The following is a 94,142-nucleotide window of genomic DNA, read 5'->3' as shown; positions in this document are numbered from 1 at the left end:
AGCCTTGATCTTTTGCTACTTTTCCATCAAGGGAAAAGTAGGAGGCCGCCGCCGATGAGGCGAAAGAAAAATCTATTAGCACATTTATTAATAATATTTACTCATTGGACACCCGTCGTAAACGAGAAGATTGCCACAGTCAGCTGAAAAAGCTTCCTTCGCAATGACGAGATTTCCTTATCGGTTGGTGTCCTCACCAACCGAAACGCACCTTATCTTTTCGGGAATAAATACGAATAGATTAATTAGATCCCTTCATCACTCATCGTATCATTAAACGAATTTGCATGCGCATAATCAACCGCTGAAACTTTATAATCGGTTGGCGCAAAACTTTTCGATGTGCTCAATGCCATTCCCAGTTCGAAACGTGTAGGATATGGCGTTTGCAATAAACTACCTGCCGGAATGTACGGAAAAGTCTCCAAATAAGATTGCATCACATTCTGGCTCACCCTTCTGTTGATATAAGCCCGGCTCAGCTGCGATGGTTCTTTCAAACCTGCTGCACCCAGTAATTCTACCGCACTGGCCACCGTTAAATTATGGAAATTTTTAACCCTAACGGTTTTATCTTCCACCACCAAACCTTTCATCAAACTTTGATCTTGCGTAGCCACACCTGTCGGGCAAGTATTGCTGTTACACTCCAAGGCCTGGATGCATCCCAAAGCGAACATCATTCCTCGGGCCGCATTGCACATATCGGCACCCAAAGCAATATTTTTAACCAAATCAAATCCTGACGAAACCTTACCAGAAGCGATAATTTTGATATGCTTTTTAAGGTCAAAGCCATTTAAAACATCATAAACAAAAGCAACCCCTTCACGCAAAGGCATGCCGACAGAATTTGAAAACTCCTGAGGTGCTGCTCCGGTTCCACCTTCTCCCCCATCAACGGTAATAAAATCAGGATAAATACCAGTTTCTACCATGGCTTTGCAGATAGAATAAAACTCACTTTTACGACCGATACAAAGCTTGAAACCGACAGGTTTTCCTTCCGAAAGATCTCTCAAACGCTTCACAAACTCCAATAAACCAATTGGGGTATTAAAAGCCGAGTGCGCTGGTGGCGATAAAATATCTTTGCCCTGTGGCACCAAACGAATCCGGGCCACTTCTGGTGTAACTTTTTTTGCCGGCAACATCCCGCCGTGACCTGGTTTTGCGCCTTGTGATAATTTAATTTCGATCATTTTTACCTGATCGGTTACCGCCCTTTCTGCATAGGCATCGTAATTAAACGTACCATCTTCATTTCTGCACCCAAAATAACCGGTTCCGATTTGCCAGATTAAATCGCCACCTGGCTGACGGTGATAGTCACTAATCCCCCCTTCTCCTGTGTTATGGGCAAAATTACCCATTTTCGCTCCGCCATTTAAAGCAAGAATCGCATTCTGACTCAACGAACCGAAACTCATTGCGGAAATATTATAGATACTTGCTGAATAAGGTTTTTTACAATCTGGTCCACCAACCAGCACACGTGGATCGGGATTTAACTCATGGTGTGAAATGGCCGCAATGCTATGGCTTAACCATTCATAACCGTTATCATAAACGTTAAGTTGTGTACCAAACGGAATGGTATCATTGTCTTTTTTAGCACGCTGGTAAATCAACGACCTGTTTAATCTGTTATAAGGTGTACCGTTTACATCACTTTCTACGAAGTATTGATAAACTTTTGGTCGCAGTTCTTCCATGAAGTACCGTAAACGACCAAAAACGGGGTAATTTCTTACGATACTGTGTTTAGGCTGATAAAGATCGTAAACACCGAGGATTACAAAAGGTCCTGTAAAAATAAATGTCCACCATAAAAACGGATGATAAAGCCCCAACATAATGGTAAGGGCGACTAAAAATGCGGCAATCGCAACGAATGCTTTTCTCATAATAATAGATTAGCGTATGTTTTGTTAAATACAAAGATTAGGAATATTAAACAACTGACAGCATTAAATTGTTATTTTTACGCTATGTTAATTAAGATTTATCCGGAAAACCCTAATGAAAAGGCCATTGAACAGGTGGTAGATGTACTTAAAAAAGGCGGTTTAATTATTTATCCTACTGATACCATTTATGGTTTGGGTTGCGACATTACCAATCCAAAAGCCATTGAAAAGATTGCCCGCATCCGCGGAATAAAACCCGAAAAAGCTAACTTTTCTTTCATCTGCCATGATCTTAAACACATTTCTGATTACATTAAACCCATAGATAACACCACGTTCAGGGTATTGAAAAAAGCACTACCCGGACCTTTCACTTTTATTTTCAATGCCAACAATAACGTCCCTAAACTTTTAAGCTCAAATAAAAAAACAGTGGGTATACGTGTGCCAGATAATAACATTGCCCGTTGTATTGTAAAAGAACTTGGCAATCCAATTCTTTCTACCTCCATAAAAGATGATGATGAGTTGGTAGAATACTCTACTGATCCTGAATTGATTCACGAAAAATATGAGAACTTAGTCGATTTGGTAATTGATGGCGGCTATGGCGACAATGATGCATCTACTGTGATTGATTGTACCAACGGCGAATTCGAAGTGATTCGTGAAGGCAAAGGGAACATTGAAGACTTCCTGTAAAACGCTAAAAATCACCACAACAACAAAAGAACAATTTATATTTACTATTAAATTTATTTTTTTGCAATTGTTTAAATTCAATTATTCGTTAAGGCAAGTGCTCATCTGAAAAAAACCATATCATAACGTGATTTGCGGAATAATTATCATTCATAAAATAGCAGATTGCAGCAGTCAGCTGAGAAAAAATCCTTCAAATGCCTGCGGATAATATGAAATGAAGTTGCTAAGCATTCCTATAGTTTCGCCAAATTTTAAATCATGCCCAAAACCATCAACCTAAATATTTTTAAACAATTTTTTAAGTCCGGACAAGTTGGTGGCATAATGCTTTTAATTTGTGTTGTCATTTCACTAGTTATCGCCAACACATCCGCAAAAGACGATTTCGCACTTTTTCTGGAAACTACACTTGGCTTTGGAGCAATCAGTTACAGCATCCTCACCTGGATCAACGACGCTTTAATGGCTGTATTTTTCCTCCTCGTTGGATTAGAAATTAAAAGGGAGCTGATGGAAGGTGAATTATCATCCATTAAAAGCGCTACCCTTCCGGTAATTGCAGCATTAGGCGGAATGTTGGTTCCTGCATTAATCTATGCACTTTTTAACAAGGGAACGGCAACTGCAGGCGGCTGGGGTATCCCCATGGCAACCGACATTGCCTTTGCACTGGCTATCATCGCCATGCTGGGTAAAAACGTTCCTGCAAGTTTAAAAATCTTTCTGGCAGCGTTAGCCATTGTTGATGACCTGGGCGCAATCCTGGTCATTGCCATTTTCTATACCCAACAAATTCATTTCGATCAGTTGGCTATGGCAGGAGGTGTTGTGGTGTTGCTGGGTTTGATGAATTATTTTGGTGTAAAAAACCTTTTATTCTATTTAATTCCAGGCATTTTCTTATGGTATTTTATCCATCATTCAGGTATTCATGCCACCATCGCAGGAGTATTACTAGCCTTTACCATTCCAACAAATGAAAGCAACTTACCATCACCGCTCGAGAAATTAGAGCATTTTCTAACGATTCCGGTGAATTACCTGATCATGCCAGTTTTTGCATTAGCAAACACCAACATCACTTTTCATCAGGAAATGTTTTCAGCATTGGTTTCTCCATTGGGATTAGGAATTATTATTGGGTTATTTGCCGGCAAAACAATTGGTGTTACCTTTTTTAGCTGGCTGGCTGTTAAATTAAAATGGGCCGATCTACCCACCGGAGCAAGTTGGAAACATGTTTTAGGGTTAGGCATGTTAGCAGGAATTGGCTTTACCATGTCAATATTTATTGCGATGCTTTCTTTCAGTGATGTAGCGCAAATTTCAGAAGCTAAATTCGCCATTTTGATGGCTTCCGTATTTTCGGGTTTGATTGGTTTTTTCTTTTTAAGATCGATAAAAAATTAAAATCCGTTCGTTGCTTGAACACCCCGAGTAAACGATGAGATTGCCACAGCCTGTGAAAAACAGGCTTCGCAATGACGACATTTCCCATCAATGAATCCGTCATCTCGAACGAAACCAATCCTTCATTGTTTGAGGAGAGATCTCATTCGAAAAACTAATTTGATGATAAATTGAATTGTTTTTTTTAAAAATGTAGCAATTTGATCACGCATTTCAAAGATCTCTCCGCTACGGTCGAGATGACGACTCGCTATAACCTCCATGCTACCTTCCCCTTTCAGGGGGAAGGTGCCTGCAGGGCGGATGGGGGTTTAGGGATTGACAATAAAAAAAGGCCAAAACTTTTAGATTACCGTCTGCACGAGTATGACGAATATTGAAATTAATAAAGTAAAGGTAACCACCCCCGCCCCTCCTTGAAAATAAGGAGGGGAGTTTCCCCTCATAGCGCTGAAAACTTATGCAAAGATCTCTCCGCTACGGTCGAGATGACGACTCGCTATAACCTCCATGCTACCCTTCCCCTTTCAGGGGGAAGGTGCCCGCAGGGCGGATGGGGGCTTAAGCGCCGTGCTCCCCGGCATAGGAGATGATGGAAGGAGAAAACGTAAAAGCTTTTGCAGACACTTTCAACAACCACAACTCAAGGCATCGCGTCCATCCCGACCCTTCGTCGGGACTTGTGATGCCGACCTTAAGCTTTAACGAATTTATCCGACATCAGATCCACCTGTCCCGAGTCTTCGGGAAGCCTTGATTTTTGGTTACCTTTTTATCAAGAAAAAGGTAAGAGGCCGCCGCCGATGAGGCGAAAGAGAAATCTATTAGCATATTTATTAATGCCATTTCCTTACTAGACACCGCTCGTAAACGATGGGATTGCCACAGCCTGTAAAAAACAGGCTTCGCAATGACGACATTTCCCATCAATCAATCCGTCATCTCGAACAAGACCAATCTTTCATTGGTTGAGGAGAGATCTCATTCCATCAAATCCCTAAAACAGATTTCTCAATCGCGAAAAGCTCATTTCGAAATGACGAATTTGTCAATAAACCAATCCCTCATTGGTTGAGGAGAGATCTTCGTCGAAAAACTAATTTGATGATAAATTGAATTGGGTTTTTCAAAGATCTCTCCGCTACGGTCGAGATGACGACTCGCTATAGCCACCATGCTATCCTTCCCCCAGGGGGCTTTAGTGCCGATTTACCTTCGGCAAAGGTGCCCGCAGGGCGGATGGGGGTTTAAGCACCTCGCTACCCGGCATAGGAGATGATGGAAGAGAAAGCAGTTGAAACTTGTGCACAAACGCTCACAAAACCATAACCAAAACAGCGGCAAGTCGGATTTTTCCATCCGACCTAGTCCGCTGTTGCCAATAAAGTTTCGACGAGCTTAACCGACATCAGATCCAAGCCTTGATTTTTGGTTACCTTTTTATCAAGAAAAAGGAAAGAGGCCGCCGCCGATGAGGCGAAAGAGAAATCTATTAGCATATCTATTAATGCCATTTCCTTAGTGGTTACCCCTCGTAAACGATAAGATTGCCACAGCCTGTGAAAAACAGGCTTCGCAATGACGACATTTCCCATCAATGAATCCGTCATCTCGAACGAAACCAATCCTTCGTTGCTTGAGGAGAGATCTCATTCGATAATATTCCTAATTCAACAACTTTGTTATTAATTATACACCATATTTTCTTATTTTCGAATAATTAATCTCTCAATATGGCCGCAATCTGCTTCATCCCCTTTATTTTCTATCTGCTTTATCAAAAAGCCAACACTGCCCGAACAAACGAAGAAGTGCAGGATTACAGAAAATTCAAAAAAAACATGCTCATCCTATCCTTCGTATTCGTTATCGGTTCTGCATTGCTAGCATACCTGCAACTGGTGCTCTTTAAATAACAAATCATGAAAAGCCGGCAGTAGTCTCCGCGATAATTGGCTGGCCGTGAAATGAAATGACGCTCCCCTATGAAACCCACCATTAAATACACAGTTAAAGTTTGCCTGGTAACCTTATTCGCATCCCTTCCAGTTACCTTGGCTATCGGGTGGACTTATATCAGTTTAATCCTGCTCTCCAAACCAACAAACTATAACTTTAATTTCCACCTCCCCTTCTCCGATATTTTTACCTTCACCGCGATCATTGCCATAGCGATGACTTACAGCAGTTATTCAGCTGGTAAATTCGGAAAGAAAAAGTTTATTAACGATCGTCCGGTTGTGCATTCAATAGTGATATTCCTCTGTTATCTGTCTTTCAGCAAGCGCATGCAGGTGATGGGTTTCGATCAACTTTTATTTAGCTATACACCCATGTTTCTGATGGCTTACCTGTGTTCGCATATTTTCTCCACCCATAAAGATGAATTGGCCTGGGCGGCTTTAAATATATCAACAAGCAACGATTTAAAATCAGACCGGCATCAAAACCCCTTCGCAATTTCGGAGCAGAAAAGCATCTATTCGGAAGAAACAAGCAGCAAATAGCTATACCTCCATCTAAAAATATTACAGGATTTCCTGATCAACATTTTCGGTCGTTCCCTTACTGCGGTTTTTGGTTCTCAAACGGCTTAAAGTCTCATTGCGCATCACCAGGTAAGATGCCAGATATTTTAGCGGTATGCGTTTGAAGAATTCAGGGTTTGTTTTCAGCAGCCTAAAATAACGCAACTGTGCAGATGGTAAACGGCTCAGCAAACTGCGTTCGGTTGCCACATAATAATATAAACCGGTTAACCGCTCACCAATCACAGCCATCGATGGGTATTTCTCCTGCAGATAAGGGATCAGGCTATAGGGCATCATCATCAACTGGCAGTCTTCAACCGCCTGTAAACTTAACGGATATTCCTCTCGGGTAAAAATCTCAGCATTAGGCGAACCCAACACGTTGTTATTTAAACTGATGGATAAGGTAACATCCTGTCGGCCTACCATGATAAACCCCCGAATGGCACCCTTAGCCAGAAAAACCATGTGATTTCTCATGTCATCCGTTTTAATTAACTGCCCCTTACTCAAGGTAGTGATGAGTACTTTCGCTGCGATATCCCGTTTCATCTGTTCGGGCAAGGCAACAAGCGCAGAAAGAAATCGCAGAAAAGGCTCAACCTTATTTAAATTGTGAGAAATGGATTGGTGTGTTGCCGGCATGCTCAAACAAGTAATAAAAATTAAATATACAGAAATCGCCCCTATTTCAGCAACAGCATCGAACGTTTCGCTCCTACAGGCAGCAATACCAGTTTCTTTAATAAATAAACACTTAAACCACTTTCGGCAAGCCGGATATCGAACCAGATGTGGTCGCCGACAGCTATTTTCATATTACTTAAGCTCAATTCAAAGCCTATATTCTGATCATTAACGTCATTAATTAAGCCCCAACCGATGAGTGGACTAACTCTTATAATCTTTCCCAGACGCAGCATTAGTTTAACCATTTGGGCAACAAATATATGACCCTGAATGGTTCGGGCATTCGCCAGAATGTTTTTTCTGTGCATCGGCTTGACATAAGTCAAGTTGCGGGTTTACTTTTTAGTTTTATGTAAGAGTGCTTTGAGATAAAAGTTGATGTGTATTAATAAATCCGCTTTTTTAATCCGGAACCTAGTCAATCACTAACGTATACTAACTCTAGAAGGGCATTACTAACCAACCTAAACAGGTTATATCCTAATTCTTTGTTCAATCTTCCTTCGCTATCAAGAACTGTTACCACAACAATTTGCCCTAAATAACCATTTCTAGCATAAGCGCCCCTTACAGCAATCTTACTTCCTTGCGGACTAGGGTACAACAACATACCCAACTTAGCTTCCCAAAATTCGTTGTACACATAGATCTGTCGCAAATCATCCATCCCAATACGATCATAGGCATAGTTCTTCCACTTGGTATCGATAATCACAATTTCGCCGCTCGCAATATGCTGTAAAACAATATCAGGTCTAATGGTTTTATACTCCCAAAAACGTTTACTGTCCTGTCCTTTCACTAGCCATTCGCCATTTGCTTGTTGTTGTAGTTTAGCCAATACATATTTTTCCCATAAATCGTTCATGTCAAACATTAAGGCCAGCATTTGCTCATCGCCATGTTTTACATTAGGCGAGTAGTTCAATATAATCAGCCTTGCCAAAGCAATTACTGTTTGGTAGGCTTGGTTCTTACGGTTAAAACCGATTTTATCGAAAGTCTGTGCCACCACAACTAAAGCGCTCACCTCTGGAAAGTTCAGTTGCACCGCCTTACAGCGCCCATAGCGATAGGTACCTTTAGACATCACTTCCACCACCTGCAGCGCTTCATTCATCACTCGATGCAACAAATGATCTTGATCATACACCTGATGGGTGGTATAAAATCTTTCCTGATGCACCAAGTTCTTACGGATATGCCCCGCAAATTCCAACTTTCCTTTTAACGCCAGTGTATTCTTAGTCTCCTTGCGGTACTGCTTAATCAAACCTGCATGTACCAATTGTTCTACCTCCGTTAAAAACCAGTCGAAATAAATATCTAATAAATGGATGCTCTGCCTAGCCACACTCGCCTGCCCCAGCTCATTAACCTTTAGCTGATGCGTTACCCGCAACATTTCGATCAGTACATCTCGCCATTGGTTATTCTCGGCAGTACACCCCTCCACTTTCGGCAGCACCTCAATTACCAAATCATCTACTTGTAGCACACCAACGTAGCCGCTAAATTTAATCCCCTCGTAAATGGGTGTAAAATATTTGCTGTTGTGCAGTTCGTTGAGTTTTAGCAAAGCCCTAAAGTACCTATCCTCAAACCTTACGCCATCATATGTATTGTTTTTAAGCAAACGCTGATGTTCAAATACCTGTATCAGTTTAGGCTTAGCCATCGCTCAATAGAATTTGTAAAGCAGCAATAATGGTATCGTGAGTAATTGGCTTCAACTCAAATTGACGCTTACTATCAATGTGATGAATTTCTAAGCCTGCCATTGTAGGAAACAAGGCCTGCATAGTTTCCAATGGTGCTTTTACATTGACAAAACCACCCCCCAATACCAAGGCAATTTTTTCATCGTCATGATAAAAATATTCTTTCAATAGCGGCACAATACAGTTGTTAAAAGCATTGGCCAAACCATGCGTATCGCTCACATTAATTAAATAACTGTGTCCAATTTGATGGTCTACATCCAACAACACCGCAATACGTTCGTTAATTTTCGTAAGTACCACAGCCAAATCTATCCCTTCTAATTTTCCTCCGCTTGCTTTTAGAGCGCCATCACTAGTAATTTTTGAAGGCTCTGGCATCATCTCCTCAAAAGCGAAACGCCTACGCAAAGCCGTATCTAAGGCTTCGACGCTTCTATCAGCTGTGTTCATGGTACCAATAATATACAAGTTACTAGGTACAGAGAATTTCTCTTTACTGTAAGGCAAGGTTAGTGATAAAGCTTCACTTGCTCCAGCTCGTTTACTTTCTTCAATCAACGTAATCAGCTCACCAAAAATAGCCGATACATTACCACGGTTAATTTCGTCGATAAATATTGCATAGTCATGTTGTGGATTATTTTCTGCTTTCTTACATAAACGCTTAAATACGCCATCCTCTATTTTGTATGAAATGTCTGAGCTTCCTTCTTCCAAGTTCGGCTTTATTCCCTCCATAAAATCCTCGTAACTATATGACTGGTGAAAGGTTACAAATTCATAATTTTCTACTTCCTGCCCGCCTACTGGATTAAAATCATTTAGTTTAGCCAGCACTTCATAACTTTCTGGATAGAGTTCTCTTACCAACTCTTCTTCAACGGACCACACGGATTGTTCGTCCTTCCAAAAGTACATTGGCTCCGAACGTTTTGCCACATTCACTTGTGGACAGTCAAACACGGTGTGTGCTTGTAACTGTCCCCAAATCGTAGGCATTACTGTTTTAGACTCTGACAACCTTTCTTTTACTTGAATAAAAGGATGCTCATAAATATCTCTTACTTTGACAGCTTTCTTATCCAATAAAACTATTGTAATTACCTGCCACCAATTCAGATCAGCTAAAACCTGCTGCATAAATTGATCTTTACTCAGCTCAGTTTCTTTAACCGTGAACTTGTTAAAATATTCATTTTTCAATTTATAAGTTTTACCAGTGCCTGGAGGGCCATAAAGGATTTGATTGAGGGGCATATGATGTGATGATTGATACTTAGAAATAATTGTCGGAGATGCATTAAAAACCATAGCTCGAAAATCTTTCTTATCGAACTTATAATAACTACTCTTATTAGTGACAGCTAGTATTTCTTTAGCAGCTAGCAATAATTCATTGTAATGCCTTTCAATATTTTCGTTTAAAGGATAGTTAGTCAAATAAGCTTTCTCTTCTGCAAACTCTTCAATGGCATTACCGGTCTTATGTTTAGAAATTAAGGTATAAAATCCCTTGGCACTTACATTCATAGCATAACGCTGACCAATGCCAAAAATTAAGGTATCTTTTTCGTAATTAAAGTATATTTTTTGCGAGGAGTTATCTAAGCCTAAGTCACCAATTAATCGGCGTAATAGTTTAAAATATGTAGTAGCAACCTCATCTACTATTTGAGTTAGTATGTCCTTAAAAGGATTGTTTTGTTTTTCTAATCTTAATTCTAATTTTTTCAACGATAATTCAAATTCATCATTCCTAATTCGCTGCCCTATAAATGCTGGATTAGCCAACTTTTCTACATCTACAGCGTCATCTATTAATGGCGTAATAATAGCTAACTGTTTATCGACATCATCAAACATCAGTTCTAAATTTCCATAAACTTCTTCTACCGGTTTTATCTTTATGTTGAACATAGCATTAGTGTTGCTATTTAACCCAGCATATTTAATAGTATTAGGCAGGTTAGAAAAAACAGATTTAAGTACTTCTAAAACCGAAGCATTCTGTTCGTCTTTTGGGCTGTTCGTTTGATTAAGCTCAATAAAATAACTGTATCCAAGTTTCCCTAACTTAAATACAATCCCTGTAGCCTCTCCAGAAGAACCAGGATACGAAACAGGAAGAGACCAAAATGTAGTAGCAAAATAATTAGACTGTTGTGTACCAATAAAGATGTCTTTCTCTTGTCCATTACTGATCTTCTTCCTTAGTGAAAATGTAAAGTTAGGTTCTTGTTTTCTCTTAGCCATTAGCCAATCAAAAACAGCTTTTTCGTATTCGTGATAGTTGAGCATTTTAATTTAAGTAAATAATTTCTAGTGAAAAAACTTATTGAGTCTCTTAATCATTTGTTTCTGATTTCAAAAATCAAAATAATTTTCTATACGATTAGATCCCTAAACACAGTTTCTTTGGATAGCAGGTAAAAGTAAATGTTGTGAATTGACTTTTCAATTGCATTTTTAATTGATGTACTTTCGTAAGCCATTTAGCGTCTTCAGGTGAAAATTAGTTTGTATATTATAATTTGGTCTTTCTAATGGTCTTAGATGTGGTAGCAACTTAATGCGGGGTTTTGGTTGAGTTCGTTAGGCATTTATTAATTAATGCTGTTTTAAGATGTCGCAAGGTAATAATTTAATGGAAGCCTGACAATGTCCCAAATCAAAAAGGCCGCTTTTTATTAATATGGTAATGGTCAAACTACCTAACGCTTGATGCACCTCTACCCAACCCACCTAAACCAATAATAAACCCTATCCAATAGGTAAAGCCTGTATTATTTTCGGCATATATGCCAATTTTCAACCCTAGTATTTTCCCAATGATAGAAAACACAACAATAAAGCCATGCCATAAACCACCAAAAAAACCGTATTCACCACCTGATGAATATTTAGGGGCGCAAGAGCTTAAGCAAATCATGGCAAAAAGGGCGATGATAACCAGGGAGCAATATTTAATTTTCATGGGATATTTTTTTTATCAAAGCTAAAAACAACTATTGATAACATATTCCGGTTTCCCGTAGCCTGTAAATAAATTCAATCCACTCCTATAAGTTGTAAAGTCAAATGCTTATCTTGATTACAATTAACCATTTATAAACTCCTAAATTCAACGCAATGTCGAAAACGTATGAAACCGGCCATGCTAAAAATGTGGCCAATTTTGAAACCCTAGTAACCATTTTAAATGGTTTTGGAGCAGCTTACAATCCAAGTAATGCAAACCTTCAGCTCGGCAGTTTAGGCCAAAAAGCAGCAGATGCCAGGTTAGCAACCGAACAGGTGAATCAGTTGCTTGCAGCAAACAACAGTGCCATTGCCGTTCGCGAGCAGGCATTTGAGCCCTTAAGCAAATTAAGTACCCGAATTTTTAACGCGGTAAAGGCGAGTGGTGTGCCAGATGTGGTAGTGGAGCAGGTTACCACGCACCACCGAAAACTGCAGGGAAGGCGGGCTTCAGCAAAATTATCAGAGGCCGAAAAGCAAGCACTTGCTGCCAAAGGAACTCCGGCTAATCAGGTTTCAGCCTCGCAATTAAGTTTCGACAGCAGATTAGATACCTTCGATAAACTGATCAAGTTATTGGGCACCATTCCCCAGTATACGCCAAACGAAGTTGAATTGCAGTTAGCCAGTTTAACCACATTGTACCAGGATTTATTGCAGCAAAACCGTGAGGTTATTTCAAAAAACACCGATCTGAGCATCGCCCGGATCAACCGAAATACGGTATGTTACGATGAGGAAACAGGTATGATTGCCCTTGCCCTCAATGCCAAAAATTATGCGAAGTCGGTTTTTGGCACCACCACCCCGCAATACAAACAAATTGCAGGCATTACTTTTAGATATATACCTTAAAACATATAAAAATGAAACCAATCATCCCTAAATCATTCTCTTTTTAAAACAGCAACAAATCAACCGGTTGCTGTTTTTGTTTTGATACAATTTTCTGATTGATCAATTGCGCCAACCGACGCAAGAAAATACAGATAGCCTATTTCTTCCCCTTTCAGCAAGGCACCTGCAACCCGCAATCTGGCAACCCGCAGCTAATTCCCCTGTTTTTTCAACATTTCAATTTGTATACTGAAGGATATGGCTTGAATGACCAACTGCATTGATTGAATGAGCGACTGCGTTGGTTGAATAAGCGACTGCGTTGGTTGAATAAACGACTGCGTTGGTTGAATAAGCAACTGCGCTGCTTGAATGAGCGACTGCGTTGGTTGAATAAGCACCTGCGCTGGTTAAATGAGCACCTGCGTTGATTGAATAAGCGACTGCGCTGCTTGAATAAGCGACTGCGCTGGCTGAATGAGCGACTGCGTTGGTTGAATGAGCGACTGCGCTGGTTGAATAAGCGACTGCAAAACTTCCGTCATCTCGAACGAAACCAATCCTTCATTGGTTGAGGAGAGATCTCATTCGAAAAATAATTTGCTAATAAATTGAATTGTGTTTTTCAAAGATCTCTCCGCTACGGTCGAGATGACGACCCGCTATAGCCACCTCGCTACCCGGCATTGGAGATGATGGAAGGGAAAGCAGTTGAAACTTGTGCACAAACGCTCACAAAGCGGTAACCAAAACAGCGGCAAGTCGGATTTTTTCCATCCGACCTAGTCCGCTGTTGCCAATAAAGTTTCGACGAGCTTAACCAACATCAGATCCAGGCCTTGATCTTTTGCTACTTTTCCATCAAGGGAAAAGTAGGAGGCTGCCGCCGATGAGGCGAAAGAGAAATCTATTAGCATAACTAGACATTTCCTCATTGGATACCGCTCGTAAACGAAAAGATTGCCACAGCCTATAAAAAACAGGCTTCGCAATGACGACATTTCCCATCAATCAATCCGTCATCTCGAACGAAACCAATCCTTCATTGGTTGAGGAGAGATCTCATTCGCAAAACAAATTTGCTAATAAATTGAATTGTGTTTTTAAAAAATGCAGCAGTTTGATCACAGATTTCAAAGATCTCTCCGCTACGGTCGAGATGACGACTGGCTATGGCCACCTCGTTACCCGGCATAGGAGATGATGGAAGGAGAAAGCGTTAAAGCTTGTGCACACACTTTCAATAACCACAACACAAGGCATCGCGTCCATCCCGACCCTTCGTCGGGACTTGTGATGCCGAAATTAAGCTTTAACGAATTTATCCGAAATCAGATCCAGGCCTTGGATTTTTGGTCCTTTTGGGCCAAGCCAAAAGGACTAGGCCGCCGCCGATGAGGCGAAAGAGAAATCTATTTGCATATTTATTAATGACACTTCCTTGTTGGACACCGCTCGTAAACGAAAAGATTGCCACAGCCTGTGAAAAACAGGCTTCGCAATGACGACATTTCCCATCAATCAATCCGTCATCTCGAACGAAACCAATCCTTCATTGGTTGAGGAGAGATCTCATTCGAAAAAATAATTTGCTGATAAATTGAATTGTGTTTTTCAAAGATCTCTCCGCTACGGTCGAGATGACGACTCGCTATAGCCACCTCGCTACCCGGCATAGGAGATGATGGAAGGGAAAGCAGTTGAAACTTGTGCACAAACGCTCACAAAGCCGTAACCAAAACAGCGGCAAGTCGGATTTTTCCATCCGACCTAGTCCGCTGTTGCCAATAAAGTTTCGACGAGCTTAACCAACATCAGATCCACCTGTCCCGAGTCTTCGGGAAGCCTTGATTTTTGGTTACCTTTTTATCAAGAAAAAGGTAAGAGGCCGCCGCCGATAAGGCGAAAGAGAAATCTATTAGCATATTTATTAATGCCATTTCCTTACTATACACCGCTCGTAAACGATGGGATTGCCACAGCCTGTGAAAAACAGGCTTCGCAATGACGACATTTCCCATCAATCAATCCGTCATCTCGAACGAAACCAATCCTTCATTGGTTGAGGAGAGATCTCATTCGCAAAACAAATTTGCTAATAAATTGAATTGTGTTTTTAAAAAATGCAGCAGTTTGATCACAGATTTCAAAGATCTCTCCGCTACGGTCGAGATGACGACTCGCTTTGGCCACCTCGCTACCCGGCATAGGAGATGATGGAAGGGAAAGCAGTTGAAACTTGTGCACAGCCGCTCACAAAGCGGTAACCAAAACAGCGGCAAGTCGGATTTTTCCATCCGACCTAGTCCGCTGTTGCCAATAAAGTTTCGACGAGCTTAACCAACATCAGATCCAGGCCTTGATCTTTTGCTACTTTTCCATCAAGGGAAAAGTAGGAGGCCGCCGCCGATGAGGCGAAAGAGAAATACCTAAAATAGATTTCTCAATCGCGAAAAGCTCATTTCGAGATGACGACTCGCTATAGCCTCCATGCTACCCTTCCCCTTTCAGGGGGCTTTAGTGCCCATTTACCTTCGGCAAAGGTGCCCGCAGGGCGGATGGGGGTTTAATTCCATCCCCCACCCAACGAACGATACAAACCCACCACTGCATTTAACTGCTCTGTTTTAATCGTGGTTAATTCCAGCTCGCTTTGTAGTAAATTCCCCTGGGCGGTGATTACTTCTAAATAATTTGCCATGCCACTTTTGAATAACATACTAGCATTTTTCGAAGCCTGCTGTAAAGTTTGTGCCCTTTTCTCAGCGATGCTGTATTGGGTTTTCAACTTCTCAACTTTCGTTAACTCATCAGAAACTTCCCCAACTGCATTTATTACCGACTGGCGAAACTGAATCACCGTTTTTTCCCTGTCGATCTTAGCCAGTTCAAGGTTAGATTTCAATTGCCCTCTCTGAAAAATCGGCTGCATAATCCCTCCTGAAACCAAGCCAAATAATGAAGCAGGCATGCTAAACCAATTGCTCGCTTTAAATGAATTTACACCACCACTTGCGGTAATCACCAGCGATGGGTACAAACTTGCTTTTGCTACTCCTACCCTTGCATTGGCTACATTCAATGCCAGTTCGGCCGATTTAATATCAGGCCTGCGACTCAACAAAGCAGATGGAAATCCGACATTTAAATCTTCCGGAATATCCATTTGTGCCAGGCGATTACTGCGGTTAATTGATTGAGGCATGGTACCGATTAAAACACTTAGCGCATTTTCCTGCAATACCACATTTTGTTCTATACGTGGAACCAGCTGTGCCGCATTTAATTGCTGTGCTTCTGCCTGTTGAATGGCTAACGAAGTTACCTGACCAGCATCAAACTGTAAATTAATTATCCTCAGCGTACTATCGTTAAGTTTTAAATTTTTCTTGGCGATTTCCAGTTGAGCATCCAGCATCAGCAAATTATAATAACCTTGCGCAACATTGGCCACCAAACGGGTTTGAACGGCTTTACGGGCTTCTTCGGTTTGCAAAAAACTGGCTAAAGCGCCAGCTTTTTGGTTGCGGATTTTTCCCCAGATATCGGCTTCCCAAAACACACCCAGATTAGCCGAATAATCTTCTATATGCGTTGAACCAGTAAATTGATTTAAGCTCAGTCCGTTTAAACTGTTATCCGATGGACGGCTTGAACTTGCCGCCACCTGTAGTTTCAACTCGGGTAGATAACCCAGTTTCGATTGTTTAAACAACACTTCAGCCGCATCAATATTTTTCAGGGCGATTTGCATATCGTAATTTCTAAGCAATGCGGTATCAATTAAGTTTTGAACCGTAAGGTCTTTGATAAAACTTTTCAAGGGCAGATCGCCAACACTTGAAGAGTCTTTTTGTATGGCGTTTCTAAATAATCCTGGCGCTACGTTTGGCAGGGATAAATCTTTAGAAACTGAACATCCGCTCCAGATAACAGCAAGGAGCAACATGGCAATAATATTAAACCGTTTCATATACAGCATGATTGATAGGTGTTTCTTCATGATGATGAGGAACAACCTCTTGTGATTTTTTAGAGAATTTTTCTTGCAGTGCCTGAAAGATGACAAAGAGTACAGGAATGATAAACAGACCTAAAATTACCCCTGAAACCATTCCACCCGCTGCACCAATGCTAATGGAGTGGTTACCTTGTGCCGATGGACCTGTTGCACCCATCATCGGAATTAAACCCACAATGAAAGCAAGCGAAGTCATGATAATTGGACGTAACCTCGATTTTGCCGCTTCCAAAGCTGATGCAACCAGAGGCTCTCCGCTTCGTCTTCGTTGAACTGCGAACTCCACAATCAGAATGGCATTTTTCGCCAATAAACCGATAAGCATAATCAGCGCAACCTGTACATAAATATTATTTTGAATACCGGTTAAACCAATCGCTACAAATACACCGAATATTCCGGCAGGGATAGATAAAATAACTGCCAGCGGCAAAATGTAACTTTCATATTGAGCGGATAACAAAAAGTAAATAAATACCAGACACAATAGGAATATCACAGTTGATTGCCCACCAGAAGAAATTTCCTCACGGGTTTGTCCGGAGAATTCATAACTATAACCTGATGGCAAATGCTGCTCCGCAACTTCTTCAATGGCTTTAATGGCCTGACCAGAACTAAAACCCGGTTTTGGAATCGCATTAATCGAAATTGAATTAAATAGGTTATATCTCGATGCAGTTTCGGAACCATAAATACGGCTCAGTTTTACAAGTGTATTCAGCGGTACCATTTCTCCACGGTTACTTTTTACAAAAACACGGTCGATAGATGATGGATCTGCCCTGTCTTGAACATCAGCCTGAACAATCACGCGGTAATATTTACCAAAACGATTGAAATCTGATGCCTGTGCACTACCAAAATAGGTCTGCATGGTTTGCAAAATGTCTTTCACGTTTACACCCAGTTGGTCGGCTTTTTCATCATTGATATCCAGTTGCAACTGCGGATAATCGGCTTTAAAACTGGTAAAGGCTACGGCAATTTCCGGACGTTTCATCAGTTCGCTAATAAATTGTTGAGAAATGCCACTGAACTTATCCAGCTTACCGCCGGTTTTATCCTGCAATACCATATCCAAAGCTTCCACATTACTAAAACCTGGAACGGTAGGGAAACTGAACACAAAGAAACTACCGCCAGAAATGGCGCCCAATGTTCCACGCACCTGGTTCATAATTTCTTCGATATTTTTAACCTTACCACGTTCTTCATTCGGTTTCAATAGTACAAAAACCACTGCCGATGAAGGACTTGTTGAATTGGTTAACAGGTTGAAACCCGATATCGCCGTCACATCTCTCGAAGCATCCAGTTTACTCAGCACGTTCTCAGCTTCAGTCATTACCTTTTGCGTGCCTTCTAGTGATGTTCCTGATGGAGTATTTACCGCAATGGCGATAAAACCCTGGTCTTCAGTAGGGATAAATCCTGCCGGAGTAGTTTTAACCATGAGAACGGTAGCCAAAGTAATTAAAGCCAAACCACCCATGCTCAACCATTTATGGCGAACCAAAAACTTTAAACCGCCAACATAACGGTTGGTAAGGGAATTGAAGCTGTGGTTAAATCCGTTGAAGAACCGTTGCTTAAAGTTTGGTTTAACTTCAGGTTGATCACCAGGTGATGAATGGTTATCTTTTAAGAATAGTGCAGCAAGTGCCGGACTTAAAGTTAAGGCGTTAACCGCTGAAATTACAATCGCAATGGCCATCGTGAAAGCAAACTGACGATAGAACACTCCGGTTGAACCTTCCATAAAACCAACAGGCAAAAACACCGCCGCCATAACCAAAGTGATGGAAATAATGGCGCCTGTAATTTCATGCATGGCTTCATGTGTAGCTGCTTTCGGGTCCAATCCTTTATGTTCCATCTTGGCATGCACCGCCTCGACGACCACAATCGCATCATCCACCACAATACCGATGGCGAGAATTAAGGCGAATAAAGTCAATAAGTTAATGGAGAAACCAAATAACTGCATGAAGAAAAACGTACCCAAAATGGCAACAGGAACAGCTATCGCCGGAATTAAGGTAGACCTGAAATCTTGCAAGAACAAAAATACCACGATAAAAACCAGAATAAAGGCTTCAACTAAGGTATGCTCTACCTGCTCTATCGATTGGTCTAACGCTACCTTTGTACTGTAGAAAATATTCTTTTTTATTCCTGCAGGAAAACTCTTTTCTGATTTCTCCATCAGTTTGTTGATGGCCACCTGAATATCATTCGAATTGGAGCCCGCCAGCTGAATAACACCAATTACGATGGCTTTTTTACCATTGATCCTGGTGATGCTGTTATAAGAATAAGCACCCAGTTCAATTCTCGCAACATCTTTCAGGTGCAAGATTGAACCATCGGCATTGGAGCGTATAGCAATATTTTCATATTCTTCGGGTTTAGTTAACTTACCTTTATACTTAATAACGTATTCGAAAACCTCTTTACTTTTCTCTCCGAATTTACCTGGCGCAGCCTCTAAACTTTTATCTTGAATAGCCCTCATGATTTCGTTTGGCGTAACCTGATAGGTAGCCATCTGCGTTGGATTTAACCACACCCGCATCGAATAATCTTTTACCCCGCCAAAAATAGCTGCCGAACCCACACCCGAAATACGTTTAATTTCGGGGATAATGTTGATTTGTGCATAGTTAGCTACAAACGTTTGATCGTACTTCGACTCATCTTCGGTGTACAAACCAATGGCCATGATGAAACTGTTCTGTTGTTTGGCAGTGGTTACGCCTTGCTGTACCACTTCTGCAGGTAACTGACTGGTTGCCTGTGCCACACGGTTCTGAACATTAACTGCAGCCTGGTCGGCATTGGTACCCAGTTTAAAGAATACGGTAATGGCCAATGAACCATCATTACTGGCTGTAGAGCTCATGTACGTCATGTTTTCCACTCCATTGATAGATTCTTCGAGTGATGGCGCTACCGAACGTAAAACCGTTTCGGCATTTGCTCCCGGATACACCGCGGTAACCAAAACCGACGGCGGCGCAATATCAGGGAATTGTTGCAAAGGCAACTTGGTTAGGCCAAGTACCCCTAAAATCACCAACAAAATGGAGATCACGGTCGCCAGTACAGGCCTTTGTATAAATATCTTGAACATTATTTCTATTAATTTATTTTCTCTTTTTTACTTTAAGCTGTAATCTTTCAACATCTACTATCTAAGACACCTAAGAACAGCCTAGCTTTTAGCATTTAGCTTTTCGCTCTGCCTTTTGACTTTTGACTTCAGACTCCCGACTTTTGACTTTTAACTTTTGACTTCGGACTCCCGACTTCGGACTTTTAACTTTTGACTTCGGACTCCCGAATTTTGACTTTTGACTTTTGACTTTTGACTTCGGACTCCCGACTTCGGACTCCCGACTCCCAACTACTTCCTCAAACTCGCCGCTTTATCAGTCGCTTTCTCTGGCGTAATCACTTGTCCTTCCTGTAAACGGTCTAGGCCACTCAGTACAATTTGGTCGCCTGATTTTACGCCGTCTTTAACCAGGTAATTGGTACCGCTTTTACCCACCACCGTAATAGGCATTTTGCTTACTTTATTGCCTTTGTTCAGGGCGAAAACGAAAACTTTATCCTGCATTTCTACCGTAGCCGATTGTGGAATCAGAATCGCATCGTCATGTTTTAAGCCTAAACGAAGTTTACCTGTATTTCCTGAACGTAAAGTACCGCTAGCATTTGGAAAACTTGCCCTAAGGGTAATGGCACCTGTATTTTTATCAAACTGACCATCAATCATATCAATTTTACCTTTAATCGGATAAATGGACTCATCGGCCAAAACCAGTTCAACTGCTGGCAGGTGTGCAATTCGATCTGTCGGACTTTTGCCAGGATAATTGGCATTGAAACTATTAAAATCATTTTCAGCCAGAGCGAAATAAACATGCACCTCGTGGATATCAGACAACTGCGTTAATGCAATCTGATCTGTTGGCGAAACTAAACTTCCCTGTTTTTTCGGAATACGACCGATGTAACCACTAACTGTAGCTTTTACATTGGTATAACCTAAGTTGATCTGAGCTGATGCAACGCTTGCTTTGGCTTGCTCCGCATTGGCTTGAGCAATTTTGTAAGCGGTTTTGGCAGTCTTCAATTGAAATTCAGAAACTACTTTGTTTTGAACCAGTGGGGTAAGTTTATCAACTTCTAACTGGGCATTTAAAATGGCTGCTTCTGCAGCATGTAAACTTGCTTTTGCATTATTTAAGGCCTCACGAAAAGGATTTTCATTAATTTTAAAAAGGGTTTGTCCGGCAGTTACATAAGCACCTTCGTTAACCAACACACTTTGCAAGTAGCCACTCACCTGCGGGCGAACATCAATATCTACCGCACCTTGTATCGCTGCAGGATATTCAATAAAGGTCGTTTCTGTGCGCTCATTCACTAAGCTAACAGGCAAAACCGGCGGCGGTGGTGCAGCAGCAGTTTGGTCTGGAGATGATTTGCAGCTTACTAAAATGATCGACAAAGTAAAAATAATGAGTAGTGTCTTAACTTGGTTAAATTGCTTAACACTGTTAAGTAAAATGAACAAACGATGGATAGCATTCATATGATTAAAAATTATAAGGATTTATAGTGTATAAATAATCTAACAGTGTTAAATTATTGAGTAAAAAAAATTAGCTGTTAATAGATAATGTAATGCCTTTAATGGCATCTTTTAAAATTTGTTGATTAAGTTCATCAGTTGTTCTTCCATTCGGGCGAACCAGATTAATAGAAATCAAACCGTGAATAATCGACCAGTAGGTGTAATATTTCATGCAGATATCATTTTCAGATACTGGTTTTTTGCTAAACAATGATTCGATTACATCACCAAGCATGGCCGAAACCTGCTCAGCCTCCTGCATAGAATTTTTTACGGTGCAACAAACCATATCCACCCCATACATCAGTTGATAAAATTCTTTGTGAGAGAAGGCAAAATTCCAATAAGCTACCCACATGGCTTCCATTTTATCTTCCGGATTTTCATGTTGATCACGAGCCTCGCGAATATCTTTGCCTAAAATCTGGTAACCTCTTCTTGTCAATTCAAGCAAGATGCCTTCCTTATTAGAGAAATACTCGTATATAATCGGTGCGGTATACTCAATCTGGTCAGCAATTTTACGCATACTCAAAGCCTGCCAGCCTTCCGTTTGAACAATGTTCAAGGCTGCATCCAGAATACTGGTTCTGGTTTCTTCTTTTAACCGTAAAATTCTTTCTTTACTTCCCATGACTGGAATTATTAAGTGTAAATAATCTAACACCGTTAAGCAAATGTAAAACCATTTCATAAATTGACAATCATCCAATTGTCAAATAGATATTAGTCAATCAAAAAGCAGCTTATTAACCATTTAAACCGATAATTATTTTAAAAAGATTTTTGTTGCTTTTTCTATTTCCTGAAATTATACATGCTTTATTTTTTGGAAAGCAATGACTGTAGCTTTTTTGAAACGGCAGTCCCGCCCTAAATTACAATCTTTTTGGCCTATTACAGCGTCAATTGTCGTCATTGAGAGGAGGAACGACGAAGCAATCTCTTTCACCAGAGATACAAAAAGTATTTTCATTACGGTCGGGTTTAGAAAACTTGGACAATTTGCTATTTATAACAAACCACCCCCAACCCCTGCTTGAAAATAAGGAGGGGAGCTGCCCCTCATAGTTTTTAAGCCTTACGCAATTCCCCTCTTTTTGAGGGGGGGGCCGAAGGGCGGGGTGTTTAATATAGGTTGTCTTCAAGATGGTCATAATTTCTAATGGTGCGCAAATGATATCAATTTTACATCGGTAACAGAACTGCGAAATCTTTTAAACTGTACCGACTAATTTAAAAGATTGCTCCGCCTCGGTCGAAATGACGAATTATTAACAACCTATCCGCCTTTCCAAATTGTCTTTCCATCCAACTAAGCCTTACCACTCTATCTCCGTTTCGCTAAAATCCGGCCTAACATCCCGTACGTACGGGATTGGGAATACACTATCCACGCCAAAGTAGAAACTTCAAAACAGAAATTTTCAGCTGGTGTTTTTTGTTTTTTTTCGGCATCAAAAAGAAAAAGGCCCGTCCGGCCAGGACAAAAACATTTATTCTCCCTTAGCGTAAATCCTTACCCAAAACTTTATATTCGTTTATGATTTATCGCGAAGCCAAAACGACAGACATCCCTCAAATACAAATTGTTCGACATACCGTTAAAGAGAACACATTATCCAATCCGGCATTGGTTACAGATGCAGATTGCGAAGAATTCATTACACAACGCGGCAAAGGCTGGGTTTGTGAAATCGAGGGAGAAATTGTTGGTTTCTCTATCGTTGATTTAGATGAAAACAACATTTGGGCGCTTTTTCTCCGACCAGAATTTGAAGGCAAAGGCGTCGGAAAAGAATTACATCGACTGATGATGGACTGGTACTTCAGTAAAACAAAAGAGACGGTTTGGTTAGGAACTGCTCCGAACACAAAAGCGGAAAAATTTTACGAACTACAAGGCTGGAAAAACGTTGGAATGGTTAATAATGGCGAAGTAAAATTCGAAATGAATTATGAGGATTGGGTGAAGTAGCTTGTAGATTCAAATCTCGTCCGCTCCTGCATGTGCGGGGTAGATACCTCCAAAGGGGATAGCATGATGGAAATGAATACTGCAGAATCTAGCACTGATTATTCAATGATGCCTTTCCATCCAACTAAGCCTAACCACAGAATCTCCGTTCTATTTCAATCCGGCCTAACAAATTTTTCGGGTTAGCTAGTCCAAGCCGAACCACTAACTTCAAAAGAAAAATTTTCAGCCGGGAGTTTTGTTTCTTTTGCGGTCAAAAGAAAAAGGCCCGTCCGGCTAGGACAGATAAAAAAGTCGTAGCAAATGCTACGACTAATTAAAGTTCTTAATATATATCTGAAAAGATTGCTTCGTGCCTCGCAATGACGGATACACGATTAATCCTTAAACTTCTTCATAAAACCACTTACACTCTCTTCAATATTTCCATCCTCAATCGCCTTAACAAAAGCGGTTCCAATTATTGCTCCATTAGCATAAGAACAAGCTTTATCGAAAGTTTGTTTATCGCTGATCCCAAAACCTATCATCGTTGGATTTTTCAGATTCATATCCTTAATTCTGCTAAAATAAGTCTCTGTAGTATCCCCTACCTCAAGGTTTTTACCTGTTGTTGCCGACGAAGAAAGCAGATAAATAAATCCATTAGTTAAACCATCAATCTTATGAATGCGTTCTTCAGCGGTTTGAGGTGTAATCAAAAAAACATTGCTTAAATTATGTTCTTCAAAACAGCCTTTATAAAACTCTTCATATTCTACCATTGGTAAATCTGGAACAATGCAACCATCAACACCAACTTCGGCACAGGCTTTACAAAAATTTTCTACTCCAAATTGCAAAACCGGATTGACATAACCCATCAATAAAACCGGGATGGTGACGTTTTTACGCAAGTCTTTTAACTGCTCAAAAAGCAGCTTTAAGGTCATGCCCTGGTCTAGGGATTTTTTACTGCTTGCCTGTATCACCGGACCATCGGCCACAGGGTCTGAGTAAGGAAATCCAATTTCCAACATATCAGCCCCAGATTTTTCTAAAGCCTCAGCAATTTGGATGGTATCGCCGATATTTGGATAACCTGCTGTATAATAAATTGATAATATGTTTTTCTTCTTTTCGAAGAGTTGTTTGATTCTGTTCATAATATTAGTGGTAATGGTTATCTGGAAGTAGGAAATAGAAGGTAATCCAAGCCATTTCCAATTCACTGTTTTCCATTCCCTTTTTTATAAATTAAAATATTTTATATAGGTATCTAAATCTTTATCGCCTCTGCCAGAAAGGCAAACCACTACATTTTCGCCACCTTTAAACTTCATTTTTTCGAGGTAAGCCAATGCGTGTGCACTTTCAATTGCCGGAATAATACCTTCTAATTGGGTTAACAGTAAGCCTGCATCTAAACTTTCTTCGTCAGTAATGGAAACATATTCGCCACGACCGGTTTTAAACAAGTGTGCATGTTGCGGCCCAATACCTGGATAATCCAGACCTGCTGAAACCGAATGCGGTTCTACTACCTGCCCATCTTCTGTTTGCATTAAAATACTGCGGCTGCCGTGTAGAACGCCTTCTTTACCAAGGTAAGTTGTTGCAGCAGAAAATCCACTCGATACACCTTTACCCGCGGCTTCAACGGCAATAAGTTTCACGTTTTCATCATCCATAAAATGATAAAACATACCCATCGCGTTGCTACCTCCGCCCACGCAGGCCAAAACATAATCAGGCTGGTCGTTTCCAGTTTGTTCGATCAACTGTTTCTTAGTCTCTTCAGAAATGATGGATTGAAAAATCGCTACCATATCCGGATATGGGTGCGGACCAACAACAGAACCAATAATATAATGTGTATCAACGGGATTGTTAATCCAGTCACGCATGGCTTCGTTAGTAGCATCTTTAAGTGTTTTACTGCCTGAACTTGCCGGAACCACCTTCGCACCCAACATTTTCATACGGGCAACATTTGGCGCTTGTCTTTCGATGTCGACTTCACCCATATAAATTACACACTCTAGGTTACGCAATGCACAAACGGTAGCGGTTGCTACACCATGCTGACCAGCGCCCGTTTCGGCGATGATTCTTTTCTTGCCTAACTTTTCAGCCAGCAGAATCTGTCCGATGGTATTGTTGATTTTATGCGCTCCGGTATGGTTCAAATCTTCTCTTTTCAGAAAAATGTTTGCGCCATATCTTTGAGATAAGCGACTCGCTAAATAAAGTGGTGAAGGGCGACCAACATAATCTTTTAATAACTGATGAAATTCTTTCTGAAAATCGGCATCATCAATAATCTTCAAATAGTTTTGACGCAATTCTTCTACGTTTGGATAAAGCATCTCCGGGATGTATGCTCCACCAAAATCTCCGTAATATCCTTTTTCGTTTACTTTATATTTCATATCTTTTTTATCAAATCCACCGATTGAAACCGAGGGTAATGAATTTTCTATTTATTCCCATGATTGAAATCATGGGTTGTTTTTTAACTTCACAATTTGTAATTCTGAGGAACGAAGAATCTGCTAAATATTAGCAGCAGTTTTTAATCGCTTGCAGATACTTCGTGCCTCAGTATGACAGTGTAGTTTTTATTTTCGTTACAAACTCCTTGATCTTTTCAACATCCTTAACACCTGGCTCCGTTTCAAATCTGCTATTTATATCCAAAGCATACAACCTTTCATCTTTTATTCCAGCGATGGCTCCTGCATGTTCCAAATCGATTCCTCCACTTAAAAAGTAAGGTTTATCTAACTTATAACTATCTAAAATCTTCCAATCAAAAGTTTTACCCGAACCACCATGTGCCTTTGTTTTGGTATCGAATAAAAAATAATCAACTGAATCATTGTAATTATCTAAAACAGCGAAATCAAAATCTTCGTCTACACCAAAAGCTTTGATTACTTCTAAACCCTGAAAAGCAGACTTTAACTCGCTACAAAATCCAGGAGATTCGCTCCCATGTAGTTGAACAGCTTTTAATTGATATAGATTTACTTTTTTCTTCACAATGTCCAATTCTTCATCTACAAAAACACCAACGGTTTTAATTTCAGATGGAATGTATTTTATCAACTCTGCCGAAACATCACTAATAAACCTCGGCGATTTATCATAAAATATGAAACCCATGTAATCGGGTTGCAGGCTGGCCACCGCAGCAATGTTCGCCGCGAATTTCATTCCACACACTTTTAAATTTAAACCATTCATTAGGCTACTAATTTTTTAAAGCTTTCTAATGCCTTTTTACTCACTAAAGATTCTTCAGCTTCGTAAAAGCAATCTGCAAAACTGGCATTTGGCTTAATGGTTTTAATGGCTAAAGCCGAATTGCAAAGCACTACATTATTTTGAACATCCGTTGCTTCGCCATTTAATACATCCATAAAGATTTTGGCTGATGATTCTACCGTATCGCCACCTTTAATGTCGTTAACTGCAACCTTTTCAAAGCCCATATCGTTCAGCGTTAATATGCTCTCGCCCTTGTTATTAAATGTTTTCACATCGCAGGTAAGTGAAATTTCATCGTAACCCTCTAATGCATGCACAATGGTATAATTTTTAGTCGTATCCTGATATAAATAATTATATAAACGAGCCAATTCCAGGCTAAAAACGCCAACCATCTGATATTTTGGCTGTGATGGATTAACCATCGGGCCTAACATATTGAAGAAAGTTTTAATACCTAAATCTTTACGAATTGGTGCTACAATTTTCATTGCAGGATTAAACAATGGTGCATGCAGGAAGCAAATTCCTGCAACATCTAAATTACGCCTTAAAACATCCTGATCGTTTGTAAAAGAATAGCCTAAATACTCCATCACATTCGAAGAACCGCAGCCAGATGAAACGCCATAATTGCCATGTTTAGCAACTTTATGCCCAGCACCAGCCACTACAAAAGATGAAAGCGTAGAAATATTAAACGTATCCTTTCCATCGCCACCAGTACCACAAAGGTCAATTAATTCGAAATCAGAAAAGTCAGTTTTAACACCCAAATCCAACATCGCATCTCTGAAACCTTGCAACTCTTGCACCGTAATATTACGCATGGCATAGGCGGTAATAAATGCCGCAATTTGTGAAGAATTGAATTCACCCTGCGTAATCGAAATCAAAATACTTTTCGCCTCTTCCCTAGTAAAACTCTTATTTTCAAATAAATGGTTTAATATTTTTTTCATTTTGGTGTTTCCCTCTTTGCATCATTCTTAACTTGTTTCAGAATCTAATCTAATAGACGCTGAAATGAATTTGGCATGATGACTTCGCATAAAAAAAAGGATTGCTTTTTGGGCAATCCTTTTCATCGTTTATAAAATATTTTAAAATATATAACAATAGAATATGCCTAACGAATTTCGTTATGCCACCACCAATTGTTATTTAAGTTTTTAATTATCATGTTTGTACAGAACAAATATTGATATACTTTTTTGTAATTCCAAAATCTTTCTAAAATTATATGGCTTTTTTCAAAAGAAAAGTACAGTTTAATGATGATTTGGGTTTCGGTTCTTCACCTGTACTCAAAAATCAGCGTGTTTTAAATACTGATGGCTCACCAAATATCGAACGAATAGGTTTGCCCTGGTTCAAGTTTGACGATACCTACACGCGGTTGGTAACCATGAGCTGGCCAAAGTTTTTTCTTGTTATTTTAATTACCTACCTGATTGTGAACACATTTTTTGCCGTAGCCTATAATGTGATTGGCATAGAAAATTTAGATGGCGCAAAAGGTACAACTCTCCGAGATCAGTTTTTCGATGCATTCTTTTTCTCTGCCCAAACAATTTCAACTGTAGGTTATGGCCATATTTCGCCACAAGGTTTTATTACCAGTATTCTCGCTGCCTTTGAAAGTATGCTTGGCTTACTTGCATTTGCGTTGGCTACAGGCTTGCTTTATGGCCGTTTCAGCCGGCCGACTTCGAAAGTGATGTTTAGTAAAAAGATGGTTATTGCGCCTTATCAAAACCATAGCGGTTTAATGTGTAGACTGGTTAATCTGCGAAAAAATTCTTTGATAGATGTAGAGGCACAAATGTATATGACATTTAACGAAACGGTTGACGGCAAATTGAAAAGAAGCTTTTACCCCTTAGAATTAGAAAGAAGTAAAATCAGTATGCTCTCCTTAAACTGGACATTGGTTCACCCAATTAATGAAGATAGTCCGATTTTTGAAAAAACGCTCACAGAGTTATCTCAAGCGGACGTAGAGATTTTTGTGATTCTAACTGCTTTTGATGATACTTTTGCGCAAACGATTCATACCCGCACAAGTTACCAGGACGAAGACATTGAATGGAATGCAAAGTTTAAAATCATGCATTACCATAATGAAGAAGGCAAAATGGTTATGGATTATAGCTTATTTGACCGAACAGAAAAAGTAATGATAGGTTAATTACAAAGCGTTTTATTCCAATCTTATAAGGCTTTGAAAACCTTATAGGATTAACCAAACTTATTAACAAAATCTATGATATCTTTATACAAATTATTGCCGCCAAATATCATTTGGGTAATCATTGGAACATGACTTTTGCCCTTTACTTCATTAATTTCTACAGCTACATTCATTGATTTCAACTTTTCATATAACCTTGGGGTTTGCATTTTTATGGCACCATAGGTTTTACTCCCGTAAAAAAGCAGATGTGGATTTCTGATATTATTTACATAATCCATTGGCGACGCCTTCTTCCAAACTGCAGGTTGATCTGTAAAGGTTCTTAAAAAATCGAAGTAGTAATTGTCTTTTTCTGCTGATGATAAATATTCGAAAATATCCAATCCGAAAGGATCGTTTAAAATCATGCCTTTTATTGGATTTTTAATTCCAGCCTGCTGAAAGTATTTTGGATCGGCATTAATTAACGCTCCTAAATGCGCACCTGCAGAATGCCCCATTACAAAAATTTTATCGCCGCTAGCTTGATAATTTTTAATATTTCCCTGAACCCACTTTACGGCCAAAGCGCAATCTCCGGCCATTTTCTCATATTGAGCCGTTGGTGCTAACGGATAATTAATAATTACCGTAACCACACCTTTTCGGGCAAAGTTTCTACCCAACCACCAATACGTTTCTTTTTTTCCGCTACTCCATGAGCCTCCATGGATAAAAATTAAAACAGGTTTATTTTTTATCGAATCGTTTTTATAGAAAATATTAAGGGTATTTTTCTCTTCGGCATCACTGGCATAATTGATATTTTTCGCCGTTTTTACCTGCGCAGATGATAAAATGGTTTGGAATAAGAGCATTATTGGTAACAGTTTCTTAAGCATATTGAAGCTTTTTCTTTTCAACAATAAATTAACGAAATTGTTGGAGTAGTGGATTTTCTTAAAATAAGTGATGGATGATGGAAGATAGAAAATGGATGATGGACAATGGACTTAAAAGCCATCACGTATTCCACATCAAACTTCTTAGCCGATATTTAAAATTCCATTTTCCATGTCACATCCAACATTTAACCTTTTATGCTTTAATCAAGGGGTTTTTCTCCTTTGCAAACAGATCAAAAACTTTCTTATCTACAAAAGCTGGAAATAACTTATTCATCCACACCGCTAACTTACCTTGCCCGGTCATAATTAAAGTACGTTTACGCTTTTCAATGCCGTCGGCAATAATGCTGGCTACTTCTTCTGATGTCATCATTTTGCCTTCATCCATACTGGTTTCGCCATGTGCGGCTCCATCTTTTGATAAGGCCGTTACGCGGATGTTTGAAGCGGTAAATCCCGGACAAGCCACCAAAACATTTATGCCGGTTTTTAGAAGTTCGGTACGTAATGACTCCATAAAGCCATTCATGGCAAATTTCGAGGCAGAATAACCGGTTCTACCTGGCAAACCACGGTATCCAGCAATAGAAGAAATTCCAACTACGGTTCCTTTGGTTTTTAAGATCTCAGGTAAGGCAAATTTTGTGCAATAGACTGTTCCCCAAAAGTTTACATCCATCAGATTTTTTAATACCGATAAATCCAAATCGTTGAATAAAGCACGCATGGATAACCCGGCATTGTTTACCAGGATATCAATCTTTTGAAAAGAAACTAAGGTTTGTTTGATGATCAATTCGCAATCTGCTTCCTTACTTACATCGGCTTGAACGGCAACAGCCCTAATACCATATTTTTTTTCGAGATTAGCTGTAATTTCGCAAAGGGTAACATACTGTCGGGCAGCCAAAACCAGATTAGCACCACGCTTGGCAAATTCTTCTGCACAAGCTTTTCCGATTCCGCTCGATGCACCTGTAATGATGATGACTTTATTTTTTAAATCCATTTTTAAGTAAGTATAAGTAGCAAGACCCGATCCTTATTGTAATTTTGTATTAAAATAATTGCTTGCTTTGGCTACCTGATCTGTGTTGATGATGTCGGCACCTAAATCGTGTAATAATTTCCAGCAAGCCTGGTGATCTGGAGCACCCCAGAAACGAAAAGGTTTTCCTATTTCATGCGCATGATCAATGAGGGCTTTTAGCCGAGCTTTGTCTGCTTCCGGAATTTCGCCAACACCTTTCCATTTTGAATATTTAGCAAAGTTATCGCTGATCATCGTAATCTTTTTTAAATCTGCTGAACGATAATTTACACCTGGCAAACCATCAAAACTTATCGCATTGAAGGTATGGAAAGTAGAATCTGCCGGGCGGTTACCGCTTATGACAATGTTGATTTTTTTATTCCCTCTGGATAAATATCGTTGAAAAGGTTTCAAGGATTTTTCCAAGATCGGATAAGTCATCTCCCAGCTATCTTTAAAATCAATCATCAGCTGAAAGCTATAAAATTCCGTTGTTTGAGAAAAGGAAGCAATTGGTTTTAGGTAAAGATTTTCAAGTGTATTTTCGGCCTTAATTTCCTTTTTGCTGTGTGCTACGATTAAAGCATCGCCCACCACAAAAACATCTGCTTCGATAGAAAAGGCATTATTTGCTACTGCATCGTAAAACGGTTTTGAATGAGTGTAATCGTTGTGCGAATGGATTTTAACTTGCGCATTTGAACCGAAAGTTGTAATCAGCAAAGAAAGAAATACTATAATTTGCTTAGCCATTATTTCATCATTGCGTTTTCGTAGGGCACACGGGTAACAATTGAGCGTCCAAGCGTAATTTCATCCGTATATTCCAGTTCACCACCAAAGGCAATTCCTCTTGCAATGGTGGTAATTGGGATATTAAATTCTTTTAATCTTTTATACAGGTAAAACAATGTGGTATCACCTTCCATATTTGGACTCAAAGCCAGAATCACTTCTTTTATACCGCCAGTAGAAACCCTTTGCACCAATCCGTCGATGTACAAATCCGTTGGGCCTATTCCATCCATGGGCGAGATTAATCCGCCAAGCACATGGTAAACACCAAAATATTGTCCGGTATTCTCAATTGCCATTACGTCACGGGTATCTTCCACCACGCAAATTGTTTCTTTATCCCGCTTGTGAGAAGTGCAGATTTCACAGATGGTATGATCAGAAATATTATAGCAAATACTGCAATTCTTAATTTGCTGTTTAAGCTTAATCAAAGTATTTCCAAACTGATTAACCTCCTCTTGTTCTTTATTTAAAAGGTGTAAAACCAATCTTAACGCTGTCTTCTGCCCTACACCTGGTAATTTCGAGAATTCGTTTACCGCATCTTCCAGCAGTTTGGATGAAAAATTCATAATGCAAAAATATGAAATAGTTGTTTGGTTTTTTAGTGCTTTAGTTGATTAGTTCAGGTTATTAGTTCATTAGTCATTGGTTCATTAGCCATTAGTTTGGATGCAAATCATAGATACAGCCGCTTAAAAGACTTATGAACAAATCAAATGTTGAACACCTATCAAATGAACCTGCAACCAGTGAACCAATGAACTAATGACTGATGAACTGATGAACTACCGACAAATGAACCAATGAACTTCCCACCAATGAACTAATGACTAATGAACTAATGAGCTACCGACAAATGAACCAATGAACTTCTTTACTAATTAGTAATTTCTTACATTTATCAGCTTAAAACCAAATTATGTCGCCAACTATACTATTATGCTTTTTAATCGGCTACTTTTTATTGCTGATTATTATTTCATTTGTTACCTCTAAAGATTCGTCAGATAATAATTCATTTTTTGTTGCCAATAGAAACTCAAAATGGTACTTGGTTGCCTTTGGGATGATTGGAACGGCGCTTTCTGGCGTTACTTTTATATCAGTTCCTGGAGAAGTTGGTGCCCCGGCAGGTAATCAGTTTCAGTATTTTCAGTTCGTTTTAGGAAATGCAGTTGGTTTCATTATCATTTGTACGGTATTGCTTCCGCTTTATTACCGGATGAGATTGACATCGATTTACAGCTACATAGAACAACGTTTGGGCTATTATAGCTACAAAACTGCGGCATCTATATTTCTTTTGAGCCGAACCCTGGGTTCAGCCACCCGGCTTTATTTGGTCGTTATTGTGCTACAACGTTTCATATTTGATAATTATGGTGTTCCATTTTGGTTAACTGTATTGATTTCACTGGCGTTAATTTGGTCGTACACCTTTAAGGGCGGTTTAAAAACCATCATCATTACTGACACACTACAAACGTTCTTTTTGGTGCTTTCGGTTTTCCTTACGATTTACTTTATCTGTAACAGCTTAAACTTTAGTATTCCACAGGCGTTTGAAACCATTAAAGACAGCAGTTATTCTAAAATATTCTTCTGGGATGATTTCTTAACCAACAAATGGTATTTCAGCAAGCAATTTATTGGTGGTATTTTCGTAACCATCGCAATGACGGGTTTAGACCAGGATTTAATGCAGAAAAACCTGAGTATGGGCACCATTAAGGAGGCACAAAAAAACATGTTCACCTTTACTGGCGTGTTTGTGATTTTAAATGTTTTCTTTTTAAGCGTTGGTGCGTTATTGTATATTTTCGCGTCGAAAAACGGAATTGATATTCCTTTGGATCACATTACCGGAAAGCCGAGAACCGATTTGCTCTTCCCTGAAATTGCTTTGAACAACCTCGGTGCAGTGCCTGCAATTATATTCATGCTGGGCTTAACGGCTGCAACGTTTGCTACCACAGACTCGGCATTAACGGCATTAACAACCTCTTTTTGTGTCGACTTTTTAGGCATGGATAAAAAAGAAAATATCAACGCAGAAAACGCTGTTAAAAAACGTCATACCGTTCACATCGCATTTTCAATTTTGATGTTTTTGGTGATTATTGTGATAAATGCGCTGAATAGTTCATCGGTAGTGAGTTTGATTTTTACAATTGCCTCATACACTTATGGACCACTTTTAGGTCTCTATAGTTTTGGTTTATTTGTAAAAAACAGAGGTTTACATGATAAATTAGTTCCAATTATTTGCATTTTATCGCCTTTTTTATGTTACTTGCTTTCAAGCTATTCCAAAGAAATATTGGGTGGATATGTTTTTAGTGTTGAACTGATTTTGATTAACGGTTTAATCACCTTTATCGGTTTGCTTTTCATCAGCAAAAAAACTGATGCGCAAACCAAATTTTAATATAAGAATACAGTATATATGACGAGTGAAGAAAAAATTAGAAGTGCTTTTGAAAACAAAGATTGGCAGGAAATTAAAGTAACCGATTCCTGGCAGATTTTTAAAATAATGGCCGAGTTTGTAGATGGCTTTGAGAAACTGGCCAAAATTGGTCCTTGTGTTACCATTTACGGATCTGCCCGTACCGCAGAAACAAACAGATATTATCAGTTAGCCGAACAGTGTGGTAAATTATTAACCGATCGTGGTTATGGTGTAATTACCGGTGGTGGCCCAGGTATTATGGAAGCTGGAAATAAGGGTGCTTACAGCAATGGTGGTAAATCAGTTGGTTTAAACATCGAACTACCTTTTGAGCAATTTCATAATAAATACATCGACCACAATAAATTGCTGGAGTTTGACTACTTCTTCGTTCGCAAGGTAATGTTTATGAAATACAGTCAAGGTTTCGTAGTACTTCCTGGTGGTTTCGGAACCATGGATGAGCTTTTTGAAGCTTTAACATTGATTCAAACCGGTAAAATTGCCCGTTTCCCGATTGTGCTTTTAGGTAAAGATTATTGGAGTGGGTTAATCGATTGGATTAAAGGAACGATGCTGCAAAAAGAGCACAATATCCATGAAGAGGATTTGAATTTATTTAGATTGGTAGATACAGCTGAAGAAGCCGCAGAGCACATTTTTAGGTTCTACGATAAGTATGTATTGAAACCAAATTTCTAAATTCAGGTTTGATTAAAAATCAGTAATTAAATAAGGTGTTTGTTCCCACGAGCACCTTTTTTTTATGACAAAACTTCGTTGTAACAAGTTGATAAAACTGTTATCTAAAATAAAACGTAACTCAAATGGCAAAATTTATTAATTGGAAAAGCAATTGGTTTAACTCGAATTTTGAACTGTTTGTTGATGGTATACAGCAAGGTGCAATTAAATTTAGTAGCTGGACAAGCAATGCAGAAACTGTATTTGAAGATAAAAACTATTTGTTTACCAATGTTGGTTTTTGGCAATCGAAAACAAATGTGATCGATAGAAAAACGAATGAACTGGTAGCCATTATTACTTATGATAGCTGGAAATCGAGCGCCATAATTATCATGATATCGGGCGAACAATACGAATGGAAACCAACAAGCTTTTGGAAATCAGAATGGATTGTTTCCAATTATAAGGATGCTAATATTGTTTACAGCTCAAGCAGCAAATCAGGATCAATATCTTCTGACACTGATAACAGCTTGTTAATTATTGCTGGATTGTTTATAAAACAAATTTATAACAAAAAAGCAGCAGCTATGATTGCGTGTTTTATGCCCATTATGGCTGCAATGATGGCTAGGAATTAAAATAAATTGTATTAAACCCTGCGGTATGGAAAAAACATTAAATTGGAGAAAAGGGTTATTTGATAGCAATTATCAGGTATTTGAAAATGCGTATTTAAAATTTTCTTTGAATTTCAGTTCATTAAAAAATACTGCCATTGCCACCACTCAAAACGGAATCTATTTATTACGAAGCGACGGTTATAGCAATCCGGAAACCAAAGTTTTTAACAGTAATCATGAAGTTTTGGCCACCATCCGATATGATTGGCTAGCGTTTAAAGCAAAAATTATTTTAGCAAGCGGAGAAAATTTAGATTGGAGTTTTCAAAATAGCTGGCTAAGCAGGTGGACGTTAAACAACCATATCAACAAACAGGTCATCTATAACTCTTCATCAGGTAGCGGATTAATTCACAGTAATGTAGATGATGAACTATTAATTTTCACTGGTTTATTTATTCGTGAATATTATACCAGAATCATTTATGGGATGGTTCTATTTGTTGTTTTTTTATCTTTTGTGAGGAATATTTTATAATCTATTTTAAGAGATCATCAATCTTTTCTGGTGGCCTGGCCACAATGGCTTTTTCTCCCGAAACCACGATTGGCCTTTCTATTAATATCGGGTGTTGAACCATCGCTTCCAACCAGGCCTCATCACTTAAAGATTTGTTTCTGTATTTTTCAAGGTAAATCTTTTCTGTTTTACGAATAAGTTCAATAGGTTCAACGCCGAGTTTTTTAATCAATTCCTTCAACTGCAATATATCTGGGGGAGTTTCCAAATAATAAATCACCTCAAACGCCTTTCCACTAATTTCAAGAGCTTTTAAAGCCTGGCGACTTTTTGTACATCGATTATTGTGATAGATCTGAATCATAAATTAAAGGCCACTTACACCGCCACTTACCACCAATTTCATGGCATCAGCTGCGCTCATATTTAAATCTTTCACCTGATCACGCTTAACAATACATAGCTGACCTGCAAACGAATAAGATAATGGAAAATAAACTGCCACATCATCTGGAAGCTCCAGTTTATGTAAATCATTTTGAGTAAGAAAACCAATTTTTCGTAGGCCACCTTCCACCTCTACCAACACAGGATGATTAAATTTCTTTTCGTCGCCTACAAAAGCTTCGGTTAAATCTTTAATGGAAGAATATATAAAATTTAGCAGCGGTAAACGGTGCATCATCCGCTGAAACCAATTGTACATGGGTTCGGTAACCAGGTTGGTTACAAAAATTCCCGCAGCTAAAATGATTGTCAATACCGTTAATAAACCCAAACCCGGAATGTTTCGGCTTTCGCCGGTTTTAGGGTTAACGCCTAAAATATTGTTTACATTCAACCAGCTATCTACTGTAGTAACTGCCCAAATAACAATAAAAATACTTACTGCAATGGGCACAACAATTAATAAACCTTTAATTAAATAGTTTAAAATAGCTTTCCCGAGTTTATTCATGCTGCAAATTTATCTAAAAATGTTCAATAGTTCACTAGTCATTGGTTGATCTAGTGCAAAGGAAAGTTCAATAATTTAATCGCTCATTGGTTCAATAGTTCATTGGTCAGTCTAGTGCAAAGGAAAGTTCAATAATTTAATCGCTAATTGGTTCACTAGTTCATTGGTCGATCTAGTGCAAAGGAAAGTTCAATAATTTAATCGCTCATTTGTTCACTAGTTCATTGGTTGATCTAGTGCAAAGGAAAGTTCAATAATTTAATTGTTCATTGGTTCACTAATTCATTGGTCGTTCTAGTGCAAAGGAAAGTTCAATAATTTAATCGCTAATTGGTTCACTAGTCCATTGGTTGATCTAGTGCAAAGGAAAGTTCAATAATTTAATCGCTCATTGGTTCACTAGTTCATTGGTTGATCTAGTGCAAAGGAAAGTTCAATAATTTAAATCGCTCATTTGTTCACTAGTTCATTGGTCGATCTAGTGCAAAGGAAAGTTCAATAGTTCATTTGTAGTTAGTTCTTTATTAAACATAATGTATGTATGCATCCTAACTAATGAACAATTGAACCAGTGAACCAATAAACTAACCTATTCATAATAATAAACCCGCTTTACCCGCTGAGAGATATTAGTAAGTATTTCGTATGGAATGGTGCCAACAGCATCGGCGAGTTGCATGATGGTATGATCCTGATTAAACACGATGGCCTCGTCACCTGGTTTTACTTCGATGCCGGTAATGTCAAGCATGGTCATGTCCATACAAATGGAACCAATTGTAGGAACTAATTGACCATTAACTACCATCTTTCCGACGCCATTCCCAAAAGCCCGGCTGTAGCCATCCGCATAGCCAATTTTTACGGTTGCAATTTTCCCCCCGTTTGGCATTACACCTCTCCTGCTATAACCTACGGTTTCACCGGCCACTAAAGTTTTAACTTGTGTCACTGTGGTTTTTAAAACCATCACAGTTTGGAGTCCGCGGTTGTTTGGTAATGCGGCATCAAAGCCATATAAACCTATGCCCAATCGCACCATGTCCATTTGTCCGTTAGGCCAGCGACTGATGCCCGAAGTATTCGCAATATGCAGCAATGGCTTGTAACCCAGTGCAGCAATTAACTGATCGGTGATGGCACTAAATTTTTCAATCTGCTGTTGGGTAAATCCGTCGTGTTCGGCTTCTCCACTGGCAACAAGATGCGAAAAGATACTTTTCACATTCAATCGCTGTGAATCTTTAAGTATAATCGAGAGATTTTCGATATCGGCAGAATCAAAGCCCAGCCTATGCATGCCGCTATCAATCTTAATATGAATCGGATAATCGAACTGGAAATCTGGCAGCGCATTCAAAAAACTGTTTAAAATTTCCAAGCTATAAATCTCAGGTTCTAGATGGTGTTTGATGATGGCGTCGAAAGCAGATTCTTCGGGGCTCATGACCATAATGGGCAAAGTAATTCCTGCTTTCCGCAACGCGATACCTTCATCTGCATAAGCAACTGCCAAATAATCAACCTTGTGGAATTGCAATAAATTCGCAATTTCGAAACTTCCGCTACCGTAAGAAAACGCTTTTACCATAGCCATAATTTTAACGCCCGGCTTTATTTTTGAACGATAGAACTGCAAATTACCCACCATTGCATTTAAGTCGATCTCTAATACCGTATCATGAATTTTCTGGGTAAGCAGCTTACTGATCCTTCCAAAATCGAAACGCCGGGCGCCTTTAACCAATACAGTTTCATGGCTAAACTGCAATCCTGGAAAAGCATCTACAAAAGCGTTCGTATCATCAAAAAATTGCGTTTCAAGTTTAAAAAGTTGGGAATATTTCGAAATATGCGTTCCAATGCCAATTAACCTGGTAACTTTTTTCTGGCCCAATAAATCCGCAATTTCTGTATATAAATCCAGGTCATCGCGGCCGGTTTCAAATAATTCAGAAAGAATTACCGTTTTCTTTGCATGCTGATTTTGTTGATTTAAAAAATCCAGCGCTATGGCCAGTGAGGAAATGTCTGCGCTGTAGGAATCATCGATGATAGAACATTGGTTAATGCCATTTTTGAGTTCCAAACGCATGCTTACGTGACTCAGTTTTTCTAAACGTTGATCAGCCTGCGTTGGCGAATAACCTAAAGCAAGCAACGTTGCCCAGCATATCATTCCGTTTTCTATTGAAGCTTTGTCTTTAAAAGGCAGCATGCATTCTATCTCGCGGTCTTGGTAGATGGCTTGCAGGTAACAATTCCCCTCAATTGGTTCAACGGCAATAATTCGCAAATCTGCAGCTTGAGAACTGCTCCAGGTAAAATGTTTTTTGCCTGGCAAATCTTTAAAACTGATGTCTGACACATATTCTGGAGAATAAATCAATAGATCAGCATCTTTGAATAATTTAAGTTTCTCTGCTAACTTTTGTTTTTTAGAACTGAAACCCTCAGCATGTGCTTCCCGAATATTGGTCAAAATACCAATTTGAGGCTTGATTATTTCTGCTAATGTTTCCATTTCATCAACAGCAGAAATTCCAGCCTCGAAAATACCGAGGTTATGATCTGCGTCAATCTGCCACACAGAAAGCGGCACACCAATTTGTGAATTGTAGCTTTTGGGGCTTCGAACAATATTATAATCTGCAGCTAAGAGTTGATACAGCCATTCTTTCACAATCGTTTTCCCATTGCTTCCGGTAATGCCAATGGTTCCTAAATCAAAATGATTTCTATGGGCAATAGCCAGCTTTTGCAAGGCCTGCAAAACATCGTTTACTAACAGAAAATTGCAATCCGGATATTCCTTAATGTATTTTTCTTCCGCAATTATGAAGTTTCGAATACCTTTATTATATGCATCGGCAATAAACTCATGCCCGTTCCGATGCGAAGCTAAAGCGAAAAACAATGAATTTTCAGGCACTAAAACCGATCGGCTATCAATTACCAGATATTGTATAAGATCCTGTTTTTCAATTAATTCGGCATCAGCATCTAAAATTTCAGCAATTCTGGAAATGGTATAAATCGGGTTTAGCATTTTAATTATATTCAGAAAAATACGTTAATCGTGTTTACTTTTACGAAGTTCAATAAATAATTATGAAAAGCGGTAAACAAGAAGCAGCAATATTAGATAAAAAACAGGCATTAGCCAAAGCTGAAAGCTTTTGTGTTTACCAAGAGCGCTCGCAAAAGGAAGTTCGGTATAAATTGGTTGAGTGGGGAATCAGAGGCGATGAAGTGGAAGAAATTTTGTCTGAATTGATCATTAACAATTTTTTGAATGAAGAGCGTTTTGCAAAACATTATGCCTCAGGCAAGTTCAACATCAAAAAATGGGGCCGTGTTAAAATTAAGCAGGGTTTGAAACTAAAAGGTGTACCCGATAAATTGTTGCAAAAAGCGCTTTACAGTATAGATGAAGATGATTATCTAAATACCCTTACCGCATTGGCTGAAAAAAAAGCAGAATTTTTGCATGAATCGAACCCTCTGAAACGAAAAATGAAGTTGATGAGCTATCTTCAAGGCCGTGGATTTGAAAGTGAATTAATTTTAGTGATACTGAAAGCCAGCAATTTAAATTAAATATTAAATTTTTAATAAAAAATCCCTTGACAGAAATAGAAATCTGTCTATATTTGCATCACCAAAACGAAACAGCATATCGGTTTTGTTCATGCGAAAGTAGCTCAGTTGGTAGAGCACGACCTTGCCAAGGTCGGGGTCGCGAGTTCGAATCTCGTCTTTCGCTCCAAATGCCTTCCGGACGGAGGGCATTTATTTTAAGACATTAATCATTTCCTTTTATAGGGTTTGACTAATGCTCGGGTGGTGGAACTGGTAGACACGCAGGACTTAAAATCCTGTGCTTTCAAAGGCGTGCGGGTTCGATTCCCGCCCCGAGTACAATAAACAAATCGAAACTAAAGCTATCTTAACCGATGGCTTTTTTGTTTGGTTCAAGTCAGGCTACGCCTACATGAGTTAAGCCATGGCCTAATAAAATATTTTTTAAAATATTTTTGATAGTGAAATTTATATTTCTATATTTGCAACCCCAAAGGGAATACAGCGATTGTATTAAAAATGCGAAAGTAGCTCAGTTGGTAGAGCACGACCTTGCCAAGGTCGGGGTCGCGAGTTCGAATCTCGTCTTTCGCTCCAAATGCCTTTCCTACCGGAAGGCATTTATTTTGAAACATTAATCACCCCGATTTATCGGGTCTGACTAATGCTCGGGTGGTGGAACTGGTAGACACGCAGGACTTAAAATCCTGTGCTTTCAAAGGCGTGCGGGTTCGATTCCCGCCCCGAGTACAATAAACAAATCGAAACTAAAGCCATCTTAACCGATGGCTTTTTTTTATGCCAGGAAATTTCAAAATCATCCTTTTACTTACAACGATCTTAGCTAACAAAAAAGGCCTTCAAATTTTGAAGACCTTAATGCGTTGTGTTATATAATCTGATAATTTACATTAACCCGTTTTGGATAATTACTTTCTGCCTCATTAAGGGAGATAAATGAGGCCTGATCATGAACCTCATTTTTTAAGGCATGCTCATAATGAAATTGAAAAGTTTCCTGATAGTTTTCTGGTAAGTTTTTTGTCGCTTCGATTAAAAGGTTCCGGTCGTTTAAATTCTCTGGCAATAAAGTGATGTCGCAATTTCCTTCACTTATTTCTTTAACTAGATATTTCATTTGTTTTTAACATTCGGCTCTTGTGTTAGTTTAATTTCAAGAACAGGTCAAAAATAGCTTTAGTGGTTATTTTCTATGTAATCTAAAAGTTAATTTTACAAAATACATTTTTTGCTTGTTGAATATCAACACGTTAGATAAATTATTTCTCTCTAATCAAAAATAAAAAAGCTCCAGATGGTAGTCTGAAGCTTCAATGTTTTTCGGTAAATGTGTGTTGTTCTAGGTAAATATCTTTTAAACTTCCTTCTGCACCTTTGGTTCATCGGTGCCTTCCTGTCCGTTTTTAAATTCTTTAATCCCTTTTCCAAGGCCTTTCATCAATTCCGGAATTTTTTTTCCGCCAAATAATAAAAGGATGGCAATGCCTAAAATGATCATTTCTGGCCCGCCTAAAATGGCTGTGATGGTTGTGTTTAACATTTCTTCAGGTTTATATTTAGGTTATTCGCTAACGAATACAATATTATATACGATCGATAACTGTCGACGGTTTTTGATTAATCAAATAAATTTATCTCAGGCAGGTAAGTTAAGTTGATGGTCAACTCGCTTCAGTAAATCATAAATATCAAAAGGTTTTGAGATGAAACCCTGCGCATCGCAACTTCTGTTTATTTCACCAATTTTTGCATGTGCACTCATCATTAGCACAGGAATATTTTTGGTAGTCTCTGAGGTTTTCAATCCACTACAAATATCTATTCCACTACCATCAGGCAGCATCACATCCAGTAAAAATAAATCAGGCGTAAGGTTTTTAGCATTTAAATTAAAATCTTCAATACTTGAAAACCCCATTACGTCATAATTTTCTTCCCTTAAAAGCAGGATAATTACATCCCTAATTCCCTCGTCGTCTTCTAGCACACACACACTTTTTCCCATCTCGTTAATTTTATTCTAATCCGTTACCAATTCAAATGTTTAAAAACCAATTAATTAACCGCTAATAAATCAAATTGTTTTTATTTATTTAGCACCTATTAGAATAAGATAAGAAAATGTAGTCCCTCATCATTCTATAGCTATCTAAAGCCTTTCAAACCACTTATTTTTCCCTTTGAGTTTATCTTCAAACATTTTAATAAAAAAGCCACCGATAACACTCCTTGCCGTGAAATTCTGTCTTCTTGCGTCTTTAGTTTCGTGCCAGTCGCTCAATGGAACGCGGTCTGGCGTTTCCACTGCATAAGTGTAAACAGGTTCGATTAACGTTTCAAAATCTTTTCTGTCGGATGCCAGCGTAGCGGTCCATGTAATCCAATCAGATTTCGTATAAGTTTTTCTACTATCTAATGGCAATCCGTATCGAGTTTGTTTCGTCAGATAAAACTTCACTTCCTTATCATATACCGACTGAGGAAATAATTCCAAGCCTAGTACCTTATCCCAAACGAGGTTATATTTCTGGCTCCAGGTATTTTTATCGTTAAAGGTTAATGCGTAATGATCTCCGGCATCAGCCAGACTCATCCATTTTTTCGCCATCTCCTTAGCCATTGTGGTGTATTTCGCCGCGGTTGCCCTATCTCCGATTTTTTCGGCCAACATGCCATAACCACCTAAGGCCACAATTGCTTTCACAGAAAGATTTGCGTTCCTGGCCAGGTGCCCGGCAAAATCATCTGTTGATAACTGATTAGCAGGATCAAGACCTTCTTTACTAAGGTATTCTGCCCACAGACTCAAGGTTTTCCAGTGTTTTCTTGCATAATCCGCATTGCCTTCAGTTTTGGCAATTGCCGCCATCAGGATTAACATATTTCCTGATTCTTCAATAGGCATATCTTCACCATAAGTTTGACCATTGGCCAATGGATAAGTTCCTAAATCATGAGCTGAATAAGGTTTAGCCCATTTTCCGCTTTCACTGAAATAAAATATTCCGTTCATCATACCTTTAACCAATTCCGGATTGTAGATTAAAAACAATGGAGCAGACGGATATGTGATATCAACTGTACCAATAGAACCGTTGCTAAAATTCTCTTTCGACAAGAACAACAATTCACCTTCCGGACTTTTCACCAATTTGTGTGCAGAAACAGCTTGCCTATAGGCTAACACACACAACCGGGCGTATTTCTCCCCACCGCTTTTAACAGCATCAGTATACAATTTCCGATCGAATGCTGCAGCTTTTTCCATTACGGCAGCATACTGTTTGTCAGCCAACTGTAGTTGATTTTCAATGGTTTCTTTACCACTGTTATTCCACCACGGCCTTAAGTTGGTTTTAAAATATTGTAAAGAATAAATATCATCGTATCCAAGTAACACATAATTTTCCTTTGTGGCAGTTCCAACCTTACCCAAGGGAATAACGGTACTTAACACCAGCTGCTTTCCTGTCATCGTTGTTTGTTGATTTGGCTTTCCAGTTAGAAAACCAGCTAAAGCCTCTCCTATTGTAGAAATGCTTTGAACACTTTTGTAAGCGGAAGGAGCCGCAACATACAGATATCCCCAATCAATTCTCACATCATCACCGGCTCGCTTAAGCATAGGCTGTTCGGTAGTTCCAGCTTTTAATATGGAGAGCTGCCCTGCCGCATATTTTTCAGCTTCAACAGGTTGGAATGGCGTATGTGTTGCAATATTTGTTGATGCACCGTAATAGAGTTTTACATCATGCTGTTTCCCATCGTTCGAATTAACTTTTGTAGCAATATAAGATACCGGACGTGAAAGCAAATCAAGATCATCCATTAAAAGTGGCGAAGTAAAGGTTAGCGTTAAATCAACTGATCCGCAAGCAAATGTGTAAATGGTTTGAAGGGCATTAAACGATAATGTTTTTTGCCTGGCTTCTACAATTTTTACAGCCGCAGCACCAGTCGGTTCTTCTACCAAACCGAAATCAAGAAATGAAGGGCCTCCGGTATTTTTGGCATAAACTGCCAATACATTTTTGCCTGTTTTTAAAAGTTTCTTATCTAAAGCGATGTAAACAAATTTTCCTTCCAGTTTTGGCACATTGTAAACCTCCTTACCATTCAAATAAACAATGGCGTTATCATCATGCCTGATTTTTAAAAAGATGGCATTATTGCTAATCTTATTGATGTTAAAGCTTCTTCTTGCCCAGATTTCATCCTTTTTCCATAATGTATTTACTTGCGATTGCTCGCTTCCTGCAGGCCCCAATCCTGTTTTCCATTCGGTATCTTTTAAATCAATATCGGTCCAGTTGGAAACAGGTTTTTGCTCAGTATAACGGATTTCCATCGGTTTTTCATCGGCAGTAGGCAAAATGGATTGATAAAACTTTTCTGATTGTCCTAAGAAATTGTAAACCTCTCCATCAACACTGATTAACCCGGTTAGCGACTGGTTGGCTCCTGTCCAGTGCTTCGTAGTACTTTTATTTAATGAATCTGATGATGACCAGATGCTAAAATATGGGTCGTGGGTAATTAAAGGGTAGGCAGGTGCGCTTCGCTGGGCAAAAACGGCAGTGTAGCTGACTAATAGCAGCACAAAGATTATTCTCATAATATATTTGGTAAAACGTTTAACTAGCCTCCAAAGTAAGGAATCAATCGAGAAATATCGATTTGTTTTCGATTTGTTACGTAGAGCCATCGGCGAAACGCGATGCAAATTTGTCGCATATGCCCTTGCACAAATGCAAATAGTTCTACTAATTTTATGTCATTAATTAATCTTAAAAAAATGAAAACTAAAACACCAATTACAGTTGAAGCAACAATTAATGAACCAGTGGAAAAGGTTTGGCAATACTGGGCAGCGCCTGAGCATATAACGAAATGGACATTTGCCTCGAGCGACTGGCATGCACCCTATGCAGAAAATGACTTGAAAACTGGTGGAAAATTTAAAACCAGAATGGAAGCTAAAGATGGAAGTTTTGGGTTCGATTTTGAGGGCACTTATAGCGAGGTAAAAAACCATGAACTTATTGAATATGGACTGGGCGATGGCAGACAGGTGAAAATCACGTTTGAAGAAATTGATGGAAAAACGAAAATTACAGAAACCTTCGATCCGGAAAATCAAAATCCATTGGAAATGCAGAAAAGCGGATGGCAGTCGATTTTAGATAATTTTAAAAAATACACTGAAGAAAACTAACACATATGCGCTTCCAAAAACCGGAAGCGCTATTCATCTACCTTTAGCCAGCCCGTGATGCTCATTCGATGCTTGTTTGTTACCAAAACTTCGTGATGCAGATCGGCACTTTTAAAAAATACACTTTTGCCGCTGTCAGGAGATATATGCTGCTGTATACCTTCCTGATAAATGCAAAGTTCTCCCCCATCTGAGGGTTTCCAATCTGCATTTAAATACATAATCATCGAGTACTGGCGGCTGCCGTTATTCCGAAACTGATCAATATGCTTTTTATAAAATGTTCCGGGCAGGTAAAGTGTGTAATGGAATTCGTAACCCGTAATGCCGGTATAGCAAGTTCGGTTTAAATAACTGACAAACTGATCCATTAAATCGAAAAATTCATTTTCGTACTGGTTGTCATGTTCCCTATCCAACCAGTAAATCACATCGCTCCTAATCAGTTTATTACGTTCGGCAAGGATGTTATTACCTATGCCTGCATGTAGAAATTCATCATTCTGAAATATATTATTCAGATTTTCTTTCAAATGGGCAGCGAGCGCAACACTTAAAAAGTTTTCGCTAATGCCCACCTGATTTGCGATAAAACTACCTATAAGGCAATCGAATATTTTTTCCAATAAATCAAAATGATTTTAAACAACACGTTTAAACATCACAAGATAGTCTAAATTAAGGCATTGATGCTATTTTGAATCTTTTATATTTGATGGTTTCTAATTTTGAACCTATGAATGCTATTTTCCCTGCTCAATACTCCACCCTTTCATCAGCTGCTTTAAATAGCTACCTCATTGAGGCATATGAGCTCGATAACGCTACCACTTGCCGTTTACTCATTAGGAATGTGAGTGACACTTATTTATTGGAAAATCAACAGGAAAGATACATTTTTAAGATCTATCGCGATTCACATCGCAAGCATGCTGAAATAGAAGCTGAAGTCGAGTTGCTAAATATTTTAAGGCAAAAAGGCAATTCCGTAGCCTATCCTTTAAAAGATAAACATGGACAGCAAATTCAACATTTCAACGCAATTGAAGGAATTCGAAATGGGGTTTTATTTAGTTACGCCATCGGAAATGTAGTACATGATCTGACTGAAGAACATCTGATTTCACTCGGTAATGACATGGCCAAACTGCATGAAACTACAGCGAACCTTAAATTGCATTATCAACGAGAAAAGTTCAACTTTGAAAGTACTTTAGCTGTCCCATTGAAAACCTTGAAAGTACATTTTAAGGAAATGCCAGAAGAATTTACTTATCTGGAACAACTTTCAGCTAAGGTTATTCAGAAATTTGAAGGTTTTGATACCAATCAATTTGCTTATGGCTACTGCCATTATGATTTCTTTCCTAAAAATTTCCACTTTGACGAAAATGGGAAAATTACTTTCTTCGATTTTGATTTTGCCGGGGAGGGCTACTTGATCAATGATTTGATGACGTTTCTGAACCACTTTTTCTTCCACCAATTAAATAATCGAATGAGTAAGGATCAAGCTGATACAGATTTCAACATATTCTTAAACGCTTATCAGAAAATTAGAAAACTTACACCAGATGAAGTTGCGGCCATTCCTTATCTGGGGATTACATTTCACATTTTCTTTTTAAAATTCTTTTACGACAATTATGATGATTGGTCGAATACATTTTTAACGCCCAGATATGTTAAACATCGTGTAGAATTGATCAGAAAATGGGAAGAATTGTATTGTAACTTTTAAGAACAGCGCTATTAATTCTCGCCTTGCTTGCCTATCTTGTATTTCAAAAAATCGAAACCTATGGATCAGAAAATTATCAATCTTTACGATGAATATACCCACAGCCAGTTAAGCAGAAAAGATTTCATGAAGAAACTCGCTGTAATTGCTGGCAGCACTGCCCTGGCCATGACTATTTTGCCCATGCTAGAGAATAACTATGCTGCCGCTGCCGATTTTAACAGCGATGACATCGACGTAGAAAATATAACTTACCCAGGCGTTGACGGCGACATAAAAGCCGTTTTGGCGAAACCTAAAGGCAAAAAGAAGCTGGGTAGTGTGCTGGTGATTCATGAAAATCGTGGATTAAACCCTCATATAATTGATGTTACCAAACGAGTGGCTGCAGAAGGCTTTATTGCTTTAGGTGTTGATGCGCTTTCTCCTTTGGGAGGAACACCAGCTGATGAAGATAAAGGACGTGAATTAATCGGTAAGCTCGACCCAGAGAAAAACCTGCAGAACTATTTGAAAGGACTGGAATATTTACGCAATAGAAAAGATGGTAATGGCAAAGTAGGCTGCGTTGGTTTCTGTTGGGGAGGTGGAATGGCAAATAAACTTGCCGTAAACGATCCAAATTTACAGGCTGCCGTAGCGTATTACGGTGCACAAGCAAATGCTGCCGATGTACCCAAGATTAAAGCAAGTTTAATGTTACATTATGGTGGTTTGGATGAGCGCATAAACACTGGTATCCCAGCTTACGAACAGGCTTTAAAAGAGAATAAGGTTGATTACAAAATTTATATCTACGATGGCGTAAACCACGCCTTTAACAATAACACCTCACCTACCAGATACAATGAGGCTGCTGCAAAACTGGCCTGGCAACGAACAATTGATTTATTTAAAAGGAAACTTGCCATTTTAACCAGATAGTTGTTAAAACAAATCTGTTTTGAGCATATCTTTTAAAATATTAGATTGAACATCAAAGTTATTGAGATGGTTTAGAAAGCTGATATCGGATATTTTCTGGTAGCTGCTTTCTAACAAATCCTGCACCTCTTTAGACATTGCCGTTTTCAATACAGCCGCATTACCTTTAAGTTTATCGTTTTTAAATTCCAGCTCCTGAACAATGCGTTCCCGCTCAGAAAGATTATTTGTGGTATCAAGATCTTTAAATTGTGATAAATCACAAAATAGAAATAAGTTTCTGGCCGGAAAAAAAAGGAAATGGTTTTGGCTATCCAGAAATTTATAAACTTCGATAATCATCTCTCCGGATTTCAAGCCAAGGTAAAATTCCGTTCTAAAATCGTATTTACAAAGCCTGCCCATCAGCTTTTTTTCGATGGTAGCGTAGGCATTTGAATAAACATTTTTTCCCTGAAAGTCAATCAATTTGGCCAGTTGATCGGCTGTTAAATCGAAATAGTAATCGTTGGCGTATTTAGCGCTAAATACATTGATATTTTTGGAAAAAGGAAAATCGGTGCTTAAATCTGAAAGATTGTTATACAACCTCCTAAGTGATTGATTTACCTTCAGCGATTGTTTTTGTTTGTCTTGAACAAAACCCTGTTGACTGGTAAGCATTCCTGCCATTTTATCAATCAGTGCCTCATTCAAACTGATTTCATCATAAATTAAAGCAACGTTTTTTTCATTGCTTTTTTTGATTTTCCGGAGCAAAGCGATAACGCTATCGGTAAACTGCAAATGAAATAAATCGAGTTTTTCAATCTCCAAATCTTCATTATTTGCAAATAACTGATGGATAACCTGAGTTCTCAAGAATATTTTATAGATAATCTCATCATCAAAAAACACAGAGAGCAACTGTAAACGGTTGATCTCTGCGTTTGATTTTCTTAAAATATTTGAACGGTATTCATCCATAGTTTAGCTTAGCTCACCCGCGTCACATTCTTTTTCAACTCGGCTTCTAATGTTTTCAATTCGCCATCGAGCACTTTTCTGCTTTGTGCACCAGCTTCATGAATTTGTTTTACTTCATTTAACGTTTCAATCAATGAAGAAGTGGTCATTTTTAACGTTTCCAAAGAAACAACAGTTTTTTCATTTTCTTTAGCAACATCGATACTATTTTGCTTCAGCATTTCTGCATTCTTCTGCAAAATGGTATTGGTTGTGTCAGAAATTTTCTTCTGCATTTCTACATTGGCCTTTTGCCTTTGTAATGCCACCGCTATGGTTAGCTGATTTTTCCAAACCGGAATGGTGGTTGATACGATCGATTGTGCCTTTTCTGCAATTGATGTATTGTTGTTTTGAACTACCCTGATTTGCGCCAATGATTGAAGCATGATAAAACGCACAATTTTCATATCAGCCAGTCGCTTATCTAAACGGCTGGTAAAGTCACGCAAATCAGCAATTTCATAATCCTGGTAATCGGCTGGTCGCCCTTCCATTTCTGCCAGTTTAATCTGCAGTTCGTTAAATTTCAGCTGACCGGAAATAATTAAATCCTCCATCTGATGGATATAACTCACATTGCTATCGAACATGGTTTGCAAAGCAGAATTATCCTTAATCGAATTCAATCGCCCTGCTTTAATTTTATTGGTAATCTTATCAATGTTATTTACCACCACATCGTATTTCTGAAATAGTTTCTTCACATCCACTACCAGATTTTTCAAAAACGGAATGCGGGATATAAAACTTTTAAAGCCACTTTGCTCCAATTCCGAAACATCGATATAGTTTAATTCGGTTAGCAATTCATTAATCAAACCGCCAACTTCACCGCTGTTGTAAGTTCTTACCGAGGCCAGGAAATCGTTACTGTATTTTTCCATTGAATTTTGCGCCTCACTTCCATAATTCAAAATGGAATTGACATCAGATGGCTCTAAAGATTTGGCAATCTCCCGATATTTTGCCGTTTCTTCAGTTGTAATGGCTTCCAGGTTTACGTTACCGTCTTTATCCAGTTTCACCGGCGTTAGGCTTGGCAGGGCAGCATTTGGATTAGTTTCCATAGTTTAATGTTAAGCTTTCAACTATAAATAATTTTGCGTTACGGTTTTAACCGTTTCTTCTAACTTTTTATCGCGAGTTGGTTCTCCGATAGCATTAAATTTCCACTCTCCGTTTTTCTTATAAAAAACGCCCATCACCATCGATACCGATCCTTTAAAAGCGGCATCATTGGCAATATCATAAGTAGCGAAAACTTCACTCACACGTTGGCTCGTTCCTTCATAAATGCGGATGGAAGCAAATGGAATGGTACCAAAATCTTGCCCTCTGAAACTGTTTAATACAAAAGCAACATAGTTAACATTGGCATCCAGCTGAGATAAATCCAAGGTAATTACCTCATTATCCATGCCATCATCTCCCCCCATATCACCAGTTAAATCATCGCCACTGTGTTTAACAGAACCGTTTTTAGATTTTAAATTACCAAAATACACAACTTCTAAAAGCTGTTTGTTTTCATTGTATAAAGCGCAGCTGGCATCTAAATCTACCGCTTCTTTTGATGAACCGAAACCGAACATGCCCTTTTTTTCAATGGCGCCCCAGTTAATGCCTACACAAACATTTTGAAGCTTGCTGCCATTTGTTTTTTCTAAGCTTATCCGCTGTCCTTTTTGAAGATTAATTGCCATAATATTATTGGTATTTATTTAAGTAATCCTGTAAACCGCCCTTCATCCCCATTCCAACTGCTTCGAATTTCCATTTTCCTTCTCGTTTGTAAATTCTGCCGAATTCAACAGCGGTTTCGATAGAAAAATCTTCCTCTAACTCATATTTTAAAATCACCTCATTTGTTGTTGCATCAAAAATGCGAACGAATGAGTTTCTCACCTGCCCGAAATTTTGTCTTCTGCTTTCTGCTTCATGAATGGTTACTACCACGCAAATCTCATTTACCTTAGCATCAATTTTTGTTAAATCCACCTTAATTTGTTCATCGTCGCCATCGCCATCGCCGGTTAAATTATCGCCGGTATGTTCAACTGCTCCATCAGGAGAAACCAGGTTATTGTAGAATACAAAATTTTCATCAGAAACCAGTTTTTTCTGATCATTTAAAATAAAAATCGAAGCATCTAAATCAAATGCGGCACCGGTTGTTGAACTATTGGTATCCCAACCTAAACCTATCGTAAATTTAGGAGCATCGATATTTTCTCTTTGCCCCTTTTGCAAATTAATAGCCATATTTTAAATTAATTTATAATTGTTATTTTTAATATAATCTTTTATGTGATGTAAATTTTTCGCGTAAGCATCAATTAAGTGATAGCCATTTCCTAGCGATAAATCGTAAAGTTCATTGATAAAATCATTTGACCTGCGTTCCAGGAAAATTTTAAAACTTTCTGCATCGGTATTGAGGATATACTTCACTATTCTGGTATTAAAACAAAAATCGCCACCGTTAATAATTTCCTCCAGATCGAAAATCGACTTCACCTGGTGGTAATTTAGGAAATTCTCTACGTTTGGATGAATGTTTTTGTTAACCAATTCGGCAAAGTACAACATATGCATCTCGTTTGAAAGTCCATATTCTTTCGCCATTTTTAAAATCATGCGTTCATGACTTCCTGTGATTTTAATATCATCTAAAAATAGCAGTGTTTTCCCAACCAGAAAATCTTTATCGATGTGAAACGAATCATTACCAATTAGCGTTAAACGTTCTTCGGCACTTAATTCGCCATAATCTTCTTTGTAGGTAACTGTTCTATGCACCTTGGTTTCCTGCACCTGCAAACCACCATTTTCTACCAACCAACGGTTCAGTTGAGAAACAAAATAGTTTTTCATCGCAAAGGTTGCGGTTGGAATAAAACTGTAAGGACTTGAAATGACAACAATTTGATCGGTAATCAGGTTATCGGCCAGGTAATATTTAATGAAGCCATCGGCCAGGTCTTTACCAAAAGACTTTGCGACTAGATTATCGCCAAATTTAAATCTACTGTAGTGATCTGGATTGAAGCCAAAATCAGTGGTATTATCAATTTTGTGGAGAGCGTAGGTGTAAGGTATCATGAAAGTAATGTTAAAATAGATTGATTGTTGGAATTGATCAACATACTGCTTATTCCAATAGCCTGAGCGCCACCAACGTCAGCATGAGGATTATCTCCAACGTGAATAATATGATTTAAATTAATTTCGGGATGTCTTTTTTTGTCGATTGTATTTAGCATCAATTCGAAAAATTCGGGATTTGGCTTCGACATTCTCACTTCGTCTGAATACAATTGAAAATCAATAAACTGATCGATTTGTAAATGCCTAAGTACCTGCTTTAAAGTTTGGCCTTTGATGAAACCTGTATTGCTTAAAATATTTGTTGAGCTAAAACCATTTTCTTTGATCTGGGAAAGCACCGGAATACATTGATCACAATACAATAACGGCATATGCTCAAAGAGTAAATTTTCCATTTCCTGGTACAAATGTGTCAGATCCAATTCCTGAAACTGAAAGTTGTGACCATTAATTATGCTGATCACCATCAGATACATTTCATCAGCATCAACATTTTTGCCTGTTTTTTCATTGATGGCATTCACCATTAAATCAACCTGCCGAAAAATAAGCGCTACTTCTTCAATACTTTTATTTTTAGAATTTAACTTTTCATGAAAGTATCTTGTTCTCTCTTGCTTAAACCTCGGGTTTGATTTGATTAGCGTTAACCAAAGATCGAATGAATAATGTTTGTAAAAAGCCATTGCACTTATTTCCTGATCTGCGTTATAAAATTCTAATATTACAAAATTGATTGTAGAATGAGAAATATTCGATTGTAAGTTTTATGACAGATAAGGTTTGTAATTAAAAAATTAGTTATACATCAAAACAATCGCTGCATCAAAAAGCTGTAACAGATGGTTCTATCCTTTAGAATTAGAAAAAGCCCGATCGTTACAACTTAACACAAATTTAATTTAGGTTTAACTGATAAATGGCTCCCTTTTCTCCAGCAAGAATAACTGAATTGCCTTTCTTTGCTTTTTGAACGGCATTGAAACTTTTATCGGAAATATGTTTCCAGTTTTGGCCTCCATCAGTTGATAAATCTGTGCCCGAAGTTCCTGTGGCCACAAGTATATTTTCGCTAACATAGGTTACACCAGAACGATAGCCTAAAACTGGGCTAATTGGTTTAAGCCAGGTTTTACCTCCATCTTTAGTTAGTAAAACATTGTTCGTATTAATTTTATCCTGAACATAATTGCCCCCTACAACCACGCCTATTTTTGCATTATAAAAATCCATCGAAAACGGACCTGTAGTTTCCTGCCCTTGCCAAATTGGACATTTGAAAACATGCCAGTTTTGGCCATAATCGGCAGAATAATAAATATTAGAAACCATGCCGCCTGTAGATATCCAGACTTTGCCACCCGGTAAAGTTTTGATGGTTGTTCCGCTGGCTGCAAAACCGGCCTCTCCTTTCACTAGCGGTAATTTTAAATTTGAGGAAATATCTTTCCAGCTTTTGCCTGCATCAACAGTTTTAAGCAACTGCATTTTATCATTTATCGGATCACCGAATATGATGCCTTTGGTTTTATCCCAAAAACCTAAACCATCTAAAAATATAGCTGAGTCGACATTTTTGTAATGTTCCATCCAGGTTTCACCACCATCGTTAGTTTTTAAAACATAAGCCGGCGAGCCAGCATTTACAACGATGGCTTTTTGATCATCAAAGGCTTCGATATCCCTGAAATCAAGTTTTTCATACCCCTTTGGTTTAATCCACTGCCAGGTGTTGCCGGCATCAACCGACTTACCCACCATTCCATTGCTCCCACTTACCCATATAATTTGATCCGTTACTACACTTAAACCCCGCAAGCTTGTTTTTGCACTTTCATTAAGCGGCTTGAAAGAATATGTTTGCGCAACGCAAAAAAAAGGTGCCATAAAAAGGCACCATAATATTTTCTTCATCTGTTTTTTTTTGAGGTAAAGAATGGCTTAATCTTAACTTGCTCTGTCTAGATTAAGTATCAAGTTACTACATTTTACTATTTAACCCTTCTGAATGTTTCTGAGCGGCCAAGTAATGAAATACCAACATATCCACGAACATTAAGCACATCATTACCTTTCAAGGTCATGTTGCAGCTGTAATTTTTACCGCTTTTCGGGTCATATATTGTTCCATCAGTCCATTTTCCATCTTCATAAACAAAATCCCTTAAAATTTCTAAGTTAAGAAGTGGTCTTTTTTGCAGGGCCTCATTTGGGTTTTTAGCATCTAACTTTGGTTTCCCGTTTAGGTTAGGTTCTTTCATCCATGCCAGTTTACCAAAATATTTATCACCTTTTTTGTAAATCTCAATTTGTCCTTCTCCAGATGGATTTAGCCACTTACCAACAATGGCATCTTTACTTTGAGCAATGGCTGAAAACGACACCGCTACAAAAAGCAACATTAAGAATGGGATTTTTCTCATATTTTTTATTTCTAGTTAGTTTTTAAAGATAGTTAATCATCTCTTATAGTGAAACAATAAATAAAGCAAAAAAGTATGAGAAAGTTTTAAAATGAAAGAAAAATTACTTAGAGATAATGGGTAGATATTTTTGGCGATAGGCATAAAACAGAAACAGATTGAAAACCAACATTACGGCAACCATCGGCAATTCTTTTGGCCCAAGAAATGCGTGGTACAGAAAAATGTTTAACGTAACCGGAAAAATAATGATGGCTGCAAGCGGCGCTGTTCTACCAATTAAAAGCATTAAACCGGCAATTAATTCGGTTACTTTAATTAAGGGAAACAAATATTTTGTTACCATAATGCCCGACATAAAAGTGGTTTGGTCGGCAGTCATTTTAGGCATTTCACCCATCTGAATATTAAAAAGAACGGGTACAGAAGCAAAGATATACATGCCCCCTAATAGTACACGGATAATGATGATCGCAATTTTCATGTTTGTAAGTTTTAATTTTTATTTTTTTTAAAGTTTTTATCAAGCAATTAATGAATTTTATCGTGCTGGAAGTTTTATCCTGGTATCGCAGCATTTTTGCAATTAACTTCTTCCCTAGTATTCCATTGAATGGCAAATAGCCATTTGCGGGGCGCTAAATCTCCCATGTAATGAGTTGTTTAGTATAACGAAGTTATTTAGTCAATTGAATATTCATCCACGGCTGCCATTGGTTGTTCACATACCGTTCCCAAACACCTGTAATCTGGTTACCCTTAAAATTCCCCTGAAATCTTTCGTTATCTCCAAATATGAGAATAATATCATCGAAAATTTTCATTGATGAGATGGTAATAGCACCATCGCTTCCAAATGACTGTGCCCTAAAAACATCATCCATATCATCATAATGAATAATCTCAAGATTACTAATCTTTTCATCATCGATTTGTACATTCACCTTGTGCATTAGGAAAAATGCACCTTCTATCCATTCATAAATGTCAGTTCCCTTTATCAAATTTCCATCTTCAGTTTTACCTTCAGTAGTCCAATGGCCAATAAAAGGGGCTAAAAGTTTTAGTTTGTCGTTCCTCATTGCTGAGATAATTTATAACTAATTTATTAAAAAAATCTTGTTGAAATGTGTGGTAGATATCTCTCAATACACCCGGTAGACTATAAGCCTTTACATATAACTCATGCCAGGATAACCAAGCAACCGTCGCCATAGCGCAATTTGCCCAATACAGTTTGCTTCGCGATAGCTGGTGAAACTAATCATATCGAAAAGGGTCATCTCCATTCCCGGCATTTCGATGTTCTCATTTAGCTTTTCGTCAGAAGCATTGAGCAAGGCATCATATAATAAGGGCGAAATCCGCTCCCAGTCTGCCTTAAATTCTGCTAATGTTGGATAATCAGCGTCGTCTATAATTCCGTGGTTATCTCTAAATAATTCGCCTGTTGATGAGATAACGTTAATACCAAAAGATTTCGCTAAAAAATAACGGCCTGAAATTACACTACCCACAATCCAGGCGATGTGGTTTGCCTTGGTATTTAAACGTGTTTGTGCATCTTTTTCATCAATCCCATCTAATGCCCTTAGTAAAAAATCTGTTTGCTTTTCGTAGAGAACCATTATTCCATATAACTTACTGCTATTTGGTTGTGCTTTCATAATTGGAGGTTTTTATTTAATAAAGATATTTGGTTCGCTGCATAAAACCGATAGCTGTTGAAGTCAATATTAGGGGGCATTCAAGACAACTTCGACCAAAGAAAGCCTATTCGCCCTTTTAAGCGAGCTACCGGCATCACTATTTAAAACTTACAACCAACTAGCAGTAAAGCTGTTAAAAAATTTCTAAACAGAACTACGCACCAAACAAAGGTAATAATCTGCAATTCCGATTATAACGATTCATGGCTTGCAGAAATTTTTGCAGTGATGCCCCATCCTGATACGACGAAAAATTTCATTGAAAGTTAAGCAAGGGTTATTTATGCTTTTGTGTGTTGTATTATCGCTTTTCAATTGCGAAATTTGCGCTATAAATGAACTTAGAAAACGAATTTGGAGAGCGGAAGTGGGACAATTTTGGTGGAGTTTCTCCGCTAATAGCTGTGTTCAAGTCATATCATCCCTTAAATCCCGAGATTGAAAAAATTATTAATGAACAGACATTTCCTGTCAGGTTCGATAAACACAATCATATTGCATCGCCACTAAAACCTAACCGGTTTATCTATTTGATTCTCCAGGGTTCGGTGCATGGTTATATCAAAATGGAAACGGAAAAGGTAACTACCTGGATTGCCATTGAGCATGAACTTGCAGGGACCATTCGTAATTTGTGGACTGAGGAAGCATCAGATGAATACATTGAGGCCATTGATCCGGTATTGGCAATAGCAATTCCTCATGCAATGTCTCGCCAGCTTTATGAACAGTTTCCCATTGCAAACTATGTAGGCAGGAAAATGACAGAGATTTATTTTAAAAGTGCTTCGGAAAGGGCTTTTATAAGCAGATTACCAACAGCTAAAAAGCGTTACGAGCGTTATTTAGTTACCTACGCTTACCTTGTCGACCGTGTGCCGTTAAAATATATCGCCTCATTTTTAAACATGCGCTTAGAAACATTGAGCCGAATTAGGGCTATGATGTACAGAAACAATGATAAACTGGTAGTTGAGGTTTAACAAAAATGGCTTGCATTTATAGGCAAGCCATTTTTGTTGAAGCAAGAAGTACTCGAGAGGAGATTCGAACTCCCACACCCGTACGGGCGCCAGCCCCTCAAGCTGGTGCGTCTACCAATTTCGCCACCCGAGTAAGTGGAGTGCAAATATAATTTAATTTTGGATTTAGCGAATAGTGATTTACAATTCTATTTTCAGACCATCATAAGCCAAGTGAATATTTGAAGGCAAATCCTTTTCAACCACATCGTGTAAACCTAAATTATGACTGATGTGTGTCAGGTAAGTAGTCTCTGCACCAACCTTTTCAGCAAATACGATCGCCTCATCTAATGTAAAATGTGAAATGTGTGGCTCTTTCTGCAAGGCATTGATTACAAGTATTTTTGTACCTTTTATTTTAGCAAAACTTGTTTCAGAAATTGTTTTTGCATCGGTTATATAGGTAAAATCACCTACTCTGTAGCCAGTTATCGGCAATAAATGATGCATCACTTCCAATGGGATTATTTCTGTTTCACCTATTTTAAAATTTTCTCCGTTATTAACCGTGTGGAGTTTTATCTGTGGTAATCCGTGGTATTTAGTTTCCGCAAAAATGTAATAAAATTCTCGCTTCAAAGCTGTTTGAACACGCTCGGTTGCATAAACATCTATCACCTTGCCCAGCAGATAATTAAACGGTCGAATATCATCTAAACCGGCAATATGATCTTTATGTTCGTGAGTAAACAATACTGCATCCAAATTTTCAACTTTTTCACGAAGCAATTGGTAACGAAAATCCGGCCCGCTGTCTACCACGATGGTTTTATCGTTGGTTTCTATCAAAATGGAGGTTCTTAACCTGTTATTTTTTTTATCGTTTGATTGACAAACTTCGCATTTACAGGCAATTACGGGAACCCCTTGTGATGTACCTGTGCCCAAAAAAGTTACGATCATTTTAAATAACCTTCCTTTCTATTTGTGCGGTTTGCTGTCTGTATCTGCATCAAAATAACGCTGTTTGCTGTAAAGAATGAAAAAATTGTCTTTGCTTCTCATCTAGTAAATTTTCATCTGGACTGGTTTGCTTCACCAAAGTTACCAGGGCTGCAATCTTCCCCTCCAAATTCGAAAATTTATTCACCACTACGATTTTATTATGTTCTAACAAACAAGAACCGGTTTTGAAATTTCCTTTCTCGTAACGAACTTTAAAACCCATCGCGAAAAGCAACTGCTCCAGTTTTTCTAAAGTATGATTTGTTAGCGGCAATGACATTGGAACAAACTTAGAGAAATCTATGCAGCATTCAAATTATCTTTTGCCAGATCAGCAATTAAGGTGATACAAATTAGCTAATGATAAATTTAAACTTCCGTGTTTTTCAAATTTACATTTCAAAAAAAAACTGAAGTTAACAGATTTCTCCGCTACGGTCGAAATGACGACTTCTTGATTTTCCGTGTTTTCTGTGTTTCCGTGGCAAAAAACTAAAGTTAAAAAGATTTCTCCCTTACAGTCGAAACTACAACTTCTTAATTTTCCATGTTTTCTGTGTTTCCGTGGCAAAAAACTAAAGTTAAAAAGATTTCTCCCTTACAGTCGAAACTACAACTTCTTAATTTTCCATGTTTTCTGTGTTTCCGTGGCAAAAAACCTGAAGTTAAAAGATTTCTCCACTAAGGTCGAAATGACGACTTCTTGATTTTCCGTGTTTTCTGTGTTTCCGTGGCGAAAAGCCTGCAAACAAAAAAGGTTCAGCTGTTTGCAACTGAACCTTCAATACCGCAAAGCGGATAAAATTATCTTAAATCTACCACTTCAACACCTGGATATTTCTTGGCATCAAAAGCAAAGGTAGTTTCAGGAACGTTTACATTTGGCGAAAATGTTTTCACATTGTAAGTGTATTTATTGCCGTTTTTATCGAATAATACCACATTTGCAATTTGCTTAGCCGCTTTATCGATGCTTAAACGAACTTTGAAGATTGATTTCTTAGTATCAACCGGAGTTAAGTCGATCATCTGATAAGTTTTAGCACCAACTTTCTCGTCGCCTGTGTAAATGTACTTGAAACCTTTTTCATACACGGTAAAAATCTTCGCCGGGTTGATGGCATCACTATTTGGGTCAATGCTGCTTACCTGAACTTCTTTATCTTTTTTAAGGTAAGTCCATTGGCTTTTACCATCACTAAATAACTCCTGGTTAGTCATTGCAACTTTGTATTTATTAGAGTTGGCTTTAACATAGAGCGTACCTTGCTGGGTTTCTTTCACCTTAGCTTTTGGATTATCCAAAGTAAAAGTAAAATCGGTTTTTACAATATTGTACGACTTGTATTTTTTACTTACCTCAGCTAAAATTGCTTTAGCTTTCGCATCAGTTTGAGCATAAGTTGATGTTGTAAAAGCAACTACAACCATTAATGCTGAAATTAATTTCTTCATCTTGTGTATTTAAATTTTCTTTGAAACGTTTGAGTAAATTTTAAACCGTTGGTTTGATCTACCCCTTGTCGTCCATACTATTCAAGAATTGTTCCAAAGAATACTCATCGGGGTATAAAACTTCACGGGCTTTGCTACCTTCGAAAGGACCAACAATACCTGCGGCTTCTAGCTGATCGATAATTCTTCCCGCACGGTTATAACCTAACTTCAATTTACGTTGAATTAATGATGTAGAGCCTTGCTGATGCATCACGATAAGCCTTGCAGCATCTTCGAAAAACTTATCACGTTCATTCGGATCGAAATCAGCCTTACTGCCCTCTCCTGCCTCATCGATATATTCTGGCAATTGATAAGCGTCAGCATAACCGCGTTGATTACCGATAAACTCAGAAATCCGATCTACCTCTGGTGTATCAACAAAAGCACACTGTAGCCTGATTAAGTCGCTACCTGTAGATAATAGCATATCTCCACGACCGATCAATTGATCGGCACCCCCGCTGTCCAAAATCGTTCTCGAGTCAATCTTCGATAGAACCCTAAACGCTAACCTCGCAGGGAAATTGGCCTTAATTGTACCTGTAATGATGTTTACCGAAGGACGCTGGGTAGCCAAAACCAGGTGGATACCAATAGCACGTGCTAACTGAGCTAAACGGGCAATTGGTGCCTCAACTTCTTTACCGGCAGTCATCATTAAATCGGCAAACTCATCTACCACCAATACAATAAATGGTAAAAATCTGTGTCCGTTATTGGGGTTAAGCTTACGTTTGATAAATTTATCGTTATACTCTTTTAAATTTCTAACCTGCGCATCTTTCAATAAATCGTAACGCTGATCCATTTCGATACATAAAGAGTTTAACGTGTTCACCACTTTCTTTGTATCAGTAATAATCGCATCAGCTTCACCAGGAAGTTTTGCCAAAAAGTGACGCTCAATCCGGTTAAATAACGTTAACTCTACCTTTTTTGGATCGACCAATACAAACTTCAACTGGGCCGGATGTTTTTTAAACAGTAGCGAAACCAGAATGGAGTTGATCCCTACCGATTTACCTTGACCGGTAGCACCGGCAACAAGTAAGTGGGGCATTTTTGCCAAATCGGCAATAAATACCTCATTGCTAATTGTTTTACCCAAAGCAATCGGCAAATCCATCGTATTGGAAGTCCATTTTTCAGTATTTAAAATACTGCGCATCGGTACCATTTCCGGATGTTGGTTTGGTACCTCGATACCAATTGTTCCTTTACCAGGCATTGGTGCGATGATACGTATACCTAAAGCCGCTAATGAAAGGGCAATATCATCTTCGAGGTTTTTAATCTTCGAAATCCTTACTCCAGGAGCAGGAATAATTTCATATAAGGTTACTGTCGGACCAATTGTAGCTTTAATCTTATCAATCTCAATATTATAATGATTCAGCGTTTCTACAATCTTATTTTTATTTGCTTCTAACTCTTCGGCATTAACAGAAATTTTATTGGTGCCGTAGTTTTCCAGCAAATCAACAGTTGGGTATTTGTAGCCTGATAAATCAAGTTTTTCATCATAATTACCAAACTGCTCTACCAAATCATCTGATTTTTTCTCTTCTTCAGTCTTCTCAATGGTAAAAGCAGGTTCCTTTTCCTCCTCTTCAATAGCCGGCTCAACCGTTAATGGCATGGCTGAGGCAGCTGCCGCAGAAGTAGTCAGAGGTAAATTAGTGGCTAAAGGCGAAAGCGTTACGGGTGTAACAACTTCTTCCTCCGCAGCCTTTTCTTCGTAGCGATTGGGCTGTATAACTACGTTTTGTTGCTTCCGTTCGTGATTAACAGTTGGTTTTTCACGTACAGGGAATTCAATTGGGTCTGCAACTTCCTCAACTTCCCTGTTCTGCGCAAACTTCTCACGAACTTCATTTACGTATTCTGGTGTTTCATTATCCAGATAAACCTCCTTTTCTTTGCGTTCAGGAAATTTAAAATCGATGTTATAGGCGATGATTAAAATCGTTAAACCGGCAAAGGCGATTAAACCTGCAACACCGGCAGCGCCAATTTGTGCTGCAAGCAGTTTGTTACTCCAATATCCGAATTCACCTTCAACATAATGTGGCGATTCTGACCAGAAACTGTGGGCAAAACCTAAGGTTAACGAAATAAATAACAGAAAGAAAAAGCTGTAACCCAAGGTTTTTGAAATGGAAAGAATTTTAACCTTGAACAATAGCCTGTAACCAATGATAAAAAATGCCAAAACGAATAAAAACGAGGCAATACCAAACCACTCATAAATAAACTGGTGTGACAATAAGGCCCCAAATTTTCCAAGCCAGTTTTGTACTACCGGAATAACAACGCCCGAATCCTTAAGCTCTTCGGCAGTTTTAAAAAGGTTTCCCCAACCCCCATTTGCATCGATTACATAGCTTTGATCATCCTGCCAGGTGAATAAATAGGAAGTGAAAGCAATTAAAAAGTAAAGTGAAAGTATAACAAAAAATAAGCCTACAATTTTAACTGCACGACCATCCTGTAAGTCGAAACTCGGCAGGTATTCTCTTTTTTCTTTTGGCTGGCGACCCGATGATGGCCTGCCTGATGCATTTTCAGCACCTTTATCTCTAAATGTATTGGTTCTAAACTGGTTTCCCCTTACCGCCATTTTCTATACTGATATTAATAATGAGCAAATATAAAATATATAGTTGTATCTATTGAGTTTTTATAAACCGCTTGGCATAAAATTATTAAACTGCTATTAAACCTTAAGGGGAAAATATTGTCTATTCTTTTACAACACACACGTTGTACGTTTTGTCAAATGAAACGGATTTTGTTTTAGGTTTTAGTCCCGTTTTGCCTGGAGAGGCTAAACGGGATTTTTTTTCTACAAACCTAAATTCTTCGCTGAAAGGGCTAACTTAATCTTCGGTCTGAAGCTTATAAATATTCAATCCTCAAATGGGCAGCACGTCGCGATCGTTAAAATGAGAATTATCTAAGTCTTAGCAAAGGTTTAAAGCCCCAGGGATTATATCTAATCGGCTCATCTCTACAGAATATTTCAGTAAAATTTCTAATCGCTATTAATTTTTTGTTAATTTAAATCGATAATTTGAAAAAAATCAAACGTATGAGTATAGCGCAACTCGAAGAACAAATTGAATCAGGGAATTTAGCGGCTGTGAAAGAGATTTTATTAGAAAATCCAAATTTGGCCAACGTAAGTACATCGCATAATATTTCTCCGCTACTTTTGGCCTGTTATTACAAAAAACAAAACATCGCCAACGTAATTGTAGAGTTTGCAGATGATTTAACATTGTTTGAAGCCTGTGCGGTTGGTAAGTTCGACGCTGCAACATTGCTCATTTTTCAAAATCCTAACAGTATCAACGAATTCTCGGAAGACGGTTTTACCCCCTTGGGCTTAGCTTGTTATTTTGGGCACGAGGAACTTGCAAAGTTCTTAGTATTAAAAGGTGCTGATGTTAATTTGGCCTCTAAAAATGGATTTAATGTTTTCCCGATACATTCGGCAGTTGCGGCGAACAATATTAACATCACAAAAATGCTTTTAGATGCCGGCGCTTACCCCAACGTTTGTCAGAAAGCAGGTTTGGCTCCCTTACACACCGCAGCACAGCTAGGAAACATCGAACTAATTATTCTGCTTTTAGAACATGGCGCAGAAGTGGGCTTAAGGATGGAAGGCGGAAAATTACCTGCAGATTTAGCTGCAGAAAAAGGTTTTAACGAAATTGCTGAGATTTTGAGAGAGGATTAGTTTTGCGTTTTAAGTGATAAATTCCAATTAACCAAGAACGTATAACTTAAAATTATTCCCAAATCCTTAACCTCATTTTCTTCACGTAAGTTCTGATATCCAAAACTACTGCTGCGAGGAAATAAAACAATATTGGGAAACCAACAGCCAAAAACGACGAATAAATAAAAAACAACCTAACTTTTGCAGTACTCATATTCATTTTACTGGCCAAATAGGTAGAAACCCCAAAACTCTGTTGTTCGAAATAGGTGATGATTCTTTGGAACATGTTAAGCTTATTTAAATCCGACATATAATATAAAGAAAGCGCAATGATCAGGTATAATACTGAATCTAATCTAACAATAATATCTGGTTAAATGATAAACCAATATTACTTAATCTAAAATCAATTTCTCGAAATCCTGCCTGTTCTCATGTTTGATGAATAAGGTTTGCTGCTCTTCTAAACCCGAATATTTTTTCTTGAGTTCATTTTTGAATTTCTCAATATCAACCCCTTCATTTAAAATTACGGTCAAAGCATCCGCATTGCCTCTAACTTCGATAATTTTATCGCGATAAAGTTCTTTAAGTTCGTGTGGGAATTCCATACTGACTAAACCGATTAAATGATAGAAAGTTTGGGAAAACTTGAGGGTTTTAAGCCTGTTTCAAAATCTTTATCCCAATACCACAAGATAGGCATTTCTTTTGGTCGCAATAGTATTTTTTGAGCTGTAAAATTCCCTGTGATGCGAAAGCGTTATCTATCACAACGCCTGCTGAAGTAAATTTATCAGTAATCGCATTTTGTTCAGCGGGCAGGCTCTCCAGTAATTTTATTGCTCTATTGATATAAAACTGAGTTCCGGTATGCTTACCATAAGCAAATAAAAATAGTGCGACCGTATTTAACAATATATTATTGGCTGAGCTTCTGCCAATCTGAATGCTTACACCATCGGCTGGCTTCTTGAAATGATAATGGGTTTTCCAGTAATGATGAACAGGTAAATCATCCAATAACAACTGAAGTTGGGCTACCTCACCTATTTCCATCATTCTTGAGAAAAGATGATTTGCCTTTATAATTAACGCCGCAAATTGAGCCAAACGAATGGTTGGGAAATTTTGTGGACGCATTCGCATAAATTTCCAGATCGAAACTTCCAGGGGTTTGATTGCATATTTCTTCTGCAAAAATTGAAATTCTTTTTTAAGACCGGCAGGATAATCATCTTCAAACTGATCATTCAAAAAGCCAGCCGCACCAAAAACCAGTGCCTCAATTTGTAGTGGGTTATTTTTGTGCTTACCATAAATTTGTTGCGGAACAGCTTTAGCAAGCAGCTCAAAAGGCAATGCATTTACTTTAAATCCAAAATTACGAGCCACAAAGCGATAAAATGTTTCATCCCAATTGCCGTTTAACTCGTGTAGCGTTGCAATTACTAAAGCTGTTTTCTGCTCAAACCGTTCAATTAATGTTCTGGATAAAAACGAATCAATTAGGAGTTTATCAACAGCACCAATTTGAGCAATGCAAGGGAAATCCGTAAGGGTAAGAAAAAGTGTTTCGTATTTCTCCACCAAATCTGTAGCAATTCGATCTTTCAGCGGCAACACAGGTATAACAGAGCCATCAATTCTTTTTATTTCAACATCATTTTCGAAAACCACATGAAGAACTACATTTTCATAACTCAAATCATTTTGATGATTATGATTTAGCCAGTCGGAAGATTTAAGATGGATTTCGACATTTCCAGCCCAGAGGGTCTTACCGATTAATATTTTCGCATGATTAAAATCAGGACCTGCATTTTTATTCAGGAAACCCTGATGAAGAATTTTCAATTCTTCTCCATCGGCAGTTTGGAGTTCGTTATGATCAAACGAACGGAATTGCCAGACATAATGCAGGAAATCTTCCGGAAAATTCATAATTGAATATAATGAAATATTCCTAAAGGTTTTAAAAAAATATCCGTCAACCTGAATTTATTTCAGGCTCTTCTAAGATAAGTTGCTGATCCCGAAATTTTGAGACAGCATGACAATGAGCCGCATTAAACCACCTCTGCTTTTTTCTTATAATTCGTAATGAAAACCCCGGTTATAATCAAAGCGGTTGCTACAATTAAATCGATGTCGACGTGCTCATTTAAGATAAGCCATCCTAAAAATATTGCAATAACCGTATTGAAGTAAGTTAAAATAGAAACTTCAGATGCTGAAACCTTTTTAAGGGCATAGTGATAACAAAAATATCCCAGCACCGAACCAAATATAGCCAGGTAAACCGCTGCAAAAATACTTTCTGTTTTCCACGAATCTACATCAGCCTTGCCTGAGAAAATTAGAGCCAAACCGAACTGCACAATTGCCGAAAATACAAATTGGTAAAAAAGATTGAGGAAGATGTATTGAGGTTTCCCACTGTGTTTTTTTGAATAGATGGTTCCAATCGTCCAGCCTGAAACTGCAATAACTAAAGATAAAATCCCATTCCTGTAACCTGGTTCCAATAAATCATTTATTCCATCGCGAAAGATAAAAACGATGCCTAAGAACCCAATGAACACACCTACAAAGCCTTTTAAACTTGGCTTTTGAATACCTAAAAATACGCAGCCAATAAATACCAGCAGTGGCGATGTTGCATTAATTAAAGAAGTTAATCCGCTGGGAATAGTTTTTTCGGCTACCGTGGTCATGCCGTTTGCAACCACCACCATTAAAATAGAAAGCAAAATTTGTCTTTTCAAAGCTGACCATCCAATCCATTTCAATTCTTTCTGTTTGATTAAAATGATCAAAATAATTAAAGAAGCGATGGTTTGGCGGATTGCTGTGACATACCAGGCCGGAATGCTTTCTACTGCAACCCGAATACCAAGGTATGTTGTACCCCAAATTATGGCAACACCAGATAAGGCAAGGATGAGTTTTAAATCTATTTTGGGATTCATATGTGTATAGAGATTAACCGCAAAGAACGCGAAGCTTTACGCAAAGAAAAAGAGAATTTTGCTACGGCAACACAGATTTACACGGAATTTTTAATTGTATTTCAAGGCTTTATAGCGATACTTTTTTTTCAAGAAGAAATTTTCACACCTTACTTTCCGTGTCTTCGGCGCTTCCGTGGCAATAATAAATATAATAACTAAACCAAGTTTGCGCCAACTAAAATCTGCTCCATTTCCTCTTGTAACTTTAACGCCTCTTCCCTGGCCTTCTCAGCGAAATCTTCACCCTGGCTGGCATAAATAATCCCTCTAGAAGAATTAATTAACAATCCGCACTGCGAATTCAATCCATATTTACAAACTTCTTTTAAATCGCCACCCTGGGCGCCAACCCCAGGTACCAAAAGAAAATGATTTGGGGCCAGTTTACGTACATCGGCAAAAGCAGAACCACGGGTTGCACCAACAACATACATCATTTGTTCATCGGTTGCCCATGTTTGAGAGGTTTTTAAAACCTTTTCAAAAAGCTTATCTGCTCCTACTTCTTGTAATTGAAAGTCAGCATGACCGGAATTTGAAGTTAGTGCTAAAAGAATGACCCATTTATCTTTAAAAGTTAAAAATGGCGTTACTGAATCACTTCCCATGTAAGGAGCAACGGTAACCGAGTCGAAACTCATTTCTGAAGATTGTGCATTAAAAAAAGTTTCTGCATACATCGCTGAAGTATTGCCAATATCGCCACGTTTGGCATCAGCAATTGAAAAAATATCAGTTGGAATATATTTCCAGGTCTCGATTAATGTTTCCCAACCTTTTTTGCCATAACATTCGTAAAAAGCGGTATTGGGTTTGTAAGCAACGCATAAATCTTTCGTGGCATCAATAATCTGTTTATTGAACTCCAGAATCGGATTCTCGTATTTCAGCAAGTGTTTTGGGAGTTTATCTATTGATGAATCTAAACCAACACATAAAAACGAACGCTTTTTTTGTATCTGCTCAAAAAGTTGTTGCTTGGTCATATCAGGGCTTATTTGCTGCAAATATGAGGTTTTTTGAGTTTTCGAAACGAAGAAATAATCTTCACATTAATTATTTTTATAAACATTTTAAACTTTTTTTTGCGGATTACGTTTCAAATACATACAATTGCAACATAATTTCTCAACCGTTTATCTGAATATCCCAGAAAAATTTTATCAAGACTTGTTTTTTGTTACCATTTTTAGAAACGATTTATCGTTTTTATTCAGCTCGTAAACAATTATGAAACATTTTGAGTATATCAAATAACCAACTCATTAAAGTTTTATAGCCTAAAGAATTTATACACAATGAAACCGCCGGGCTTACGCTAACACATAAATTAGGCCTGTGCAGATTTATAGCAGGATACATCCGTTATAAACAAATGAAAAATTTCTTGAAACATATATATTTAGAATGTTTAGCAAAACAGAATTAAATGATAAGCTCACACCAGAATTACGTGAGCTTGCCAAATCCTATGGCATTGAAGGTGCCGAATCCTTAAGAAAAATTGACCTTGTTGAAGTTCTTTTACACCAGCAAGAAATGATAAGTGCCGCTAAAGGCGGGGCAGATCCATATAGCGAAAGTGAACCTGTTGCTGTTGCACCAGCTGCCAAAACCAAAGCAGTTAAAGCCGAAAAAGCGCCAAAAGTTACAGCATCAGCAGCTGCCACTGCGGCTCCCGAAAAACCGGTTAAAAAAAGGGCAAGGTTGAGTAAAGACGAACCTGTAGCTCCAGTAGAGAGAAGAAGAGATTCAGTTACTTTATTTGACGAGCCTCAACACCAGCAGCAACCTGAAAGACAGCCCGACAGAATTGTTGAATCGGAAGAAGGAAGTAGTAAGCCAATTTCTGCTTTAATTGAAGAATCGGCAGAAGTAATCCCAGTTGCACCAAGACAAAAACAAGAGCCGAGAGAGAAACAAGAAAAGCCACAACGCGACGATAATCGCCAGCAGAAACAACCTCAGGGCGGTAACCACCATAAAAACGAAAACAGTTATTCGAACTTAGATTTCGATAACGTGATTACAAACGAGGGTGTTTTAGAAATTATGCCCGATGGTTATGGTTTCTTACGCTCAGCAGATTACAACTATTTAACTTCTCCTGATGATATTTACGTATCACAGTCGCAAATTAAACTTTTCGGTTTAAAAACTGGTGATACTGTAAAAGGTAGCATCCGTCCTCCTAAAGAAGGCGAAAAATATTTCCCATTGGTTCGTGTAGAAACCATCAACGGAAGAATACCTGCTGAGGTTCGCGACCGTGTTCCTTTTGATTATTTAACACCACTTTTCCCAACGGAAAAATTGAATTTATTTACGGATAACAGTAATTACTCTACCCGTATTATGGATCTGTTTACGCCAATTGGTAAGGGTCAACGTGGTTTAATTGTTGCGCAGCCTAAAACTGGTAAAACAAATTTGCTAAAAGAAGTTGCTAACGCGATCGCTAAAAACCATCCAGAAGTTTATTTAATTATTCTTTTGATAGATGAGCGCCCGGAAGAGGTTACAGATATGGCTCGTAGCGTAAGAGCAGAGGTTATCGCCTCCACTTTTGATGAGCCTGCTGAGCGTCACGTAAAAATTGCCAATATCGTTTTAGAAAAATCTAAACGTTTGGTAGAAAGCGGACATGATGTGGTAATCCTTTTAGATTCAATTACACGTTTAGCAAGAGCATACAATACAACTGCTCCGGCATCGGGTAAAATATTATCTGGTGGTGTTGATGCAAATGCATTACACAAGCCAAAACGTTTCTTTGGTGCGGCCCGTAACATTGAAAACGGCGGATCGCTAACCATTTTGGCTACAGCTTTAACTGATACCGGTTCTAAAATGGATGAGGTGATCTTCGAAGAATTTAAAGGTACAGGTAACATGGAGTTACAGTTAGACCGTAAATTATCGAACAAACGTATCTTCCCAGCTATTGATATTACTGCATCGAGTACCCGTAGAGATGATTTACTATTAGATCGGGATATTCTACAACGTGTTTGGATTTTACGTAACCACCTGGCAGATATGAACAGCCAGGAGGCAATGGAATTTGTACAGGCACAAATTAAAGGTACCAAAAGCAACGAAGAATTTTTAATTTCGATGAACAGCTAGTAAGGTGTTAAAAGTTAAAGGTTTAAAGTTGAAAGTTTCGAAACAAAGATCCTGCCACTTTAAACTTTTAACTTTATACTTTCAACTTCAAAAAAATGAAAAGGCATATCCCTAATGCGATTACCTGTGCAAACCTGTTTTCTGGTTGTATTGGAATCGTTTTTGCATTTAAAGGCGATTTACAAACCGCAGCATACTTCGTTATTCTTTCTGGCATTTTTGATTTTTTTGACGGAATGGTTGCCCGTTTGCTGAATGTTAAATCGGCTATTGGGAAGGATTTGGATTCGCTGGCAGACATGGTAAGTTTTGGTTTTCTGCCTGGAATTATAATGTTTCAGCTTTTGAAACTAAGCGATTATTCTTCAGAATATTTGCCTTATTTAGGCTTTTTCATTACGGTATTTTCTGCCTTGCGATTAGCCAAATTCAACAATGATGAGCGGCAAACAGAAGACTTTATTGGATTAAATACACCAATGAATACCTTGTTTATATGCTCATTACCATTCATCGCTACCGATTATCCTGCAATAATCGGTTCTACCATCTTACTCTTAGCCATTACAGCTATAACCAGTTTTTTACTGGTTAGTGAAATCAAAATCTTCTCGTTAAAATTTAGTGACTTAAGTTGGGCAAAAAATAAAATCAAGTTTATCTTTTTGATTTTATCAGCCATTTTGATTGCTGTTTTGCAATTTGCTGCGATTCCGTTTGTATTGGTGCTTTACCTTACACTATCTATTTTACATTTCAGAAGCATTGAAGCCAAAAATAATTTGATTTAGAACGGCTGTTATTTCTTTACACAGAATTAATCACGCCTCTAAAACCTGCTGGATCATACAGTCTGCTCAGTATTCATGAATTTACGGTAAATAACGTTGCCGAAAAACCTTCGGTTCAGTTCAAGAATAAGCCGTGTTTTAAGAAAACACTACAGTTCTGATTGTAGATTTTTTCTTGCCGCATCGAGCTGGGCATAAATTTGTACCAGGATCACTTTCAGTTGATCTACATCTGCTGGAATTTGTTCTAAAGAAATTTGCTTTCGAGCGTTATGCTCAATGGATTGCACAAAATCTCTCACATCGTTTCTACCAATATAACTGAATGTAGGCTTAATTTTGTGCGCACAATGCCCAACCCTATCCCAGTCATTTTTGGATAACGCATCTTCTAACTCGGCAAGATAGAAAGGAGTTTGTTCTGTAAATGTATCAAAAACTTCGATCATAAACTCTGGATTATGACCAACCATTTCTGTAAGGTATGATAAATCTAAGGGATGATTATCATAGTTTGTCTGCATATTTCAAATCTAGTTATTTACAATTTCTTAACCTCTAAATCATCCGTAATATTTTCAAAAATATCAGAAATAGTTTTCCCCAAAACAGGATGCATCACATCGGGTGCAATTTCTGCAAGCGGCGCCATCACAAATTTCCGGTATTGCATTTGCGGATGTGGCACCTGAAGTCTGTTTTCGATATCAATCACCACCTCATCAAAAAGAATTAAATCGATGTCTATTAGCCGTTCTCCCCACTTATCTTTTCTTATTCTGCCTAATACTTTTTCAATTTCCAATGCTTTATCTAATACATCGATAGCGGAGAGTTTTGTTTTTACCGCCACAGCCTGATTCAAAAATGCTGGTTGATCGGTTTTACCCCAGGCAGCTGTTTCATACAAAGCGGAAACAGCGTCTATTTGGCCAATATTTTCAGCTATCAATTTTATTGCCTGATGCAAATTCGCTTTTCTATCTCCTAAATTTCCACCGAGTAACAAATAAGCAGTTCTGTACTCTAAAGCCGTATTAAGCATCATGTATTTTTATATCTTTACGGCACAAAATTAACATTTAAATGAAAGATTTTTTCAAGTATCTATTTGCCTCAATGTTAGGGTTTTTCCTTTCAATGGTCATTATTTTCATTATTTTCTTTGTAATCATTGTTGGGGCAATTTCATCTATTGATAGCGATAAAACTGTTACTATATCAAACAACTCGGTTTTATTTTTAAACTTAGATCAAGCCATAACCGAACGTACGCCCAAAAACCCCTTCGGAAACTTACCAATAGTTGGTGGTGATGAAAAAGACGGTATCGGGTTAAATGATCTTCTAAAATCTATACAAAGGGCAAAAACGGATGATAACATTAAATGTATTTATTTGAATGTAAGCAGTCCGAATGCTGGTTTTGCCACCATGCGTGAGGTTAGAAATGCACTGATCGATTTTAAAAAATCACATAAAAAAATTATTGCCTATAGCGAAGTTTACACGCAGGGTGCTTATTATCTTGCTTCAGCAGCTGATAAAATTTATTTAAATCCAGAAGGTGCTCTGGAATTTAAAGGTTTCAGTTCAGAGCTCACCTTCTTTAAAGGAACGCTGGAAAAAGTTGGGGTTGAAATGCAGGTTATTCGTGTTGGAAACTATAAAAGTGCTGTAGAACCATTTATTTTAGACAAAATGAGTGACTATAACCGCAAGCAGGTAACGGCATACGTGGGTGGTTTATACAACACTTTTTTAACTGATATTGCAAAAAGCAGAGACATCCAGAAAGACAGTTTATACAAAATTGCTGACGATTTTAGGGTTCGCCAACCACAAGATGCGGTTAATTTTAAAATGATTGATGCTTTGAAGTATAAAGATCAGATTTTGGAAGAACTTAAAGGCCTATCAGGAAGAACTAAGGACGAAAGCGTAAGAACGGTATCGATTAATGATTATGCTAAAAATAATAAGGATACTGGTTCAGGCAAAGATAAGGTTGCGGTAATTTACGCCAATGGCGAAATTAGCGGTGGCGAGGGCAATGATAACCAGATTGGTTCAGAACGTATTTCGAGAGCCATTCGTAAAGCCCGTTTAGATGATGACATTAAAGCAGTTGTGATCCGTGTAAATTCACCGGGTGGAAGTGCCCTGGCATCAGATGTGATTTGGAGAGAAATCGTTCTTACCAAAAAAGAAAAACCAGTAATTGCTTCTTTCGGTGATGTTGCTGCCTCTGGTGGTTACTACATTGGTTGTGCTGCTGATAGCATTTTTGTACAGCCAAATACCATAACAGGTTCAATCGGCGTTTTTGGCCTTATCCCTAACTTCCAAAATTTAATGACTAATAAGTTGGGAATTACTTTCGATGGTGTAAAAACTGGAAAGTATGCTGATATTATGGCAACCAACCGACCAATGACCGAAGGCGAAAGATTTATCATTCAAAACGAATTGAATAGAATTTATAGTGGTTTCGTGAGTCGTGTGGCAGATGGGAGAAAGAAAAGCAAAGCTTACATTGACAGCATTGGTGGAGGCCATGTTTGGATTGGAACGGACGCTGTTCAAATAGGTTTGGCTGATAGAATAGGAAGTTTTAATGACGCGATTAAAGCTGCAGCAAAAAAAGCAAAAATAAAAGATTATAAAGTAGTAGAATATCCGGATGTTGTTGATCCTCTAAAATCATTAATGGATGAAAGCACAGACAGAATTAAAACCTATTACACCAAACAAGAATTGGGCGATAATTACTTCCTGTATCAACAAATGAAAAAGGTTATTGCAAGTTCTGGTATTCAAGCCAGGATGCCATTTGAAGCCGTAATAAAATAGATTATGATGGAAAATGTAGGATGGAAAATGGATTAAACCATGTCCATCTTACATTTTCCATATTACATTTTATATTTACCATCGTACATTTCTCATTATTCAATTGGTTTCCACTCCGGGTGCAAGGTTAAATAAGTGCCATTAACCGATTGATTCATTGGATGAACGGTTAAAGAAATGCTCTTGCCTTTCAAAAATTCAAACCCGATTCCATCTTGCCTGGCATCATAAACCATTACCGTATCCTTATTTTGATTTAGATAGGATGAAACCCGCTCCATCGCAGGAAATTTCAATTTCGTATCTGCTTCAGAAAGACCGGTAGTAAAACCATCCTGCGTTCTAAATTTCGACGATGTAATTCGGATTTGCTTCACATCCTTAATCACCATGCTGGTGTCCCGGTACGAAGAATAGATCGCAAGTTCATCTTTTTGACCATTGCTCGAATCGTTGCTATACCAAATACCCCAGGCTTTACCCATTGCAGCATCACCAGCATCAGGCCGGCCCAGTTTCTCCCCTACTTCTGTCATATCTTCCCTTAGTGAAATCTCCCCGACAGATCTGCCTGGAACCACTAAAAAGCGGGAGTCTACTATTTTTTCTTGTCCGGATTCCAGATGTTCTAAAGAATCTTGCTGATGGTTAGAATTTTGAGCAGACTGACAAGCTGCAAGGCCAATGCTTAAACTTAAACAGATGATTTTTAGCGATTTCATTTCAGTAGAACAACACATCAATTATTTCTGTTTGAAAAAATACTTCCCTCCGATATTTTAATTCATTATTTTCTAATTTTACACCTTATGGAAAATAAAACCATCGCCCGTACTTTACGCCTTTTATCGCAATTAATGGAATTGCATGAGGAAAACCCTTTCAAAATTAAATCAGTAGCAAATGCTTATTTTAAAGTTGATAAGTTACCTTTCGCTTTAAAGGATAAGCCAGTTGATGAGATTGATAAGATTGACGGAATAGGCAAAAGTTTAGCGGCTAAAATAATTGAATTATTAGAAACTGGCGAACTTCAGGAACTCAAAAATATACTTGAGCAAACACCCGAAGGTGTAGTTGAAATGCTTGGTATAAAAGGCATTGGCCCAAAAAAGATATTAATCATCTGGCGAACCCTGGGCATTGAAAGTATTGGTGAACTTTATTACGGCTGCAACGAAAACCGCTTAATTGAGGCCAAAGGTTTTGGTTTAAAAACACAGGAAGAAATTAAAAACGCCATTGAATTTAAACTGGCTGCCAACGGAAGATTCCTGTTTGCACAGGTTGAAGCTTTTGCAAAAACCTTACAGGCACAAATTTCTGAATGGCTAATTAAAGTAGATAATCATTCGCTACTGGGCGTTGCAGGCCAATTTCGTCGTGCTTGTGAAATTATCGATGAGTTAGAATTCGTAATCGGCGCTGAGCATGTTGAAGACGTGCAGAAAAACCTGGAATCATTTGAACCACTTTCATTAATCGCCGGAGAAGATGCTTTTATCACGACAACAGAAACCGGATTAAGAATTAAAATTTTTGTAGTTAATAAAGTTGATTTTTATCTGGAATGGTTTAAACTTACAGGTAATGCAGAACACGTACAAAAAATTCTTGCATTAGCTGGCGAAGGGCCGTTTAGCAGCGAAAAAGAAATCTACAGCAAAGCTGGATTAGCTTTCATCGAACCTGAACTTCGTGAAGATTTTGATGAAATTGAGTTGGCTAAAGAAAATAAATTGCCTGCATTAATTACTTACGATGATTTGAAAGGCAGTTTGCACAATCACTCTACTTGGAGCGATGGCGTTCATACGCTTGAACAAATGGCCGTTTATTGTAAAGACATTTTAAATTTACAGTACTTAGGTATTTGCGACCACTCCAAAACTGCTGTTTATGCCAAAGGTTTAAATGAACAACGCGTTTTCGGTCAGCACCATGAAATTGACGAACTCAATAAAAAACTAACTCCATTTAAAATATTTAAAGGGATTGAAAGCGACATTTTAAGCGATGGTTCTTTAGACTACAGTGATGATGTGCTGAAAACTTTCGATTTCGTGGTGGCCTCCGTTCACAGCAATCTGCGTATGGATGAAGCAAAAGCGACAGCACGTTTACTAAAGGCCATTGAAAATCCATATACCACAATTTTGGGGCACCCGACCGGAAGATTATTATTAAGCCGTGCGGGTTATCAGATTGATTATAAAAAAATTATTGATGCTTGTGCAGCAAACAACGTAGTAATAGAAATCAACGCCAACCCGCTCCGTTTGGATCTAGACTGGCGTTGGCACCGCTATGCTTTAGAAAAAGGCGTTTTGCTTTCTGTAAATCCTGATGCGCATAGAACCGAAGGCTTCCATGACATGAAATATGGCGTTTTAGTTGCCCGAAAAGGTGGCTTAAGTGCAGATAAATGTTTGAATGCCTTTTCTTTGGAAGAAATAACGGATTATTTTGAAGGTAAAAGGTTTAGGGTTTAGGGTTTAGGGTTTAGGGTTTAGGGTTTAGGGTTTAGGGAAAACAATCCAGAATTCGAATCTGTGTAATCCCTAAATCTGTGTAATCAACCCGAAGGAAAATCTGTGTAATCAATCAATCTGCGTAATCAACCCGAAGGAAAAAATCTTTTAATATCTTTGCCCCATGATCAGTGAAATTGCCAACCGCATATTTAATCAAGTAATTACAGATTACCATCAATTCGATGATATAGACCATCCGGTTGAAAACCCCTACGATGCTGAAAGTTTAGAACATCTTTTATACATCAAGAACTGGATTGACACCGCTCAATGGCACATGGAAGATGTGGTTCGTAACCCACAGATTAATCCTGTTGAGGGATTAAGCTGGAAAAGACGCATTGATGCTCAAAATCAGGTACGTACAGATATGGTAGAATTTATTGATGGTTACTTTTTAAATCTCTATCAAGGAATTTCAGCGCTGCCAGATGCGAAAATTAATACGGAAAGTCCGGCCTGGGCAATTGACAGGCTTTCTATTTTGGCCTTGAAAATTTACCACATGCGAGAAGAAGCTGAACGTGAAAGCGCATCATCAGCACACCGTGAACAATGTCAAAACAAACTGAACATTTTATTGTCGCAACGCGAAGATTTATCAACCAGTATCGATGAACTATTGGCTGATATTGAGGCTGGCAAAAAATACATGAAAGTGTATAAGCAAATGAAAATGTACAATGACCCGAGCTTAAATCCGGTTTTATACAGAGAAAAAGGATAAAGGAGCAAGGAATAAGGATAAATATGTCGTCATTGCGAGGCACGAAGCACTCTTAATGCTATGATTTATAGCGAACTTTTTAAGGTTACTTCGTGCCTCGCAATGATGGGCGACTAACAACAACCATGTCAACAACCCAAAAAATTATCGTTTTACGTTTTTCAGCTATGGGCGATGTGGCAATGGTGGCTTCTGTTTTAAAAGAATTTACGCAGCAAAATCCATCCGTAGAGATCATTATGGTTAGTCGCGAGGCTTTTAAACCATTTTTTGATGGGATTAAAAACATGACTTTTCATGCCATTCAACCCAAAACCACCCATAAAGGAATCGATGGATTATACAAACTTTACCAGGAACTTCGAAAATACAAGCCGATTGCCATTGCCGATTTGCATGACAATTTACGAAGCAGGGCGATTTCAACTTTTTTTAGGCTGACCGGAGTTAAAATAAAAAGAATTGATAAAGGCAGAGCCGAAAAAAAGGCGCTAACCCGTTCTGTAGATAAAATTTTCAAACCACTGCGACAAACCGTAGAGCGTTATGCTGATGTTTTTAGAGAACTTGGTTTTGATTTTAAACTGAGCCATCAGCTTGATAAAGCTCCGCAAACTATACCGCCCCCAGCGACAAACTTATTTCAAAATAATAATAGAAAAGTTGGAATCTCTCCTTTTGCACAGCACATTTATAAAGTTTACCCTTTAGAAAAGATGGAGAAAGTAATAGCTGGGTTAAGTGCTTTAGGGTACGAACTTTTTATTTTCGGAGGAGGAAAAACCGAACAGGCTACAGCCGAAGATTGGGCAAAGGAATATGCAAATACCCATAATCTAATTGGCAATTTTAATCTAACCGAAGAACTTGCCATCATTTCAAACCTCGATTTGATGCTGAGCATGGATTCTTCGGGTATGCACATGGCTTCCTTGGTTGGTGTTCCGGTAGTTTCCGTTTGGGGGCCAACTCATCCCTATGCTGGTTTCTTAGGCTATGGGCAGTCAGAAAATGATTGCGTTCAAATCGACCACCCTGCCCGGCCAAATTCTATTTATGGAAACAAACCCTGCTTGTGTGGTGTTGAAAGTTGTATGGATTTGATTAATCCTCAAACAATTATAAATAAAATTAAAGAAAAACTAAATGGCTAAGCAATTACTATTGGTTCGTCACGGAAAATCGGACTGGGGAAATTTAGATTTGAAAGATTTTGACAGACCATTAAATAAACGTGGCAAAGAGAATGCGCCAGAAATGGCAGAGCGTTTGGTACAAAAGGGTTTCAAGTTTGATTTATTAGTGAGTAGTCCGGCGAAGCGGGCAAAATCTACAGCTAAGTTTTTTGCTGAAGCTTATCATGTTGATGATATTCAATACGAGGAATCTATTTACGAAGCGAATACCAATGCTCTTTTGAAAGTTGTGAATAGTTTGGATGAAAGTGCAGATACGGTAATTATGTTTGGGCATAATCCTGGTTTTACAGATTTAGCAAACGAATTAAGCAATGCAGATATTTATAATATTCCAACTGCTGGCATGGTGTTGATGTCATTTCCTTTTGATTCGTGGCAAATGGTGAGCAGAGGAACTGGAGATCTGGTTTTCTTCGATTATCCGAAAAATAGTGATGAGATTTAATTTTTAGCCACGGAAACACGGAAGACGCGGAAAATCGAGAAGTCGTCATTTCGACCGAAGTGGAGAAATCTTTGTAATTGATATTTTCTTTTGCCACGGAAACACAGAATACACGGAAATTCAAGCTACCGTCATCTCGAGCGAAGCCGAGAAATCTTTGTAACTTGAAAATGGTGTTAACCTATTTTAAGATCTCTCTTTTATACTTTTTAATCTAGATAACGGGAGTTGCAATAACCACAGCCCTCTGTTAGATAAACCTGATAAAACGAAAAGCCCGGAGTGAGGAACGAGCGAGGACTTGAAGTGATAGCAGGACTGAAAAATCAAAAGAACCACAGAACGTACATTTCCAAAAAAACAAAAAACAATCCCATTTGTAATTAAAAAGATTATCTTTGAACTATAAATAACGAAAGTCCGGCAATAGACATTTCGGTGAATTCTTAACCTCATCTCCTTTGGTTATTTCATAATTCGTATCGCCGGAAGATTTATCCATTAAATTATCTGTACATGAATTTTGATTATAATACTACGCGTAGCCATTTGATTTTATCGGAATATGGCCGCAACGTTCAAAATATGGTGAAGTATATTTGCGAATTGCCCACTATTGAAGAACGTAATAAATATGCCCAGGCGGTGATTGACCTAATGGGATTTTTGCAACCACATTTGCGTGATGTTGCCGATTTTAAGCATAAACTTTGGGACCATTTACATATTATTTCTGGTTATCAGATTGATGTAGAAAGCCCGTACCCAAAGCCACTGCCAGAAAATGCATTTAAAAAACCAGAGCCTCTTCCCTATCCTCAACAAAGAATTACATATAAACATTATGGTAAAACGGTTGAGAATTTAATTGAAAAAGCCATGCGTGAAGAAAACCCGGAGCACAAAAAAGCAATGGTTCAGGGCATCGCCAATTTTATGAAAATGGCTTACGTTACCTGGAATAAGGACAATGTGAGCGACGATACCATTATAAAAGATTTGAAATACCTTTCTGGCGGATTGCTTTCCCTTGATGAAGGTGTGAATTTGGCGAAGGTTGAATTTAGGGCGCAAAATCCTCGTCAGAACAATAATAACAACAATAACCGGGGAAGAACGAACAATAACAATAACGGAAAAAACCGTCAAAATAATAACAACAACAATAACCGCGGACGCAACAATAATAACAAACCTAAATATTAATAACCACAACATCATTCTGAACTTGTTTCAGAATCTTAAACATAGATGCTGAAATAAATTCAGCATGACGAATAGGTTAGCAAAAGAAAGATATATGAACGCATTTGAAATAACAGGCGGAATTAAATTAAAAGGCGAAATTACTCCACAAGGCGCCAAAAACGAGGCTTTACAGATTTTATCGGCAGTTTTACTTACCGAAGAGAAAGTTACCATCAGCAACATTCCGGATATTAAGGATGTAAATAAACTGATTGAGTTATTAGGCGACTTGGGCGTTGCTGTTGAACGCATTAACAAAGACACTTACACTTTCGAAGCGAAAAACATCGATTTAAACTTCTTTGAATCAGAAACTTTTAAAGCTAAGGGTGGTGGTTTACGTGGTTCGATTATGATTGTTGGTCCGTTGTTGGCTCGTTTTGGTAAAGCTGCAATACCTAAACCAGGTGGCGACAAAATCGGAAGAAGAAGATTGGATACACACTTTATCGGTTTCGAAAAATTAGGGGCTAAATTTGTTTACGACAGCAAAAAAGCCTTTTTTAACGTGGATGCAACCAATTTACAAGGCGCTTATATTTTGTTAGATGAAGCATCGGTAACGGGTACTGCCAACATTGTAATGGCTGCTGTTTTGGCAAAAGGAACAACCACCATTTACAATGCAGCCTGCGAACCTTACTTACAACAACTTTGTAAAATGCTGAACCGCATGGGTGCGAAAATTTCTGGCATCGGTTCGAATCTATTAACCATTGAAGGTGTTAAAGTTTTAGGTGGAACCGAACACAGAATGTTGCCTGATATGATTGAGATTGGCTCTTTCATCGGTATGGCTGCGATGACGGAATCGGAAATTACCATCAAAAATGTTTGTTATGATGAACTTGGTGTAATTCCTGAGGTTTTCAGGAAATTAGGTATTAAACTGGAACGCAGAGGCGATGATATTTATGTGCCATCACAAAAACATTATGAAATCGACACATTTATCGACGGTTCGATTTTAACCATTGCCGATTCTCCTTGGCCAGGTTTTACCCCTGATTTGTTGAGTATTGTTTTGGTTGTGGCTACACAAGCTAAAGGAAACGTTTTAATCCACCAGAAAATGTTCGAGAGTCGTTTATTCTTCGTGGATAAATTGATTGATATGGGCGCTCAAATTATCCTTTGCGATCCACACCGTGCTACAGTTAACGGTATCGATAAAAAATACAAACTGCGTGGTATCAGCATGACTTCTCCTGACATCAGGGCTGGAGTTTCCTTGTTGATTGCAGCTTTATCTGCTGAAGGAAAATCGACGATTTACAACATCGAACAGATTGAACGTGGCTACCAGGATATTGATACACGTTTACGTGCCTTAGGTGCGCAAATTAAGCGTGTGAACGCAGATGCGCCGAGCCATTAGGCCGTTTGGAGTTGAAAGTTTAGAGTTGAAAGACTAAAGCTTAAATAGCGTAATGCAAAAACGCCCGGGTAATTTCTTACTTGGGCGTTTTTATGTTTTAATGGGTTTAAGAAATTCGTCATGCTGAATTTATTTCAGCATCTTTCTTACATTAAGACCCTGAAATTAATTCAGGGTGACGGCCGTTGTAGGATTGCTTCATGCCTCGCAATGACGACGGGCTTAGGAAGGATCAGATTAGAGGACAATGAAACCCCTATGTCTAATTTTCTATTCCCTATTCTCTATTGTCTATTTCCAACTTCCCATCATCCATCTTCCCTCTCACATCTTCCATTCTCCCTATCCCGATATCGCGTTGATAATATCGTATTGCGTAATAATCTCAATTTTTCCAGACTCATCCTCTACTAAAACAGCAGAATTTTCCTTGTTTATTAATGATGAAATTTTATCAATCGAAGTGTTTAAATCAACAAAAGGAAAAGTAGCAGTCATAATCTCAGCAATTGGCGCCGATTTCAATCCAGGATTTTCCAATAAAGCAGTAAGGATATCACTTTCCGCAATTTTTCCAACAATCATACCTTGCTGCGTAACCGGAATCTGAGAAATATTCATCGATTTGATCGTGTTGATGGCCTCTACAACAGTTTTAGTGGCATCAAGCGTAACAATTTCCGTTGCTTCTTTTTTTGCGATAATCGATTTTGCAGTTAACTTCTCATCTTGCAAAAATCCACGTTCGCGTAACCAATCCTCGTTATACATTTTACCCATGTAACGGCTTCCATGGTCATGGAAAATAACCACCACAACATCTTGAGGTTTTAACTTATCTTTTAACTGAATTAGACCACCAATTGCCGCACCAGCTGAGTTTCCCACGAAAATACCTTCCTTACGGGCAATATCGCGTGTCATTAAGGCCGCATCTTTATCGGTAACTTTTTCAAATAAATCAATCACATCAAAATTTACGTTCGCTGGCAAGAAATCTTCGCCTATCCCCTCTGTGATGTATGGATAAATTTCATCCTTGTCGAAAATGCCTGTTTCCTTATACTTTTTGAAAACCGAACCGTAAGTATCAATTCCCCAAACCTGAATATTTGGATTTTTCTCTTTCAAATATTTACCAGTTCCGGAAATTGTACCTCCTGTACCTACACCAACAACCAAATGCGTAATTTTTCCCTCTGTTTGTTCCCAAATTTCTGGTCCGGTTTGTTCGTAGTGAGCTGCCGAGTTTGCTAGATTATCATACTGATTTGGTTTCCAGGAGTTTGGGACTTCGCGTTCTAAGCGAGAAGAAACTGAATAATAAGAACGTGGGTCTTCAGGTTCAACATTTGTTGGGCAAACGATTACTTCAGCCCCAAAAGCACGTAAAGCATCAACTTTTTCTTTCGATTGCTTATCCGTCGTGGTGAAAATACATTTGTAACCTTTAATAATGGCAGCCATAGCCAAGCCCATACCCGTATTTCCAGATGTTCCTTCGATAATTGTACCGCCTGGTTTTAGTTTTCCACTTTTTTCCGCATCCTCAATCATTTTAACCGCCATGCGGTCTTTAATCGAGTTACCCGGATTTGTTGTTTCTATTTTCGCCAGAATTGTACCCGGAACGTTCTTTGTAATTGTATTAAGTTTAACCAGCGGCGTATTGCCAATAGTTTCAAGAATATTATTATACCACATGCAGCAAAATTAAGCAAAGGCATTAAGTATTTTACAAACTATATTTTATTTGAAACATAATTTCGAATAATAAAAAAAAATAAAATTTTATTGCATAATCTACAAACATCATAGGCATTATAGATTGATTATTGGTTGAAATGCAATTATCGTTTTATCAGTTTGAAAAATTCGCACACCCCCACGAGCTGCAAAATTATTTTTTTTTAAAAATCAAAGCCTCGGACTTCATGGGTGCTTCCGTCCCGTTATCGCCTATAGTCCTCATTTCGCTGCGCTTCATTGTGGGCTATTTGGCTCTACCGGGTTTATCATGAGCAGTAAAACTTTCATAGTAATATTTGCAACAACCAACATGTGGTTAATTTTGCAGCAGTGGCACAGTTGCTACGCCAGCTTGTAAACTTTACCCGGTAATGAAATAATTATTCCTTGCATTTCCAGTGTGAGAATAACTATTGCCAGCTTGCTTTGCTGAATATTTAAATTAATGGCGAGCTCATCAATAGAAAGCTGGCCATTCTGCAAGGCATCAACAACTTTCTGCTCATTTGTTGTCAAATTAAGTTGCAGTGTAGTTTGCGCATGTTTCTTTTTTTCTTTCACTTCATTATCCCATCCGAGGTAATAAATTAAATCATTGGCATTATTAATCAGTCCTGCCCTATTGGTTTTAATCAAGAAGTTACAACCTTCCGAAAAAACATCATTAGTTCTACCAGGGAAAGCATAAACATCCTTATTGTATGAATTTGCAATCTCTGCAGTAATTAAGGCGCCACCTTTTATCGATGCCTCAATCACAATTGTAGCATCGGCAATTCCTGCAATTATTCGGTTGCGCTGAGGAAAGTTTTGCCGGTCAGGGTTAGTTAAGGTAGGAAATTCAGATAACAGGCCTCCGTTTAAAACCATCTTTTGTGAAACAGGCTTATGTATTTGCGGATAAAGCCGATCTAACCCGTGCCCTAGTACACCAACTGTTGCAATGCCTTGCCCAATACATTCTTTGTGTGTGGTAACATCTATTCCATAAGCCAACCCGCTCACAATTAAAACATCATAGGGTGCCAAAACCTCGCAAAGTTGTTTACAAAGATTTTTACCATAATCCGTTGCATTTCGGGTGCCAACAATACTAATGATCCGGGGATGATTTAAATCTGCCTGTCCTTTGAAATATAATAAGATAGGTGCATCAAAACAGTTTTTTAATCGTTTTGGATAGTTCTCATCAGAAAAGAACAAAACATCGATACCATGTTTTTCTACAAATTTAAGTTCTTCTCCCGCTCTTTTTAAGGCATCGGTATTTAAAATTGCCTCTACCGTTTTTTCACCAATTCCGGGGATTTGCAACAGCTGTTTCCTGGTTGCGAAAAACACAGCTTCTGCACTTCCACAATAAGCCAACAGATTTTTCGCATTTACCGGGCCAATAGATTTTATGAAAGTTAAAGCAATTTTGTGGAGCGTACTCATAATTTTTAGGTAAAGGGTAATAAATGCGGGATGATTTATTTCCTTAAAAACCGCCTAAAAATCGATATCTATCAAACTTTTAATGGGAATATGAATGTTGTTTTTGAGTTGAATATATTTTTCTGTTACTGCCCAAACTGTAGTATCAACTCGTTTCGGACCAATTGTAGTATTAAATGTGATCACCGCTTTTGATTTAAATTCATTACCAAGCCTTTGCGCCTCATTAAGCTTTGTTTTTAATTCAACAGTGTGGTCTTCTTGTGCATTGATGATATTTAAATAGCTTAAATGTTCTTTTTCTACAATTTCAATTGGCATAGTTTCTTTTTAACGATTAATGATATAACAAGCTTATCAAAATTTTAGAAAAAAAACAACCTTTAAAGATGATTTTGTTTAATAATTAAGATAAAAAAAAAGCTCCGATTAAATCGGAGCTTGATATTATTTACTTATTTAGTTTTAATTTTCGAGTTTCAATCATTCCTTTAAACTCATGATCTAACTGTTCGTTGTTGCTATCAATTAACGCTCTCGAAACGCCAGACGTGCTACTTAATGAATTATCTTTCAAATAAGAAGTAAACGCCCCTGTTGCCGAATAATTTAAAGCCTGTGCCAATAGCTTTTCAGAAGTATCACCAAAATCTTTTGTTAAATCATCAACAACGTCCTTATCTACGGTTAGTCCATCAAAATAATCACCAAAATTAGCCTGGTTTTTAGTTTGGAATTGAGGAATGTACAAATCCTTTTTATCAATTCTGATCGAGAAGAAACCAACTGGTTTACCATAAGTTTTTCTGCCGATTAACTTCACATCCATCACAGGTTTAAGGTTGTTAATCAACAGTTCGCTAGCCGATGCGGTACCGCCGGCTACCAAAAAATAAACTCTGGTTAATCCATTTAAGCTTCCTCGCTTGGCAAAAACCTCCTGATTGCCTGCAGCAGCCGTGGGTTTGTATGAATAATCGAAAAAGGAATACAATCTGGTTACGCCATCACTTCCCTTAGCATAAAACTTTTGGTTTTGAAGAATGGTAGCCTGGGCATCTTGCATGGTTTTTGTCCAATATGTGGTATACATAATCTTTCCATTTTGCGAAGATGGAGCAATTAAATTAGTAAAAGCTTCTGCTGTAGAAACTGAGCCTCCACCATTATAACGTAAATCAACAATTAACTCTGTAACCCCATCAGAAGTGAATTTAGCAAAAGCTGCATCCAATAACGGAACAGAGTTGGTGGTGAAACTATTAAACACGATGTAACCAACTTTTTTAGCTCCGATAGTATAAGTATTTGAATACAAAATCGGGTTGATGTTGTAACTTGCTCTGTTGATAACTAAATCTTGCGAAGTACCATCAGGCTTTACAACCGTTAATGAGATGCTGGGATTGCTTCCAAAAATACCATCATTTAAATTATCAATATCGCTCTGACTGGTTCTTAACGTGGTTTTACCATTTACCCTTGTGATTTGGTACCCTCTTCTTAAACCTGCTAATCCGGCAGGAGAAGTAGCATAAACCGACTTCACACGCAATAAATTAGTTGCATCATAATTTGCCGAGAAACCATAATCGCCACTTACCCCACCCAACTGACCAGCAACCGTTCCATCATCGATAAACGAATATTTATCTTTTCCACCCGTACTTGGTAACGCGGCTAATGCAGCTAAAACCTGGTTGTCGCTCGAATACCTTCTTGGATTAAAGGTATCATAATCTGGCATACCCACATTCCAGAAATAGGTTTGCTTTGCATACAGAAATATCGAGTCCCTCGTCAGGTAGTCACGATTGGTTGTTGGCGTTTGGAGTGTATTTCTCTCAACAACAGGGCTACTCTCATTTGCATCTGGCTCAGCGTTGTTTTTTTTACAAGATGTCAAAAATCCGCTTACTCCAATCATCAAGAACAGCATGCTCTTGCTCACATTAACTTTTCTAAACATATTTATTTGTAAATTTCTAGTGACACAATATACGGCAAATTAATCATTTTGGATTGATGGGCATCAAAATTATTTGCACCAACAACTAACGCCTCATTGGCCGATAAATTGTTGTCATTTAATATGTTCTGAAAAATTTCTGACTTTGGTTGATTTAGTTCATCGGCAAAGAAAACCGTTAAGTATTGTTCCAATCCATTCCACTCAATTTGCCTAATTTTATTAAGTTGCTGCTCAGGATCTCCGGCGGTAACGATAAATATTTTCTTGCGGTCAACAACCAATTCCTGAAGAAAGTTGAGCACGTTTTTAAACAATAACAGCTTTAGTGGTAATCGGGCCGTTTGATGAAGTAAATCGAAGTTATGTTTGTACTTCAAATCGATATCAAAAGCCTCTGCAGTTTTATTGAACAAATTTTCAGGTCCGTTCTGCTCGAACTCATTTTTCATGAAACCGAGTATTGCTTGGGCATTTTTCAGTTCGCTGTACTCTAAAAATTGAGCAAAAAGGTAATAAACCTGAAGCAGGTAATCTTTTTCCGGGTACAGTACATCGCCTAATTCGAAAATTACGGCCTGCTTATCTGCCACGAGTTGGTAGGCATTCATAGCTAAATTGTAAATAATTTTAAATCGTTGCTCGGCTCATTGTAGCCAAAAACGCCATTCAGTTCCTCTTCCTGTTTGATAAAGATTTCACCGCCACTGGCAAAAATACATTCACCTTTAATAAACACGGCAAAATTTTGAAAACTAACCGTCGCTGGCAGCAAATATTTCGACATTGAATCTGCAGGTGGCGCTAATACTTCGATATTATACTCGCTAAACAAAACTGCCGATTTAGCCAATGGCTCAACCTCGTAAGTATGCAGCGGTATTACACAATCAATGGCTTCAGTGATACAGAAATTCAACAAAATATGCGCAATACTATCCCGATTTAATGCACCAAGAGATGTAAATGCATAATTTTCTGTTACAATTCCTGGCACTTCGCCATAATCAGCCAGCAGTACAAAATGAGTTGGAAAGGCCTTCATTAATTTGAGGGCTTTGGCATTATTTCCTCCTGTAATTAGTATTTTCAATGTTTAAATATTGTAATGTAAATTTGAAATGCTCAACAGTTTAATTGCTTGGAGAGCTAATATATTTTAAATGGTTATTGATCTCAAACAATCAATCCATCTTTCATGGTCACTACCCGATCACTGGTTTTAGCTAAATGCTCATTGTGCGTAACAATTACAAAAGTTTGCTGAAAGTTATCTCTTAGGGTTACAAAAAGTTGATGTAATGCCGAAGCATTCTCAGAGTCTAAATTTCCGGAAGGTTCATCTGCCAAAATGATGGATGGATTATTAATCAATGCCCGTGCAATGGCCACCCGTTGCTGTTCTCCACCCGATAGTTGATTGGGTTTATGATGTGCCCGATCTTTTAATCCAAAGAGATCAAGTAACTCGAGTCCTCTTACTTCCGCTTGTTTTTTATTTGTTTTAGCAATAAAAGCCGGAATACAAATATTTTCCAAAGCACTAAATTCGGGTAGCAAATGATGAAACTGAAAAACGAAGCCAATATTTTGGTTTCGGAATGCACTTAACAACTCTCCACTTAGCTTACTTATAATTGTGCTCTTTAGTTCTACCTCACCGTCATCAGGTTTATCAAGCGTTCCTAAAATGTGTAACAAAGTACTTTTACCTGCTCCTGAAGGCCCGATAATGCTGACAATTTCTCCCTTCTGTACCTCGAAATTTACACCTTTTAATATTTGTAAATTTCCATACGATTTTCTGATTCCAGTGGCTTTAAGCATGGCGTAAAATTAGTTAAAAGTTTTAAGTTGAAAGTTATAAGTTGTAGGTATAGCGCAAAAAATGCTCATAAAAAATCTGTGCAATCTTTAACTGTGTAATCAACCCAATGGAAAAATTAACAAAATCATTTTCTAAAAAGTTTGCATTTATCAAATTCTTATTTAACTTTGAAAAACAAAGCACTTTCAAAAATGAGTAATTCAGAGGAACAACTAAAAGCATTAAAAGACATCAGGCAAATGATGGATAGATCATCTAGATTTATTTCTTTAAGCGGTTTATCGGGTGTTTTTGCAGGTTTTATTGCATTGATGGGTGCTTATTTTGCAAATGATGAAATTGAAAAATTTATTTCGAAACGAGGCTACAGTTATGGTGTAGAGGGTGAAATAGATCTGGAATATAATCTCATTAAGCTAGGTGTTTTTGTGTTAATCATTGCTTTAGCTGGTGGAATTTTATTCACATACAGAAAAAGTCAACGAAATAATCTCCCGATCTGGGACAAAACGTCAAAGTCATTGTTAGTCAATTTAGCTATTCCATTGGTAGCAGGCGGATTATTTATCATCGCATTGCTGATAAATCACGCACATACTTACGCCATCATTGCTCCCTCTTGTTTAATTTTTTATGGTTTATCACTAATAAATGCAAGTAAATATACCTTTAGCGACATCAGATATCTTGGTTTTTTAGAGGTTATTTTAGGCTTAACATGTATGTTTTTTGTGGGTTATGGATTAATATTTTGGGCATTTGGTTTCGGTATCCTTCATATTATTTATGGATTGGTGATGTATTTTAAATATGAGCGAGGTCGATAACAATGAAGAACCCAATTGCAGATCTTAATAAAATTTTCGACAGTCGTATTCGGCTGGGTGTGATGTCGATGCTTGTTGTAAATGATGAAATTAGTTTCAACGATTTGAAACAAATGCTCGAACTAACAGATGGAAATTTAGCCTCGCACCTGAACACCCTTGAGCAGGCTGAATTTATTAAGGTTTACAAAGGCTTTATTGGAAGAAAAACCAGTACCACCTACTCCATTACACCATTAGGGAAACAGGCTTTTAAAGCACATTTAGATGCGCTTGAAAAAATGATAAATAAACTTTAACTATTTTTTTTTAATCATACACTTTGAAATTCAAAGCACTTTTAAGTATTAGAATGAAAGATTTACCAGAACCTAAAATTATTGAAACCTGCCAACGTATTGCAATTATTTCAGCAGCTATTGGCACAGCTATTTTCGCTTTTTACATTTTTTCGAAAATTGGAGAAACCCTGTTTTTTGGTTTAATGTATATCGCTGCTGCCGGCCTGATAAATGGGATTTATCTTATCGTCTTAGGTGTATCGTGTTTTATATATAAAGCTCATTGGCGCAAAATTGTAACTACTATGGTTTTCATGCTCGCTAATATCCCGCTTAGCATTATCTACAGTCTTATCGCATTCAAATTATAACAGAAATGAAAACAAACTCAAACTATCTCCTACTTGCCACTTTAATAGGCGGAATTATCTTCAACCTAATTTTTTGGTCAGAAAGACTGGCATTTAACCTTTTAATTTACAGCGTTTTTGTAATAACAATAACTGTTTTTAATAAAGAAGTAATTAAGTCTTCAAAGTTTAAATGGTATGCTCTAGGGCAGCTGCTAGCTGCAATACTTGTAGTAGTCAATAATTCCGACTTATCACTTGCGAGCTATTATGTAAGCTTGCTTTTGTTTATTGGCTTTTCACATTATCAAACTATTAGATCAGTTTGGGTAGCCATCATGGCAACAGCGCTTCAAATCATTGCCATACCAGCAACTGCCTTCAAACGTTTATCGGAAGTTGAAATTGGAAATTTCAAAATCAAACCAATATTAAGGCCATTAAAATACATTATTCTCCCACTAATTATTGTGTTCATTTTTATCGGCATTTACAGTGGCGCTAATGAAATTTTCGAAAAATATGCTTCTGAATTTGGAGACAACATAACAAAAGCATTGACACAGGTCTTTGGTTTTTTATTTAATGATTTAAGCTTCGAACGCTTCATTCACTTTTGTTTAGGCTTAGCTTTAACCGGTGGATTACTCATCACCTTTTATGATCGCGTTTTCGAAAAAATAGAAGCAAATTTTAGCGAAGAGTTGCTCCGCAGAAAAAATAAAAACAGGATAAAATCACTTTGGAATGAGATAGCGTTGGTATTTGCGGGAAGGGTAATTTCAAGAAAAATGGCTTTAAAAACGGAATATATTATTGCAATAATATCTTTCACAGCCTTAAATATTTTGCTGTTACTTTTGAATGGAATTGATATCTGGTGGTTGTGGCTGGGAAAAGGAAAAAACCTTGCAGAAACCAATTACTCAGCAGAACTACATGACGGAACAAATGCATTGATCTTTAGTATCGTGCTGGCGATGGCCATTATTGTCTATTTCTTCCGTGGAAACCTGAATTTTTATTCAAAGAGCAAAACACTTAAAACATTAGCCGTTATCTGGATGATACAGAATTGTGTTTTAATCATCTCAGTTTTTATCCGCGATGCACATTATATTGAAGTTTACGGATTAACTTATAAAAGAATAGGTGTAATTGTTTTCGCCCTGCTATGCATTATCGGTTTAAGTACAGTTTACGTTAAGGTAACTAGTCAAAAAACCTTATTTTACTTGTTAAAAATTAACGGCAACATCTGGTACATTCTGCTCCTGGCTTTCTCTTTAATTAACTGGGATGTAACCATTGTGAAGTATAATTTAGCACATAAGGGAACCATCGCTTTTGATCCTGATTACCTGCTTTCGCTATCCGACAAAACTTTACCAGTTATCCACCAGAACAGAAAAGAATTAAATATGAGTGCCAGCAGCTATGGCAGCCTTGTACCTAAGGGCGAAATTTTAGTCAGCTCTACTGATGACCAACTTCAAAAAAGACTCGATCAAAGAATTGGCTTTTTTAAAGAACGCTACGAGAAAGTTAGCTGGCTATCCTGGAATTTACAGGATTGGAATATGGCAAAATATTTTGGGATTAAGAAATAGAATTGATATTTCCAGACAAAATAAACGCCCTCAATTATTTAAAATCTATTAAAATTTATAACTTAATTCATATAAAACATCATGAAAACTCAACAAACATCAATTACTTCAAAACAGAGAATCACAATTATTTTAGCTGTAATTGCAGCCATTTTATGCATTCCATTAATTGCAATGCAATTTACCAACGAGGTAAACTGGACGACGGAGGATTTTGTAGCGGCTGGCATTTTGCTGCTAAGTACTGGTTTAGCTATTGAGCTGGTAATTAGAAACATGAAAACCGGTACATCGAGAACAATAGCACTAATTGTAATATTAATCGCATTGTTTTTAATCTGGGCAGAAATGGCTGTAGGTATTTTTGGATCGCCAATAGCCGGAAGTTAATTATTGCAACAATTGCCGGGGCAGGCTTTGCCAAGCATCACTTATGTGGTAAACTAAACCCGATAAACGCGGAAATACTTTTGATTTGTTTTTTAAGAGTTGACAACTTTCTTTCCGATTTGCGGTGAATTTGTCAACTCTTCAAATCAAAAGATTGCAGCATTAGCGGGGCTGCATTTCCCGATTCAAACAAAACGTTCATTTTCTAGAAAAAAACGGAAATATCTATTTGTTTAAAGGGTTTGAAATTGTAGCTTTGGGCAAATTTTGTAGCAAATGAATATTCACGAATACCAGGGTAAACAAATATTAAAAAGTTTCGGTGTTAACGTTCAAGAAGGAATCGTTGCCGATACTCCTGAGCAAGCTGTTGAGGCTGCTAAGCAATTAAAAATCGATTATAACTCTGACTGGGTTGTAATTAAAGCGCAAATCCACGCTGGTGGTCGCGGTAAAGGTGGTGGTGTTAAATTAGCCAAAAACCTTGATGAAGTTAAACAACGTGCCACTGATATTATTGGTATGCAATTGGTTACACCTCAAACCGGTCCGGAAGGTAAAAAAGTGAACAAAATTTTAGTAGCTCAGGATGTTTATTATCCAGGTGCTTCTGAAACTAAAGAATATTATATTTCAGTATTGTTAGATCGTGCAAAAGGTCGCAATATTATCATGTACAGTACTGAAGGCGGTATGGATATCGAAGAAGTTGCTGAACATACACCACACTTAATCTTTAAAGAAGAAATCGATCCAAAAGTTGGTTTACAAGGTTTCCAGGCTCGTAAAATTGCCTTTAATTTAGGCGTTAGCGGAACTGCTTTTAAAGAAATGGTAAAATTTGTAACTGCTTTATACAAAGCTTACGACGTTACCGATTCTTCGATGTTCGAGATTAATCCGGTATTAAAAACTTCTGATGATAAAGTGATCGCTGTTGATGCCAAAGTTGATATCGATGAAAATGCGTTGTTCCGCCATGCAGACTATGCAGCAATGCGTGATACTGCAGAAGAAGATCCGATGGAAGTTGAAGCAAGTGCAAGTAACTTAAACTTTGTTAACCTTGATGGTAACGTAGGTTGTATGGTTAACGGTGCTGGTTTAGCAATGGCTACCATGGATATTATTAAATTAGCCGGTGGCGAGCCTGCTAACTTCTTAGACGTTGGTGGAACTGCAAATGCTCAAACGGTAAAGGCGGCTTTCAACATTATTTTGAAAGATCCGAACGTTAAAGCAATTTTAATTAACATTTTTGGTGGTATTGTTCGTTGCGACCGTGTTGCGCAAGGTGTTATCGATGCTTACCAGGAAATCGGAAATATTCCTGTGCCAATTATCTGCCGTTTACAAGGTACCAACGCAGAAGAGGCTAAAAAATTAATTGATGAGTCTGGACTTAAAGTTTACTCGGCAATTGCTTTAAAAGAAGCTGCTGATTTAGTAACTAAAGTATTGGCTGAACAAGCTTAATTAGCTTAAAGCAGAAAGATTAAAGCTTAAAGCGAAGTCATAAAATATAAAAACCTTTCAGTGTAAACTGAAAGGTTTTTTTTATGCACCATGCCGTCATTGCGAGGCCGATTTTTCATTCCCGAAATTTCGGGATGGAAATCTCATTAAGTAGATTATTTTATCTGGAAAATCGGGTTCCTGTGTGTTTCGGTTTCGAAAGTCCCGCTATCACTTCAATCTTTAAATGGCAAAGTTACTAACGCTAACTAGCCAATTGCCTATTAGCGTTAGTAACTTTAAAAGCCATTTAAAGTATTTTCGTTCTATCCGGTTTAATTTGGATAAGCAAATTGTACTTCGGTTAAATTTCCGGGCGGAATTCTAAAATATCGCCAGGCTGGCAATCTAAAACTTTGCAAATGGCTTCTAAGGTTTCCAGGCGGATGGCTTTTGCCTTACCCGTTTTTAAAATAGACAAATTAGACATCGTAATCCCTACCCGATCACTCAACTCTGTAAGCGACATCTTACGACGGGCTAGCATCACGTCTAAATTTATAATGATTGGCATGAGTAGTTTTGGTGTAAATTTAAATCGTTAAATCGTTTTCTTGTTTAAGTTTTCGGGAGTAAGAGAGTAACTCATAAATCACAGTTAACACTACAATAAGTGCCAATATAGCCATTCCAAAAGGTGCATCATTTAACTCAGAGTATTCGAATCGATACTTGGTTAAATCTAAAACATATTGTTTTACGAAGTATAATGAAGAAAACTTCAAAGTGAAAAATAAAATGGTGCCCGCACCTACAAACTGCCATAGCCTATCTTCAGTTAAGCCTTCAATTGCTAACGGATTTTTTTTAGCCACAACTAAAATAGTAAAACCGAATAACATCATAAACAATCCGTTTGTCACATCGCCCGCCACACTGCTATTGGATAATAAAATTGCCTGAACAAATGTTGGCTTAAATTGGTACGTCCCGATGTTTGCGTTGGTGAATTCAGCATTTGATAATTTTGTGATACTGCTTTTAGCGCTCACTTCAACCACATAAAGTGAAAGCTGATTGCTCCTGAAGCCGGCAATAGATTTAAAAAGATGATT

92 protein-coding genes and 5 tRNA genes (1 of these 97 running past the window's edge) are annotated in these 94,142 nt (G+C 38.0%); 36 read left to right on the top strand and 61 right to left on the bottom strand.

Annotated elements, in window-relative coordinates; genetic code table 11:
* Positions 1-245: 245 nt before the first annotated feature.
* A complete protein-coding gene (locus R2Q70_RS09305; protein ID WP_316807321.1) occupies positions 246-1,907 on the bottom strand; it encodes an FMN-binding glutamate synthase family protein in 1,662 nt (553 codons plus the stop codon).
* Positions 1,908-1,991: 84 nt separating this feature from the next.
* Here R2Q70_RS09305 and R2Q70_RS09300 point away from each other — a divergent pair, with 84 nt between their 5' ends.
* Together R2Q70_RS09300 and nhaA are read left to right on the top strand one after the other, a co-directional pair.
* The gene (locus R2Q70_RS09300; protein WP_316807320.1) at positions 1,992-2,612 is read left to right on the top strand and encodes an L-threonylcarbamoyladenylate synthase; all 621 of its coding nucleotides are present in this window, start codon (positions 1,992-1,994) and stop codon (positions 2,610-2,612) included.
* Between the two features lie 261 nt (positions 2,613-2,873).
* Entirely contained in the window at positions 2,874-4,025 is a 1,152-nt protein-coding gene (gene nhaA, locus R2Q70_RS09295; RefSeq protein WP_316807319.1) for a Na+/H+ antiporter NhaA, read from the top strand.
* Between the two features lie 1,364 nt (positions 4,026-5,389).
* Here nhaA and R2Q70_RS09290 read toward each other — a convergent pair.
* Positions 5,390-5,539: a hypothetical protein gene (locus R2Q70_RS09290; RefSeq protein ID WP_316807318.1), complete on the bottom strand. Its 150-nt coding sequence runs from the start codon at positions 5,537-5,539 to the stop codon at positions 5,390-5,392.
* A gap of 219 nt (positions 5,540-5,758) precedes the next feature.
* Between R2Q70_RS09290 and R2Q70_RS09285 the strand changes: the two genes are divergently transcribed.
* Both R2Q70_RS09285 and R2Q70_RS09280 read left to right on the top strand, forming a co-directional pair.
* Positions 5,759-5,941 (top strand): hypothetical protein, encoded by a 183-nt coding sequence (locus tag R2Q70_RS09285; protein ID WP_316807317.1) that lies wholly within the window; start codon positions 5,759-5,761, stop codon positions 5,939-5,941.
* 69 nt (positions 5,942-6,010) lie between these two features.
* On the top strand, positions 6,011-6,532 hold the full coding sequence (locus R2Q70_RS09280; RefSeq protein WP_316807316.1) for a hypothetical protein: 522 nt from the start codon (positions 6,011-6,013) through the stop codon (positions 6,530-6,532).
* 21 nt (positions 6,533-6,553) lie between these two features.
* Here R2Q70_RS09280 and R2Q70_RS09275 read toward each other — a convergent pair whose 3' ends face one another.
* From R2Q70_RS09275 to R2Q70_RS09255, 5 genes are all read right to left on the bottom strand, one after another.
* Positions 6,554-7,201 (bottom strand): hypothetical protein, encoded by a 648-nt coding sequence (locus R2Q70_RS09275; protein WP_316807315.1) that lies wholly within the window; start codon positions 7,199-7,201, stop codon positions 6,554-6,556.
* A 41-nt stretch (positions 7,202-7,242) separates the two neighbouring features.
* Positions 7,243-7,554 (bottom strand): hypothetical protein, encoded by a 312-nt coding sequence (locus R2Q70_RS09270; RefSeq protein WP_316807314.1) that lies wholly within the window; start codon positions 7,552-7,554, stop codon positions 7,243-7,245.
* Between the two features lie 110 nt (positions 7,555-7,664).
* A complete protein-coding gene (locus R2Q70_RS09265; RefSeq protein WP_316807313.1) occupies positions 7,665-8,924 on the bottom strand; it encodes a 5-methylcytosine restriction system specificity protein McrC in 1,260 nt (419 codons plus the stop codon).
* Entirely contained in the window at positions 8,917-11,268 is a 2,352-nt protein-coding gene (locus R2Q70_RS09260; protein ID WP_316807312.1) for an McrB family protein, read from the bottom strand. The genes R2Q70_RS09265 and R2Q70_RS09260 overlap by 8 nt, the downstream gene beginning before the upstream one ends.
* A gap of 409 nt (positions 11,269-11,677) precedes the next feature.
* On the bottom strand, positions 11,678-11,944 hold the full coding sequence (locus tag R2Q70_RS09255; RefSeq protein ID WP_316807311.1) for a hypothetical protein: 267 nt from the start codon (positions 11,942-11,944) through the stop codon (positions 11,678-11,680).
* Positions 11,945-12,099: 155 nt separating this feature from the next.
* Here R2Q70_RS09255 and R2Q70_RS09250 point away from each other — a divergent pair, with 155 nt between their 5' ends.
* Entirely contained in the window at positions 12,100-12,843 is a 744-nt protein-coding gene (locus tag R2Q70_RS09250; protein ID WP_316807310.1) for a hypothetical protein, read from the top strand.
* 764 nt (positions 12,844-13,607) lie between these two features.
* Here R2Q70_RS09250 and R2Q70_RS09245 read toward each other — a convergent pair.
* The 5 genes from R2Q70_RS09245 to R2Q70_RS09225 all read right to left on the bottom strand — a co-directional run bounded on the left by R2Q70_RS09245 (position 13,608) and on the right by R2Q70_RS09225 (position 22,128).
* Positions 13,608-13,742 (bottom strand): hypothetical protein, encoded by a 135-nt coding sequence (locus R2Q70_RS09245; protein ID WP_316807309.1) that lies wholly within the window; start codon positions 13,740-13,742, stop codon positions 13,608-13,610.
* Positions 13,743-15,391: 1,649 nt separating this feature from the next.
* Complete coding sequence (locus R2Q70_RS09240; protein WP_316807308.1) at positions 15,392-16,798, bottom strand: TolC family protein; 1,407 nt, start codon at positions 16,796-16,798, stop codon at positions 15,392-15,394.
* Entirely contained in the window at positions 16,785-19,982 is a 3,198-nt protein-coding gene (locus R2Q70_RS09235; protein WP_316807307.1) for an efflux RND transporter permease subunit, read from the bottom strand. Before R2Q70_RS09235 ends, R2Q70_RS09240 begins: the two co-directional genes overlap by 14 nt.
* Before the next feature lie 273 nt (positions 19,983-20,255).
* Positions 20,256-21,452: an efflux RND transporter periplasmic adaptor subunit gene (locus tag R2Q70_RS09230; RefSeq protein WP_316807306.1), complete on the bottom strand. Its 1,197-nt coding sequence runs from the start codon at positions 21,450-21,452 to the stop codon at positions 20,256-20,258.
* A 70-nt stretch (positions 21,453-21,522) separates the two neighbouring features.
* Complete coding sequence (locus R2Q70_RS09225) at positions 21,523-22,128, bottom strand: TetR/AcrR family transcriptional regulator (RefSeq protein ID WP_316807305.1); 606 nt, start codon at positions 22,126-22,128, stop codon at positions 21,523-21,525.
* 909 nt (positions 22,129-23,037) lie between these two features.
* On the opposite strand from R2Q70_RS09225, the gene R2Q70_RS09220 reads away from it, so the two are divergent.
* Positions 23,038-23,472 (top strand): GNAT family N-acetyltransferase, encoded by a 435-nt coding sequence (locus R2Q70_RS09220; RefSeq protein ID WP_316807304.1) that lies wholly within the window; start codon positions 23,038-23,040, stop codon positions 23,470-23,472.
* Between the two features lie 377 nt (positions 23,473-23,849).
* Here R2Q70_RS09220 and trpA read toward each other — a convergent pair whose 3' ends face one another.
* The 4 genes from trpA to trpD form a co-directional block, all read right to left on the bottom strand.
* Positions 23,850-24,617 (bottom strand): tryptophan synthase subunit alpha, encoded by a 768-nt coding sequence (gene trpA / locus R2Q70_RS09215; protein WP_316807303.1) that lies wholly within the window; start codon positions 24,615-24,617, stop codon positions 23,850-23,852.
* An 84-nt stretch (positions 24,618-24,701) separates the two neighbouring features.
* Positions 24,702-25,883, bottom strand: a complete 1,182-nt coding sequence (gene trpB / locus R2Q70_RS09210; protein WP_316807302.1) for a tryptophan synthase subunit beta — start codon at positions 25,881-25,883, stop codon at positions 24,702-24,704.
* A 169-nt stretch (positions 25,884-26,052) separates the two neighbouring features.
* On the bottom strand, positions 26,053-26,700 hold the full coding sequence (locus R2Q70_RS09205) for a phosphoribosylanthranilate isomerase (RefSeq protein ID WP_316807301.1): 648 nt from the start codon (positions 26,698-26,700) through the stop codon (positions 26,053-26,055).
* Positions 26,700-27,686: an anthranilate phosphoribosyltransferase gene (trpD, locus tag R2Q70_RS09200; RefSeq protein WP_316807300.1), complete on the bottom strand. Its 987-nt coding sequence runs from the start codon at positions 27,684-27,686 to the stop codon at positions 26,700-26,702. Before trpD ends, R2Q70_RS09205 begins: the two co-directional genes overlap by 1 nt.
* A 281-nt stretch (positions 27,687-27,967) precedes the next feature.
* On the opposite strand from trpD, the gene R2Q70_RS09195 reads away from it, so the two are divergent.
* On the top strand, positions 27,968-28,915 hold the full coding sequence (locus tag R2Q70_RS09195) for an ion channel (RefSeq protein WP_316807299.1): 948 nt from the start codon (positions 27,968-27,970) through the stop codon (positions 28,913-28,915).
* A 50-nt stretch (positions 28,916-28,965) separates the two neighbouring features.
* Here R2Q70_RS09195 and R2Q70_RS09190 read toward each other — a convergent pair whose 3' ends face one another.
* The 4 genes from R2Q70_RS09190 to recR form a co-directional block, all read right to left on the bottom strand.
* Positions 28,966-29,802, bottom strand: a complete 837-nt coding sequence (locus R2Q70_RS09190; RefSeq protein ID WP_316807298.1) for an alpha/beta hydrolase — start codon at positions 29,800-29,802, stop codon at positions 28,966-28,968.
* 196 nt (positions 29,803-29,998) lie between these two features.
* Complete coding sequence (locus R2Q70_RS09185) at positions 29,999-30,817, bottom strand: SDR family oxidoreductase (RefSeq protein ID WP_316807297.1); 819 nt, start codon at positions 30,815-30,817, stop codon at positions 29,999-30,001.
* 33 nt (positions 30,818-30,850) lie between these two features.
* Complete coding sequence (locus R2Q70_RS09180) at positions 30,851-31,594, bottom strand: phosphatidylinositol-specific phospholipase C/glycerophosphodiester phosphodiesterase family protein (protein WP_316807296.1); 744 nt, start codon at positions 31,592-31,594, stop codon at positions 30,851-30,853.
* The gene (gene recR, locus R2Q70_RS09175) at positions 31,594-32,211 is read right to left on the bottom strand and encodes a recombination mediator RecR (RefSeq protein WP_307293187.1); all 618 of its coding nucleotides are present in this window, start codon (positions 32,209-32,211) and stop codon (positions 31,594-31,596) included. Before recR ends, R2Q70_RS09180 begins: the two co-directional genes overlap by 1 nt.
* 350 nt (positions 32,212-32,561) lie before the next feature.
* Between recR and R2Q70_RS09170 the strand changes: the two genes are divergently transcribed.
* The 4 genes from R2Q70_RS09170 (at position 32,562) to R2Q70_RS09155 (ending at position 35,942) form a co-directional block, all read left to right on the top strand.
* Positions 32,562-34,070 carry a sodium:solute symporter gene (locus tag R2Q70_RS09170; RefSeq protein ID WP_316807295.1) on the top strand — a complete coding sequence of 503 codons (1,509 nt, stop codon included), beginning with the start codon at positions 32,562-32,564 and terminating at the stop codon, positions 34,068-34,070.
* A gap of 18 nt (positions 34,071-34,088) precedes the next feature.
* Complete coding sequence (locus tag R2Q70_RS09165; RefSeq protein WP_124913631.1) at positions 34,089-34,796, top strand: TIGR00730 family Rossman fold protein; 708 nt, start codon at positions 34,089-34,091, stop codon at positions 34,794-34,796.
* A gap of 125 nt (positions 34,797-34,921) precedes the next feature.
* Positions 34,922-35,422: a hypothetical protein gene (locus tag R2Q70_RS09160; protein WP_316807294.1), complete on the top strand. Its 501-nt coding sequence runs from the start codon at positions 34,922-34,924 to the stop codon at positions 35,420-35,422.
* 25 nt (positions 35,423-35,447) lie between these two features.
* Positions 35,448-35,942, top strand: a complete 495-nt coding sequence (locus R2Q70_RS09155) for a hypothetical protein (protein ID WP_316807293.1) — start codon at positions 35,448-35,450, stop codon at positions 35,940-35,942.
* A gap of 1 nt (position 35,943) precedes the next feature.
* On the opposite strand, the gene arsC is transcribed toward R2Q70_RS09155, so the two are convergent.
* From arsC to R2Q70_RS09140, 3 genes are all read right to left on the bottom strand, one after another.
* Complete coding sequence (gene arsC, locus R2Q70_RS09150; RefSeq protein ID WP_316807292.1) at positions 35,944-36,288, bottom strand: arsenate reductase (glutaredoxin); 345 nt, start codon at positions 36,286-36,288, stop codon at positions 35,944-35,946.
* 3 nt (positions 36,289-36,291) lie between these two features.
* Positions 36,292-36,882, bottom strand: coding sequence for a DUF502 domain-containing protein (locus R2Q70_RS09145; protein WP_316807291.1), 591 nt, complete (start codon positions 36,880-36,882; stop codon positions 36,292-36,294).
* 589 nt (positions 36,883-37,471) lie between these two features.
* On the bottom strand, positions 37,472-39,931 hold the full coding sequence (locus tag R2Q70_RS09140) for a bifunctional UDP-N-acetylmuramoyl-tripeptide:D-alanyl-D-alanine ligase/alanine racemase (protein WP_316807290.1): 2,460 nt from the start codon (positions 39,929-39,931) through the stop codon (positions 37,472-37,474).
* Between the two features lie 62 nt (positions 39,932-39,993).
* Here R2Q70_RS09140 and R2Q70_RS09135 point away from each other — a divergent pair, with 62 nt between their 5' ends.
* From R2Q70_RS09135 to R2Q70_RS09115, 5 genes are all read left to right on the top strand, one after another.
* Complete coding sequence (locus R2Q70_RS09135; protein WP_316807289.1) at positions 39,994-40,482, top strand: regulatory protein RecX; 489 nt, start codon at positions 39,994-39,996, stop codon at positions 40,480-40,482.
* Positions 40,483-40,575: 93 nt separating this feature from the next.
* A tRNA-Gly gene (locus R2Q70_RS09130) sits at positions 40,576-40,651 on the top strand.
* A 68-nt stretch (positions 40,652-40,719) separates the two neighbouring features.
* Positions 40,720-40,803 (top strand) — tRNA-Leu (locus R2Q70_RS09125).
* Between the two features lie 182 nt (positions 40,804-40,985).
* Positions 40,986-41,061, top strand: a tRNA-Gly gene (locus tag R2Q70_RS09120).
* Positions 41,062-41,130: 69 nt separating this feature from the next.
* Positions 41,131-41,214: transfer RNA gene (locus tag R2Q70_RS09115), tRNA-Leu, on the top strand.
* Positions 41,215-41,353: 139 nt separating this feature from the next.
* On the opposite strand, the gene R2Q70_RS09110 is transcribed toward R2Q70_RS09115, so the two are convergent.
* From R2Q70_RS09110 to R2Q70_RS09095, 4 genes are all read right to left on the bottom strand, one after another.
* Positions 41,354-41,602 carry a hypothetical protein gene (locus R2Q70_RS09110; protein WP_010600795.1) on the bottom strand — a complete coding sequence of 83 codons (249 nt, stop codon included), beginning with the start codon at positions 41,600-41,602 and terminating at the stop codon, positions 41,354-41,356.
* A gap of 237 nt (positions 41,603-41,839) precedes the next feature.
* Positions 41,840-42,025 carry a twin-arginine translocase TatA/TatE family subunit gene (tatA, locus tag R2Q70_RS09105; protein ID WP_010600796.1) on the bottom strand — a complete coding sequence of 62 codons (186 nt, stop codon included), beginning with the start codon at positions 42,023-42,025 and terminating at the stop codon, positions 41,840-41,842.
* 96 nt (positions 42,026-42,121) lie between these two features.
* On the bottom strand, positions 42,122-42,490 hold the full coding sequence (locus R2Q70_RS09100) for a PleD family two-component system response regulator (protein ID WP_316807288.1): 369 nt from the start codon (positions 42,488-42,490) through the stop codon (positions 42,122-42,124).
* A gap of 144 nt (positions 42,491-42,634) precedes the next feature.
* Positions 42,635-45,100 (bottom strand): glutaminase family protein, encoded by a 2,466-nt coding sequence (locus R2Q70_RS09095; RefSeq protein ID WP_316807287.1) that lies wholly within the window; start codon positions 45,098-45,100, stop codon positions 42,635-42,637.
* Positions 45,101-45,280: 180 nt separating this feature from the next.
* On the opposite strand from R2Q70_RS09095, the gene R2Q70_RS09090 reads away from it, so the two are divergent.
* Positions 45,281-45,700 carry an SRPBCC family protein gene (locus tag R2Q70_RS09090; protein ID WP_316807286.1) on the top strand — a complete coding sequence of 140 codons (420 nt, stop codon included), beginning with the start codon at positions 45,281-45,283 and terminating at the stop codon, positions 45,698-45,700.
* A gap of 29 nt (positions 45,701-45,729) precedes the next feature.
* Here the strand turns inward: R2Q70_RS09090 and R2Q70_RS09085 are convergent, their stop codons facing one another.
* On the bottom strand, positions 45,730-46,326 hold the full coding sequence (locus R2Q70_RS09085; RefSeq protein WP_316807285.1) for a 2OG-Fe(II) oxygenase: 597 nt from the start codon (positions 46,324-46,326) through the stop codon (positions 45,730-45,732).
* A 110-nt stretch (positions 46,327-46,436) separates the two neighbouring features.
* On the opposite strand from R2Q70_RS09085, the gene R2Q70_RS09080 reads away from it, so the two are divergent.
* Together R2Q70_RS09080 and R2Q70_RS09075 are read left to right on the top strand one after the other, a co-directional pair.
* Positions 46,437-47,441, top strand: coding sequence for a phosphotransferase enzyme family protein (locus R2Q70_RS09080; RefSeq protein WP_316807284.1), 1,005 nt, complete (start codon positions 46,437-46,439; stop codon positions 47,439-47,441).
* A gap of 60 nt (positions 47,442-47,501) precedes the next feature.
* On the top strand, positions 47,502-48,365 hold the full coding sequence (locus R2Q70_RS09075) for a dienelactone hydrolase family protein (protein WP_316807283.1): 864 nt from the start codon (positions 47,502-47,504) through the stop codon (positions 48,363-48,365).
* 3 nt (positions 48,366-48,368) lie between these two features.
* Here the strand turns inward: R2Q70_RS09075 and R2Q70_RS09070 are convergent, their stop codons facing one another.
* The 11 genes from R2Q70_RS09070 to R2Q70_RS09020 form a co-directional block, all read right to left on the bottom strand.
* Complete coding sequence (locus tag R2Q70_RS09070; protein WP_316807282.1) at positions 48,369-49,331, bottom strand: hypothetical protein; 963 nt, start codon at positions 49,329-49,331, stop codon at positions 48,369-48,371.
* Between the two features lie 8 nt (positions 49,332-49,339).
* Positions 49,340-50,440: a toxic anion resistance protein gene (locus R2Q70_RS09065; protein ID WP_116170017.1), complete on the bottom strand. Its 1,101-nt coding sequence runs from the start codon at positions 50,438-50,440 to the stop codon at positions 49,340-49,342.
* A gap of 21 nt (positions 50,441-50,461) precedes the next feature.
* The gene (locus R2Q70_RS09060) at positions 50,462-51,076 is read right to left on the bottom strand and encodes a TerD family protein (protein ID WP_316807281.1); all 615 of its coding nucleotides are present in this window, start codon (positions 51,074-51,076) and stop codon (positions 50,462-50,464) included.
* Positions 51,077-51,080: 4 nt separating this feature from the next.
* Positions 51,081-51,635 (bottom strand): TerD family protein, encoded by a 555-nt coding sequence (locus R2Q70_RS09055; RefSeq protein ID WP_010600804.1) that lies wholly within the window; start codon positions 51,633-51,635, stop codon positions 51,081-51,083.
* Positions 51,636-51,638: 3 nt separating this feature from the next.
* Positions 51,639-52,475, bottom strand: coding sequence for a phosphoribosyltransferase family protein (locus R2Q70_RS09050; RefSeq protein ID WP_316807280.1), 837 nt, complete (start codon positions 52,473-52,475; stop codon positions 51,639-51,641).
* The gene (locus R2Q70_RS09045) at positions 52,472-53,167 is read right to left on the bottom strand and encodes an HAD family hydrolase (RefSeq protein ID WP_316807279.1); all 696 of its coding nucleotides are present in this window, start codon (positions 53,165-53,167) and stop codon (positions 52,472-52,474) included. The genes R2Q70_RS09050 and R2Q70_RS09045 overlap by 4 nt, the downstream gene beginning before the upstream one ends.
* Before the next feature lie 211 nt (positions 53,168-53,378).
* The gene (locus R2Q70_RS09040) at positions 53,379-54,395 is read right to left on the bottom strand and encodes a WD40/YVTN/BNR-like repeat-containing protein (RefSeq protein WP_316807278.1); all 1,017 of its coding nucleotides are present in this window, start codon (positions 54,393-54,395) and stop codon (positions 53,379-53,381) included.
* A 77-nt stretch (positions 54,396-54,472) separates the two neighbouring features.
* Positions 54,473-54,904 (bottom strand): DUF2147 domain-containing protein, encoded by a 432-nt coding sequence (locus R2Q70_RS09035; protein WP_316807277.1) that lies wholly within the window; start codon positions 54,902-54,904, stop codon positions 54,473-54,475.
* Between the two features lie 103 nt (positions 54,905-55,007).
* The gene (locus R2Q70_RS09030) at positions 55,008-55,388 is read right to left on the bottom strand and encodes a DoxX family membrane protein (RefSeq protein WP_316807276.1); all 381 of its coding nucleotides are present in this window, start codon (positions 55,386-55,388) and stop codon (positions 55,008-55,010) included.
* 193 nt (positions 55,389-55,581) lie between these two features.
* Complete coding sequence (locus R2Q70_RS09025) at positions 55,582-55,986, bottom strand: hypothetical protein (RefSeq protein ID WP_316807275.1); 405 nt, start codon at positions 55,984-55,986, stop codon at positions 55,582-55,584.
* 90 nt (positions 55,987-56,076) lie between these two features.
* Entirely contained in the window at positions 56,077-56,571 is a 495-nt protein-coding gene (locus R2Q70_RS09020; protein ID WP_316807274.1) for a DinB family protein, read from the bottom strand.
* 377 nt (positions 56,572-56,948) lie between these two features.
* On the opposite strand from R2Q70_RS09020, the gene R2Q70_RS09015 reads away from it, so the two are divergent.
* A complete protein-coding gene (locus tag R2Q70_RS09015; RefSeq protein WP_316807273.1) occupies positions 56,949-57,596 on the top strand; it encodes a Crp/Fnr family transcriptional regulator in 648 nt (215 codons plus the stop codon).
* Between the two features lie 49 nt (positions 57,597-57,645).
* Here the strand turns inward: R2Q70_RS09015 and R2Q70_RS09010 are convergent.
* The 5 genes from R2Q70_RS09010 to R2Q70_RS08990 all read right to left on the bottom strand — a co-directional run bounded on the left by R2Q70_RS09010 (position 57,646) and on the right by R2Q70_RS08990 (position 62,703).
* A tRNA-Leu gene (locus tag R2Q70_RS09010) sits at positions 57,646-57,729 on the bottom strand.
* Positions 57,730-57,776: 47 nt separating this feature from the next.
* The gene (locus R2Q70_RS09005) at positions 57,777-58,541 is read right to left on the bottom strand and encodes an MBL fold metallo-hydrolase (RefSeq protein ID WP_316807272.1); all 765 of its coding nucleotides are present in this window, start codon (positions 58,539-58,541) and stop codon (positions 57,777-57,779) included.
* A gap of 49 nt (positions 58,542-58,590) precedes the next feature.
* A complete protein-coding gene (locus R2Q70_RS09000) occupies positions 58,591-58,863 on the bottom strand; it encodes a hypothetical protein (protein ID WP_316807271.1) in 273 nt (90 codons plus the stop codon).
* A 524-nt stretch (positions 58,864-59,387) separates the two neighbouring features.
* Positions 59,388-60,038: an outer membrane lipoprotein carrier protein LolA gene (locus R2Q70_RS08995; RefSeq protein WP_316807270.1), complete on the bottom strand. Its 651-nt coding sequence runs from the start codon at positions 60,036-60,038 to the stop codon at positions 59,388-59,390.
* Positions 60,039-60,096: 58 nt separating this feature from the next.
* On the bottom strand, positions 60,097-62,703 hold the full coding sequence (locus R2Q70_RS08990; RefSeq protein ID WP_316807269.1) for a DNA translocase FtsK: 2,607 nt from the start codon (positions 62,701-62,703) through the stop codon (positions 60,097-60,099).
* A gap of 453 nt (positions 62,704-63,156) precedes the next feature.
* Between R2Q70_RS08990 and R2Q70_RS08985 the strand changes: the two genes are divergently transcribed.
* On the top strand, positions 63,157-63,828 hold the full coding sequence (locus R2Q70_RS08985; RefSeq protein WP_316807268.1) for an ankyrin repeat domain-containing protein: 672 nt from the start codon (positions 63,157-63,159) through the stop codon (positions 63,826-63,828).
* Between the two features lie 52 nt (positions 63,829-63,880).
* Here the strand turns inward: R2Q70_RS08985 and R2Q70_RS08980 are convergent, their stop codons facing one another.
* The 5 genes from R2Q70_RS08980 to pyrF all read right to left on the bottom strand — a co-directional run bounded on the left by R2Q70_RS08980 (position 63,881) and on the right by pyrF (position 67,813).
* Positions 63,881-64,099, bottom strand: a complete 219-nt coding sequence (locus R2Q70_RS08980) for a PspC family transcriptional regulator (protein WP_316807267.1) — start codon at positions 64,097-64,099, stop codon at positions 63,881-63,883.
* 109 nt (positions 64,100-64,208) lie between these two features.
* A complete protein-coding gene (locus R2Q70_RS08975; RefSeq protein ID WP_116170001.1) occupies positions 64,209-64,424 on the bottom strand; it encodes a hypothetical protein in 216 nt (71 codons plus the stop codon).
* Positions 64,425-64,473: 49 nt separating this feature from the next.
* Positions 64,474-65,757 carry a DUF2851 family protein gene (locus tag R2Q70_RS08970; RefSeq protein ID WP_316807266.1) on the bottom strand — a complete coding sequence of 428 codons (1,284 nt, stop codon included), beginning with the start codon at positions 65,755-65,757 and terminating at the stop codon, positions 64,474-64,476.
* Between the two features lie 125 nt (positions 65,758-65,882).
* On the bottom strand, positions 65,883-66,785 hold the full coding sequence (locus R2Q70_RS08965; protein ID WP_316807265.1) for a DMT family transporter: 903 nt from the start codon (positions 66,783-66,785) through the stop codon (positions 65,883-65,885).
* Between the two features lie 197 nt (positions 66,786-66,982).
* A complete protein-coding gene (pyrF, locus tag R2Q70_RS08960; protein ID WP_316807264.1) occupies positions 66,983-67,813 on the bottom strand; it encodes an orotidine-5'-phosphate decarboxylase in 831 nt (276 codons plus the stop codon).
* Between the two features lie 421 nt (positions 67,814-68,234).
* Between pyrF and rho the strand changes: the two genes are divergently transcribed.
* Together rho and pssA are read left to right on the top strand one after the other, a co-directional pair.
* The gene (gene rho, locus R2Q70_RS08955) at positions 68,235-69,956 is read left to right on the top strand and encodes a transcription termination factor Rho (protein ID WP_316807263.1); all 1,722 of its coding nucleotides are present in this window, start codon (positions 68,235-68,237) and stop codon (positions 69,954-69,956) included.
* Between the two features lie 95 nt (positions 69,957-70,051).
* A complete protein-coding gene (gene pssA / locus R2Q70_RS08950) occupies positions 70,052-70,747 on the top strand; it encodes a CDP-diacylglycerol--serine O-phosphatidyltransferase (protein ID WP_316807262.1) in 696 nt (231 codons plus the stop codon).
* A 149-nt stretch (positions 70,748-70,896) separates the two neighbouring features.
* Here pssA and R2Q70_RS08945 read toward each other — a convergent pair whose 3' ends face one another.
* Both R2Q70_RS08945 and folK read right to left on the bottom strand, forming a co-directional pair.
* Positions 70,897-71,271 (bottom strand): Hpt domain-containing protein, encoded by a 375-nt coding sequence (locus tag R2Q70_RS08945; RefSeq protein ID WP_316807261.1) that lies wholly within the window; start codon positions 71,269-71,271, stop codon positions 70,897-70,899.
* Between the two features lie 17 nt (positions 71,272-71,288).
* Positions 71,289-71,795: a 2-amino-4-hydroxy-6-hydroxymethyldihydropteridine diphosphokinase gene (gene folK / locus R2Q70_RS08940; RefSeq protein WP_316807260.1), complete on the bottom strand. Its 507-nt coding sequence runs from the start codon at positions 71,793-71,795 to the stop codon at positions 71,289-71,291.
* Between the two features lie 38 nt (positions 71,796-71,833).
* On the opposite strand from folK, the gene sppA reads away from it, so the two are divergent.
* A complete protein-coding gene (gene sppA / locus R2Q70_RS08935; protein WP_316807259.1) occupies positions 71,834-73,600 on the top strand; it encodes a signal peptide peptidase SppA in 1,767 nt (588 codons plus the stop codon).
* A gap of 95 nt (positions 73,601-73,695) precedes the next feature.
* Here sppA and R2Q70_RS08930 read toward each other — a convergent pair whose 3' ends face one another.
* The gene (locus tag R2Q70_RS08930; RefSeq protein WP_316807258.1) at positions 73,696-74,322 is read right to left on the bottom strand and encodes a hypothetical protein; all 627 of its coding nucleotides are present in this window, start codon (positions 74,320-74,322) and stop codon (positions 73,696-73,698) included.
* A gap of 87 nt (positions 74,323-74,409) precedes the next feature.
* On the opposite strand from R2Q70_RS08930, the gene R2Q70_RS08925 reads away from it, so the two are divergent.
* From R2Q70_RS08925 to murA, 6 genes are all read left to right on the top strand, one after another.
* Positions 74,410-76,092 (top strand): helix-hairpin-helix domain-containing protein, encoded by a 1,683-nt coding sequence (locus R2Q70_RS08925; protein WP_316807257.1) that lies wholly within the window; start codon positions 74,410-74,412, stop codon positions 76,090-76,092.
* Positions 76,093-76,255: 163 nt separating this feature from the next.
* On the top strand, positions 76,256-76,861 hold the full coding sequence (locus R2Q70_RS08920) for a DUF4254 domain-containing protein (protein ID WP_316807256.1): 606 nt from the start codon (positions 76,256-76,258) through the stop codon (positions 76,859-76,861).
* A gap of 125 nt (positions 76,862-76,986) precedes the next feature.
* Positions 76,987-78,015 carry a glycosyltransferase family 9 protein gene (locus R2Q70_RS08915; protein WP_316807255.1) on the top strand — a complete coding sequence of 343 codons (1,029 nt, stop codon included), beginning with the start codon at positions 76,987-76,989 and terminating at the stop codon, positions 78,013-78,015.
* Positions 78,008-78,505 (top strand): SixA phosphatase family protein, encoded by a 498-nt coding sequence (locus R2Q70_RS08910; RefSeq protein ID WP_316807254.1) that lies wholly within the window; start codon positions 78,008-78,010, stop codon positions 78,503-78,505. The genes R2Q70_RS08915 and R2Q70_RS08910 overlap by 8 nt, the downstream gene beginning before the upstream one ends.
* Before the next feature lie 516 nt (positions 78,506-79,021).
* A complete protein-coding gene (locus tag R2Q70_RS08905) occupies positions 79,022-79,711 on the top strand; it encodes a DUF4290 domain-containing protein (RefSeq protein WP_316807253.1) in 690 nt (229 codons plus the stop codon).
* 94 nt (positions 79,712-79,805) lie between these two features.
* Positions 79,806-81,131: a UDP-N-acetylglucosamine 1-carboxyvinyltransferase gene (murA, locus tag R2Q70_RS08900; RefSeq protein ID WP_316807252.1), complete on the top strand. Its 1,326-nt coding sequence runs from the start codon at positions 79,806-79,808 to the stop codon at positions 81,129-81,131.
* A 342-nt stretch (positions 81,132-81,473) separates the two neighbouring features.
* On the opposite strand, the gene R2Q70_RS08895 is transcribed toward murA, so the two are convergent.
* The 7 genes from R2Q70_RS08895 to R2Q70_RS08865 all read right to left on the bottom strand — a co-directional run bounded on the left by R2Q70_RS08895 (position 81,474) and on the right by R2Q70_RS08865 (position 88,113).
* Positions 81,474-82,835 (bottom strand): pyridoxal-phosphate dependent enzyme, encoded by a 1,362-nt coding sequence (locus R2Q70_RS08895; protein ID WP_316807251.1) that lies wholly within the window; start codon positions 82,833-82,835, stop codon positions 81,474-81,476.
* A gap of 387 nt (positions 82,836-83,222) precedes the next feature.
* On the bottom strand, positions 83,223-84,317 hold the full coding sequence (dprA, locus tag R2Q70_RS08890) for a DNA-processing protein DprA (RefSeq protein WP_316807250.1): 1,095 nt from the start codon (positions 84,315-84,317) through the stop codon (positions 83,223-83,225).
* A 54-nt stretch (positions 84,318-84,371) separates the two neighbouring features.
* The gene (locus tag R2Q70_RS08885) at positions 84,372-84,638 is read right to left on the bottom strand and encodes a hypothetical protein (RefSeq protein WP_316807249.1); all 267 of its coding nucleotides are present in this window, start codon (positions 84,636-84,638) and stop codon (positions 84,372-84,374) included.
* 130 nt (positions 84,639-84,768) lie between these two features.
* Entirely contained in the window at positions 84,769-86,286 is a 1,518-nt protein-coding gene (locus R2Q70_RS08880; RefSeq protein WP_316807248.1) for a S41 family peptidase, read from the bottom strand.
* Positions 86,287-86,288: 2 nt separating this feature from the next.
* Complete coding sequence (locus R2Q70_RS08875; RefSeq protein ID WP_316807247.1) at positions 86,289-86,897, bottom strand: HAD family hydrolase; 609 nt, start codon at positions 86,895-86,897, stop codon at positions 86,289-86,291.
* A 2-nt stretch (positions 86,898-86,899) separates the two neighbouring features.
* A complete protein-coding gene (locus tag R2Q70_RS08870; RefSeq protein ID WP_316807246.1) occupies positions 86,900-87,379 on the bottom strand; it encodes a hypothetical protein in 480 nt (159 codons plus the stop codon).
* Positions 87,380-87,462: 83 nt separating this feature from the next.
* Positions 87,463-88,113, bottom strand: a complete 651-nt coding sequence (locus R2Q70_RS08865; RefSeq protein WP_316807245.1) for an ABC transporter ATP-binding protein — start codon at positions 88,111-88,113, stop codon at positions 87,463-87,465.
* Between the two features lie 192 nt (positions 88,114-88,305).
* Here R2Q70_RS08865 and R2Q70_RS08860 point away from each other — a divergent pair, with 192 nt between their 5' ends.
* From R2Q70_RS08860 to sucC, 6 genes are all read left to right on the top strand, one after another.
* Complete coding sequence (locus R2Q70_RS08860) at positions 88,306-88,941, top strand: hypothetical protein (RefSeq protein WP_316807244.1); 636 nt, start codon at positions 88,306-88,308, stop codon at positions 88,939-88,941.
* A 2-nt stretch (positions 88,942-88,943) separates the two neighbouring features.
* Positions 88,944-89,240 (top strand): winged helix-turn-helix domain-containing protein, encoded by a 297-nt coding sequence (locus tag R2Q70_RS08855; RefSeq protein ID WP_116169979.1) that lies wholly within the window; start codon positions 88,944-88,946, stop codon positions 89,238-89,240.
* A 53-nt stretch (positions 89,241-89,293) separates the two neighbouring features.
* Positions 89,294-89,593: a hypothetical protein gene (locus tag R2Q70_RS08850; protein ID WP_316807243.1), complete on the top strand. Its 300-nt coding sequence runs from the start codon at positions 89,294-89,296 to the stop codon at positions 89,591-89,593.
* 5 nt (positions 89,594-89,598) lie between these two features.
* Positions 89,599-91,182 carry a DUF4173 domain-containing protein gene (locus tag R2Q70_RS08845; protein ID WP_316807242.1) on the top strand — a complete coding sequence of 528 codons (1,584 nt, stop codon included), beginning with the start codon at positions 89,599-89,601 and terminating at the stop codon, positions 91,180-91,182.
* A gap of 81 nt (positions 91,183-91,263) precedes the next feature.
* Positions 91,264-91,572, top strand: a complete 309-nt coding sequence (locus R2Q70_RS08840; RefSeq protein ID WP_316807241.1) for a hypothetical protein — start codon at positions 91,264-91,266, stop codon at positions 91,570-91,572.
* Between the two features lie 276 nt (positions 91,573-91,848).
* Positions 91,849-93,048: an ADP-forming succinate--CoA ligase subunit beta gene (gene sucC / locus R2Q70_RS08835; protein WP_316807240.1), complete on the top strand. Its 1,200-nt coding sequence runs from the start codon at positions 91,849-91,851 to the stop codon at positions 93,046-93,048.
* Between the two features lie 343 nt (positions 93,049-93,391).
* Here the strand turns inward: sucC and R2Q70_RS08830 are convergent, their stop codons facing one another.
* A complete protein-coding gene (locus R2Q70_RS08830) occupies positions 93,392-93,601 on the bottom strand; it encodes a helix-turn-helix transcriptional regulator (RefSeq protein WP_316807239.1) in 210 nt (69 codons plus the stop codon).
* A 19-nt stretch (positions 93,602-93,620) separates the two neighbouring features.
* On the bottom strand, positions 93,621-94,142 hold the 3' portion of the coding sequence (locus R2Q70_RS08825; protein ID WP_316807238.1) for a hypothetical protein. The gene runs 72 nt beyond the window's last position; only the last 522 of its 594 coding nucleotides appear in the window; the start codon falls outside the window, past its right edge — the gene reads right to left on this strand; it ends in the stop codon at positions 93,621-93,623.

Origin of the sequence: Pedobacter agri, assembly GCF_032678665.1 — a bacterium.
Lineage (GTDB): Bacteria > Bacteroidota > Bacteroidia > Sphingobacteriales > Sphingobacteriaceae > Pedobacter > Pedobacter agri_A.
This window is presented reverse-complemented; position numbering and strand designations above follow the sequence as displayed.

Excerpts from the sequence above, each read along its gene's own strand:
- R2Q70_RS09305 (WP_316807321.1), bottom strand. The coding sequence starts at position 1,907 with ATGAGAAAAGCATTCGTTGCGATTGCCGCATTTTTAGTCGCCCTTACC.
- R2Q70_RS09300 (WP_316807320.1), top strand. The coding sequence starts at position 1,992 with ATGTTAATTAAGATTTATCCGGAAAACCCTAATGAAAAGGCCATTGAA.
- nhaA (WP_316807319.1), top strand. The coding sequence starts at position 2,874 with ATGCCCAAAACCATCAACCTAAATATTTTTAAACAATTTTTTAAGTCC.
- R2Q70_RS09290 (WP_316807318.1), bottom strand. The coding sequence starts at position 5,539 with ATGGCATTAATAGATATGCTAATAGATTTCTCTTTCGCCTCATCGGCG.
- R2Q70_RS09285 (WP_316807317.1), top strand. The coding sequence starts at position 5,759 with ATGGCCGCAATCTGCTTCATCCCCTTTATTTTCTATCTGCTTTATCAA.
- R2Q70_RS09280 (WP_316807316.1), top strand. The coding sequence starts at position 6,011 with ATGAAACCCACCATTAAATACACAGTTAAAGTTTGCCTGGTAACCTTA.
- R2Q70_RS09275 (WP_316807315.1), bottom strand. The coding sequence starts at position 7,201 with ATGCCGGCAACACACCAATCCATTTCTCACAATTTAAATAAGGTTGAG.
- R2Q70_RS09270 (WP_316807314.1), bottom strand. The coding sequence starts at position 7,554 with ATGCACAGAAAAAACATTCTGGCGAATGCCCGAACCATTCAGGGTCAT.
- R2Q70_RS09265 (WP_316807313.1), bottom strand. The coding sequence starts at position 8,924 with ATGGCTAAGCCTAAACTGATACAGGTATTTGAACATCAGCGTTTGCTT.
- R2Q70_RS09260 (WP_316807312.1), bottom strand. The coding sequence starts at position 11,268 with ATGCTCAACTATCACGAATACGAAAAAGCTGTTTTTGATTGGCTAATG.
- R2Q70_RS09255 (WP_316807311.1), bottom strand. The coding sequence starts at position 11,944 with ATGAAAATTAAATATTGCTCCCTGGTTATCATCGCCCTTTTTGCCATG.
- R2Q70_RS09250 (WP_316807310.1), top strand. The coding sequence starts at position 12,100 with ATGTCGAAAACGTATGAAACCGGCCATGCTAAAAATGTGGCCAATTTT.
- R2Q70_RS09245 (WP_316807309.1), bottom strand. The coding sequence starts at position 13,742 with ATGCTAATAGATTTCTCTTTCGCCTCATCGGCGGCAGCCTCCTACTTT.
- R2Q70_RS09240 (WP_316807308.1), bottom strand. The coding sequence starts at position 16,798 with ATGAAACGGTTTAATATTATTGCCATGTTGCTCCTTGCTGTTATCTGG.
- R2Q70_RS09235 (WP_316807307.1), bottom strand. The coding sequence starts at position 19,982 with ATGTTCAAGATATTTATACAAAGGCCTGTACTGGCGACCGTGATCTCC.
- R2Q70_RS09230 (WP_316807306.1), bottom strand. The coding sequence starts at position 21,452 with ATGAATGCTATCCATCGTTTGTTCATTTTACTTAACAGTGTTAAGCAA.
- R2Q70_RS09225 (WP_316807305.1), bottom strand. The coding sequence starts at position 22,128 with ATGGGAAGTAAAGAAAGAATTTTACGGTTAAAAGAAGAAACCAGAACC.
- R2Q70_RS09220 (WP_316807304.1), top strand. The coding sequence starts at position 23,038 with ATGATTTATCGCGAAGCCAAAACGACAGACATCCCTCAAATACAAATT.
- trpA (WP_316807303.1), bottom strand. The coding sequence starts at position 24,617 with ATGAACAGAATCAAACAACTCTTCGAAAAGAAGAAAAACATATTATCA.
- trpB (WP_316807302.1), bottom strand. The coding sequence starts at position 25,883 with ATGAAATATAAAGTAAACGAAAAAGGATATTACGGAGATTTTGGTGGA.
- R2Q70_RS09205 (WP_316807301.1), bottom strand. The coding sequence starts at position 26,700 with ATGAATGGTTTAAATTTAAAAGTGTGTGGAATGAAATTCGCGGCGAAC.
- trpD (WP_316807300.1), bottom strand. The coding sequence starts at position 27,686 with ATGAAAAAAATATTAAACCATTTATTTGAAAATAAGAGTTTTACTAGG.
- R2Q70_RS09195 (WP_316807299.1), top strand. The coding sequence starts at position 27,968 with ATGGCTTTTTTCAAAAGAAAAGTACAGTTTAATGATGATTTGGGTTTC.
- R2Q70_RS09190 (WP_316807298.1), bottom strand. The coding sequence starts at position 29,802 with ATGCTTAAGAAACTGTTACCAATAATGCTCTTATTCCAAACCATTTTA.
- R2Q70_RS09185 (WP_316807297.1), bottom strand. The coding sequence starts at position 30,817 with ATGGATTTAAAAAATAAAGTCATCATCATTACAGGTGCATCGAGCGGA.
- R2Q70_RS09180 (WP_316807296.1), bottom strand. The coding sequence starts at position 31,594 with ATGGCTAAGCAAATTATAGTATTTCTTTCTTTGCTGATTACAACTTTC.
- recR (WP_307293187.1), bottom strand. The coding sequence starts at position 32,211 with ATGAATTTTTCATCCAAACTGCTGGAAGATGCGGTAAACGAATTCTCG.
- R2Q70_RS09170 (WP_316807295.1), top strand. The coding sequence starts at position 32,562 with ATGTCGCCAACTATACTATTATGCTTTTTAATCGGCTACTTTTTATTG.
- R2Q70_RS09165 (WP_124913631.1), top strand. The coding sequence starts at position 34,089 with ATGACGAGTGAAGAAAAAATTAGAAGTGCTTTTGAAAACAAAGATTGG.
- R2Q70_RS09160 (WP_316807294.1), top strand. The coding sequence starts at position 34,922 with ATGGCAAAATTTATTAATTGGAAAAGCAATTGGTTTAACTCGAATTTT.
- R2Q70_RS09155 (WP_316807293.1), top strand. The coding sequence starts at position 35,448 with ATGGAAAAAACATTAAATTGGAGAAAAGGGTTATTTGATAGCAATTAT.
- arsC (WP_316807292.1), bottom strand. The coding sequence starts at position 36,288 with ATGATTCAGATCTATCACAATAATCGATGTACAAAAAGTCGCCAGGCT.
- R2Q70_RS09145 (WP_316807291.1), bottom strand. The coding sequence starts at position 36,882 with ATGAATAAACTCGGGAAAGCTATTTTAAACTATTTAATTAAAGGTTTA.
- R2Q70_RS09140 (WP_316807290.1), bottom strand. The coding sequence starts at position 39,931 with ATGCTAAACCCGATTTATACCATTTCCAGAATTGCTGAAATTTTAGAT.
- R2Q70_RS09135 (WP_316807289.1), top strand. The coding sequence starts at position 39,994 with ATGAAAAGCGGTAAACAAGAAGCAGCAATATTAGATAAAAAACAGGCA.
- R2Q70_RS09110 (WP_010600795.1), bottom strand. The coding sequence starts at position 41,602 with ATGAAATATCTAGTTAAAGAAATAAGTGAAGGAAATTGCGACATCACT.
- tatA (WP_010600796.1), bottom strand. The coding sequence starts at position 42,025 with ATGTTAAACACAACCATCACAGCCATTTTAGGCGGGCCAGAAATGATC.
- R2Q70_RS09100 (WP_316807288.1), bottom strand. The coding sequence starts at position 42,490 with ATGGGAAAAAGTGTGTGTGTGCTAGAAGACGACGAGGGAATTAGGGAT.
- R2Q70_RS09095 (WP_316807287.1), bottom strand. The coding sequence starts at position 45,100 with ATGAGAATAATCTTTGTGCTGCTATTAGTCAGCTACACTGCCGTTTTT.
- R2Q70_RS09090 (WP_316807286.1), top strand. The coding sequence starts at position 45,281 with ATGAAAACTAAAACACCAATTACAGTTGAAGCAACAATTAATGAACCA.
- R2Q70_RS09080 (WP_316807284.1), top strand. The coding sequence starts at position 46,437 with ATGAATGCTATTTTCCCTGCTCAATACTCCACCCTTTCATCAGCTGCT.
- R2Q70_RS09075 (WP_316807283.1), top strand. The coding sequence starts at position 47,502 with ATGGATCAGAAAATTATCAATCTTTACGATGAATATACCCACAGCCAG.
- R2Q70_RS09070 (WP_316807282.1), bottom strand. The coding sequence starts at position 49,331 with ATGGATGAATACCGTTCAAATATTTTAAGAAAATCAAACGCAGAGATC.
- R2Q70_RS09065 (WP_116170017.1), bottom strand. The coding sequence starts at position 50,440 with ATGGAAACTAATCCAAATGCTGCCCTGCCAAGCCTAACGCCGGTGAAA.
- R2Q70_RS09060 (WP_316807281.1), bottom strand. The coding sequence starts at position 51,076 with ATGGCAATTAATCTTCAAAAAGGACAGCGGATAAGCTTAGAAAAAACA.
- R2Q70_RS09055 (WP_010600804.1), bottom strand. The coding sequence starts at position 51,635 with ATGGCTATTAATTTGCAAAAGGGGCAAAGAGAAAATATCGATGCTCCT.
- R2Q70_RS09050 (WP_316807280.1), bottom strand. The coding sequence starts at position 52,475 with ATGATACCTTACACCTACGCTCTCCACAAAATTGATAATACCACTGAT.
- R2Q70_RS09045 (WP_316807279.1), bottom strand. The coding sequence starts at position 53,167 with ATGGCTTTTTACAAACATTATTCATTCGATCTTTGGTTAACGCTAATC.
- R2Q70_RS09040 (WP_316807278.1), bottom strand. The coding sequence starts at position 54,395 with ATGAAGAAAATATTATGGTGCCTTTTTATGGCACCTTTTTTTTGCGTT.
- R2Q70_RS09035 (WP_316807277.1), bottom strand. The coding sequence starts at position 54,904 with ATGAGAAAAATCCCATTCTTAATGTTGCTTTTTGTAGCGGTGTCGTTT.
- R2Q70_RS09030 (WP_316807276.1), bottom strand. The coding sequence starts at position 55,388 with ATGAAAATTGCGATCATCATTATCCGTGTACTATTAGGGGGCATGTAT.
- R2Q70_RS09025 (WP_316807275.1), bottom strand. The coding sequence starts at position 55,986 with ATGAGGAACGACAAACTAAAACTTTTAGCCCCTTTTATTGGCCATTGG.
- R2Q70_RS09020 (WP_316807274.1), bottom strand. The coding sequence starts at position 56,571 with ATGAAAGCACAACCAAATAGCAGTAAGTTATATGGAATAATGGTTCTC.
- R2Q70_RS09015 (WP_316807273.1), top strand. The coding sequence starts at position 56,949 with ATGAACTTAGAAAACGAATTTGGAGAGCGGAAGTGGGACAATTTTGGT.
- R2Q70_RS09005 (WP_316807272.1), bottom strand. The coding sequence starts at position 58,541 with ATGATCGTAACTTTTTTGGGCACAGGTACATCACAAGGGGTTCCCGTA.
- R2Q70_RS09000 (WP_316807271.1), bottom strand. The coding sequence starts at position 58,863 with ATGTCATTGCCGCTAACAAATCATACTTTAGAAAAACTGGAGCAGTTG.
- R2Q70_RS08995 (WP_316807270.1), bottom strand. The coding sequence starts at position 60,038 with ATGAAGAAATTAATTTCAGCATTAATGGTTGTAGTTGCTTTTACAACA.
- R2Q70_RS08990 (WP_316807269.1), bottom strand. The coding sequence starts at position 62,703 with ATGGCGGTAAGGGGAAACCAGTTTAGAACCAATACATTTAGAGATAAA.
- R2Q70_RS08980 (WP_316807267.1), bottom strand. The coding sequence starts at position 64,099 with ATGTTCCAAAGAATCATCACCTATTTCGAACAACAGAGTTTTGGGGTT.
- R2Q70_RS08975 (WP_116170001.1), bottom strand. The coding sequence starts at position 64,424 with ATGGAATTCCCACACGAACTTAAAGAACTTTATCGCGATAAAATTATC.
- R2Q70_RS08970 (WP_316807266.1), bottom strand. The coding sequence starts at position 65,757 with ATGAATTTTCCGGAAGATTTCCTGCATTATGTCTGGCAATTCCGTTCG.
- R2Q70_RS08965 (WP_316807265.1), bottom strand. The coding sequence starts at position 66,785 with ATGAATCCCAAAATAGATTTAAAACTCATCCTTGCCTTATCTGGTGTT.
- pyrF (WP_316807264.1), bottom strand. The coding sequence starts at position 67,813 with ATGACCAAGCAACAACTTTTTGAGCAGATACAAAAAAAGCGTTCGTTT.
- rho (WP_316807263.1), top strand. The coding sequence starts at position 68,235 with ATGTTTAGCAAAACAGAATTAAATGATAAGCTCACACCAGAATTACGT.
- pssA (WP_316807262.1), top strand. The coding sequence starts at position 70,052 with ATGAAAAGGCATATCCCTAATGCGATTACCTGTGCAAACCTGTTTTCT.
- R2Q70_RS08945 (WP_316807261.1), bottom strand. The coding sequence starts at position 71,271 with ATGCAGACAAACTATGATAATCATCCCTTAGATTTATCATACCTTACA.
- folK (WP_316807260.1), bottom strand. The coding sequence starts at position 71,795 with ATGATGCTTAATACGGCTTTAGAGTACAGAACTGCTTATTTGTTACTC.
- sppA (WP_316807259.1), top strand. The coding sequence starts at position 71,834 with ATGAAAGATTTTTTCAAGTATCTATTTGCCTCAATGTTAGGGTTTTTC.
- R2Q70_RS08930 (WP_316807258.1), bottom strand. The coding sequence starts at position 74,322 with ATGAAATCGCTAAAAATCATCTGTTTAAGTTTAAGCATTGGCCTTGCA.
- R2Q70_RS08925 (WP_316807257.1), top strand. The coding sequence starts at position 74,410 with ATGGAAAATAAAACCATCGCCCGTACTTTACGCCTTTTATCGCAATTA.
- R2Q70_RS08920 (WP_316807256.1), top strand. The coding sequence starts at position 76,256 with ATGATCAGTGAAATTGCCAACCGCATATTTAATCAAGTAATTACAGAT.
- R2Q70_RS08915 (WP_316807255.1), top strand. The coding sequence starts at position 76,987 with ATGTCAACAACCCAAAAAATTATCGTTTTACGTTTTTCAGCTATGGGC.
- R2Q70_RS08910 (WP_316807254.1), top strand. The coding sequence starts at position 78,008 with ATGGCTAAGCAATTACTATTGGTTCGTCACGGAAAATCGGACTGGGGA.
- R2Q70_RS08905 (WP_316807253.1), top strand. The coding sequence starts at position 79,022 with ATGAATTTTGATTATAATACTACGCGTAGCCATTTGATTTTATCGGAA.
- murA (WP_316807252.1), top strand. The coding sequence starts at position 79,806 with ATGAACGCATTTGAAATAACAGGCGGAATTAAATTAAAAGGCGAAATT.
- R2Q70_RS08895 (WP_316807251.1), bottom strand. The coding sequence starts at position 82,835 with ATGTGGTATAATAATATTCTTGAAACTATTGGCAATACGCCGCTGGTT.
- dprA (WP_316807250.1), bottom strand. The coding sequence starts at position 84,317 with ATGAGTACGCTCCACAAAATTGCTTTAACTTTCATAAAATCTATTGGC.
- R2Q70_RS08885 (WP_316807249.1), bottom strand. The coding sequence starts at position 84,638 with ATGCCAATTGAAATTGTAGAAAAAGAACATTTAAGCTATTTAAATATC.
- R2Q70_RS08880 (WP_316807248.1), bottom strand. The coding sequence starts at position 86,286 with ATGTTTAGAAAAGTTAATGTGAGCAAGAGCATGCTGTTCTTGATGATT.
- R2Q70_RS08875 (WP_316807247.1), bottom strand. The coding sequence starts at position 86,897 with ATGAATGCCTACCAACTCGTGGCAGATAAGCAGGCCGTAATTTTCGAA.
- R2Q70_RS08865 (WP_316807245.1), bottom strand. The coding sequence starts at position 88,113 with ATGCTTAAAGCCACTGGAATCAGAAAATCGTATGGAAATTTACAAATA.
- R2Q70_RS08860 (WP_316807244.1), top strand. The coding sequence starts at position 88,306 with ATGAGTAATTCAGAGGAACAACTAAAAGCATTAAAAGACATCAGGCAA.
- R2Q70_RS08855 (WP_116169979.1), top strand. The coding sequence starts at position 88,944 with ATGAAGAACCCAATTGCAGATCTTAATAAAATTTTCGACAGTCGTATT.
- R2Q70_RS08850 (WP_316807243.1), top strand. The coding sequence starts at position 89,294 with ATGAAAGATTTACCAGAACCTAAAATTATTGAAACCTGCCAACGTATT.
- R2Q70_RS08845 (WP_316807242.1), top strand. The coding sequence starts at position 89,599 with ATGAAAACAAACTCAAACTATCTCCTACTTGCCACTTTAATAGGCGGA.
- R2Q70_RS08840 (WP_316807241.1), top strand. The coding sequence starts at position 91,264 with ATGAAAACTCAACAAACATCAATTACTTCAAAACAGAGAATCACAATT.
- sucC (WP_316807240.1), top strand. The coding sequence starts at position 91,849 with ATGAATATTCACGAATACCAGGGTAAACAAATATTAAAAAGTTTCGGT.
- R2Q70_RS08830 (WP_316807239.1), bottom strand. The coding sequence starts at position 93,601 with ATGCCAATCATTATAAATTTAGACGTGATGCTAGCCCGTCGTAAGATG.